Genomic DNA, 115,343 nt, shown 5'->3' with positions numbered 1-115,343 from the left:
ACTGGGTGTCGCTGAGCATCCCGCGGGTCGCTCGCAGGATCTTCAGCATCGGCAACGCACACCGCGCCGAGCGGCAGGCGAGCGAGACCGAGGCACAGCGTCGCCAGGGGGCCCGCCTCCTGCACGACACCGTCCTCGCGACCCTGACGCTCCTCGCCCACTCCGGGGTCGGCGTCTCGGAGCAGGCCATGCGCGAGCAGGCAGCGGAGGACGCCCGACTGCTCCGCCACCTCCGCCTCGGCGCGACCCCGCAGCCCCAGGAGTCGAACGGCTACACGCTGACCCAGACCGAGGAGTCACCCCTCGGGCAGACCCTCGAGTCCGTCAAGCAGCGGTTCGGCCGCATGGGACTCGAGGTGAGCTGGCACGGCACCGGCCAGGTCCTCCTGCCCACGCACGTGCTCGACGCATTCCTGCTCGCGCTCGCCGAGTGCCTGGAGAACGTGCGCCGTCACGCGGGTGTCGCCGAGGCGCACGTCACGATCGTCCACGACACGAGCATGGTCCGCGCCATGGTGACCGACTCCGGCGTCGGGTTCGAGATCGACTCCATCAACGAGGAGCGCCTCGGGTTCAAGGAGAGCGTCGTGAACCGCCTCCGCGAGGTCGGCGGCGACGCCCGCCTGTTCTCGGCGCCCGGCTCGGGCACGACGGTCGTCCTGGAGGCCCCGCGATGACCTTCCCCGAGGACACCATCGGCCGCGAGACCATCGGCAGCCGGGAGGAACCCCCACGCACACGGCGCGAGGCCCGCGAGCGCGCGAAGGGCAACGACCGGCGCCAGGCGCGTGGTCTGCCGTCGACCTCGACCGGGGCGCGCTCGTTGCAGCAGGCGGCGCAGCCCGGGGCGTCGCTCGGCACCGGTCACCTCGGCCTCGGTGCGGCCGTGCTCACCGCCCTGCAGGCCGTGTCGGGCATCGTGCTGTTCCTCGTGCACTGGCCCGACTACAGCGACCCGTACGCCGCCGCGGCCGCGTGGCTGCTCTACATCGTCGCCGCGATCGGGGTGACCGCGACGGTGCTGACGTACGGCGAGCGCCTCACCGGGCTCGCGTTCACGCTCATCTGCCTCGTGCTCGCCTGCGTCGTCGCCCTCGACTTCATCGCGGTCTGGCCGGAGCACGACATCGCCCACACCGCGACCGCGTCGATCGCCGCCGGGTTCGCGCTCCTGCCGATGACCACGCTGCGTCCCGCCCGCGAGGTCGTCGTGGCGATCGTCGCGCTCGGTGTGGCGTTCGTCGTCATGACGTTGGTCTCGACGCCGATCGACCGGACGACCCTGCCCGGGCAGGTCTCGATGCTCGCGCTCGTCCTCGTCCCGCCGTCGGTCGCGCTCTTCATCGTGCATCGGTTCCGACAGCTCGTGCAGCGCGAACTCGACCGTGTGCTCGTCCAGAGCACCGTGACGGCGCCGCAGTTCGCCGTCGGGATGCTCGCGTCCGAGGAACTCGCGCGCCTCGACCTCGCCGCCGAGAAGCTCCTGGACAGCGTCGCGAACGGCACCGATCCCCTGCCGCTCTCCCCCGCCAGTGCGTCCGTGGCCGCGCAGCTCGCCACCGAGCTCCGGCTGCACCTCATCGAGGGGCGCCGGGAGACCTGGCTGTACCACGCGATCACCGAATCCGACCACCTCGGGCGCGCCGTGAGCGTGACCGATCCGGGCTCGCTCGCCGGCCACCTGACCCCCGCGCAGCGCGACGGTCTCCTACAGGCGATCTGGCTCATGGTCGGCGACGGACGCGCCGCGACGACCGGCAGCGCGACCGTGTCGGTGACCCTCGGTCCGATGGGCGCCGCCGGTCATCCCGTGTCGGACGAGACGATGGACGTGCCCGTCGTCATCGAGTCACGCGGCGTCCCACGACGTCGGCTCGGCCCAGCGGCGTGGAGCGCGCTCCAACGCGTGGGGCCGTACACGGACACCGTCCGCGACGGCGTCCTGCACGTCGTCGTGCACTGCGTGGTCAACCGACACCCGTCGATGTGACCGCCGTCACCGGATCCCGGGCACCAGCCGCGACACACTGACCGCCTGTTCCTCCACCGCCGATCGATCCACCTAGGATCCCGGTACCGCCAAGAAAGGACGCCGCTCGTGGCAGCTCCCGAGGACCCCATCCGACTCGCACTCGTCGACGACCACCGCATGCTGCTCGGAGCGCTCACGGAGTGGATCCGTGGAGCCGCCGACGACATCACGCTCGTCGCGGCGGTCACCACGTGGCCCGAACTCCTGACCAATCCGGCGTTCCCCGTCGACGTCGTGCTCCTCGACCTCGACCTCAAGGACTCGATCCCGATCTCCCTCAAGATCTCCACGCTGAAGACCGCGGGTGTCACGACCGTCGTCATGAGCACCTACTCGGAGCCGAACGTCGTGCGCGAGGCCCTCGGCTCCGGCGCGATGGGCTACCTCGTCAAGAGCGAGGGCGCCGAGATGATCGTCGAGGCGATCCGCTCCGCGCACCGCGGCGAGCCGTACATCTCCGCCGAGCTCGACCTGGCGCTCAACGCCGGGGACGTCGGCGGCGTGCCGAAGCTGAGTGCCCAGGAGCGCCGCGTCATGGCGCTGTACGGCGGTGGCGAGCCGGTCAAGAGCGTCGCCTACCAGCTGGGGATCTCGGAGGAGACCGCGAAGAGCTACCTCAAGCGCATCCGCGAGAAGTACCGGGTCGCGGGCTTCGACGTCGGCACGAAGGTCGCCCTGCGGAAGCGTGCGATCACCGACGGCATCATCATCCAGACGGACGCTCCGCACGGGCTCTGAGGATCCGCGACGGCCGAGACCCCGAGGAGTCTCGGCCGTCGCGCACGTCAGACGGTCGGCACCGGCGACGTGATCGGGCCGGTGCGCGGGTGCTGGTCCCGCGCCAGGGCCGTGCGACGGTTCGTCCGCCGCTCCATCGAGAAGCTGATGGTGATGATGCCGAGGCCGAGCAGTGCCAGGACGATGCCGATCCAGCCCGGGGCGGCGTAGCCCCAGCCGGCGGCGATCGCGCTGCCCCCGAGGAGCGCGCCGAGGCTGTTCCCGATGTTAAACGCCGAGTGGTTGAGCGCCGCGGCGATGCCCTTCGACTCCCCCGCGACGTCCATGAGCCGCGACTGGACACTCGGCGAGATCATGGACGAGGTGGCACCGAGGGCGAACATCCCGACGAACAGCCCGACGACGGTCGCGGCGGTGAGCGTCACGAGCAGGAGCGCGGCGATGAGCGCGGCGAACCCGACGTACGTGGCCCGGCGCAGGTCGACGTCGGCGAAGTGACCACCCGCGATGTTGCCGACCGTCATGCCGACGCCGACGGTGACGAGCACGAACGGAACGAACGACACGGGCAGGTGCGTGACGTGCTGCACCAGCGGTGAGATGTACGAGTACACGGCGAAGAAGCCGCCGAAGCCGATGGCACCGCACGCCATCATGATCCACACCTGCGGGACCCGGAACGCGCGGAGCTCCCGCCGGAACGACGCGCCCGGCTCGGCCGGGTGGAACGGTACGAGCGTGGCGACCGCGACGAAGGTGAGCGCGAACAGCGCCGCGACGATCAGGTACGCGGCGCGCCATCCGGCGTGCTGACCGATGAACGTGACGAGCGGGACGCCGACGACGTTCGCGATGGTGAGTCCGCCGAGCACCATCGACACGCCCTTGCCGCGGCTGCCCGGGCCCATGATCTCCGCGGCGACGAGCGAGGCGATGCCGAAGTACGCCCCGTGCGGCAGGCCGGCCACGAACCGCGCCGCGAGGACGAGGCCGAACGACGGGAGCACCGCACTGGCGACCGTGGCGAGCGTGAAGCCCACGAGCAGGCCGAGCAGGAGCTGCTTGCGGGGGAACCGCGCCGCCGCCGCCGCGATCGTCGGAGCGCCGACGACGACGCCCAGCGCGTAGGCGCTGACCAGCCAGCCTGCGTGGGCGATACCGGCCTCGGGGTCGACCACGTACTGGTGGTGCAGCAGGGAGGACGCGAGGTTCGGCAGGAGGCCCATGGCGACGAACTCGGTCGTGCCGATGGCGAACCCACCGAGGGCGAGCGCGAGGAGCGCCGCGGTCTTGCGCGCGGGCGTGAGCGTGGTCATGGCGTGTCTTCCGGCGGGGGTCGGACGGGATCGCACCGCGGAGCTGGTGTCAGGGCCCCGCTGCTCCCGCGCCGCGCCGACGGGGCCGTCACGACCGGCGGAGCCGGGGCGCTCGGCGGCGAGCATGCCCGTTCGCAACGGGCTCCGTCCATGCTAGGTCGGCATCAGTGGCCTCGGAAGCACAGCTCGGCGTGTCCGGTCGAATCGGTTCGACCTGCTTGACGTCCGGCCCACGCCTCGGTTCGAGCCGTGCATGCGCTCAGGCCGCGCGAGCCGCGACCTCGTTGTCGTCGCTGCGGTCACGGGCGGAAGACCTCGGCTCGGGAAGCGCGTCACGCCAGGTCCAGCCGACACCGCACTCGGTGCAGGTGGCCCACGCCTGCTCGCCGTGCTCCGGCCCGTCGCCGGTGTCCACCAGCACGGTCTGCAGGTCGCAGTCGGGGCACCATCCCTCGAAGATCATCCGAGCCTCCTGTCCGTGACCACGTCGTGGCCCGTCGCGCTTCGTCCTGTCGACCGGGTCGGGCAGGTCCCTGGTGTGGGGATCACGTCCGCCCCGATGATCCAAGGACACACCCGACCACCGACATCGCCGGAACCACCGCGGCGTGTCGGCCGATCGCACGCAGCGCTCCCAGGTCTGCGCATGCGCCGCTCGCGGCGAGCACCGGAGCCGGCCGGAGTCGCGGCCCGGTCAGCGCTCAGCCGCGGCCCGGTCGCTCAGCCGCGGCGCCAGCAGTGCTCAGTCGCGGCCCAGAACGCGCTCGAGGCGGGCGAGCTTGCCGTCGATCTCGCCCGTGTGCCCCGGCCGGATGTCGGCCTTGAGCACGAGGGACACGCGCGTGCCGAAGGGGGCGACGGCCTCGGTCGCGGCCTTGACCACGGCCATGACCTCGTCCCACTCGCCCTCGAGCTCGGTGAACATCGACGAGGTGCGGTTCGGGAGCCCGGACGCCCGCACGACGCGGACAGCCGCGGCGACGGCGTCGTGCACCGAGCCGTCCTCGGCGGCGGCGGGACCCCCGGACGGGGCGACGGAGAACGCGACGATCATCTGTCCATCGTGCCACCGACCCGTCGACCGTCCTCCCGGTCGCCGGCGGTGACGGAACGTCGCATGCGGACGAGCGCGACGACCGCCCACACGAGGATCGCCAGCTCGAGCGCGTTCCGCACGGACAGGACCGCGAGGGTCACCGGGTCGAGCGCCAGCAGCCGGTCGTACGGGGCGGGGTACACCAGCTGCGTGGTGAACGCGGTGACGAGGGCGAGCCCCGCCGGCGCCAGGAAGCGCAGGGCGCTCGCCCGACCCGCCAGGAGGCCCCACACCACCGGCACCGCGAACCACCCGATGTACTGCGGGGACCCGACCTTGTTCGTGACGAGCAGCGCGCCGACGAGCGCGGTCGCGAGGACCGGAGCGACCTCGGCTCGTCGTGCGCCGCCGGTCACGGCCCACAGGGCGAGGAGCACCACGGCCACGACGACGAGTGCCATGAACGGTGTCGAGAGGGCGGCGGCGGCGGCCGTCCCGGATCCACGCACCTGGAACGTCAGGATCGTCTGGTCGTAGTACACGACGGTGCCGGGCACCCCGGCGTGCGCGCGCCACAGGAACGCGGTCGCCAGCGGCGCCTCGATCTGGAGGCCCCGCCCGGTCTGCTGCCCGACGAACGACAGCAGGTGGGCGCCCCCGCCGAGCACGAGGTCGACCAGCACCACGACGAGGGTCGTCGCCCCGGCCGCCATGAGCACCGGCCGACGACCGCGCCGCAGGAGCACGAGCGTCCCGACGAGCACGGCCGGCCAGACCTTGATCCAGGCTGCGAGGGTGAACAGGGACGACGCGACGGCCGGACGCGCGGCGAGGACGACCACGCCGGCGAGGGCGAGACACGTCGCCACGGTGTCGATCCGACCGAGGGCGATCGGTCCGAGCGCCACGAGGAACACCGTCCACCACCACGCGACGCGCACCCCGAGGACGCGGTGCCGCCAGAGCAGCACGAACACCCCGAGGTCGAGCACGGTCATGAGCACGAGCCAGCCGGTGCCGATGGTCGCGACACCCCCCGCCGCGGCGAGCACCATCGGCACGAGGGCGACCACCGGGTAGACCCAGTCGCGGTCGATGCCGACCCAGGTGCCGGATGCGGCGCCCTCGGCGACCCAGTTCCGGTAGGTGTACGTGACGTCGCCGAGCGGCAGGTTCGGGAGCACGCGGTCGAGGTACCAGAGCAGTGCGTGCACGCCGAGGAACGCGACCACGAGCGCGATGTCCGCCGAGCGGGCGACGAGGGCGCGACGCGCGTGCGACGCGACGGCGTCAGGCGGGGCGGTCACCACCGGACGAGCGTAGCGGTGGCCGGTGCGGGTGCCCGCGGCGACGGGCGGCGTTCCTGCGGTCCGTGGCGGGGTCTCCAGGGGCCTCCCAGGGGTGACGCAGCGCGCCGTGCCACGGTTCGGCCATGCGCAAGCGGACGATCTGGATCGGCATCGGCGTCGTCGTGGTGGTGTTCGCGGTGATCGCCGCGGTCGTCGGCCCCGTGGTGTACCGGAACCACGTGGATGCCCAGGCCGAGGCGACCCCGAGCGTCGCCGCGAGCCGGGCGCCGTCGACGCTCCACACCGCGGAGATGGACGGCACCTGGCGCGTGGCGAGTGGCTCGACCGCGGGGTACCGCGTGCACGAGGTCCTCAACGGGCAGCCGGTCACGGTCACGGGTCGGACGGGGCAGGTGTCCGGCACCGCCACGGTGGCGGGCAGCGCGATCACGGCCGCGACGATCCGGGTCGACGTGGCGAGCATCCACACGGACTCCAGCCAGCGCGACGCGTACTTCCGGGACTCGGCGATGGACGCCGATGCGTTCCCGACCGCCACGTTCACCACGACGGCGTCGATCCCCGGTGCGGTGCCGTCCTCGTCGAGCAGGACGACGACCAGCCGGGTCACCGGGGAACTCACCCTGCACGGCGTGACGCGGACGGTGACGGCGACAATCCAGTCGGGACTCGACGGCGACGGTGCGGACGTGTCCGGCACGATCCCGATCCGGTTCGCCGACTACGGCGTGACCGCCCCGAGTCTCGGGTTCGTCAAGGTCGAGGACACCGGGTCGGTCGAGTTCGAGGTGCACGCGACCCCGGCCTCCTGACCGTCCCTGCCGCACGTCCGCGCACGTGCCCCCGCGTACGGTCCTCGGCATGGGCACCCCGAGCAGCGGAACGATCGACATCCCGGGCCTCGGCCCCGTGGACTGGCGCGGCGAGGACGAGGTGGACGACCGCGGTGGACCGACGAGGCGGGTCGTGCACGAGGCGAAGCGCGCGGACGGCACCAACCTCACCCCTCCCGAGCTGAGCCAGGTCAAGCGGCAACTCGACGCGCGGTAGCCCCGCGCGGGCAGCCTCCGACCCCGCTGCCGTGTCCCCAGGACTGGCGGTCGCGCCGGAGACCCGATCTGCGGTCGGATGGTCGAGTGACCGACACCGCGCTGGACGGGGCTCCGACCGTCGACGACCGCCGCACCCCGATCCTGGAGGCGGCCATCGCGATGTTCCGCGATGTCGCGTTCCACGAGGCGTCGCCCGAGCTGCTCGCGGAGCGCGCGGGGACGACGGTCGCGGAGCTCGAGGAGACGATCGGGCCCTGGGACACCCTCGTGCTCGCCACCATCGAGCACTGGAACGCACAGCGGATGGCACCGATCCTCCCGCTCGCCGAGCGCTACGGCGCCGTGCGGTTCCTCCGCGGCATCGTCGAGGCGAACGTCGAGGACCCGGCGCTCATGCGTCTGCTCACGGCGATGCTCAACATCGCCGCGACGCCCGGGCACCCGCTCGCGCCGCGCCTCCAGGACCGGTGGCTGACGTTCCAGCTCATGGTGCAGCGGCAGCTGTCCCGCGACATCGAGGCCGGACGGGAGCCGGACACCATGGTGCCGGCGTACGGCTCCGAGCAGCTCATCGCGCTCTACGAGGGCCTGCAGCTGCAGTCGATGGTGCGCCCGGGCATGGACCTGGTCGAGGCGTTCGACCGCGCGATCACGCGCATGCGCGAGGGGTGGTCCCGTGCCTACATCCCGCCCGTGTGGGAGATCGACCTGCCGCTGTAGCGCTCCGCCACGCTCAGACGGTCCGTCCGGTCGCGAGGTCCGCGACGACACGCGAGACGTGTTCCGCGAGTGACGTCATCGTGAACGGGCCACCGTCCGAGGCACGGACGGCGGCGGTGCCGTGCAGCACGGCCGCCGTCGCGGCCAGATGCGCCAGGTCCGCCGGTGTCAGGGGCCCCCGCGCGGCCCGCGTCGCCACGAGCGCGCCGAGCACGCCGCCGAGCACGTCCCCCGCGCCGGCCGCCGCGAGCCACGGGGTGGCGCTGTCCGCGGTGAACGACGGCCCGCCGTCGGGTGTGGCGACGTGCGTGATCCGGCCCTTGAGCAGGACGGTCGAGCCGGTCCGGTCGGCGGCGCGACGCGCGGATCCACGCGGATCTGCCTGCACCGCGGCCCGGTCGACGCCGAGGAGCTTCGCCAGCTCGCCCGCGTGGGGCGTCAGGACGGCGGCCGGTCCGAGGTCGACCGCGCCGAGCGCCCCGGCGTCCACGACGACCGGCACGCCGTCGTCCGACGCGTGCGCGAGCCCCTCACGGGTCTCGGCGTCGAGGGCGTCGGCGTTCGTCCCGGAGCCGACGAGCCACGCCTGGACGCGTCCCACACCGGACACGACCTCGGGGCGTCGCGCGAGCACGAAGTCCGTCGCCCGCTCCGGACCGACGTACCGCACCATGCCGACGCCCGTGTGGACGGCCGCGTCGACACCGATCACGGCAGCGCCCGGGTACGCACTCGACCCCGTCGCGATGCCGAGCACGCCGCGACCGTACTTGTCGGTGTCCGGCTCGGGCGGGGTGATCCAGTCGGCGGCGTCCTCGATGCGGAAGGGGCGGAATGCGTTCACGTCCCCCACGTTACGGTTGACTGGAGGAGTCCGTTCCGCTCGGGGCCACGGAGGACGCCGGGCCGACGGCGGCACGACGCCGTCCCCGTCCCGCGGGCGCTCCTCCACACCCTCGCTGCACCGTCCGGCGCGGCGGGCACCGCCCCGACACGAGGAGACCACCGCGTGACGCACGCCCTGTTCGAACCCATCACCCTCCGCGGACTCGAGGTCCGCAACCGCATCTGGGTCTCCCCGATGTGCCAGTACTCGGTGGAACGACAGGACGGCGTCCCGACACCGTGGCACCTGGTGCACCTCGGGTCGTTCGCGCGTGGCGGCGCGGGGGCCGTGCTGGCCGAGGCCACGGCCGTCGTGCCGGAGGGACGCATCACCCCGCACGACCTCGGGATCTGGAACGACGAGCAGCGCGACGCCTTCCGTCCGATCGTCGACTTCATCCACAGCCAGGGTGCGGCCGCCGGCATCCAGCTCGCGCACGCCGGCCGGAAGGCGTCGACCCACCGCACCTGGGCCGAACAGCACGGCAGCGTCCCGGCCGACGAGGGCGGATGGACGACCGTCGCGCCGAGTGCGATCGCGTTCGACGGCTACGCCGAGCCGGCCGCGCTCGACACCGACGGCATCCACGAGGTCGTCCGGGCCTTCGCCGCCGCCGCTCGCCGTGCCGTCGACGCGGGCTTCGACCTGCTCGAGGTGCACGCCGCGCACGGGTACCTGCTCCACCAGTTCCTCTCGCCGCTCAGCAACACCCGGACCGACGCCTACGGAGGCTCCCTCGAGAACCGGGCACGCGCGCTCGTCGAGGTGGTCGACGCCGTCCGGGCCGAGGTCGGCGCCGACGTGCCGATCGTCGTGCGGTTCTCGGCCACCGACTGGGTGGACGGCGGATGGACGCTCGAGGACACCGAGCAGGTGACACGCTGGGTCGCCGAGCACGGAGCCGACATGGTGGACGTCTCGACGGGTGGCAACGTCCCGCAGGCCACCATCCCCGTCGGTCCCGGCTACCAGGTGCCGTTCGCGGCGGCCGTCCGAGCGGCGACCGGCGTGCCCACGGCAGCGGTCGGGATGATCGACGAGCCGCACCAGGCCGAGCAGGTCCTCGTCACCGGGCAGGCGGACGTCGTCATGATCGGTCGGGCACTCCTGCGCGACCCGAACTTCGCCCTCCGGGCCGCGGCGGCGCTCCGCGTCGAGCTGCCGTACGCGCCCCGGCAGTACCACCGCGCGCCGATCGTCTAGTCCGGAGCGGCCCCGCTCCGGGCCCGCTCCGGACTATCGTGAGCCCGTGAACCGGACCGACCGCCTGTACGCGATCGTCGAGGAACTGCGTGCCGTCGCACCGCGCCCGCGGAGCGCTGCGTGGCTCGCCGACCGGTTCTCCGTCAGCCGACGCACGATCGAACGCGATGTCAGCGCGCTGCAACAGTCGGGTGCCGCGGTGTGGGCCGAGCCCGGTCGGACGGGTGGCTACTGCATCGACCGCGCGCGGACGCTCCCGCCCGTCAACTTCGGTCCGGACGAGGCGGTCGCGGTCGCGGTCGCCCTGCAGGCCCTCGCCGGCAGCCCGTTCCGCGACGCAGGAGCCGTGGCACTGCGCAAGGTCCTCGCGGCCATGCGGTCCGACGACGCGGACGCCGCGCGGGACCTGGCCGACCGCGTGCACTTCCTCGGCGCGGTCCCGCTCGACGCCGCCGCACCGCCCGCGCTCGGGCACGCGGTCTCGGCGCGGCGCGTCCTCCGGCTCCGCTACACGGACCGTGCGGGGCGCGCGACACTCCGGGACGTCGAGCCCGTGGGGTGGATCGGCGCCGCCGGCGGGTGGTACCTCCTCGGGTGGTGCCGCCTCCGCGACGACCTCCGCGCGTTCCGCGTCGACCGGATCGACGGCCTCACGGTGACGGCCGAGACCGCGCCGCGCCGGACCGTGCGCCCCGAGGAGATCGCGGTGCCGGACGGGGACCTCCGGACGCTGACACTCGTCTGACGCGGATCGGACATCGGCACCGGAAACACCGACACAGGGCTGTCGCTCGCGCCCGCGATCCTGGTCGTCGCCGCACTCCGCGGCCGCCACCGCGCCGCACCAGCGGCGCCACCGAACCGGGAGCCCCACCGTGAACCTCGTCTCCGTCCGCCTCATCACCGACGACGTCGACCGCCTCGTCGCCTTCCACGAGCGCGTGACCGGTGTCACCGCCGTCCGCCCCGCACCGGACTTCGCCGAACTCCGGACCGCCGGCGGGACCCTCGCGATCGGCAGCACCCGCACGATGGCCGCCGTGCTCGGCGACCGCTCGGACCCGAGCACGGGCCGGACGCCGATCGTCGAGTTCCTCGTCGCCGACGTCGACGCGCTGGCGGCCGAGCTCGACGACGGCACGGTCGAGGTGGTCGCACCGCCGACGACGATGCCGTGGGGCAACCGGTCGCTGCTCCTCCGGGATCCCGACGGCACGCTCGTGAACTGCTTCACGCCGGTCAGCCCCGTCGCGATCGCGAAGTTCGAGGGCGTCCCGCGCTGAGTTCCCGCGTGCCGGCACGAGCCGACCGCGCGCGCCGCCCTCCGGGAGGCGCGACCCGGCTCAGCGACGTCGGGTCGCGTCCTCGACCTCGCCGACGAGTTCCTCGAGGATGTCCTCGAGGAACAGCACGCCCGTCGTCCGACCGTCGGCGTCGAACGCGCGCGCCAGGTGGACACCCGCCGCCCGCATCGTCGCGAGTGCGTCCTCGAGGTCCATGTCGCGGTACAGCGAGATGAGCTGGCGGATGCGCTTCGGCGGCACCGGGTCGTCGAACTCGTCCTCGCGCAGGTCGATGACGTCCTTGACGTGCACGTAGCCCGTCGGGTCGCCGTCGTCGCCGACGAGCACGTACCGGGAGAACCCACGGGTCGCGACCGCCCGTTCGACGTCGCCCGGCGTGGCGTCGTCCGGGAGCGTGACGAGGTCGGGCATCGGCACCGCGACGTCCCGCACCTTCTTCGCCGTGAACTCGAACGCGGCGGCGAGCGTGCCGGCGGCGTCGACGAGCGTGCCCTCGCGGCGGGACTGCTCCACCATCGTCTGGACCTCGTCGACCGTGAACGCGCTGACGGCCTCGTCCTTCGGCTCGACCCGGAACACGCGGAGGAACCCGTTCGCCAGTGCGTTCAGGACCACGGTGATCCCTCGGACGCCGTGCCCGAGGTACCAGAGCGTCGGCACGAGCACGAGCGCGGCCCGGTCCGGCATCGAGAACGAGATGTTCTTCGGCACCATCTCGCCGAACACGACGTGCAGGAACGACACGATCACGAGCGTGATGACGAACGCGATGGTGCCGGTCACCTCGACGTCCCACCCCGTGAGGTGCAGCGGCCCCTCGAGCAGGTGATGGATCGAGGGTTCCGAGACGTTGAGGATGAGCAGCGAGCACACGGTGATGCCGAGCTGCGTCGTCGCGAGCATGCGGGTGGCGTGCTCCATCGCCCAGAGCGTGCGCTGCGCGGCCCGCGAGCCCTGCTCCGCGCGCGGTTCGATCTGGGACCGTCGCGCCGAGATGACGGCGAACTCCGCGGCCACGAAGAACGCGTTGCCGAGCAGCAGCACGACGAGCCAGAGGATGCCGAGCCAGTCGCTCATCGCGGGACCCCCAGTCGGACCCCGACCTCGTCGGGCACCTCGGGCGCGATGCTCGACGACCCGGGCACCGCCGGTTCACCCTCGTCGACCGCCGTCGGCGTGGGCGTGGGCGTGAACCGGATGCGGTCGATCCGGCGGCCGTCGAGGCGCTCCACACGGAGCATCCCGCCGTCGACGGGGACCGTGTCGCCCACCACCGGGAGGCGTCCGAGTCGGCTCATCACGAAGCCACCGATGGTCTCGTACGGGCCGTCGTCGGGGACACGGACGCCCGCACGGTCCTGCAGCTCGTCCGGGCGCAGCAGGCCCGGGAACGTCAGCCAGCCCCGTGACCGCACCACGTCGACCCGCGTCCGGTCGTGCTCGTCGGAGACCTCACCGACGAGCTCCTCGACGAGGTCCTCGAGCGTGACGACCCCGGCGGTGCCGCCGTACTCGTCGACGACGATCACCATCTGGTACCCGCGACCGCGGACGGCGGTGAGCAGGGAGTCGAGGTGCATCGTCTCGGGGACGCGCTCGGCCTCGGTCCGGAGCGCACCGACCGGCACCTCCGCCCGTTTGTCGCGCGGTACGGCGACGGCTGCCTTGACGTGCACGATGCCGACGACGTCGTCCGCGTCCTCGTCGATCACCGGGAACCGGCTGAACCCGGTGCGGCGGGCGAGGGCGATGACGTCGGCGGCGGACTCGGCCACCCCGATCGTCGACACCCGCGGGCGCGGCGTCATGACGTCGCTCGCGGTGTGCTCCGAGAACGCGATCGTGCGGGTGAGCAGCGTCGCGGTGTCCTGCTCGAGGCTGCCCTCCATCGCGGATCGGCGGAGCAGGCTCGTGAGCTCCTCGGCGCTCCGGGCACCGGACAGTTCCTCTTGCGGCTCGATCCCGATCGTGCGGAGCACGGCGTTCGCGGTGCCGTTGAGCAACGCGACCGCGGGTCGGAACACCGTCGTGAACACGATCTGCACGGGCACGACGAGTCGGGCGGTACCGAGCGGCAGGGCGAGCGCGAAGTTCTTCGGCACGAGCTCTCCGAGCACCATCGACAGCAGGGTCGCGATGACGAGCGCCACGACGGACCCGACGGGCTCGACGACCTCGTCCGGCAGACCGAGCGCCGTGGACGGGCCCTCGATGAGGTGCGCGATGGAGGGTTCGAGGAGGTACCCGCTGAGGAGCGTGGTGAGCGTGATGCCGAGCTGGGCGCTCGACAGGTGGGTCGCCGTCACCTTGAGCGCCTGGATGACGGGTGTCAGCCCCGCTGCGCCGCGCTCACGCCGGGCCTCGAGGTCGGCGCGGTCGAGGTTGACGAGCGCGAACTCGCTCGCGACGAACACGCCCGTCCCGAGGGTGAGGAGGACGCCGCCCACGAGCATGAGGAGGTCGACGACGGTCATACCGAGGGCCTCCTGAGCAGGAGGAGCAGGCGGCGCGGGCGGGCATGTCGGGCCGCGTTCGGATGTCGGCCCGGCGACGTGCGATCAGGAGGGTCGTCCACAGTGTGGTCAACAGTAGCGCCCGGGGGCCCGCCCTGGCCGGGAATCCCCCCAGCGCGGAACCGATGCGGTCGGCGCGGTGCCGCTCAGCGGGACACGGTCCGGTTCACCAGGACACCGGGACCGGCTTGCCCTCCTCGTACCCCGCGGCGGACTGGATGCCGACGAGCGCACGGTCCGCGAACGCGGGGAGGTCACGTGCGCCGGCGTACGTCGCCGAGCTCCGCACCCCGGCCGTGATCATGTCGAGCAGGTCCTCGACGCTCGGACGCTCCGGGTCGAGGTAGATGGTCGAGGACGAGATCCCCTCGGCGAACAGGGCCTTGCGCGCGCGCTCGTACGGGTCGAGCCGCTCGAACCGCTCGCGAACGGCCTTCGCGGACGCCATCCCCCAGCTCTCCTTGTACCGTCGCCCCTGCGCGTCGACCTTGAGGACGCCCGGCGCCTCGACCGTGCCGGCGAACCACGACCCGATCATGACGCTCGCGGCGCCGGCCGCCAGGGCGAGGGCGACGTCGCGTGGGTACCGGACACCGCCGTCCGCCCAGACGTGGGCACCGAGCGCCCGTGCCGCCGCCGCGGTCTCGAGCACCGCCGAGAACTGCGGCCGCCCGACCGCGGTCATCATGCGGGTCGTGCACATGGCCCCAGGGCCGACACCGACCTTGATGATCGAGGCGCCCGCGTCGACGAGGTGCGTCACCGCGTCGGCGGTCACGACGTTGCCCGCGACGAGCGGGACGCCGAGTCCGAGGTCGGCCACGGTGCGCAGCGCACGGAGCATGCCCTCCTGGTGCCCGTGGGCGGTGTCGAGGACGAGCACGTCGACGCCCGCGGCGACGAGCGCGGACGCCTTGCGTGCCACGTCGCCGTTGATGCCGACCGCGGCGGCGACCCGGAGCCTCCCGTCCGCGTCGACCGCGGGCCGGTAGATGCCGGAACGGATCGCACTCGTGGGACTCGTGGTGCCGACGACGCGACCGTGCCGGAGGACGGGCGCGAAGTCGACCTCGGCGGCGGCCAGCAGGTCGAACACGGCCCGCGGCGAGTCGACGTCGTCGGCGTCGATCGCGGTCACCGCGCCGTGCAGGAGGTCCCCGACCGTCGCGTCCTCGCCGGCGGTCGCGAGCCGGACCGCGGGGACGCAGCCGAGGTACTCCCCGCCGGCGTCCTGCACGACGACGCCGTGCCCGGGGACCGGCGCGAGCTGCGTCAGCGCCTCGGCGACGGTCGTGTCGGGCGTCATCGTGACCGGGGTGTCGTGATCGACCGGCTGGGCCTTGACCCAGCGGATGGCGGCGTCCAGGTCCTGCGGGTGCATGTCCTGCGGCAGGACCCCGAGGCCGCCGCGCCGCGCCAACGTGGCCGCGAGCCGCGGACCCGTGACCGAGTTCATGTTGGCGCTGACGACCGGGATGGTCGCGCCGGTGCCGTCGGGCGGCGTGAGGTCGACGTCGAACCGGCTCGACACGCCGGAGCGGCTCGGCACGAGGAACACGTCCGAGTACGTCAGGTCGTGGGTCGGTCGCGTCTCGTAGAACCTCATGCGCTCACCGTAATACGGCCCTCCTCGGGGGCGACCGTGTCGCAGCGGGGTGACGGCCACCGGCGCGGACGGGTCCGTCCAGACACCCTGGGCGCTCCCGCCGAGGCGGCCCGCAGGCGGGTTAGGCTTGACGGGCGCGGGCGATGCTGCCCGCACGGTGCACGGGTCGTGTGTGTGCGACCGGCACCAGCATCAATCGACGGAGAGTGGGCGATCGGCTGTGTCGAGCCATCTGACGGGGACATCGGACGAGACCGCAGGCGAATTCGGCGCGAACGAGTGGCTGGTGGACGAGCTCTACGAGCAGTTCCTGGTCGACAGGGACGCCGTGGACCGGTCCTGGTGGCCGGTCCTCGAGAGCTACCACCGGACGCAGGTGAGCAACGCGGGCGCGTCCGACGACCGCCCGGGAGACCCGTCCCCGGCTGCCGGGTCAGCTCCCGACCCGGCGGGTCCCGTCGAGCCGGCCGCGCCGGTCGCACAGCCCGCGCGCGCCGCGGACGGCGGCGCCCCGCGTACCTCGTCGACGCAGATGCCAGCACGGACGACGTCGAAGCAGCCGACCCCGGCCCCGATCCCGGCCGATCCGAGCGACGAGCGGGACGACCACGAGGAGACCCACGAGGACGTCCGGACGCCGCTGCGGGGCATGGCGAAGACCCTCGCCGCGAACATGGAGGCCTCGCTCCAGGTGCCGACCGCGACGAGCGTGCGGACGATCCCCGCGAAGCTCATGATCGACAACCGCATCGTCATCAACAACCACCTGCGGCGGACGCGCGGCGGCAAGGTGTCCTTCACGCACCTCATCGGCTGGGCGCTCGTCAAGGCGATCCAGGAGTTCCCGAGCCAGAACGTCTACCACGACGAGCAGGACGGCAAGCCCGTCGTCGTGACCCCGGCACACGTCGGCCTCGGCATCGCCATCGACGTCCCGAAGTCCGACGGCACCCGTGCGCTGCTCGTCCCGAGCATCAAGCGCGCCGAGACCCTGACGTTCTCGCAGTTCATCGCGGCGTACGAGGACCTCGTCAAGCGCGCGCGGGCGAACAAGCTCACGGCCGAGGACTTCGCCGGCACGACGATCTCGCTGACGAACCCGGGCGGCATCGGCACGGTGCACTCCGTGCCGCGGCTCATGAAGGGGCAGGGGTCGATCATCGGCGCCGGTGCCCTCGAGTACCCGGCGCAGTTCCAGGGGTCCGCGCCGAAGACCCTGGTCGAGCTCGGGGTCGGCAAGACGATCACGCTGACGAGCACCTACGACCACCGCGTCATCCAGGGCGCCGGGTCCGGGGAGTTCCTCAAGACGGTCCACGAGCTGCTCATCGGCGAGCGCGGCTTCTACGAGGGCATCTTCGCGGCGCTCCGGATCCCGTACAAGCCGATCCGCTGGGCGAACGACATCAACGTCGACCTGTCGTCGCGGGTCAACAAGACCGCCCGCGTGCAGGAGCTCATCAACAGCTTCCGGGTGCGCGGACACCTCATGGCTGACATCGACCCGCTCGAGTACCAGCAGCGGACCCACCCGGACCTCGAGATCGAGAACCACGGGCTGACGTTCTGGGACCTCGACCGCGAGTTCGTCACGGGTGGCCTCGCCGGCACCACGAGCGCGCCGCTCCGGGACATCCTCGGGATCCTCCGCGACTCGTACTGCCGCACGATCGGCGTGGAGTACATGCACATCCAGGACCCGGCCCAGCGCCGGTGGATGCAGGACCACGTCGAGGTGCCGTACGCCAAGCCGGGCAAGGACGAGCAGCTGCGGATCCTCGGCAAGCTCAACGAGGCCGAGGCGTTCGAGACGTTCCTGCAGACGAAGTACGTCGGCCAGAAGCGGTTCAGCCTCGAGGGCAGCGAGTCGATGATCGCGTTCCTCGACACGCTCATCCAGGAGTCCGCGCGCGAGGGTCTCGACGAGGTCGCGATCGGCATGGCGCACCGTGGTCGGCTCAACGTGCTCACGAACATCGCGGGCAAGACCTACGGGCAGATCTTCCGCGAGTTCGAGGGGACACAGCTGCCCGGCGCCGTCGCGGGCCAGGGCTCCGGCGACGTCAAGTACCACGTCGGGACGGAGGGCGTGTTCCGCTCGGCCGAGGGCACCGCGATCCCGGTGACCATCGCCGCGAACCCGTCGCACCTCGAGGCCGTCGACGGCGTGCTCGAGGGCATCGTCCGCGGCAAGCAGGACCGGACCCCGATCGGCACCTTCGGTGTCCTGCCGGTGCTCGTCCACGGCGACGCGGCGATGGCCGGACAGGGCGTGGTCGTCGAGACCCTGCAGCTGTCGCAGTTGCGGGGCTACCGCACGGGTGGCACCGTCCACGTCGTGGTGAACAACCAGGTCGGGTTCACGACGTCGCCGAGCGCGTCGCGGTCGTCGGTGTACTCGACCGACGTCGCCAAGACGATCCAGGCGCCGGTCTTCCACGTGAACGGGGACGACCCGGAGGCCGTGGCACGCGTCGCCGAGATCGCGTTCGCGTACCGGCAGCAGTTCCACCGCGACGTCGTCATCGACCTCGTCTCGTACCGCCGCCGCGGCCACAACGAGGGCGACGACCCGTCGATGACGCAGCCGCTCATGTACAACCTCATCGAGGCGAAGCGCTCGGTCCGCACGCTGTACACCGACGCCCTCGTCGGTCGCGGCGACATCACGCAGGACGAGTACGACCAGGCGCACCGGGACTTCCAGGACCGCCTCGAGCGTGCGTTCGCCGAGACCCACGAGGCACAGACGGGGTCGATCCCGGTCGTCCCCGCGGACGGCGGCGCGGTGCAGGGCCTCGAACGGCCCTCCGCGCAGCGCGACGACTCGGAGCACGAGGTGCACGAGACGGCGGTGAGCGCGGACGTCCTCCGACTCGTCGGCGACGCGCACGACAACCACCCCGCGGGGTTCACGGTCCACCCGAAGCTCCAGCAGCTGCTCACCAAGCGCGTCGACATGTCGCGCAGCGGCGGCATCGACTGGGCGTTCGCGGAGCTCGCCGCGATCGGGTCCCTCCTCGTCGAGGGCAAGCCGGTCCGGCTCACCGGTCAGGACACCCGGCGAGGCACCTTCGTGCAGCGCCAGGCGGTGTTCCACGACCGCGTCAACGGCCAGGAGTGGCTCCCCCTCGCGAACCTCACCGAGGACCAGGGCCGGCTGTACATCTACGACTCGCCGCTCAGTGAGTACGCGGCCATGGCGTTCGAGTACGGCTACTCCGTGGAGCGGCCCGAGGCCCTCGTCATGTGGGAGGCCCAGTTCGGCGACTTCGCCAACGGGGCGCAGACGGTGATCGACGAGTTCATCTCGTCGGCCGAGCAGAAGTGGGGCCAGCGGTCCGGGCTCGTGCTGCTCCTCCCCCACGGCTACGAGGGCCAGGGGCCAGACCACTCCTCGGCTCGGATCGAGCGCTACCTGCAGCTCTGCGCCGAGGACAACATGGTCGTGGCGCGGCCGTCGACCCCGGCGTCGTACTTCCACCTGCTCCGTCGGCAGGCCCACGCGCGTCCGCAGAAGCCGCTCGTGGTGTTCACGCCGAAGGCGATGCTCCGCATGCGGCAGGCGACGAGCGCGGTCGAGGAGTTCACCACCGGCGGGTTCCGCGAGGTGATCGACGACCAGCGGATCGCCGACCGCCAGGCCGTGCGGCGGGTCGTGCTCCACTCGGGCAAGATCCACCACGACCTCGCTGCCGAGGTCGCCAAGCGCGGGGTCGAGGACATCGCACTCGTCCGACTCGAGCAGCTCGCGCCGCTCCCGCTCGACCAGATCCTCGCGACCCTCCGCTCCTACCCGCAGGCGGACCTCGTCTGGGCGCAGGAGGAGCCGGAGAACCAGGGCGCCTGGCCGTTCGTCTGCATGGCGCTGTCGCGCCACCTCGACGGCCGTCCGCTCTCGGTGTCGTCACGTCCCGCCAGCGCGGCTCCGGCGACGGGGTCGTCGAAGCGCTCCGCGAGCGAGGCGGCCGAGGTCATCGACCGCGCGCTCACCATCTGATCGGGCGCCGACCCCGACCGGCCGGGAGGCCCGCCGCACCGCCGCCGACGAGGCGGACGGCGGGCGCGCCTCCCGGTCGGGTCAGTGGGTCGCCTGCGCCTCGCGCAGCGCGGCGATGACCTGGGTCCGCAGGTCCTCCGGGGCGGTCTCCTTGCAGGCGCGCTGCACGGCCGTCATGAGCACCACGCCGACGCGGTGCTCGCTCGAGCAGTCCTCGCAGCCGGCCATGTGCTCGCGGATGTCCGCGAGGTCGTCGCGCTCGAGCTCGTCGTGCAGGAACTCCTCGAGCTCCGCCTTGGCCTTCGAGCAGTCGCAGCCGCTCATCGTCCGTTCCTCCCCGTGCTCCGGCCCGTCGTGGCGGGCGTCTTCGTGGTGCGGGTCCGCGGGCGCATCGTCTCCGTCGACGCTGCGTCGGGCACCACACCGGTCTCTCGTGCGTGGTCGGCCAGGAGCCCGCGGAGCAGGCGCCGGCCGCGGTGGAGCCGGCTCATGACCGTGCCCACCGGGGTCTTCATGATGTCGGCGATCTCCTGGTAGGAGAACCCCTCGACGTCGGCGAAGTAGACCGCCATCCGGAAGTCCTCGGGGATCGCCTGCAGGGCGTCCTTGACCGCGGACGACGGCAGGTGGTCGATCGCGTCGGCCTCGGCCGAGCGCGACGAGATGCTCTGCGTGACGCTCTCCGCCCCGCCGAGCTGCCAGTCCTCGAGCTCGTCGATGGTGCCCTGGTAGGGGTTCCGCTGGTTCTTCCGGTAGCTGTTGATGAACGTGTTCGTCAGGATCCGGTACAGCCAGGCCTTGAGGTTCGTGCCCTGCCGGAACGACCGGAACGCCGCGAACGCCTTGACGAAGGTCTCCTGCACGAGGTCCGACGCGTCGGCCGGGTTCCGTGTCATCCGCATCGCCGCGCCGTACAGCTGGTCCATGAACGGCAACGCCTGCTCCTCGAACAGCCGGCGGAGCTCCTGCGCGTCGGGGGTCGTGACCGCGTCCGCACCGTCCGTCTCGGCGAGCGCGAGGGACTCCTCCTCCACGGCGTCGAGCTGCTCCTCCGTCTCGTCGACCGGGGGTCGTCCGAGCGGACCGTCGGGGTTCGTCGCGTCGTCCTGGCTCGTCATCGCCCGCCATCGTAGTCGGCGGTCGTCGTCGAGGTCCCCGATCAGCGACGTCGACGCGGACGGGAACGTCCGCACCCGTGGACGCTCCGTTGTCAGCGCGGTGGCCATGGTCCTCCTGTCCGGCACGCACCTCGCCAGGCAGGCGGGGCACGCGCATCGCTATCCTGGGGAACCGATGCAGGCTCCCGTTGATTCCCGCTCTGTCCCCGCCGGTGACGACTGGCCGGCGCCCGTGGCGCGCGGTCCCCTCCACGGCGACGTCGCCCTGCCCGGGTCGAAGTCCCTGACGAATCGCGAGCTCGTGCTCGCGGCCCTCGCCGACGGTCCGTCCACGATCCGGCTCCCCCTGCACTCGCGGGACTCGGCGCTCATGGTCGACGCCCTCCGCGCGCTCGGTGTCCGGATCGACCCGGCGGGTGGGGCCGGTCCGTACGGCCCGGACCTCCGCGTGACCCCCGCGCCGCTGCGCGGCGACGTCCGGGTCGACTGCGGCCTCGCCGGCACCGTGATGCGGTTCCTCCCGCCCCTGGCCGCGCTCGCCGAGGGTCCAGTGGTGTTCGACGGTGACGAGTCCGCGCGCCGGCGCCCCATGGACACCACCATCGCGTCGCTCGTCGCGCTCGGTGTGGACGTCACCGACGACGGCGGGGGCAGCCTGCCGTTCGCGTTCACCGGGACGGGCCGTGTGCGCGGTGGCGAGCTGACGATCGACGCGAGCCGTTCGAGCCAGTTCGTGTCGGGCCTCCTGCTGTCGGCGCCCCGCTTCGACGAGGGCCTGTTGCTCCGGCACCGCGGGGAACGGCTGCCGAGCATGCCGCACATCGCGATGACCGTCGCGGCGCTCCGCGACCGTGGGGTCGTCGTCGACGAACCCGACACGGGCGTCTGGCACGTGCACCCGGGTCCGATCGCCGCCCGCGACGTCACGATCGAGCCGGACCTGTCGAACGCGGCACCGTTCGCGGTGGCCGCGCTCGTCGCCGGAGGGACCGTCCGCATCCGGACCTGGCCGACCGCCACCACCCAGGTGGGCGCGGACCTCGAGACCCTCCTGCCGCACTGGGGCGCGACCGTCTCGCGCGACGGCGCGGACCTCGTCGTCGACGGCGGCGTCGGTGTCCGTGGCGGGGCGTCGCTGCCCGGCGTCGACCTCGACCTGTCGCGTGGCGGCGAGCTCGCGCCCGCGCTCGTCGCGCTCGCGGCCCTCGCCGAGGGCCCGTCGACGGTCACCGGCATCGGGCACCTGCGCGGACACGAGACCGATCGGCTCGCCGCACTCGCCGCCGACGTCGTCGGTCTCGGAGGCGCGGTGACGGAACTCGACGACGGCCTCCGGATCGAGCCCCGTCCGCTGCACGGGGGGGCGTGGGGCGCGTACGAGGACCACCGGATGGCGACCGCGGGCGCGATCATCGGTCTGGTCGTCGACGGCGTCGCGGTCGACGACATCGGGTCCACCGCGAAGACCCTGCCGCAGTTCCCGGAGCTGTGGGACACGCTCGTGGCGACGTCGGGCGCATGAGCTGGTTCGACGGCGGGGACGACGACGACCTCGACGAACCGTACGGGCAGTACGACGAGTCCGCGGTGCGGGTGCGGCCGAACCCGAAGGGCAGTCGTCCGCGCACCAAGCAGCGCCCCACCCACGAGGACGCCACGCCCGGCTGGGTGACGAACGTCGACCGCGGACGGTTCGGCGTGCTCGTCGGGGGCGGTCCCCTCGACGCCGAGTCCGGCCAGGCCCGGGTGATCACCGCCACGAAGGCGCGCGAGCTCGGCAAGAAGGCCGTCGTGACCGGTGACCACGTGTCGCTCGTCGGCGACGTGAGCGGCGACGAGGGCTCCCTCGCCCGCATCGTGAAGGTCGCGGACCGCTCGACGTTCCTCCGCCGCAGCGCGGACGACACGGACGACGTCGAACGCGTCATCGTCGCGAACGCGGACCAGATGCTCATCGTCATCGCCGCGGCCGACCCCGAGCCCCGGCCCCGGCTCGTCGACCGGTACCTCGTGGCCGCCTTCGACGCCGGGCTCGACCCGGTGCTCTGCATCACGAAGACCGACCTCGCCGACCCGGAGCCGTTCCTCGCGCACTTCGCGTGCCTCGACCTGCGCGTCGTCACGAGCGCCGCGGGTGACGTGCCGTTCGACGCGTTCGCGGCCGTGCTCCGTGACCAGGTGACGGTGACGGTCGGACACTCGGGCGTCGGCAAGTCCACGCTGGTGAACGCCCTGACCGGGGCCTCCCGGGCGACCGGCGTCGTGAACGCGGTCACCGGACGCGGGCGCCACACGTCGTCGTCCTCGATCGCGCTGCCGGTGCACGGTGGCGGCTGGATCATCGACACCCCCGGCGTGCGGTCGTTCGGCCTCGGGCACGTGCAGCCCGAGAACGTGTTCCGCGCGTTCGCCGCGCACGCGGTGCCGGTCCGCGAGCCCGCCGACGGCATACCGCTCGACCAGGCGCACGACTGGGAGATCGTCGACCGGGTCCAGGACGGCGAGCTCGGCCCCACGGGCATCGAGCGGCTCGACTCGTTCCGCGCGCTGCTCACGGGCATGGGCGAGCTGGACCCGGGCGCGGACTGACCTGCCCCTCTCCCCTCCTTCCGCCGCCATCGCAGTCGTTGCCGCTCCGACCGGTCTGCGAGCGGCACCGGGCGCGATCTCGCGGGGAAGGACGGCCGGGCCAGGTGCACCGTCGGTGCTCGGTAGGCTCGGCGCGTGGACCTCGCCGCCGACCTCGCGTTCGCCCGTTCCCTGGCCGACACGGCGGACGCGATCAGCCTCGCCCGCTTCCGGGCGGCCGACCTGCACGTCGACGTCAAGGCCGACCGCACGCACGTGACCGACGCCGACCAGGCGGTCGAGGCGGCCCTCCGCGAGCGGATCGCGGCCGAGCGTCCCGACGACACGTTCCTCGGCGAGGAGTCGACCGCCGCCGCAGGGACCACCGCGAGGAGTTCCGGACATCGGCAGTGGGTGATCGACCCGATCGACGGCACGGCGAACTACCTGCGCGGCGTGCCCGTGTGGGCGACGCTCATCGCCCTGGCCGTCGACGGCGTCCCCCGGGTCGGCGTCGTGTCCGCCCCCGCGATGGGCAAGCGGTGGTGGGGGGCGACGGGACTCGGGGCCTCCTCGTCGGAGGGTCCCCTGCGCGTGTCGGGAGTGGCGGAGCTGGCGGACGCCTCGGTGAGCTACCAGAGCCTCCAGGACTGGGACGAGGCCGGGCGGCTCGACGGCCTCCTGCGGTTGTCCCGGTCCGTCTGGCGGACCCGTGCCTACGGCGAGGCCTGGGCCTACATGATGGTCGCCGAGGGCACCCTCGACGTCGCGGGCGAGGGCGACCTGAAGCCGTGGGACATGGCGGCGATCGTCCCCGTGGTCGAGGAGGCGGGCGGGCGGTTCACGTCGCTCGACGGCGAGCCCGGCCCGTGGCACGGCACCGCCCTCGCGACGAACGGGCTCCTGCACGACGCGGTCGTGCGCACCATCCGCGGGTAGGCGCGACGACCCGGCGACGTCTCAGGCCTCCTGCGGCACGGGCGTCTCCTCGCCGCGCTTCTTCCGCGACACGAGGTCGACGATCGCGAGCGCGAGCACGAGCACGACGAGTCCCACGGTGAACGCCGTGCCTGCGCGGAACGCGTCGTGGTAGGCCGTGAGGTCCCCGGCCTTCCGGTCCTCGCTCCGCACGATCCCGTAGAAGACGCTCGTGGCGACGGCCGTGCCGATCGCGGTGCCCACGCGCTGGCCGAGCTGCTGCATCGACCCCGCGACACCGGAGTGCTCGACGGGGACCTGCGCGAGCGTCAGGGTCTGGTTCGGCGACACGACGAGGCCACCGCCCGCGCCACCGATGAGGAACGCACCCGCCATCGCCCATGGAGTGATCGACGCGGGGGTCGTGGTCGCGGCGACGAGCAGCGCCACGAACCCGACGACCACCGCGCAGAGCCCCCAGACGACGAGCGCCCTGCCGATGCGGTTGACGAGGCGACCGCCGAACCAGGCGCCGGCGGCGGCCGTGGCGGCGAACGGGATGCTCACCATGCCGGCGAACAGCGGCTCGAGGTGCAGGCCCTCCTGCAGGTACAGGGTCACCATGAGGAACGTCGCCGGCAGCGCCGCGAAGTACACCGCGGCGATGAGCAGGCCGTTCCGGTAGGACGACAGCCGGAACAGGTCGAAGTGCACGACCGGGGACCGTCCCGTGTGCGCGTAGTGCCGCTCCCACCAGACGAACAGGGCCCCGGACACCGCGGTGCCGACGAGTGCGAGCCACCGCAGGGGCGAGTCGCCCGTGCCCGAGGTGAGCACGAACGGCAGCATGAGCGTGACGACCGCGACGCCGAGCAGGACGATCCCGACGAGGTCGAGCTCGCGGTCGCGTGACGGGTCCTGGCGCTTCCGGGGCAGCAGGCGGACCGCGAAGTACAGGGCCGCGAGGCCGTACGGGACGTTGAGCCAGAAAATGTAGCGCCATCCGGTCTGTTCGCCACCGAGGGCGATGAGCGCGCCGCCGATCGTCGGACCGAGCGCGGTGGAGATGCCCACCATCGCGCCGAAGATGCCGAACGCGCGTCCGCGCTCCTCCCCACGGAACAGCTGCTGCACCAGGCCGATCACCTGGGGCATCTGCGTCCCCGCGGCGAAGCCCTGCAGGATCCGCGTGACGACGAGCACCTGGATGGACGGGGCGATCGCGCACAACAGGCTGGCGGTCGTGAACGCGATCAGGCCGACCACGAACATGAGCCGGCGGCTCCGGAGGTCACCGAGGCGCCCGGCCGGGACGAGCGCCAGGCCGAACGCCAGTGCGTAGCCGGCGACGATGAGCTGCAGCTCCGAGTTCGACGCGCCGAGCGACCGCTGGATCGACGGCAGCGCGACGTTCACCGTCGACAGGTCGATGATCGTGATCCCGGCGACCGCGATGCACACCGCGAACGCGTGCCACCGCTGCCGGTCGCGCTCGGTGTCCTGGTCGCCGGCGTCGGATCGGGAGGTCGTCGTCACCCGTCTCGTCTACTCCGCGTCGGCGCCGCGGTCGCCGAGCGGACGTCCCCCATGCCGGCGGGCGTCTGCCACCGCGGCTCCACCAGGAGCGCCGAACGGCGGGGGCCGGGGGGCGCCACCCGCGTTCCCAGGCTCGACATCGGCCGGGTGCGCGAAGATCCCCGGGTGCCGTCCTCCGCGCTCCTGGTCGCTCTGCTCGTCGGGGCGGCGCTGCCCTTCGTGCCCGCCGTCGGACGCGTCGCCCGGATCGCCACGACCATCGTGCACGAGGTCGGCCACTGCGTCGTCGTCGTGCCGTTCGGCGGCCGCATCCGCCGGATCGACCTCCACGCGGACGGCTCGGGAGAGGCATGGGTCGACCTCGGTCGCGTCCCCCGCGCCGCGCGGTGGGCGGTCCGGCTCGGCAACCTCTACGCCGGGTACTCGGCACCGCTCTGGGCCGGGGCCCTGCTCGTGATCGGGTCCGTGCACGCCGACCGCGTGCTCACGACGGCCGTCCTCGGCGTCGCCGCCGTGGTCGCCGTCCTGTTCGTCCGGAACGCCTTCGGCGTCCTGGTCGTCGTCGGGTTCGCGGCCGTCGCCGTCTGGGTCGCGGTGCGTCCCTCGGAGTGGACCGTGCTCGTCGTCGCTGCGATCGGCGCGCTGTTCGTCGTCGACGGCGTGCGGTCGGTCGTGCGGGTGGCCGGCTGGATCGCCACCGGCGCTCCGGTCCGAACGGACTTCCACATCGTCGCGAGCGAGTACCGGCTCTCCGCAGCGGTCTGGTACGTCCTGTTCGTGCTCGTGGAACTCGGCGTCGTCTGGCTGGCGCGTGCCCCGCTCGGCGCGGTCGTCGACACGGTCGCGGTCGGTCTGCGGACGCTCGTCGTGGGGGTGGTGCCGTAACCGGACGACGCCGGTCGTGCCTCCCGGCTCCGGCAGTGGGAGGATCGCCCGATGGGCGCAGGTGCGCCGGCAGAGGCAGAGAGAGGTGGGACGTGCCCGAGAGCGACACGGCGACGGCGGGGTTCGGGTTCAGCACCGAGCAGGTGCACGGCGGGGTCGTGCCCGACTCGGCGCACGGCGCGCGGATCACCCCGATCCACATGTCGTCCGGCTTCCTGTTCGACGACTTCGGGCAGGCGCGCGACCGGTTCGCCGGCGACGACGCCGGGTACACGTACACACGGCTCGGCAACCCGACGAACGCCTCGCTCGAGCGCCGCGTCGCCGTCCTCGAGCGCGGGGTCGAGGCGATCCTCGTCGGCAGCGGACAGGCCGCGGTGACCGTGGCGCTCCTCGGTCTGCTGCAGGCCGGCGACCACGTCGTGTCGGCGTCGAGCATCTACGAGGGCACGCGCGGCCTCCTGCTGCAGAACCTCGGACGACTCGGGATCAGCGTGGACTTCGTCGACGACGCCCGTGACCCGGACGCCTGGCGGGCGCTGATCCGCCCCGAGACGCGGCTCCTGTTCGGCGAGTCGATCCCGAACCCGAAGAACGACGTCCTCGACATCGCGATGGTCGCCGCGGTGGCGCACGAGCACGGCGTACCGCTGGTCGTCGACAACACACTCGCCACGCCGTACCTCGTCCGGCCGCTCGAGCACGGCGCGGACATCGTGGTGCACTCCGCGTCGAAGTTCCTGGCGGGACACGGCTCCGCCATCGGTGGGGTCGTCGTCGACGGCGGTCGCTTCGACTGGGCTGCCACGGGCGGCCGGTTCCCCCATCTGACCGAACCGGACCGCGCGCTCGGCGGCCGGAGCCACGTCGACCGCCACGGCGACCGGGCGTTCGTCGCGTACGCACGCGACGTCGTCGCCGCACGGCTCGGCCCCACCCCCTCGCCCTTCAACGCGTTCCTCATCCAGCAGGGCGTCGAGACGCTCTCGCTGCGCATGGAGCGACACGGCGCGAACGCGCTGACGATCGCCCGGTGGCTCGACGCGCAGCCCGAGGTCGCGAACGTGGACCACGCGGGGCTCGAGTCCAACCCCTACCACGACCTCGCGACGCGCTACCTGCCGCGCGGGGCCGGTTCGGTGTTCGCCTTCTCGCTCGCGGGCGGACGGGACGCCGCCCAGCGGTTCGTCGACGCACTCGGCCTGTTCAGTCGCATGACGCACCTCGGCGACGTCCGGTCACTCATCCTGCATCCGGCGTCGACGACGCATGCCCAGCGGACGCCCGAGGAACGCGCCGCAACCGGCATCGACGAGGGCCTGCTGCGCGTCTCGGTCGGCATCGAGGACGTCGAGGACCTGATCCGCGACCTCGAGCGCGGCTTGGCGGCGGTCCGGTCCGCCGAGGGGCCGGGGGTCGGTCTGCCCGCCGACGGTCCGGGAGGCCCGACACCGGTCGCGGAGACCGCCACCGCGGACGAAGACGTCCGGTCCGGCGAGTTCGGCGCTCCCCACATCGTGCTCGAGGAGATCTGATGCCACGGATGCAGCACTTCGGGTGGTTCTTCGCCCGCGGGTTCGGCCCCCAGGGGTGGGGTCGGCCCGACTGGGACTGGGGGTACGACTGGACCCGTCCGGAGCTGTACCAGCAGTCCGTCCGGACACTCGAACAGGCCGGCCTCGACCTCGTCATCGCCGAGGACGCGATCTCGCTCGGCAACCCGTCGACCCTCGACCTGCGCATCCGGCAGGCGTACGGCGGCCCGAAGCACGATCCGCTCCTGCTCGCGCCGTACCTCTTCGCAGCGACCCAGCACATCGGCGTCGTGCCGACCGTCAACGCGGGCATCACCCCGCCGTACCTCGCCGCACGGCAGGCGTCGACCCTGGCGCACCTGTCGGGCGGCCGGTTCGGGCTCAACGTCGTCACCGACGTCGGGAGCGCGCGGCACGTCGGCGCCGCGCCGCTGGCCCATGATGCCGCGTACGACCGCGCCGAGGAGTGGCTCGGCGTCATCCGGCACCTGTGGCACAGCTGGGGCGAGGACGCCCTCGTGGCCGACACCGACACGTGGCACTTCGCCGACGGCGAGCGTACCGACGGCTCACGCCACCAGGGCACGTACTTCGACGTCACCGGTCCGCTCAACGCGCTCCCGCTCGCGGACGACCCCGTCATCGTCTCGCCGGGTGGCTCGGGGCGTGGGCTCGCGTTCGCGGGCACGCACTCCGACGTACAGCTCGCCCTCGCCCCGCTCGACGCCGCCACCGTGCGTGGGTACCGGTCCCGCATCGCGGAGGCGTCCGCCGCTGCAGGCCGGGCGCCGGGCGCCGTCCGGACGATGTTCGTCGTGAAGCCGGAGATCGTGTCCTCGGCGACCGAGGCCGACCGGCTCGTCGACGCGTCGCGGCACCCGAGCGACGAGGACCTGCTCGTCGTGGCGATGGGCCAGTCGAGCGACCTCGAGACGGACCTCACGACGCTCGACCTCGACGCACCCCTGCCCGCGGGACTGTTCGGCGACCACGTCTCCGCGGGCACGATCCGCGGTCTCGTCGGCGACACCCCGGACGCCCCGCTCCGCGCGCTCCTGACCCGCAAGGCACGGAAGGGCCGGCTCGCGGACCGCACCGGCTTCGTCGGCACGGCGGAGGAGTTCGCCGACTTCGCCGAGGAGCTCGGCGACGACGCCGACAACGACGGCTTCATCCTCTCCGGAGACCTCCACCCCGTCGCGGTCACGCGGATGCTCGCGGACCTCGTCCCGGTCCTCCGTCGCCGCGGTCTGCTCCGTCGCGAGTTCGGTGACGGCGGCCTCCGGGCCAACCTCGCCGACTTCTGACGCTCGACCGCGCCACGATCACGGGTCCGGGAGCGACGAACGGGAGGCGGTGCGCACGTCGTGCGCACCGCCTCCCGTTCGATGTGAGCGGAGACCGCGATCAGTGGGTCGGCACGGCGTCGACGACGCTGGTCTCCTCGGTCTCGCGGACGTCCTCGGCGGTACGGAGGATCTCCTCACGGCTCGAGGCGCTGTTCACGGCCCAGTAGTAGATGACGATCGAGAACACCGCGGTGACCGCGATGTCCCACCAGAGCGGGAACCACGGGTGCTTCAGCGGACCGAAGTCGCTGAGGAACACGATGAGACCCATGCCGATGAGGTACGGGAACAGCCACTGCGCGGCCCGCCAGTCCCAACGCGGCTGGACCGCACGGTTCCCACCGAGCACCCGGTTCAGGATGATGATGACGAAGCCGAGCGCCACCGCGATCCCCAGCTTCCAGTCCGTGGACCAGCCCGTCCACAGGATGATGAGGTTCGCGACGATGAACGACAGGGGTGCGAGGACGCTGGCGGCCGGCAGCCGGTAGGGGCGCTCGGCGTCCGGGATCCGCTTGCGGAACGCGCCGAGGGCGAGCGGGGCACCGCCGTACATGAGGACCGAGGCGCTCGTGATGAGGCCGACGAGCGACTGCCAGGACGGGAACGGCAGGAAGCACACGACGCCGATGACGAAGGCGAAGATGAGGCCGAACCACGGCACCGCGCCCTTCGTGATCCACTCGAACGCCCGCGGGAAGTACCCGTTCTTGCTGAGGCCGTACGAGACACGCGACGACGCCGTGACGTAGATGAGGCCGGTGCCACCGGGCGAGATGACCGCGTCGATGTAGATGATGACCGCGAGCCAGGTGATCCCGGCGCCCATGGCGATGTCCGCGAACGGGCCGGTGAACTTCGTGTAGGCACCGGAGAGCCAGGTGTGGCCGATCTCGGACGGGTTGAGCGCACCGAGGAAGAAGATCTGGAGCAGCAGGTAGATCACGAGGCCGATGACGACCGAGCCGATGACCGCGCGCGGGATGTCACGCTTCGGGTTGCTCGACTCACCCGCGAGCTGGTCGGCCTGCTCGAACCCGAGCAACGAGAAGATGATGCCCGAGGTCGAGACCGCGGCGAGGATGCCCTTCGCACCCTCGGGAGCGAATCCGTCGGCGGCCGTGAAGTTGCTGCCGTGGAACCCGGAGAACCCGAGCACGATGATGACGAGGACGGGGATGCCGACCTTCCACCAGGTCGCCGCGGAGTTCGTGTTCGCGAGGATCTTGACGCTGAACAGGTTGATCACGGTGAGGATCAGCATGAGGAAGATCGCGACGGCGATGCCCGAGCCCGTGAGGACGCCCGTCGACGGCGTGACGAAGGTCTGCGCCCACTTCCAGTGCTGCGCGTAGTTGATCATCGCCTCGACCTCAATCGGGGCGACCGTCGCGGCCTGCAGCCACGAGAACCAACCGAACGACGCGCCGGCGACACCACCGAACGCGATGTGCGGGAAGCGAGCCGTGCCGCCGGCGATCGGGAACATGCCGCCGAGCTCGGCGTGGACGAGTGCGAGCACGAGGATCGCGACACCGCCGATCGCCCACGAGATGATCGCCGAGGGACCAGCTGCCTCGAGGGCATGCTGGGAACCGAAGAGCCACCCGGAACCGATGATCGATCCGGTCGAGGCCCAGATGAGCCCGATGAAGCCGACGTTGCGCTTGAGTCCGGTGTCCGGCGGCGTCGTCGTGGTGGTGGTCGTAGCCAAAGTCGCTCCTGTGTCGGATTGCTGAGGACTATGCGACTCTTCCACCATCCGCACCCGGTGAACGTTCAGGCAACGCGATCGGAACACAGCCGTAACCGGATGGAAACACGGCACCTGTATGATCGCACAGGTTCACTGGCCTTTCTTCGGCCCGCCCTTCTTCGACCGGTCCTTTTTCGCCGACGGGTCCTTCCGCTTCGACTTGTCCTTCTGCTTCGACGTGTCCTTCTGCTTCGACCGGTCCTTCTGCTTCGACTCTTCCTTCTTCTTCGACTCTTCCTTCTTCTTCGACTCTTCCCTCTTCTTCGACTCTTCCCTCTTCTTCGAGGCGTCCCTCTTCAACCGGTCGGGCTGCTGCGCGCGAGCGATGCTCGGCTCGCCCGAAGGCGGCGTGGGGAGCGGCGGGGCCTCGGTCACCGCGACCTGCGGCACGACTCCCACGACGACGGGCGCGTCCGCCATGAGCGCCGCCTCGTCCGGTGTCTCGGCGACGACCACCGCGTCCCCCGGTTCGGGCACGTCGTCGACCACGTGCCCCTCGACCGCCGGGGCAGCGGGGTCGACCACGCGCTCGACGACCACCATCGCACCGTCCTCCGCCAACCGGACGAGCGCGCTCGCGGCCCGGACGCGTGCGGTCAGACGCCCGGCAACCACGTCGGTGCGGGCGTCCTCGAGGAACCGGCGAAGCGCCCGCTCGGCAACACTCCGACCGCGCGGCGCACTGCGATCGAGGCGATCGAGCTCGCCGACGACTCCCGCGGCACCGTCGACCCGCTCCCCTGCGGCGGTCGCGATCGCCGACGCGACGACCACCGCCGCCCGCTCGACGGCCGAGGACCGGTCATCGAGCACGAGCACCATCTCGAAGCCGTTCGCGGTGCTCACGGTCTCGACCCGCACCGGGTCGCTGCCACGACCGCGCAGGACGAGACGCGCCTCCGGCGTGGGCAGCCAGCGGACGACCGCGGCGAGCGTGGCGACGGCCTGCACGGTCCGCTCGTAGTCGGACAGCCCGAGCCGCTCCCGAGCGGCGAGCCGGACCCGGATCGCGATCTCCTGCACGTGCGTCCTCCCGTCGACGGGCCACCCGCACCGCGGGACCCTCGTGTGAGCGAGCGGACCGGCGTCCGCCGACCCGACGCCGACGCTACCGACGGGAGGCGCTCGATCGATCGTGCTACGCAGGCAGCCCACAGGAACCCGGCCTCGCAGGTACCCAGGCCGGGAGTACCTGGGTCTCCGAGCACCGATGAGCCCCGGAGAACCGCCGGGCCCCGGAGAACCGCTGGGTGCTGGAGAACTGCTGGGCGCTGGAGATGGGGGCTGAAACGTCCGAGGCCGCACCGGCGCCGCGGAGCGGAACCGGTGCGGCCTCGGACGACCACGTGTGTGACAGTGACCCCGCGGATCGATCCGCAGTGGTGGAGATGGGGGGAATTGAACCCCCGTCCATCGCTGTGATTCGACGTCTTCTACGGGCGTAGCCAGATGAGGCGTTCTGCTCGACTCCGCCCTTTGCTACTGGCTTCTAGGACGACGAGCCCAGCCCGGATGCAAGTCCCGCGTGACCTCCGGACGGAATCACGCAGCGAGTCCCCTGGATGACGCCGGACACGGGATAGGGAACGATCACCCGGCCGACGGACTTCATGTGGCTCTACTGCTTACGCAGCGAGAGCGAAGTCAGTGCGCTTGGAATTGGCACTTGTTGTTTTCCACGGATCGTTGACGAGATGACCGTGGATCCTCGGCCCGCTTCCCGTCGGCACGCAGGCGATGTCGAAACCGATCATCCCCATGACGGAGGGCCACTGTCACACTGTGGAGTTGTCAGCGCCGCGTGAGCGGCACCACACGCCTCGTGGTGGAGGCGGTTGCCCAGTCTAGCGCGCTCACACCGGACCCTGCCAGGCCAGCACGGTCCTCCCGGGTCCGCCGGGGGCGAACGGCGCCGGAGCGAACGGCTCGGGAGCCCGCCCCGTCACTCCCCGAGGTGCCCGCGCGTCGAGATCGCGCGCTCGGCCTCACGGCGGTCCTGGCGCTCACGCAGCGCCTGCCGCTTGTCGTACTCGCGCTTGCCCTTCGCCACGGCGATCTCGACCTTGGCCCGGCCGTCCGAGAAGTAGATCTGCAGGGGGACGAGTGTGTAGCCGCCCTCCTTCGTCTTGTGGCTGATCTTGACGATCTGCTGCTTGTGGAGGAGCAGCTTGCGCTTGCGGCGGGGCGCGTGGTTGTTCCAGGTGCCCTCGGTGTACTCGGGGATGTGCACGGCGTCGAGCCAGGCCTCACCGCCGTCGATGAAGGCGTACCCGTCGACGAGCGATGCCCGGCCCTGTCGCAACGACTTCACCTCGGTGCCCGAGAGCACGATGCCGGCCTCGTACGTGTCCTCGATGAGGTAGTCGTGCCGCGCGCGCCGGTTCGTCGCGACGACCTTCTCCCCGCGTTCCTTCGGCATGTCGAGTCCTCTCCGCCGGCCACCGGTGTGTGGCGGCCGCCCAGTCTACCCAACCGGTGTCGACCACCCACGCTTCCCGAACGACAGCCGCAGCAGCGCGCGGGAAGGTCAGACCTTGAGGTACCGCCGGATCGCGACGCTCGCGGACAGCGCCGCCAGGATGCCGCCGATGACCACCACCGCCGGCACCACCAGCACCGTCTCGCTCATGCCGATGAACGGTGTGCCCGTGAACCGCGTCGCCAGGTAGCCGCGCACGAAGAACCAGACGACGGCGACGATCGCTCCCCCGGCGAGGACCGCCCCGATGAGCGAGGCGATCACCCCCTCGAGGATGAACGGTGTCTGGATGAACCGGTTCGACGCGCCGACCAGCCGCATGATGCCGAGCTCTCGACGTCGCGAGAACGCCGACAACCGGATGGTCGTCGCGATGAGGAGCACCGCCGCCACGAGCATGAGGGCCGCGATGCCGACCGCCGTGTACGACGACGCGTTGAGCACCGAGAAGATCGGCTGCAGGTACCCCCGCTGGTCGACGACGCTCTGCACCCCCGCGAGCTTCGACAGGCTCTCGATGAGCACGTCGGACTGTGACGGGTCCTTGAGGTTCACCCAGAAGGTCTCGTTGAGGTACTGCGGCTTGACGAACTCGGTCGCCGGGGAGTCCTTGAACTGCGACTTGAAGCGTGTGTACGCCTGGTCCTGCGTCTCGAAGTAGGTCTTCTGGATGAACGGCTTGAGCGTCGACGAGCGGAGCTGCTCCTGGACCTGCTCACGCTGGTCCGCCGTCGCCTTCGCCCCGGTGCAGTTCCCCGTCGTGTCCGTGTCGGTGCACAGGTACACGGCGACCTGCGCCCGGTCGTACCAGTACCCCTTCATCTGGGTGATCTGCATCTGCAGCAGGATCGCGGTGCCGACGAACGTCAGCGAGATGAACGTCACGAGCACGACCGACACGACCATGGACGCGTTGCGGCGGAGGCCGGAGCCGACCTCCGACATGACGAGCCCGAGCCTCATCGGACGATCCCCGGCAGCGTCTGGATGCCCGTGGTGGTCGACACCGGCTGCTGCCGCACGATCGGCACCGCCTGCGTCTGGTAGCCACCGGACTGCTCGTCGCGGAGCACGTTGCCCGCCGACAGCTCGATCACGCGACGCTGCATCTGGTTCACGATGCCGGCGTCGTGCGTCGCCATGAGCACGGTGGTCCCGCCCTGGTTGATGCGCTCGAGCAGGGCCATGATGCCCGCCGAGGTCGTCGGGTCGAGGTTGCCCGTCGGCTCGTCCGCGAGCAGGATCGCAGGCTTGTTCACGACCGCACGGGCGATCGCGACGCGCTGCTGCTCACCACCGGAGAGCTCGTGCGGCAGGCGGTTCGCCTTGCCCGACAGTCCGACCATCTTGAGCACGTCCGGCACCGCCTCGCCGATGAACCCCTTGCTCTTGCCGATCACCTGCAGCGTGAACGCGACGTTGTCGAAGACGTTCTTGTTGGGCAGGAGCCGGAAGTCCTGGAACACCACCCCGAGGTTCCGGCGGAAGTAGGGGACCTTGCGCGATGACAGGGAGCCGAGCCGCTGCCCGAGGACGTGGATCTGACCCTTGGTGGGGCGCTCCTCCTTGAGGACGAGCCGCAGGAAGCTGGACTTGCCGGAGCCGGAGGCCCCGACGAGGAACACGAACTCGCCCTTGAGGATCTCGAGGGTGAGGTCGTTGAGCGCCGGATTCGGGTTGCCCGAATACACCTTGGTGACCTGGTCGAATCTGATCATGACCCGATCAGGGTAGGTGCCGTTCCTCGGAACGCAAGTCAGGCGCGCGGTTCACGGCCGGGAGGGACGGGGCCGGTCCCGGCGCCGTCGTCACGGGCTCCTCAGGCGGCGACGCGCAACGCTGGCGCGGTGCCTGTCAGGCGTCGCCGCGCTTGCGCCACCGGATCCCGGCGTTGAGGAAGCCGTCGAGGTCGCCGTCGAACACGGCGCTCGGGTTGTTGACCTCGTACTCGCTCCGGAGGTCCTTGACCATCTGGTACGGCGCGAGCACGTACGAGCGGATCTGGTCCCCCCAGCTCGCCGTGATGTTCCCGGCGAGCTCCTTCTTCTTCGCGTTCTCCTCTTCCTTCTTGAGGAGCAGGAGGCGCGACTGCAGCACGCGCATCGCCGCGGCGCGGTTCTGGATCTGGGACTTCTCGTTCTGCATCGAGACGACGGTGCCGGTCGGGATGTGCGTCAGGCGGACGGCGGAGTCCGTCGTGTTCACCGACTGTCCACCCGGGCCGGAGGACCGGAACACGTCGACCCGGATGTCGTTCTCGGGGATGTCGATGGCCTCGGTCTCCTCCATGAGCGGGATGACCTCGACCGCGGCGAAGGACGTCTGGCGCTTGCCGGCGGCGCCGAACGGCGACATCCGGACGAGACGGTGCGTGCCGGCCTCGACCGACAGGTTGCCGAACGCGTACGGGGCGTCGACCTCGAACGTCGCGGACTTGATCCCGGCCTCTTCCGCGTAGCTGGTGTCCATCACCTGGACCGGGAACCCGTGCTGCTCGGCGTACCGGAGGTACATGCGCAGGAGCATCTCGGCGAAGTCCGCGGCATCGACACCGCCCGCGCCGGCGCGGATCGTGATGACGGCCGGGCGTGCGTCGTACTCGCCGTCGAGGAGCGTCTGCACCTCGAGCTCGCCCATCGTCCGCGAGAGGGCGGTCAGCTCGTCGCGGGCCTCCTGCGCGCTCTCCTCGTCCTCGGCCTCGTTCGCCATGTCGACGAGGACCTCGAGGTCGTCGAGACGCTGCTCGGTCTCGGTGATCTTCTTGAGCTCGGCCTGCCGGTGGCTCAACGCGCTCGTCACCTGCTGCGCGTGCGCGGTGTCGTCCCACAGATCAGGCGCGCCCGCCTGCTCGCTCAGCTCGGCGATCTCACGCTCGAGGCGGTCCACGTCGACCACCGAGCGGATGTTCCCGAACGTCTCGCGGAGGGCGGAGATCTGCTCGCTGATGTCCAGTTCGACCATGATCGACAAGCCTACCGGCCCAGCCGCCACCGTCCCCGCGGCCGGGGTCGGCAGTGGAGCATGCGCGGCGGCACCGTCCGCGCCACCGTCGTCCCGGCTGGCGGCCTCAGCGGGCGCCGATGACGGGCGCGTGTCCGGCCATGCCCGCGCGGGTGGCTCGTCGGACCGCGTCGGGCAGTGCATCGAGGAACGCGGCCACGTCGTCCGCCGTGCTCGTGTGCCCGAGGGTGATCCGCAGCGCGCCGCGCGCGGTCTCCTCGGACAGGCCCATGGCGAGCAGGACGTGCGAGGGCTCGGGCACCCCGGCCTGGCACGCCGACCCCGTCGAGACCGCCACGCCTGCCGCGTCGAGCAGGAACAGCAGGGAGTCCCCCTCGCACCCCGGGAACGTGAAGTGCGCGTTCCCCGGCAAGCGGTCCACCGGGTCGCCGCGCAGCACCGCGGTCGGCACGCGCTCCGCGACCCCGGCGACGAGCGCCTGCCGGAGCGGCGTGAGGTCCGGGTGGGGCGCCGACGCGGCGACGCCGAACGCCGCGGCCGCCGCCGCGTCCTGCGTCCCGGACCGGACCTGTCGCTGCTGCCCACCACCGTGGAGGAGCGGCTCGACCACGGCGGTCCGCGACAGGACGAGCGCACCGATCCCGACGGGGCCGCCGATCTTGTGCGCCGAGACGCTCATGGCGTCGACACCGCTGCTGTGGAAGTCGACGGGCACCTGGCCGAACGCCGAGACCGCGTCACAGTGGACGGGCACGCCCGCCGCGTGCGCCAGGCGGACGACGTCGGCCACGGGCTGGATCGTGCCGACCTCGTTGTTGGCCCACAGGAACGTGACCAGGGCGACGTCCGCGGGATCGACGAGCGCCGCCTCCAGGGCGACGAGGTCGAGGCGACCCCGCTCGTCGAGCGGGACCACGTCGACGACCGCGCCCTCGTGCCGGGCGAGCCACTCGACGGTGTCGACGGTCGCGTGGTGCTCCCCGGCGGGTACCACGACGCGTGGTCGACGGGCGTCGCGCTGCCGGGCCCAGTACAGGCCCTTGACGCCGAGGTTGACGCTCTCCGTGCCACCGGAGGTGAAGACGACCTCGACGGGATCGGCGCCGAGCGAGCGGGCGACCCGTTCGCGGCCGGTCTCGAGCGTCGTGCGCGCCCCCTGGCCCGCGCTGTGGATGGACGCGGGATTGCCGACCACCGACAGCGCACGCGTGTACTCGGCGAGCGCGGCGGGCAGCATCGGCGTCGTCGCAGCGTGGTCGAGGTAGACCGGCACGGTGCCTCCCGGGTGGTGCGTCCTCGCGCCCCCGGCCGTGGGCGCCTCCACAGGGTACGCCGGTCGCTCGCTAGCCTTGATCGGGTGCAGACCGTCGACATCGTGCCCGAGCCGGGGCTCCGTCCCGACGCTGACGGCGCGTCGTTCGCCGTCCGTTCCGCCACCGCGACCGCAGTGACCCTCGTGGTCGACGCCTCCGCGACCCACGGTCCGATCCGCGTCCCCCTGCAGCGCGACGGCGACGTCTGGACCGGCCGCGCCGACGGCGCCCGTGTGGGCGACACCTACCACCTGCTCGCGGACGGACCACGGGGTGCGCGCGACGACTTCGACCCCCTCCGTCCGCTGCTCGACCCGTACGCGCGCGGGATCGAGCCGGCCGGCGACGGCTGGACCTCAGTCGTGGTGGACGAGGGCTTCGACTGGGGCGGCGTGCCGAAGCCGGGCACCTCCATCGACCGGACCGTCCTGTACGAGGCACACGTCCGCACCCTGACCGCCGGTAACCCGGCCCTGCCCGAACACCTGCGCGGCACCTACGCGGGACTGGCGCACGAGAGCACGATCGCCCACCTCCGGCGGCTCGGGGTGACCGCGGTCGAGCTCCTGCCCGTGCACGCCTTCCGCTCCGAGGAGTGGCTCCGGCGAGCCGGGCGCGAGAACGCCTGGGGGTACAACACGCTCGGGTTCCACGCCCCGCACGCGCCCTACGCCTCGGCGAGCGCCCGGGCGGCCGGGGCGACCGCGGTGCTGCGCGAGTTCAAGGGCATGGTCCGGCTCCTGCACGAAGCCGGCATCGAGGTCGTGCTCGACGTCGTCTACAACCACACGGCGGAAGAGGGCCTCGGCGGCCCGACGTCCGGACTGCGCGGGCTCGACGGGGCGACGGCGTACCGCTGGGCGGAGGAACCAGCGGCGGGCGCGGAGCGGTACTTCGACACCTCCGGATGCGGCAACACCCTGGACACCTCCCAGCCGGCGATCGCCGACCTCGTCGTCGACAGCCTGCGGTACTGGGCACGCGAGGTCCAGGTCGACGGGTTCCGGTTCGACCTCATGGCGGCCCTGGCACGGGACGCCCACCACCGGTTCGACCCGGCACACCCGCTCCTGCAACGCCTGCGCGACGACCCGCTCCTGCAGGACGTCAAGCTCATCGCCGAGCCCTGGGACGTGGGGCCGGACGGTTGGCGGACGGGTGCCTTCGGCCCGCGCATCGCCGAGTGGAACGACGGCTTCCGCGACACGGTCCGGCAGTTCTGGCTCACCGACATCGCCCGGGAGCGCCGCGACGGCAGCCCGATGACGGGCATCGGTGCCCTCGCGGGTGTGCTCGCCGGGTCCCGTCACGTCTTCGGCGCCGACCGTGGCCCCACGGCGGCGGTGAACTTCGTCACGGCGCACGACGGCTTCACGATGCGTGACCTCGTGTCGTACGACCACAAGCACAACGAGGCGAACGGCGAGGACAACCGCGACGGCACGGACGACAACCGCTCGTTCAACCACGGCGTGGAGGGGCCGACCGACGACCGCGGGGTCCGTGCCGCACGGCAACGGTCCCTCCGGAACCTCATGGGCACGCTGCTGCTGTCCGCGGGCGTGCCGATGATCACCGCCGGCGACGAACGAGGTCGGACCCAGCACGGCAACAACAACCCGTACGCGATCACGGACGCGTCGATGTGGGTCGACTGGAGCCCGGACCCGGACGTCGAGTGGATGGTCGAGCAGACCGCCGCCCTCGTGCGTCTCCGGGCGGCGCACCCGGCCCTCCGGCCGTCGCGCTTCGGCACCGGCGGCGCCGACACGCCCTCGGCGACCAGGATGACCTGGTACGCGACCGACGGCACCCCGATGACGGACGACCGATGGGACGAGCCGACGCACCGGGCGCTGCAGTACTTCGCCGAGTCGACGCCCGAGGACGAACCCGACGACCGCGTGCTCGTGATCGTCCACGGCAGTGGACGCACCCGCGACATGACCCTCCCGGCGCACGGCGACGTCGAGGCCTACCGCCTGGTCTGGTCGAGCGAGAAGCACCGCGACCACGAGCGGCACCGGTCCGTCGGCACGGTGTTCACCGCCTACGGGCCGGGCATCCACGTGTTCGAGATCGTCTGAGCGTCGCCCGCGCCAGGACCCGCGGCGGACCCGCCCGCGGTCCTCCGAGTACGGTCGAATCGTGGCCACTGCAGACCGACCCGTCATCGGGCGCATCCCCATCACCGCGATCGAACCCTCGACGCCGAACGGCTTCCCGAGCAAGGCGTTCGACTCCGAGGTCGTCACCTTCGCCGCGACCGTGTTCCGAGAGGGCCACGGCGTCATCGGAGCGGACCTCGTGCTCGAGCGCCCCGACGGCGCCGTCCGGGCGGTGCCGATGGCACTCGTCGGCGAGGGCACCGACCGCTACGCCGCGACCGTGCAGGTCGACTCGGTCGGTCTCTGGACCTGGCACGTCGAGTCCTACGCCGACGACTGGGCGACGTGGATCCACGCGGCACGGCTGAAGATCGCCGCGGGCGTCGACACCGAGGCGACCCTGCTGGACGGCGCGGTGCTGCTCGACCGACTCGCCGACGAGGCCGAGTCGACCGCAGCCGCCGACGCGGCCGCCGTCATGCGCGACACGGACCGCTCCCCCGCCGCACGCCTGGCCGCCGCCGACGACCCGCGCGTGACCGCCGCGCTCGTGGACGCACCGCTCACCTCGCTCCGCACGACCTCCGCGACGCAGGAGCTCGACGTCGAACGCACCCGCGCCGGCGTCGGGGCCTGGTACGAGTTCTTCCCGCGCAGCGAGGGCGCGCGCCGACAGGCCGACGGCACATGGCGGAGCGGGACGTTCCGCACGGCCGCGCGCCGCCTCCCGGGTGTGGCGCGCATGGGGTTCGACGTGATCTACCTCCCCCCGATCCACCCGATCGGCGTCACCGCACGCAAGGGGCCGAACAACACGCTGCACGCCGGCCCGGCGGACCCCGGCAGCCCCTGGGCGATCGGCAGCGCCGACGGCGGACACGACGCGATCCACCCCGACCTCGGCAACGAGGAGGACTTCCGCTCCTTCGTGGAGACAGCGAAGAACACGGGCATGGAGGTCGCGCTCGACTTCGCGCTCCAGTGCTCGCCGGACCACCCGTGGGTCACCGAGCACCCCGACTGGTTCACGCAGCGCGCCGACGGCTCGATCGCGACCGCGGAGAACCCGCCGAAGCGCTACCAGGACATCTACCCGATCCAGTTCGACACCGACCCCGAGGGCATCGTCACCGAGGTCCTCCGTGTCCTCCGACACTGGATCTCGTTCGGCGTCGGCATCTTCCGTGTCGACAACCCGCACACGAAGCCGCTGTGGTTCTGGGAGCGCGTGATCCGCGAGATCCGCACGGAGAACCCGGAGATCGTGTTCCTCGCCGAGGCGTTCACGCGTCCACCGATGATGCGCGCGCTCGCCGAGGCCGGGTTCACGCAGTCCTACACGTACTTCACCTGGCGGAACACCAAGGAGGAGATCGAGTCCTACCTGGACGAGCTCGCGCACGAGACGAGCGCCTACCTCCGGCCGAACCTGTTCGTGAACACCCCGGACATCCTCTCGGAGTACCTGCAGTTCGGCGGGCGCGCGGGCTACAAGGTGCGGGCCGCGCTCGCGGCGACGGGTGCCGCCACCTGGGGCATGTACGCCGGCTACGAGCTGTTCGAGGACGTCGCCCGGCCGGGCAGCGAGGAGAACATCGACAACGAGAAGTACGAGTACAAGCCCCGGGACTTCGGTGCCGCCGAGGCCGCCGGAGCATCGCTCGCGCCGTACGTGACGATGCTCAACCGCTTCCGGTCCGCCCACCCCGCGCTGCGTCAGCTCCGCAACCTGCACGTGCACCACACCGACAACGACGCGATCGTCGCCTACTCGAAGCACCTGCCCGGCACGTACACCCGGTCGGGCCGCTCGGACACCGTCATCGTCGTCGCGAACGTCGACCCGCACTCGGCCCGCGAGGCGACCGTGTTCCTCGACCTCGCCGCGCTCGGGCTCCCGACCGACGGGCTGTTCGACGTGCGCGACGTCGTCACCGGTGCCCGCTGGACCTGGGGCGCCGCCAACTACGTGCGCCTGGACGCCTTCCAGGAACCCGTGCACCTGCTCGTCGTGGAGGGACCACACCGATGACCGAGACCACCGAACCCACGCGCGAGCCCGACGAGGGCCGCCCCGCACGGCGTTCGACCTTCGTCCCGACGGCGTCGGCGCCCCGTGACGAACCGAACACGTCCGCGCCCGGCGAGGACCTGCCCGGCGCGCCCGCGACGGCCGCCGAGGCCCCGGACCGCTCCGTCGCAGAGGCCGACACGCTCGCCGGTCGCGGGGCGAGTGCCCCGGCCGCGACCGACGACACGGACCCCGCGGCCACGGCGACCGACGCACCCGTCCCCGCGGGCGCGACGACGCCGGGTGCGACCAGGACGGACACCGGGGTCGAGCCGACGGGCGCGAGCACGGCCTCCCGGCCGACCGACACCGATGTCGACACCGACGCCGCCGCACCGAGGACCGATGTCGCACCGGCCGCGGAGCCGGTCCCCGGCCCCGTCGAGGAGTGGCTCCTGCAGCAGGTCGCCGAGGGCCGATGGTCGCAGCCCCACGACGTCCTCGGCCCGCACCCGGTCGACGGCGGCACGAGTGTGCGCGTCGTGCGTCACCTCGCGAACGCCGTCACGCTCGTGCTCCCCGACGGCACGGCCGCGCCCCTGCACCACGAGGGGTTCGGGGTCTGGGCCGGTGCCCTGCCCGGCACCGTGACGAGCTACCGCGTCGAGGCCGAGTACGACGACGAGACGTGGACGAGCGACGACGCCTACCGCTTCGCCCCGACCCTCGGTGACGTCGACCTGCACCTGTTCGCCGAGGGCCGCCACGAGCAGCTCTGGCACCTCATGGGTGCGCACCTCCGGTCGATCGACGGCGTCGAGGGCGTCTCGTTCGCGGTGTGGGCGCCTCGTGCCACGGCGGTGCGGGTGATCGGTGACTTCGAGGGCTGGTCCGGTCGGACCACCTCGATGCGCAAGCTCGGCGGTCTGGGCGTGTGGGAGCTGTTCGTCCCCGGCGCGAAGGACGGCCAACGGTACAAGTTCCAGATCCTGACCGACGGCGGCTGGGTGGAGCGAGCCGACCCGTTCGCGCGCCGGACCGAGGTCCCGCCGCTCACCGCGAGCGTCATCACCCGCGCCACCCACGAGTGGAGCGACGGCGATCGCGCGTGGATGGAACGGCGGGCTCGGACGAGCACGCACGACCACCCGATGAGCGTCTACGAGGTCCACCTCGGGTCCTGGCGCCCCGGCCTGTCGTATCGCGAGGTCGCGGACGACCTCATCGGGCACGTGCAGCACCTCGGGTTCACGCACGTCGAGTTCCTGCCGCTCGCGGAGCACCCCTTCGGCGGTTCGTGGGGCTACCAGGTCACCGGCTACTACGCCCCGACCGCTCGGTTCGGCAGCCCCGACGACCTCCGCTACCTCATCGACCGTCTGCACGAAGCCGGCATCGGCGTCATCATGGACTGGGTGCCGGGACACTTCCCGAAGGACGAGTGGGCGCTCGCCAAGTTCGACGGCTACGCGCTGTTCGAGCACCCGGACCCCCGGCGCGGCGAGCAGCTCGACTGGGGCACGTACGTGTTCGACTTCGGTCAGCCGCAGGTCCGGAACTTCCTCGTCGCGAACGCCCTGTACTGGCTCGAGGAGTTCCACATCGACGGTCTCCGCGTCGACGCCGTCGCCTCGATCCTCTACCTCGACTACTCGCGCACGGAGTGGCTGCCGAACAAGTACGGCGGACGCGAGTACCTCGAGGCGATCTCGTTCCTGCAGGAGACGAACGCGACGGCCTACAAGCGCTACCCGGGCATCGTCATGATCGCCGAGGAGTCCACCTCGTGGCCCGGGGTCACCCGTCCCACGAGCGAGGGCGGCCTCGGGTTCGGGCAGAAGTGGAACATGGGCTGGATGCACGACTCGCTCGAGTACATCCACCGCGAGCCCGTGTACCGCTCGTACCACCACGACGAGATCACGTTCTCGTTCGTCTACGCGTTCAGCGAGCAGTTCACGCTGCCGATCAGCCACGACGAGGTCGTGTACGGCAAGGGCTCGCTGTACGGCAAGATGCCCGGCGACCAGTGGCAGCGCCTGGCGAACGTCCGCGCGTACCTGTCGTTCATGTGGGCCCACCCCGGCAAGCAGCTGCTGTTCATGGGGCAGGAGTTCGCGCAGCCGAGCGAGTGGAACGAGGCTGGCGGACTCGACTGGTGGCTCCTCGACGACCCGGGACACCGCGGCGTGCAGGACCTCGTGGCCGAGCTGAACCGCGTGTACGTCGCGAGCCCGGCACTGTGGACCCACGACGACTCCCCGGAGGGGTTCGAGTGGCTCGAGGGTGGCGATGCCGAACACTCGACCATCGGTTTCATCCGGAAGGCCGGAGACGAGCGGATCGCCGTGTTCACGAACTTCTCGGGCGTCCCGGTCGAGCGTCGGTTCGGGCTGCCCGAGGCGGGCGTCTGGCGCGAGGTCCTCAACACCGACGCCACCGCGTTCGGCGGCTCCGGGGTGGGCAACATGGGCGCCGTCACCGCCGAGGACCAGCCCTGGGCCGGTCGTCCGGCGTCGGCTGACCTCGTGGTCCCGCCGCTCGGGTCGGTCTGGCTCCGGCTGGAGCGGTGAGCGATCGCCGCGCCGCACGCGCGCGGTGACGAACGGAACGGCCGGGAGGCGCGCCTCCCGGCCGTTCCGTTCGTCCTGCGTCCGCTGGGCGCGCGCCACGAGCCGGCGGTGCCGGCCGGGCGCGCCGGGCTCAGTAGAGCAGGGTCGCGAGCCGACGGCGTGCCGCCACGACCCGTGGGTCGTCGGCACCGACGAGCTCGAAGTACTCCACGAGCCGCGCGCGGACGGCCTCGCGCTCCGCGCCGTGCACGGTCGGGAACACGTCGAGGAGGCGCCCGAAGGCGTCCTCGACGTGCCCGCCGCTGATGTCGAGGTCGGCGACGCCGAGCTGGGCAGCCGGATCCGTCGGTGCTGCGGCCGCCGCGGCGCGGAGCTCGTCGGCGGTCGCGCCCTGCAGCCGGTCGAGGAGCGACACCTGCGCCAGCCCCGCCACGGCCATGCGGTCGTGCGGGTCCTGCGCGATCGCGGTGCGGTACTCGGCGATCGCCGTCGTGTAGTCACCCTGCTCGATCGCGTCGTACGCGGCCTGGTGGTGCGGCGGCAGCGGCTCCGGTTCGGGCTCGGCGGCGGCGTCGGGGGCGCCGTCGGCCACCTGCACGCGTCCGGCGATCCCGTTCTGCGCGGCGGCCTGGAGCACCTGCTCGATGACGTCACGGACCTCGGCCTCGGGCAGGGCGCCGACGAACAGCCCGAGCGGACGACCACCGATCACGGCGGCGACCGTCGGGATCGACTGTGCCTGGAACGCCTGCGTGAGCTGGGGGTTCGCGTCGACGTCGACCTTGGCGAGGACGATGCGCCCGTCGTACTCCTGCGCGAGGCGCTCGAGCACCGGTGACAGCTGCTTGCACGGCCCGCACCACTCGGCCCAGAGGTCGACGATCACGGGGACCTGCATGGACAGCTCGATGACGTCCTGGAACGTCTGGTCCGTCACGTCGACGACCAGCGAGGGCACCACGAGGGCGTCCGAGACCCCGGCGGCTGCGCCTCCGGGCCCGCCGGGGGCGGCAGCAGCCGCGGACGCCGGAGCCGGCGGCGATGCAGTGCCGCGGTTCACGAGGGACGACAGGTCGACCGCGCCACGGAGACCGGCGGGGGTCGGGGGGATGTTGCTCATTGCACCTCACTCGCTGCGATCAGGCCCTGCGTGAACCCGAGCAGTTCTATCTTGGCCTTGGATCCGACCGGCGGCACCGAGAACAGCACCTGCACGCCGTAGGTCGCGCTGATCCCCTTCGTGCTCGACCCGACCTTCGAGAGCGCCTTCACCGCTCCCTCCGTGTTCAGCGTCGCGCCCGACTGGGTCGGGGTCACCTTCTCGATCTCGTCGAGGCTCGTGGAGACGAGCGCGCCGGCGCCGTTCGTCGCGAGCGCGATGCTCGAGTCGGCCGACGGGACCTCGGACGAGTACGCGATCTTCGCGGTCGAGGACAGGCTCTTCGCCTTCTGGTCCTTGTAGGACTTGCCGATCTTCTGGCGGAGCTCGTCGCCCTCGGACGAGAAGACGTCGGCGTACTCGCTCGCCGTGTCGTTCGCGAGGATGTCCGCGTAGGCGGAGGCCACCTGGCCGGGCGGCACGGTCAGCAGCTTGACGTCCGGCGAGAGCTGCGCGGCACCGGTGGTGACGGGCGCGACCGACGGGAGCTTCGCGTCCGCCTCGAGCGAGACGTCGTACTCGACCTTGTACTGCGCCCGCGGCGACGCCTGCACGAGCGTCAGGGCCTGCGGAGCGACGTCCTTCTGCTGCTGCGATCCCGTCAGCACGACGAACACCGAACGCGGCCAGGTGTCGGTCTGCTGCGGCAGGGCGACCGAGATGCCCGACGACGGGATCGTCGGCGGGGCGTCGACGTCGGTGTCGCTCCCCCGGATCGTGTAGTTCGCCTTGCGCAGGTCGAGCGCGGGCCCGGTGAAGCGCTCCGCGGCCGTGGTGGCGTTCCGCGAGCTGTCCGCCTGCGCCGCGACCGCGGCGACGCGCGCGACGATGCGGCGGATCTGCGGGAGCGTCGCCGCCGTGGGCTCGGCGGCCGCGGCCGGGCCCGCCGTCGCGGTGATGGTCGGCGTCGGCGTCGGCGTACCGGAGGTCCCGTGCGGCCAGTACTCCGACGAACAGCCCGCGAGGGCGAGTGTCGTCAGCGCGACGACCGGCACGACCGCGACCATGCGGCGGCCACGGCGTGGACGCGGCGGGACCTGCGCGCCCGCGGCGACCGCGCGACGGCGCGAGACCCGTGCGCGCGGCGGCCGGGTGCCCCCGCTGCGCCGGCGGGGTCCGCGCAGCCGCCGCTGGTGGATGATGGCCCAGATGTAGAGCGCGATGCCGAGCGCGACGAAGAACCCGCCCGCCGTCATCAGAGGGCCGACGAGTGGTGTGGCGGTGTCCCGCGGCCAGGTGACCGAGAGGTGCGCGGGGGCCGGGTCCGACCCGTTCGACACGATGACGAGCGCGGTGTCCGCCGGCAGGTCGACGGTGAAGTCGAGGGTGTGCCCCTCGTACTCGCCGTACCAGAGGTCACTGCCCTTCGGCGACGGGACGTGTCGCTGCGTGCCCGAGACGCTGTCCCGGAGCGATGTGGTCTCGGCGTCGTAGCGGATGGTGTTGTGCCGGGCCTTCCCGACCCAGGCCATCACGTCGGCGGTGCGCCCGTAGGCCGCGAACGCGGTGCCCGAGGCCCCGGAGACGCGGACGTGCTGGTGGCCGGCGTTCGCGACGAGCGTCCGACCCGGGATCACCGTCACCGGAGCGTCGCCCGTCGTGGTCGTCGACGCCACGGTCGAGGAGGGCGGCGCGAACACCGTCCGCTGCCCGACCCCGAGGCCGACGAGCACGACGCCGATGACGAAGCTGATGATCGCCAGGACGAAACGCACGTGTACTCTCCCTCCGCGCCGGGGTGGGTTGCGGCGCGACGCCCCCACGACGTCGGACGCGGGGTCCCGCTTCGGATGGCGGGCGCCACGCTCCCGGCGGCCGCGCCGGAGCACGCCGCACGGGCGCGCGGAACGACGGTCCAGGATAGCCAACGAGCCTGGGAGGCGCATCTTCCCGGCGGCCGGTGTGGACCGGCGGACGATGCCGGCATGACCGTCCTGCGCTCCCGCCGTGCTCGCCGGACCCACCACTACAATCGACCCCGGGCGGAGCCGCCTCGACGAGTGACATCAGGAGCGACACGTGGCGTACGACGAAGCAGAGTTCGGTTCGGAGCTCCGGGGCTACCGGCGGGACGACGTCGATCGCGCACTCGGTGAGCTGCGCCGTGAGCTCATCAAGTCGAACAACGACCGTGCCGAGGCCGCCAAGGAGATCCGCCTGCTGCAGGCCCGGGTCGACGACCTGCAGTCCGAGCTCGACGAGGCCGGCACGCCGACGTACAGCGGGCTCGGCACCCGGCTCGAGAACACCCTGCGCGTCGCCGAGGAACAGGCGACCCGCCTCATCAGCCAGGCCGACATCGACGCCGAACGGCTCCGTGCGACGAGCAGGACGGAAGCCGCCCGCCTCGTCGCGGACGCCCAGCGCGAGGCGACCGACACCCTCGAGGACGCCCGGGCCCGCGCGACGAGCGACGTGGCCCGAGCACGCGCCGAGGCCGCGGACACGATCGAACGCGCCCGGTCCGAGGCCGGATTGCTGCTCCAGGACGCCCGGAACGAGGCCTCGGCCACGCGCGGCGCCGCGGTCACCGAAGCCGCCGAGACCCGCTCCGTCGCCGTCCGCGAGACCGCTGCGCTCCGTGCGCAGGTCGAGCGCGAGGTCGCCGAACTGCGCGAGGTCGCCCAGCGCGAGGCCGCAGCGGCGCGCGAGGCCGCGGCGGCGCTCGACCGCGAGACCGAACACCGCCGTGGTGTGTTCGAGGCCGAGCACGAGCGACGCACCGCCGAGCTCGACCGCGCGATGCGCGAGGGCCACGAGACACTCGACCACGAACTGCGGAGCGGCCGCGAGTCCTGGGCCAGGGAGCTCCAGGCAGGTCGCGACGCCCTGGCGCTCGAGCTCGAGACCGGACGCGCGCAGCTCGAGGACGAGGTCGCCAGGCGGCTCGAGGCCGTCGACGCGGAACTCGCCAGGCGCCGTGACGACACCGAGGCCGGGCTGGCCGCCGAGCGTGCGGCGTGGGAGCACGAGGCCGTCCGCGCTCGGACGGACCTCGAGCAGGAGCTCAGCGCGGCCCGTGCCCGGTCGGACCAGGAACTGGCCGCGGCGCGCAGCGACCTCGACCACGAGATCGAGTCGGCGCGTGCCGCGATCGCGGTCGACACCGAGCAGACGCGCCTCGAGAACGAGCGCCTGGTGGAGGAGACCGCCGAGCGGATCGCGCGCGAGACCGCCGACCACCAGACCCGGATCGCGCGGGAGCGGGCCGCTGCGGAGGACGCCGCGGAGCGGGCCGCTGCGGCACACGAGCACGAACTCGCCGAGCGCTCGGCACGGGAGCACGCCGCGCTCGACACCGAGATCGCCGAGCGGCGCACCGCCGAGATCGGCGCACTGCTCGCCGAGCGGGACGCACTCCGCGAGCAGATCGACGTCGCCCGGGCCGACCTGGACCGTGAGGTCGACGAGATGCGCGCCGCCCTCGCCCGCGAGCGCGAGGACGCCCGCGCCGCCCTCGAGTCCGAGCTCGCCGGTCGCCGCGACGAAGCCGAGCAGGACTACCTGCAGAAGCACCAGGACACCGTCGCGGAGACCCAGAAGTACCTCGACGAGGCGAACCTGCAGCTCGCCGAGGCCGTCCGACGCGCCCACGACGCCCGAGCGGAGGCCGACCGGCTCGACCGCGAGTCGCAGGACGCCGCTCGCGCGCGCGAGGACCGCGCGGCCGAGCGTGCGGACGAGACCCTCCGCGACGCCCAGGAGCGCGCGCGCGCGCTCGTCGCCGAGGCCGAGGAGCGGACCGCTCGCCTGGTCGCCGACGCGGAGGACCGCCTCGCCGCCATCCGCATGGAGCGCGAGGCGGTGGCCGGGTACCTCGAGAACCTCCGGGGAGCGCTGACGCACGCGGTCGAGGTCCAGCGGGACTGAGCACGAGCCACGGCAGCGCCGCGCCGGCTCCCTCCGACGGCGGGGCGTCCGCCTCAGTCCGCGACCGGCCAGGTGGTCGGCAGCGGCGCGGATCCCGGCACGACCAGGTCGGCGATGGCGTCGAGCACGACCCGGACGGCCCGCTCCCCCACCCAGAGGTGCTTTGCTCCGGCGACGGGGACGACGCGGACGGCCGGCGCGATCGCGAAGCGACGGGCGGCCTCGTCGGGGCGCAAGAAGTCGTCGTGTTCCGGCACGAACGCGACGACGGGGACCTCGAGGTCTCGCCAGCGCGCCAGGACGTCGTCGGTCGTGCGGTGGAGGGGCGGCGACAACAACACCACGCCCGCGACCGCACCGGACCGGACGTGTTCGATGCCGTGCTGCAGGACGACCTCGGTCCCGAAGGACCACCCGACGAGCCACGGCGCCGGGAGCCCGCGGTCACGGACCTCGGCCACGGCCGCACGGAGGTCGAACCCCTCGGTGACGCCGTCCCCGAAGGCACCCTCGGACGTCCCCCGCGGCGACGACACCGAGCGGAAGTTGAAGCGGAGCACCGCGATGGCGGCGAGGGCCGGGAGGCGCGCGGCGGCTTTCCGGAACACGTGGGAGTCCATGAACCCGCCCGCCGTCGGCAGGGGGTGCAGCGTCACGATCGTCCCGGCGGCGGGCCGTCCCTCCGGCTCGGCCAGTTCGCCGACGAGCACGAGGTGGTCGTCGGTGACGAGATCGACCTCCGTGCGCAGCGCGGGCAGCACGACGTCGCTCCGGATCTCGGTGACGCGGTCGTCCGGGGCCGTACTCACGCGATCCTCCAGCAGTGGACGTGCCAGTGCCGACGACTGGCGAGGTCGGCGGCGTCACCGAGGACACCGTCCTGCCGCCACACCACGAGGTGTGCGACACCGGGCTCGATCGTCCCCCCGCACCCCGGACACACGTATGCCTTCTGTGCGGAGGACGCACTGATCGGTTGCACCGTGAACGTCCTGCCGCGCCGCGACTCGGTGCGCGCCCAACCGGTCAGGAGGCGGTCGAGACCGGACTCCTCATCGGGATCCGCGCGCCCGCGTCGCCGGGGCCGGTTGCTCCGCGGCACGGCCGGGCGCCGATCAATACCAGTTGAAGGCGTTGCTGTGCGCCCAGGCCGCGCACGGCGTCCCGTACGAGCCCTGGATGTACCCGAGCCCCCACGCGATCTGCGTCGCCGGGTTGGTCTGCCAGTCGGCCCCGACGCTCGCCATCTTGCTGCCCGGCAGCGCCTGCGGGATGCCGTACGCACCCGAGGGGTTGTACGCGTAGACGTTCCAGCTGGACTCACGGGTCCAGAGCGACACGAGGCAGTTGTACTGGTCCGTGCCCCAGCCCTTGGCGGTGACCTGCGTCAGCGCGATCGCCTTGGCGCTGCCCGGGTCCGGCGTACCCGCGGCAGGTGCGGCGTCGCTCGCGGTCGACGCGGCGCTCGAAGCGGTCGAAGTCGACGCTGCTGCGGCGGTCGTCGTCGTGGTCGTCGTCGGCGCGGTCACCTTCGGCGCCACGACCACGGGCTTCGTCACCTGGTAACCGTCGCGCGTGACGACGACGTTCTGGTACGTGCCGTGCGCCGTGAACTGCTGCGCGGGCGCCGAGGGCAGCGTCGGCGCGAGGACCGCCGCGGACGCGTACGAACCGGACAGTGGATTGACCAGTGAGCCGCCGACGAACCCGAACACCGCGAAGAACGACAGCGCGGGGATGGTCGCGCGACGACGGAGGAACGCGGTCAGGCCGACGGCACGCTCCGGACGCTTCGGCGGAGCCACCGGAGCGCGCCGCACCCGGACGACGCGGGCGGCGACGTCACGCTGCGCGGTCAGGGCCGACTCGGCGGCGGTCGTCGCGTGCAGCGCCGCCTCGCCCCGAGCGATGGGTGCCGAGACGCGGTTGTCGGCGACCGAGACCGGCGTCGGCAGCGCGGGAGTGGCCTCCCGGGCCGCCACGCGACGGGCCGCGGGCCGCTCGGCGCGAGGCCGCCCGAGGGCTGCCCGACGTTCGCCGATGACGGAGCTGGACCTGCCCTGGTCGACGGTGTCCTGCTGGAAGGACTCGTTCTGACGGGGGGTCCGGACGGATCGTGGTTCTGCGGTGTGCCTGCCCATGAGTCCGTCCAGGGTAACGGATGGATCACGGAATGCGAAGCACTGACTCACCGAACGGCGAGCATGACCTCCACCACGGCGTCGAGCACCGCGTCGACCTGGCCCTCGCGGTACCCACCGTGCTTGGGCCGGAACACCACCGATCGCACCTCGGTGAGGCTCAGGGGCTTGCCGTCGTGGAAGTACCCGCGCAGTCGGGCGGCGAAGGTGTCCACGTCCTTCGGGTGGTAGCCGACCGTCAGGAAGCCGACCCGTTGGAACCGCTGGCCGTCCGGGCGGTCGAGGCGCGCCACCACGTCGGACGCCTTGGCGCGGGCCTCGGCGTACCACGCCTTCTGTCCGTGACGGCTCAGCTCCGCCTCGCGCTCCCGAGCCGCGAAGGCGTCCTCGAGCCGCTCGAGCGCCGCGTCGACGTGCTGCGTCGAGTACCCGCCCTTGCGCATGCTGAAGGCGGTCGCGCGGATCTTGTCCGAGGCGACGTGGCCGTCGGCGCCGTCGTCCGTGTAGGCCCGCCGCGCGTCCTCGAGGAACCGGTCGACCTCGTCGACGTCGTAGCCGAGGGTCGAACGGTCCACGGTCGGGAATGTCGAAGCCACGGCGACATCATGCCATCACCGCCCATGCGAGCAGCACCGCGCCGTCGGCTCGGCTCGCGCCTCAGTGCACCACGAGGTACAGGACGTACGCGACCGCCGCCGACGGGAGCACGCTGTCGATGCGGTCGAGCAGGCCACCGTGCCCCGGCAGGAACGTCGAGATGTCCTTGATGCCGAGGTCGCGCTTGATCATCGACTCGGTGAGGTCCCCGATGGTCGCCGAGGCCGTGATCGCGACACCGAGGACGACGCCGAACCACCAGGGCTCGTCGAGGAGCAGCACGGACACGATCACGCCCGCGATCATGCTGGCCAGCAACGACCCGCCGAAGCCCTCCCACGTCTTCTTCGGACTGATCCTCGGCGCCATCGGGTGCTTGCCGAACGACAGACCACTCGCGTAGGCGCCCGTGTCGACGGACACCACGACGATGAGGAACGCCATGGTCCACCACTGGCCGTGTGGCAGCGCGGTGAGGAGCACCGCACATCCGGCGAGCAGTGCGACGTACACCTGGACGAACAGACCCGCCATGAGGTCGAGGACCACACTGCTCGCCGCCAGGCGCGGTCGGGTGGCAGCGAGCTCGACCAGGCGCCACACCGTGATGAGCACGATCCCGGCGATGAGTTCGAGGAGCGCGGCGCGCGGCCCCCCGAAGAAGGCGATCGGGGCGATGGCGACGCCGGCGAGGACACTCGGGATCCGGGGGACGTCACGGCCACCGGCGCGCATGGCCGTCGCGAGCTCGTAGACCGCGACACCGACCAGGAACGCGCCGACGAGGATGAACAGCGCCTTCCAGATGACGAGGCTGCCGACCATCACCAGGCCGAACACGACTCCGATGCCGATCGCCGCGGGCAGGTTGCGTCCGGTGCGCGCGGTCAGCTGTTCGTTCCGGGCCTCGATCTCAGCACGGCGCTGCCGCAGCTGCGTCTCGAAGTCGGTCCGCGCCGACCGTGCGCGCGCGTCGAGGTCGGCGCGGAGCCGCCGCGCGGTGGAAGTGGGCCGGGTCGCGCGATCGTGTTCGCCCGACTCGGGGCGGGGGTCCCCCTGCGACTGCTCCATCAGACCTCGAGGAGTTCCGCTTCCTTCTTCTTGAGCGCGTCGTCGATCTGGTCGACGTAGCGCTTCGTGAGGGCCTCGAGCTCCTTGTCGGCGCGCGAGATCTCGTCGTCCGAGATCTCGCCCTTCAGCGCGTCGAGGTCGTCCTTCGCGCGACGGCGGATGTTCCGGATGACCACCTTGTGGTCCTCGCCCTTGCCCCGGACGATCTTGACGAACTCCTTGCGGCGGTCCTGCGTCAGCTCCGGGATCGTGACCCGGACGATCTCGCCGTCATTCGACGGGCTCGCGCCGAGGTTCGGGAACGTCGCGATCGCGCGCTCGATCTCCTTGAGCGCGGTCTTGTCGTACGGCGTGACGATGAGGGTGCGCGCCTCGGGCGTCTGCAACGACGCGAGCTGCGCGAGCGGCGTCGGCGAACCGTAGTAGTCGACCGGGATCTTCTGGAACAACGCCGCGTTGATGCGGCCGGTGCGGACGGTCGAGAAGTCGTCCTTGGCCACCTCGACGGCGCGCGTCATCTTCTCGGTCGCCTCGGTCAGGACATCACTGATCACGGTCGTTCTCCTTCGGTACGCGTCGAGTCTAGTCGCGCGGGGTCCGTCGACCGTCCGGGAGGCCCCGCGCGCCTCGACCTCGCAGGGCTCAGTTGCTGACGACGGTCCCGATGCGTGCGCCGCGGATGGCGGCGGCGACGTTGCCCTCGCCCTCCATCCCGAACACGTGCATGGGCATACCGTTGTCCATGCAGAGACTGAAGGCGGTGGCGTCCACGACCTTGAGCCCGCGGACGAGGGCGTCCTGGTAGGTGACCCGCTCGAGCTTCTCGGCCGACGGGTCCTTCTTCGGGTCCGCCGAGTACACCCCGTCGACGCCGTTCTTCGCGACGAGGACCTCGTTCGCGCCGATCTCGAGCGCACGCTGCGCGGCCACGGTGTCCGTCGAGAAGTACGGCAGCCCCGCACCGGCGCCGAAGATGACGACACGGCCCTTCTCGAGGTGCCGCTCCGCCCGGCGCGGGATGTAGGGCTCGGCCACCTGCGTCATCGCGATCGCCGACTGGACCCGCGTCGCGGCACCCGCCTGCTCGAGGAAGTCCTGGAGCGCCAGCGCGTTCATGACGGTGCCGAGCATGCCCATGTAGTCGGCGCGGCCGCGGTCCATGCCGCTCTGGCTGAGCTCGGCGCCGCGGAAGAAGTTCCCGCCGCCGACGACCACGGCGATCTCGACGTCGCGTGCTGCTTCGGCGATCTCGCCCGCCAGGCGGCTCACGACCGCGGGGCTCACACCGAGGGATCCGGCGCCGAACGCCTCTCCCGAGAGCTTCAGGAGGACGCGCCTGCGGCCGGTCTTCTCGTCGGTCATCGTTCGGTTCGCCCTTTCGTCGTCGTGCTGGAGGGAATCTATCGGAAGCGGACATGACGACGGGGTCCGGAACGTGTCGTTCCGGACCCCGTCGGTGGTGGGTTACGCGCCGACCTTGACGCGGGCGAAGCCCTCGATGGTCAGACCGGCGTCCTGCGCGACCTTGGCCACGGAGACCTTCGAGTCCTTCGCGTAGCCCTGCTCGAGCAGCACGATCTCCTTGAAGAAGCCGTTCAGGCGGCCCTCGATGATCTTCGGGAGCGCGGCCTCCGGCTTGCCCTCGGCGCGCGTGGTCTCCTCGACGATCCCGCGCTCCTTCTCGACGGCCTCGGTCGGGACGTCCTCGCGCGTCAGGTACTTCGGGTCGGCGAACGCGATGTGCTGCGCGATCGACCGAGCCGTTTCGGCGTCGTCACCCGAGTAGGCGACGACGACGCCGACCTGCGGGGGCAGGTCCTGGCTGGTCTTGTGCAGGTAGATCGCGAAGTTCGTGCCGTCGACACGGGCGACCGTGCGGAGCTCGACCTTCTCGCCCATGAGCGCGGCGTTGTCGTTGATGTAGTCGCTGACCGTCTGGCCGTTGACCGTCGCCGCGTTGCCGGCCTCGACCGTGTCGGCACCGGCCTCGGCGACCGCGCCGAGGACCTCGGACGCGAGCGCGATGAAGCGGTCGTTCTTCGCGACGAAGTCGGTCTCGCTCGCGAGCTCGATGATCGTGGCGGCACCGGTGGTCTCGGTGGCGGCGACGAGGCCCGCGGTGGTCGCACGGCCTTCGCGCTTCGCGACACCCTTGAGGCCCTTGACCCGGAGGATCTCGATGGCCTTCTCGATGTCGCCGTCGGCCTCGACGAGCGCGTTCTTGCTGTCGAGCATGCCCGCGCCGAGGCGGTCACGCAGGGTCTTCACGTCAGCTGCGGTGAAGTTCGCCATGGTGGACGTCCTTTCTGGACTCGCGTGTGGTGATGAACGGGGAGGCGCCGGACGGCGCCTCCCCGGTGTGTCCTGTGCGGCTGGTGTTACTCGGCCGGGGTGGTCTCGGCGGCGGCAGCGGCCTCGGCCGTCGGCTCCGCGTTGACCGTCTCGAGCGGCTCGCCCAGCGGCTTCTCGGCGACCTGCGCGTCGGCGTCGTTCTCCTCGACCGTGGCGCCCTCGCCCTCGGTCTGGCCTGCGGCGGTGTTCGACCCGCCCTGCGCGAGGAGCTCCTGCTCCCACTCGGCCAGCGGCTCGACGGGCTCGTCCGACCTGCCCTGGTGGCGGACGGTCAGGCCCTCGGCGGCGGCGTCGGCGACGATGCGCGTCAGCAGACCGACCGAGCGGATCGCGTCGTCGTTGCCCGGGATCGGGTAGGTGATCTCATCGGGATCGCAGTTGGTGTCGAGGATGCCGATGACCGGGATGCCGAGCTTCTGCGCCTCGTCGATGGCGAGGTGCTCCTTCTTGGTGTCGACGACCCACAGGGCGCTCGGCGTGCGCGTGAGGTTGCGGATGCCACCGAGGGTCTTGTGCAGCTTGTCGAGCTCGCGCTTCTTGATGAGGAGCTCCTTCTTGGTGAAGCCCTTCGTCGTGTCGTCGAAGTCGATCTCCTCGAGCTCCTTCATGCGGGCGAGCCGCTTGGAAACCGTCTGGAAGTTCGTGAGGAGACCACCGAGCCAACGCTGGTTGACGTAGGGCTGGCCGACGCGCGTCGCCTGCTCGGCGATGGAGTTCTGCGCCTGCTTCTTGGTGCCGACGAAGAGGATCGTGCCGCCGTGGGCGACGGTCTCCTTGACGAAGTCGTAGGCGCGGTCGATGTAGGACAGCGACTGCTGCAGGTCGATGATGTGGATGCCCGAGCGCTCGGCGAGGATGAAACGCTTCACCTTCGGGTTCCACCGGCGGGTCTGGTGCCCGAAGTGCACGCCGCTGTCGAGCAGCTGGCGGATGGTGACGACGGCCATGGCCGTTCTCCTTTTCCGGCGCACGGCACGGCCGCGCGCTGATGTTGCGGTTTGTCGACCACGACCGGCGGTCGGGTCCCTGGTGCCCGGCGCACGACCGCCGCGACGCCGGAGAGGACCAGCGGGCGGACCGATGGGCGTGGAGGCCGATGGGCACGCGAAGTCAGCGCTCAGCGCGCTGCTGCACTCAGGATAGCACCAGCCGGTCGCGCCGCAGGACGCCGGGAGGCACGGTGCCGGTGACTCGATCGTCTCCCGTGCCCCGTGCCTCCTGGACGACCGGCAACGCCGATCGCGATGGTCCCGCGCCCGTCAGGACCTGCTGCCGACCTTGCCGCCATCGGCGCTGACACCCATCTCCTCGAGCGAGCGGCCCTTGGTCTCCGGGATCTTGGCGAGCACGAAGAAGAACGACACGAGCGCGAACAACGCGTAGATGCCGTACGTGACCGTCAGGTTGAAGCCCGACAGCGCGGGGAACGTGATCGTGACCACGAAGTTGGCGACCCAGTTGGCCGCCGAACCGATGCCGAGCGCGGTCGCGCGGATGCGGTTCGGGAACATCTCACCCAGGAGCACCCACATGAGCGGGCCCCACGTCGCACCGAACGACACGACGAACAGGTTGGCGAAGACGAGCGCGATGACGCCCCACGGACCCGGCAGGTGCGGATTGCCGCTGGAGTCCAGCGACGCCTGCGAGAACGAGATCGCGACCATGAGCAGCGACACGAACATGCCGGCCGATCCGGCGACGAGCAGGGGCTTCCGACCGAGGCGGTCGACCGTGAAGATCGCCACGAACGTGACGACGACGTTGATCACCGACGAGATGGTCGAGATCGTGAAGGAGTCCGACGCCTTGAACCCGACGGCCTGCCACAGGGTCGTCGAGTAGTAGAAGATCACGTTGATGCCGACGAACTGCTGGAGCACGGCGAGGATGATGCCGACCCAGACGATGCCCTTGAGGCCGAAGCGGTCGCCGCGGATCGTGCCCTTCTGCTGCTGTTCCTCCTGGCGGATGCCGTCCTCGATCTCGTCGAGGGACGTGTCCACGGTGTCGCTCGGCACGATCTTCGTCAGCACCTCCCGCGCATCGTCCTTGCGCCCCTGCGCGGCGAGGTACCGCGGCGACTCGGGCAGCACGAGCGCCAAGACGCCGTACACGACCGACGGGATCACCCCGACGAGGAACATCCACCGCCACGCCTCGAGGCCCCAGAAGTGTCCGCTCGCAGTGCCGCCCCCGCCGATCGCGATGACCTGGTCGGACAGCAGCGCGGCGAAGATGCCCAGCGTGATCGCCAGCTGCTGGAACGACGCCAGTCGACCGCGGATGCCCTTCGGCGCGACCTCGGAGATGTAGGCGGGCGCGATCACCGACGCGGTGCCGATGCCGAGACCGCCGATGAGGCGGAACACCACGAAGAACGTGGTGTCGGGCGAGAACGCCACCGCCACCGAGCTGACGAAGAACAGGATCGCCGCGATGAACATCACGCGGGTGCGGCCCCAACGGTCCGCGACCCGCCCGGCGAAGTAGGCGCCGAAGGCGCAGCCGATCAAGGCGCTCGCGACCGCGAAGCCGCTCCCCCCGGCCGACAGCTTGAACTGGTCGGTGATCGCCGACTCGGCGCCGTTGATCACCGAGCTGTCGAACCCGAAGAGGAACCCGCCGACCGCTGCGGCGATGGCGAACGCAGTCACCTTGCCCTTGAACGCCCGGTCTGTGCCGGACCTCGTCGTCGATGTGCTCACGTGCTCCTCGTTCCCGCCGGCGTACGACCGAGTCGCCGTGCGCTGCCCCGGAGGTCGGCTGGTCGCCGTCCGGGGCGGCGTTGCTCGGGACCGGAGCGCCTGCCACGGTACCCCTGGGGCCGTGTCCGTGGTCGTCATCGCGCGCCGCAGTCGCTCCCCCTCCCCAGGACCCGCCACCAAGCAGCACTCCCCGCACGCTCGCGCAGCGTCCCCTCGAGACGTGCGGTGGGGACCAGGCTCGGCCCATGAACACGACAGGACGGTCGCGAGCGGTGCCCCCTCCCCTGCGGACGACGACGCCGCGCAGATCCTGGACGCGCCTCGGCGCGGCGCTGGTGGTCGTCCCGCGCGTCCTCGTGCTGTGCGTCGTCGCGCTGTGCACCGTCACGCTGGGCGCTGGGCCCGCGCGTGCTGGTTCCTCGTGCGCTGGCCCCCCGTGTGCAGGGGCACCCCGGCGCCCGGCGTCGATCCGCACGTCGGCGAGCATGACGGCGTCGGCCTGGACCTGGCCCGTCCCGGAGCGCGTCGTCCTCCGGCCGTTCGAACCCCCGGCACACGACTACGGCGCGGGGCACCGCGGGATCGACGTCCGCGCATCCGTCGGCACGCTCGCGCTGGCCCCTGCGGCGGGGACCGTGGTGTTCGCCGGGCCCGTGGCAGGACGCGGCGTCGTGACGATCGACCACGGCCGTGGCGTCCGGAGCTCGCTCGACTCGGTCACGCCGGACGTCGTGGTCGGCACCACGGTCGCGGCCGGGACCGCTGTCGGTCGTGTCGCGGTCGGACACTGCCCGGCCGCCGCGCCCTGCGTCCACCTGGGTGTGCGGGTCGACGAGCGGTACGTCGACCCGCTCGCGTACCTCGCACCGGCGGCCTGGCCCGTGCTCCTGCCACTCGGTGATCACGCCCGAGGGTGAGCACTCCGGTACGCCTCGCGCAGGCGCGCACTCGACACGTGGGTGTAGATCTGCGTCGTGCCGAGGCTCGCGTGCCCGAGCATCTCCTGCACGGCCCGGAGGTCGGCCCCGCCATCGAGCAGGTGCGTCGCCGCGCTGTGCCGGAACGTGTGCGGGCCCGCGGGACCGTCCCCCGGTTCAGACGCCAGGATCCGCGCGATGAGCCGGTACACCCCGCGGACGCCGAGCCGGGCACCCCGGTCACCCAGGAACAACGCCGACGGGTCCGGCGCCTGGGCACGGCCGACGAGCACCGGTCGGCCCTGTTCCATCCAGGCACCGAGGGCGTCGTCCGCGGGCACGCCGAAGGGGACGACCCGTTCGCGTCCGCCCTTGCCCAGGACACGGACCGTCAGCCGGTTCCGGTCGACGTCTGTGAGGTCGATGCCCACGAGCTCACCGACCCGCAGCGCCGACGCGTACAGGAGCTCCACGACGGCGCGGTCACGGAGGGCTCCCGGATCGCCGTCCGCGGCGCGGTCACCGAGGGTCGTCAGGATGCCCTCGACACGGTCGGCACGCACCACTCGCGGCAGGTGGGCGCCGCCCTTCGGCGCACGGAGCCGGACGCCGGGGTCGGTGGCGATCCGACCGGTCTCGGCGGCCCACCGGGTGAAGGCGCGCACCGACGAGGCCCGGCGGGCGATCGTCGTCCGAGCGAGTCCACGCTCGGTCGCACGCCACAACCAGTCCCGGAGCACCTCGAGGGTGAGCTCGTCCGGCCGACCGACACCACGCTCCGCCGCGAACGCCACGAGGTCCTCGAGGTCACCGCTGTAGGCGCGGACCGTCTGGGCGCTCAGACCACGACCGTGGACGAGGTGGTCGAGGAACGCGTGCGTGGCGCGGACCAACTCCAGGTCTTCGGCCGCGGGCGTCATGGGCCAACCGTAGTCGCCGCCGGTCGCCCTCACGGAACCAGGCGCCACCCCGTCCGGTGGCGTTCCGCCCGGCCCTCGAGCTCGGCCAGGGCGAGCGCGTCCTCCGTCGCGGCGGTCCCCAGCCCAGACCGTCGAGCGACCTCGTCCACGGACAGTCCCGCGCGGCGGCTGAGCGCATCGAGCACACGGAGCAGCTCGGGGTCGTCCTGCGCCGATCGGATGCGGAGCGGCCCACCGTCGGCGTCCGGACCGCTCACCGCCCGCACCGCATCGGCGGGGGCGGTGAGCAGCGTCGCCCGACCGCTGGACACCAGTCGGTGGCACCCGACCGACGACGGTGAGGTGAGCGGACCCGGCACCGCCAGCACGGGTCGACCGAGCTGAGCGGCGTGATGGGCCGTGTTGAGCGCCCCGGACCGCACGCCCGCCTCGACGACCACGACGGCGTCGGCGAGGGCCGCGATCAACCGGTTGCGCTGGAGGAACCGCCACCGCGTCGGCCGGACCCCGGGTGGCGCCTCGGCCACGACGGCCCCGCGCCGCATGACGCGGTGGAGGAGTTCCACGTTCGCCGCCGGGTAGAGCTGGTCGACACCGCCCGCGAGCACCGCCACGGTGGGTGTACCCGCCGCGAGGGCCACGCGGTGTGCCACCGCGTCGATCCCGTGTGCGCCGCCCGACACGACCAGCACGCCTGCCTCGGCCGCGGCCGAGGCGAGGTCGGCCGCTGTCTCGGCTCCGTAGGGGGTCTCCGCGCGGGACCCCACCACCGCGAGCGATGGCGCGGACGCCCACCACGACGCGGGCGGGGCGGTGCTGCGCACCCAGAGCGCGAGCGGTGCGTGCGGGCCGAGATCCGCCAGCCGCTCGGGCCAGTCACGGTCCCCGGGAACCAGGAGTCGTGCGCCGACCGCCGCAGCCGCGTCGAGCACGCGATCGGGGTCGAGATGTCGCAGCCGCGGCGCCCAGCGGGCGAGCGCGGCGACGAGCGCCTGCACGAGTTCGCGGTGGTCCTCGTCGGCCACCGGAACCCGTGCGCGGCAGGCGTCGGCGATGCGGAGGGCGTCGTCGCCGCGCGTCACCAGGCGGAGCGCGTCCACCGCCCCCAGGGCGGCGACGAGGTGCCCGGCGACCGCGTCCCCCGGCTCCGTGACGACGGTCCAGAGCGCCGCGGCGACGGCCGTGTCCGGATCGCCGTCGTCCGTCCTGCCGACGCCGCGCAGGCGAGCGGCCGCGGTGGCGCTCACAGGGCGCTCCGCAGCGCGATCGCCTGACGCACGTGGTCGGTGTCGGGCCGCTCCTCGCCCGCCAGGTCGGCGAGCGTCCACGCCATGCGCAGGATCCGGTCGTACCCGCGCATCGTCAGCGTCCCCCGTTCGAGTCCGACATCGAGCGACCGTGTCGTCGTGGTCGGCAACGCGATGTCGGCGCTCCGGAGGTGGGTGCCGGGGACGTGGGCGTTGAGCCGCCACGGGGTGCCTCGCCAGCGCCGGGACATCGCGGCCCGGGCGGCGACGACGCGCTCTCGCGCCACGGCGGTGGTCATCGGGTGATCGACGTCGGAGCGGATGCGAGCAGGGGTGACCCGGGGCACCGCGAGCCGCACGTCGATCCGGTCGAGCAACGGGCCGGACAGCCGTCCGAGGTATCGACGCCGCGCGAGCGGCGGGCACTCGCACGGCGGTCCGGGGACGCCGTACCGGCCGCAGGGGCACGGGTTCGCCGCGAGCACGAGTTGGAAGCGTGCCGGGAAGTGCGCGCGTCCCACCGCGCGGTGGATGGTCACCGTGCCGGACTCGAGCGGCTGCCGCAGGGTGTCGAGCACGTTCCGGGGGAACTCGGTCGCCTCGTCGAGGAACAGCACCCCGTGTGTCGCACGGGACACGGCGCCCGGCAGGATGAGACGGCTGCCGCCGCCGATCAGCGCGACCGGGCTCGTCGAGTGGTGCGGGTGCTCGTACGGCGGCCGGACCGTCCACGACTCCGCGCCGTGGCCGGCGAGCGACCGGATGGCCGCCACCTCGAGCGCGGCGACCGGATCGAGGTCGGGCAGGAGGCCGGGCAACCGTTCGGCGAGCATCGTCTTGCCCGCGCCGGGTGGGCCGAGGAACAGCACGTGGTGACCACCGGCGGCCGCCAGGACGAGGGCGCGGACCGCGGTCGGGTTGCCGACGACGTCCGCCAGTTCCTTCGGTTCGGGGTCCGCCGCCGTGACCGCCGCGGCGGTCACGGGTTCGGCCGGCTCGGCGAGCAGGTCGGCTCCTGCCAGGATCGCGGCGTCGCGGAGGGTGACGACCGGCTCGACACGGATGCCGGGGACGTACGACGCCTCGGCGGCGTTGCCCGCCGGCACCACGGCACGCTCGGCACCCGCCTCGCGCGCGGCGGCGAGCATGGGGATGATGCCGGGGACGGGACGGACTCGCCCGTCGAGCCCGAGCTCGCCGATGTGCACCGTCCCGGCCGGGTCGGCGGGCACGACCCCCGCCGCGACGAACACCGCCATGGCGATCGCGAGGTCGAACCCGGAGCCGTGCTTCGGCACGGAGGCCGGGATGAGGTTGACGGTGATGCGCCGCGCGGGCAGCGCGCTGCCCGTGTTCGACGCCGCGGCACGGACCCGCTCCCGGGCTTCACCCAGGGCCGCGTCCGGCAGGCCGATGATGCTGAACGAGGGCAGCTGACTCGACAGGTGCGCCTCGACCTCGACCATGCGGCCGGTGATGCCGAGCAGCGCGACGGCCGTGGTCCGCCCGATGCCGCTCACGCGATGTCCTCGAGGTGCTCGACCGCGACGTGGTCGCCGACCATGAGGACCGCGACTGCGTCGACGCGGACGGCCGAGGCGCGAGCGACGCGGGGATGTGTCGCGCACCACTCCGCGGCGAGCCGGCGGAGCCGGGTGCGTTTGCGGCGGGTGATCGCCTCGAACGGGTGTCCTGCAGTCGTCACCGTGCGCGTCTTCACCTCGACCACGGCCACCGTCTGCCCGTGGCGCACCACGAGATCGAGCTCCCCGCTCGGGCCTCGCCAGTTCCGGTCGAGGACGCGGGCCCCCCGTTCCTCGAACCACCGCGCTGCGATGTCCTCTCCCGCCGCCCCGGTCCGGCGGTTGTGACCGCCATCGTCCTGTGTCACCTGCATCGTTCCTCCCGGACCGAGCCTGCCGAATCCGGGATCCACGCATTTCGCGTGGCGCGGATCGGTGGAAGGAATGCGATTCGGCTGGATTGTGGAGGACGGGAGGAATTGACAGGACGGATGTCCTGCTGAGAACACGAACGGCGGATCCGCGTGCGCGGATCCGCCGTTTCCCGACGGTCGTTCAGCGATCGTCGGAATGCGTCGTCAGTGGGCGGCCGCGTAGGCCTCCTGCACCGCCGCCGAGATACGGCCACGGCTGGAGACGTTGTGACCGTTCTCCTGCGCCCATTCCCGGATCTTCGCGAGATCGGCCGAGTTCCCGCGCTTGGCCGGGGTCTTGGTCGAACCCGATCCGGAACCCGAACGCCGGGCCCCCACCTTCCGCGCTGCGGCGATGTAGTCCGACAGGACTTCGCGGAACGCGTCGACGTGGTCGTTGGACAGGTCTATCTCGTAGGTCGCTCCGTCGAACGCGAACTCGACGGTCCGGCCGTCGCCCGCGCCGATCGGGGTGTCGTCGAGATCGTCCACCAGCTGAACGGTCACCTTCTGGGCCATGTGCACACTCCTTGCCCACCGTGGGGACGGTGGTTCTCCGGTCGTTGACGACGTCGATGACGTGGGGCATGCGGACATGTCCACGAATTGACGCCAGCACACAGCGTAACCATTCCGGATTGCACTCGCTCCCGGAATTGCGGAATGCCGTCGAATTCGTCGGCGCCGGGTCCCTGATTTCACCCCGCCGGGGTGAACACCCCGTGCACGGCGCACCTACTCGTCGAGGGCGAGTTCCTTGGGGAGTTCGAGCTCCCGACTCGTCAGTTCCTCGACGTTGACGTCCTTGAACGTGAGCACTCGAACTGATTTGACGAAGCGATCGGAACGGTAGACGTCCCACACCCAGACGTCGTTCATGCTCAGTTCGAAGTAGAAGTCGTGCTCGGTGTCCCGCCGGACGAGTTCGACCTCGTTCGCCAGGTAGAACCGTCGCTCGGTCTCGACCACGTAGCGGAACTGGGACACCACGTCGCGGTACTCACGGTACAGCGCGAGCTCGACCTCGCGGTCGTAGTCGTCGAATTCGTCGTCATCCATCGCCGCACATCCTACGGCGCGACGAGCTTCAGGAGCGCTCGGGGTCGGCTCCGACGAGCGGGCGGACCCCGTCGTCGACCGACGGGACCGCGTCGTGGGCGGATGGGACCGCGTCGTCGCCGGACGGGACGTCCTCGTCGAGCTCGAACAGCGGCTCGACCTCGACGACGGGATCGCATCGGTGGAGCCACGACCGACGGTGGAGCGCGTGCGGACCGGCGGCACGGATGCCGTCGTAGTGCTCGGTTGAGCCGTAGCCCTTGTTCGACGCCCAGGCGTAGTGCGGGGCCTCCTCGTGCGCGGCGACCATGAGGGCGTCGCGCCGCACCTTCGCGACGACCGACGCGGCGGCGACCGAGGCGCAGTCGCGGTCGGCCTTGACCCGCACGAGCACGTCGACCGGGTCGCGGAGCGCTCGGCTCAGCCAGTCGAACGAGCCGTCGAGGACCACGACCGCACCGTCCAACGCGATCCCGGCCGCGACGAGCTGGTCGATGCCGCGCGCCCCGGCCACTCCGAGCGCCGTGACGATGCCCTGCTCGTCCACGAGGTCCGCCGATGCCATCCCGACCGCGGTGGTCGCCCAGGCCTCGAGCCGCGGCACCAGCGCCTCACGCTTGGCGGGCGAGAGCAGCTTCGAGTCCGCGAGCCCGCTCGGCATCCGGCCGACCGCGATCGTGACCGCCGCGACCCCGACGGCCACGGGGCCGGCGATCGCTCCGCGACCGACCTCGTCGCACCCGATGACGGTCACGCGACCCTGCTCGAGCAAGGAGCGTTCCCATCGCAGGGTCGGCCGCGCAGGCCGCTTCGCGCCGCGCACTGCGCCCGCCGCCGTCACGAGTCCCGCTGCTCCACGCCCGCGAAGACGTCCGGGTAGTCGCCGAGCCACGACCACCGGCTCGTCGGCCACGAGATCACGAACGCGCGCCCCACGACGTCGGACTCCGGCACGAAGCCATGGCTCGGCGTCTGCCGGTTGTACCGGGAGTCCTTCGAGTCGTACCGGTTGTCCCCCATCACCCACAGCGAGTGGGCCGGCACGGTGATCGAGAAGTCCGTGCCGGATGCGCGGGTCTCCCCCGCCGGCAGGGTGATGTACGGCTCCTTGATGGGCACGCCGTTCACCGAGAGCTGTCCGAAGTCGTTGCAGCAGGACACCTTGTCGCCCGGCAGCCCGATCACGCGCTTGATCAGGTGGTCGTCGCTGTCCGCGGTCCCGAGGCCGACCTGCGTGAGCAGCCACTCGGCGGCCTTGCCGAGCGCGGTGTGCGGGGTCAGGTCGGGGAGCTGCTCGCCGTCGAGCCATCCACCCGGGTCCTTGAACACGACGACGTCACCGCGCTTGAGTCCGACCACGTGCGGCACGAGTTCGTTCACGATGACCCGGTCGTTCGGGACGAGGGTCTCCTCCATCGACGCCGAGGGGATGTAGAACGACCTGATCAGGAACGTCTTCACGAGGAACGACACGAGCAGCGCCGCGAGGAAGATGATGACGAGGTCGCGGAGGAAGGTGAGCGCTCCATTGCGGCGGCGCGGCTCGCCCCGGCGACGGGTCTCCCCGTCGGTGATCGGTTCGGTCATTGACGTCCTGCTGGTCCTTGAACGGTGACGGACGAAACAGCGAAGGCCCCCCGTCCAGCGAACACGCTACATGGACGGGAGGCCCTCGCCGACGCTCGGCGCGCTGGCTGATCCTTCGAGGAGGATCAGGCTTCGCGCTTCTCCTTGATCTTCGCCTTCTTGCCGCGGAGCTCGCGGAGGTAGTAGAGCTTGGCGCGACGCACGTCACCGCGGGTCACGAGCTCGATGTGGTCGATCACCGGGGAGTGCACCGGGAAGGTCCGCTCGACGCCGACCTGGAAGCTGACCTTGCGGACCGTGAAGGTCTCGCGGACCCCGTGGCCCTGCCGGCCGATCACGACGCCCTGGAACACCTGGACACGCGAGCGCGTGCCTTCGATGATGTTGACGTGCACCTTGACGGTGTCACCGGCGCGGAAGGCGGGGATGTCGCTCTTGAGCGAGGCGGCGTCCACCTGGTCGAGGAGCTGGCTCATGATGTGTCACTCTCTGCGGCCGCGCACGGGTCGGTCGCTGATCGATGGGAAGATGTGGTGCGTGCCCCACGAGCGGCGGTTCCCCCGTGGCAGAACCAGGCCAGGGCACGGCTGTCCATCTTGCCACAGGCTGTATGGCCAGCGCCACCCGGGCCGTCAGCCTGGACCACGTCCCGCGCGGGGTCGGCGTGCCGAAGCGCGGCCCGTGCGGTGCAGGATGGTGTGCATGATCGAACTGCGCACCCCCGCCGAGCTCGACGGCCTCCGCACCGCCGGACGGTTCGTCGCGGACGTCCTGGACGCGCTCGTCGACGCCACCGACGTCGGCGTCGACCTGCTCGACCTCGACGCGCTGGCCGGTCGGATGATCGCGGAGCACGGCGCGGAGAGCTGCTACGTCGATTACCACCCGTCGTTCGGCGCGATGCCGTTCGGCCGGTACCTCTGCACGTCCGTCAACGACGCCGCGCTGCACGGCCTGCCCCACGCGCAGCGCCTCGTCGACGGCGATCTGGTGAGCCTCGACTTCGCCGCGAGCGTGGACGGCTGGGTCGCGGACTCGGCCGTGACGGTCCAGGTGGGGACCCCGCGCGCCGAGGACCAGCGCCTCGTCGCGACCGTCCGGCGCGCGCTCGACGCGGGGATCGCCGCGGCGCGTCCCGGCAACCGTCTCGGCGACGTCTCGTCGGCCATCGGCTCGGTGGCACGGGATGCGGGCTACCCGGTCAACCTCCAGTTCGGCGGCCACGGTGTCGGCCGCTCGATGCACGGCGACCCCCACGTCCCGAACGACGGCCGCGCGGGCCGGGGGATGGTCCTCCGTCCCGGTCTCGTGATGGCGATCGAGCCGTGGCTCATGGCCGGCACGGACGAGCTCTACCAGGACCAGGACGGCTGGACCCTGCGCAGCAGCGACGGGTCGCGGGCGGCGCACGTCGAGCACACCGTGGCGGTCACGGAGGACGGCCCGGAGGTCCTCACGCTGCGCAGCGCCGAGCGGGCCGCCCTCCTCGCCTGACGTCTAGTCGCCGAGGAGGTCCGGGCGGACCCGCCGTGTCCGCTCGAGCTGCTGCTCGTGGCGCCACGCAGCGACGCGCCCGTGGTGCCCGCTGAGCAGGACCTCGGGGACGTCGAGACCCCGCCAGGACGCCGGCTTCGTGTAGCTCGGGTACTCGAGCAGGCCGTCCTCGTGCGACTCCTCGTTGAGGCTCTCGGGGTTGCCGACGACGCCCGGGACGAGCCGCCCCACGGCCTCGACGATCGCCATCGCCGCGACCTCGCCACCGTTGAGCACGTAGTCCCCGAGCGAGACCTCACGCAGGGACGCGCGGGAGGACGCCCACTCGACGACCCGCGCGTCGATGCCCTCGTACCGGCCGCACGCGAACACGAGGTGTTCCTGCTCGGCGAGGGCACGCGCGGTCTCCTGTCGGAACGGCACCCCGGCGGGGGTCGGCACGACGAGGGTCGAGGACCGGTCGGGCCGCAGGAGCCCTTCGAGCGCGAGGCCCCACGGCTCCGGCTTCATCACCATGCCGGCACCGCCGCCGTACGGGGTGTCGTCGACGGTCCGGTGGCGGTCCGAGGTGTGGTCGCGGAGGTCGTGCACGTGCACGTCGAGCAGCCCCCCCTGCCGCGCGCGACCGAGGAGCGAGACGTCCAGCACGCCGAAGAACTCCGGGAAGATCGTGACGATGTCGATCCGCACGGGTCAGTCCTCGTCGTGGTCGGTGGCGGACCCGTCGGCCTCCGCCTCCGACGCACCGGCGGCGTCCTCCGGGCCGTCGGCGGCGTCCTCGGGCGCTTCGATGACCTCCTCGAACAGCCCGGTCGGGGGCGTCACGGTGAGCGTGCCCCCGGCGATGTCCACCGACGGGACGATCGCGCTCACGAACGGGACGAGGACCTCGCCACGGGACGGCGTGTCGATCGCCAGCAGGTCCTGCGCCGGCAGGTGGTCGACCCGCGCGACCGTCCCGACCTCGACGCCCTCGCGGAGGACCCGGAGCCCGACGAGCTGGTGGTCGTACCATGCGTCGTCCTCGCCCGTCGGCTCGTCCTCGTCCTGCTCAACCCAGAGGATCGCCTTGACGAGCGTCTCGGCGACCGTCCGGTCGGGGACACCGACGAAGAACGCGACGGGGTGCGCGTTGTACCACCGGAGCTCCTGGAGCTCGAGGTCCTTGCCGGACCACGGCGAATCGTCCGGCACCTGGAGCGAGAAGACGGCTCCCGGGGTGAACCGACGGTCCGGGTCGTCGGTGTAGAGCTCGAGCTTGAGACCGCCCTTGAGCCCGTGCGCCTTGCTGAGTCGACCCACCCGGAGCTGGGTCGTGCGACTAGGAATCGGTGTCGACCACGTCGACCCGCACCCGCTGACCGTCGGCGAGCGCCGACACGAGGGTGCGGAGCGCCTTCGCGGTCCGTCCGGCGCGTCCGATCACGCGGCCGAGGTCCTCGGGGTGCACGCGCACCTCGAGGACCTCGCCACGCGGAGAGGTGGAGCTGGCGACGCGCACGTCGTCAGGGTGATCGACGATCCCCTTGACGAGGTGCGTCAGCGCGGATTCGAGCAAGACCTACGCCTCGGCGGCGGTCTCGTCGGTGGCGTCCGCGGCCGGAGCGGCCGGGGCCTGCTTCTCCGACTTCGGCTTGAGGACCGGCTTCTTCTTGTCGTCGGCAACGAAGGCCTGCTTCGGCTCGGCGGTCTTGACGGTGCTCGTCGCCGAGGCGTCGCCCTTGAACTTGCCCCAGTCACCCGTGAGCTTGAGGAGGGCGGCGACCTGCTCGGTCGGCTGCGCGCCGACGCCGAGCCAGTACTGCGCGCGGTCCGAGTCGATGTCGATGACCGAGGGCTCCTCGGTCGGGTGGTACTTGCCGATCTCCTCGATGACACGACCATCGCGCTTGGTGCGCGAGTCGGCGACGACGACACGGTAGTACGGCGCTCGGATCTTCCCGAGGCGCTTGAGGCGGATCTTGACAGCCACGTTTGCTCCTGTTGCGTGTTCAGAGTGGTTGAACTGCCGACCGTGGGCGTGGGGGCACACGCGGCGAAAGCTCGGATGGAAGTCGCGCACCGCCTGATAGAGGGTCGGGCGGGCAGGACTCGACCGTTCATTCTTGCAGATGACCGGGAGGCTCGCCAACCGGCACGCGGTCGGGCGTCAGGGAGCGAGCCGCCGGACCGCTTCGAGCGCCTCCGTGGTCGCGCGGACCGCGTCCACCGAACGGGCGTCCCGCGCACCGCCGACGACCGCGAACGGCACCCCGGTCGCCGCGAGTTCCGACGCCAGGTCGCTCGACGCCTCCTGCCCGGCGCAGAGCACCACCGTGTCCGCGGGCACGGCGACCGGTGTGCCGTCCTCGTCGAGGATCCGGAGCACCCCGGGCTCGATCCCCACGTACTCGCGCACGCCTCCGATGAAGCAGACCCCCGCGTCCCGGAGACGGCCGAGCGCGACCCAGCGCGAGGTGATCCCCACACCCTGTCCGAACTTGCCGGAGCGGCGGAGCACGGTCACGTCGGGCCCCGGCCGGAGCGTGCGGTCAGCGGCGGGTTCGCGCTGCGGCAGGTCACCGACGAGCCCGTCGAAGCCGTCGAGCCCCCAGCGCTCGTCGAACTCCGCGGCCCGACGCGACTCGTCGGGCGACTCCACGAGGAACGCGGCCGTGTCGACACCGATCCCACCGCCGCCGATCACGGCCACGCTGCCCGCGGGAACGCCGTGCCGGAGCGCCTGCTCGTACGTGACGACGTGCGGCAGGTCCGCTCCGGGGATCGTCACCGTGCGGGGCACGACGCCGGAGGCGAGCACGACGCCGTCGCTGTCGGCGAGGTCGGCGGCGGTGGCGGTCCGGCCGAGCAGGACCTCCGCGCCGCGCTCGACGAGTTCCGCGTGCGCGGACCGGACCGGACCGGCGTAGTCCTCTTTCCCGGGGATGCGGGAGGCGAGCCCGAACTGCCCGCCGAGCTCGTCCGCGCGCTCCCAGAGTCGCACCCGGTGCCCGCGACGCGCCGCGTCGACGGCCGCCGCGAGACCCGCCGGTCCCCCGCCGACGACGTCGATCCGCTTCGGCTCGGCCGTCGGACGGACCGGGAACGCGACCTCACGAGCGGCCCGCGGGTTCACGAGGCACGACACCGGCTGACCGACGATCGACCGGTCGAGGCACGCCTGGTTGCAGCCGATGCACGTCGTGACCAGGTCGAACCGGCCGCGGAGGCTCGTGCCGACGATGGACGGATCGGCGAGGAACGGGCGGGCGAGGGCCACCGCATCGACGAGCCCGCGTTCGAGGACCGCCTCGACGTCGCGGAGGTCGGTCATGCGGTTCGACGCCAGCACCCGGACGTCCGGGCGGTCGGAGGAGCGCACGACGCGCGCGATGCGTTCGACGTACGACAGCCAGACACCGTGCGGCACGGCGGCCTGCACGGTCGGTACCCGGGACTCGTGCCAGCCGACCCCGACGCTGATGCCGTCGATCCCGGTCGGCAGCAGGTCGCGGACGAGTGCGTCGACGTCCTCCGGCGACGACGACCCCGGCATGAGGTCGACCCCGGACAGGCGGATCGTCACCGCGAGGTCCGGTACCGCGCTGCGGACGGCGCGCGCGACCTCCACGGCGAACCGCCGCCGACGCTCGGGGTCGCCACCCCATGCGTCGTCCCGCTGGTTCGTGAGCGGCGAGCAGAACTGGTTGACGAGGTAGCCCTCGGACGCCATGATCTCGACGCCGTCGAACCCGATGTCCCGGGCGGCCCGGGCCGCGTCGGCGAAGTCCTCGATCGTCCGGAGGACCTCGTCGTGGGTCAGCGCCTCGGGCACGACACCGCGCGCGGCCGCCCACGGCAGGGGCGACGGCGCGACGGCGCGCTGCGGCGCACCGTTCCGGTCCGTGAGCCCGGCGACCAGGGCGTAGCGACCAGCGTGGAAGAGCTGGGCGAGGATGGCGCCGCCCTCGGCGTGCACGGCGTCGACGGCGGTGCGGAAGCGGTCGTCGGTGTCCCCCACCCCGAACACCGCGAAGTCCGGGCCGCCGCGCGCCTCGTCGTTGACCGCGATGCCGCCGGTGATGAGCAGCGCCGCTCCCCCGGCGGCTCGCTCCCGGTAGAACGCGGCCATGCCGGCGCCCCCGTCGTCGTGCACCTCGAGTCCGGTGTGCATGCTGCCCATCACGACACGATGCGGCAACGTGATCGGACCGAGCGACCACGGGGTCGTGGTGACGGCGAGCGGTGCGGCGGTCGTCAGTGGTGTCGACGGGTCGGACATGGGCGCGAGGGTCCTACTCCGGCAGGACGGCGTCGCGCAGCGGCGACGTCGTGTCCGACCAGAAGGGCGGCGCGATGACGGTGAGCCCACCGTCGACCGACAGCACCTGTCCGGTGATGTAGGACGCCTTGTCCGAGAGCAGGAAGTCGACCGCGTCCGCGATGTCGTCCGGGGTGCCGGGCCGCTGCAGCGGCAGCTTCTCGAGCACGGTGTGCATCGGGGCCTGACCGGGGACGTTCGAGTAGAAGTAGTCGAGCGAGTCGGTGTCGATGAGTCCACCGTTGACCGCGTTGACGGTGATCTGCCGCGGACCGAACTCGACCGCCATGTACTTCATGTAGGACTCGGTCATCGCCTTCGCGGCGCCGAGCGCGGCGTACGTGGGGAACGCCCGCAGCGAGCCGTAGGACGTGACGACGACGATCCGACCGCCGTCGTCCATGAGCTCCGCCGCGCGCTGGGCGCCGAGCACGAACGACCGCGCGTTGGTCGCGTAGCTGCGGTCGAGGTGGTGGAGCTTCAGCTCCTTGACGGCCTTGAACGCGCTGGCTGCCGCGTTCGCCACGAAGTAGTCGAGCCGTCCGTAGGTGTCGCGGACGACGTCGAAGAGCGCGTCGATGGACTCGGGCTGCTCGATGTCGACCTGGGCGGTGATGCCGTCACCACCGGCGGCCTTGACGTCGGCGAGCGACTCCTCGGCCAGGTCGGCGTTGCCCTTGTAGGTCACGACGACGGTGACGCCGCGCGCGCCGAGCTTCTTCGCGAGCAGGCGGCCGATGCCGCGGGATGCGCCGGTGATGACGGCGACGGGTGCACTGGTGGTGTCGGCCACGGGGGTTCCTTGTCTCGCTGGTGCCGGCGCGTGCGCGCCGGTCGGGGGTGGGGCGGACGTCACGCGGGTGGGACGGTCACGCTGGTGCTGACGGTCGGGAGGCACGGGACGGGCCCGCCCCGCGCCTCCCGACCGAGGTCATGTCAGAATCGCGCCTGTCCGGTGACGACCGCGCGGCCGACCACGAGCTTCTGGATCTCGTTCGTGCCCTCCTCGAAGCGCTGCGCACGGGCGTCGCGGTACACGCGCTCGATCGTGTTGCGCTTCCAGTAGCCGGATCCGCCGTGCACCTGCAGGGCCTTGTCGGTGACCCGCGCGAGCATGTCCACGGCGACCATCTTCGACGCGCTCGAGAGCGTTCCCGCGTCGGCGCGGCCCTCCTCGTAGGCGCGGGCGGCCTCGTACACCAGGGCCCGCGCGGCCGCGATGTCCGCGTAGTTCTCGGCGAGGTAGAACTGGATCGCCTGTCGGCTGCTCAGCTTCTTGCCGAAGGTCTCGCGGGTGTTCGCGTACTCGACGGCCAGTTCGTTCGCACGCTCGGCCAGACCCACGGCGCTCATCGCGACCGACACGCGGCTCGGCAGGAGGAACCCGCCGAGCGCGACCTCGAGCCCCTGGCCCTCCTCGCCGAGGCGCGCGGACACCGGCACCGGGACGTCGTGGAACTTGAGGATGGCGTGGTCGGTGCCCCGGATGCCCATGGTGTCCGAGTCGTCGATCACCTCGGCGCCCGGCAGACCCGAGTTCGGCATGAGGAACGCGACCGTGCCCTCCTGGCCCGTCGACCCCTCGAGCCGCGCCGCCAGCAGCCAGTAGTCGCACTTCACGCCGAACGTGATGAGGTGCTTCTCGCCGTTCATGACGTAGGTGTCGCCCTCGCGCCGGACGGTCGTGCGGATGTCCGCACCGGTACCCGCGGTCGCCTCGGTCAGCGTGAACGCCACGAGCGTGTCACCGGCGATCGACGGCTTGACGACCTCTTCGAGCTGCTCCGGAGTCGCGTACGGCGCCATGGCGCGCCACGTGCCGTTGATGACGTGCACGAGCATGCGGATCGAGCCGTGGGAGCGCGAGATGATCTCCATGATCTCGAGGTAGCGCGGGAACGGGATCCCACGACCGCCGAGCTCGACGGGCGCCGCCAGGCCCAGCCATCCACGCTCGCGCAGGTCCACGAGGACCTGCGGGGGGACCTGCCCGGTGCGCTCGATCTCGTTCGCGTAGTCCTCGCCGGGGCCGCGCACCCACGCGTCCACCTCGGCCTTGAGCTGCTGGAACGCGTCCTCGTCGAACGGGGCCACGGTCTCGGTCACCTGCGTCATGAGTTCTCCTTCTGGGCGACGAGCGCCGCGGCCTGCTCGCGCAGGACGTTCTTCTGGACCTTGCCCACCGCGTTCCGCGGCAGTTCGTCGATGTACTCGAGCCGCTCCGGCCAGTAGTACTTCGACACGTTGGCGTGCTCGAGGTACTGCTGCATCGCACCGAAGTCGAGGGTCTCGTCGTCACGCGACGACACCACGAACGCGCAGGCACGTTCCCCGAGTCGCTCGTCGGGCATCGCGACGATCGCGACGTCCGTGACGAGGGGGTGCTGGTACAACAGGTTCTCGATCTCGACCACGGGGATCTTCTCACCGCCGCGGTTGATGACGTCCTTCACCCGGCCGGTGATGCTGAGGAACCCCTTGTCGTCGATCCGCGCGAGATCGCCGGTGCGGTACCACCCGTCCGGGGTGAACACGTCGTCGGTGAGGTCGGGGCGGTCGAGGTACCCGTCGAACATCGTCGGCGAGTGCAGCTCGAAGTTGCCCTCGCTCCCCACCGGGAGCTCGGCGCCCTCGTCGTCGACGATGCGCAGGCGGATGCCCGGCAACGCGCGCCCGTCGTGCCCGTATGCGTCCGCCGGGTCGTCGCTCGGGCTCGAGAGCGCGCCGAGGCAGGTCTCACTCGTGCCGAAGGCGCCGAGGATCGCGCTCCCGAGCACCGTCGCGGCGCGCTGCGCGAGCGCGCGTGGGACCGCGGCGCCCGTGGGCACGAAGATCCGCAACGACGCGGGCTGCTCGGCCCCGGCCTCGACGAGGTCGACGAGGTCGGTCAGGAACGGCGTCGCGCACTGCACGAACGTCGCCCCGGCCGCTCCGAACGCCTGGTCGAGCGCCACGCGGCCGTCCCAGACGGGCTGGATCACCTGCGCGACGCCGAGGCGGAACGCCAGGAGCATGCCGTAGAGGAACCCGGTCTGGTGTGCCAACGGCGACGGGATGTAGATGCGGTCCTCGGCACCGAGACCGGTCTGCGCGACGTGCATCGCGGTGGCCAGGCCCAGCGTCCGGTGTGGGTGCTGGACGCCCTTCGGCTCCCCCGTCGTCCCGGAGGTGAACAGCAGCTGGCAGATGTCGTCCGGACCGGGCGACATCGAGCGGATCTGCGCGGTGTCCGGTTGGACCGACTCGAGCGCGGTGTCGTAGTACCGCCAGTTCCACTCGGAGGCGTCGACGCGGTCCATGGCGTCAGCGGGCATCGGCGGCAGGTTCGTCGGGGTGTCCTGGTGCCCGCGGGCCTCCGACCGCAGGACCACGACGTGCTCGACCGCGAGCCGACGGTTCTGCGCAGCTGCCTCGTCCACCACGTCGAGCAGCTCGATCGCGGGCCGGCGCTTGCGGAACACGTTCGGCAGGAACACGACGCGGGCACGCGACCGCGCGAGCGTCATGGTGGTCTCACGCGGTCCGAACACCGGCATGATCGGGGTCGCGACGGCGCCGATCTGGACCGCGCCGAGCGTGATGGCGACGAACTCCCGCCAGTTCGGCAGCTGCATCGCGACCGACTCGCCCTTGCGCACGCCGAGCTCGAGCAGGAGCGCGGACACCTGGTCCGCCTCGTCCTGGAGCTGCTTCCACGTGGTCGTGACCGCGGCCGGTCCGCCAACCTCGATCACCGCGGCTCCGTCGGGGTCCGACTCGGCGAGTGCCCGGACGCGCTCGCTGAGCACGAGCGGCTCGGCGTCGATCCCCGCCGGGACCGCGGTCTCCTCGGCGGCGACGGCGCCGAGGTCCTCGGCGGCGTCCTCGGGGTCGAAGCCCTCGGCGGAGTCGGCCGCGGCGAGCGCCGCGGTGGCGTCCCCGACCTCCATGTCGAGCCCGACCGAGTTCATCGCCTCGAGGAACGTCGGGTAGGAGATGCGGTACGCCCTCGGGTAGGTGAGCGCGGACACGCCGTCGGCCTTCGACGCCGCGACGGCGAGCGACATGAGCACGCGGTGGTCGTTGAACGACGACATCGGCGATCCGGTGAGCTGCTGCACCCCCGTGACGCGGAGCTCGTCCGCGCCCTGCTCCGCGCGGCCGCCCATCCGGTTCAGCTGCAGCATGGCGGCGACACGATCGGACTCCTTGAGACGGATGTGCGCGACGTTCCACAGGCGGCTCGTGCCCACGGCGAAGGTCGCCATGGTGGACAGGATGGGCAGGAGGTCCGGGATCGGTTGGCAGTCGATGTCGAGTGGCCGGAGCGGCGAGCCGTCGTGCGTGATGCGCACGAACCCGGTCTCCTCGTCGATGCGCATCGGGACGCCCATCGCGGTGGCGAGGTCGAGGAACTCGCTCTCGGGGTGGTCGGTGTCGGCGGTCCGGAACGAGGTCATCCCACGCAGGAGCACGTCCGATTCGCGGATGCCCGCGGCGGCGATCCCGAACGCGGCCGAGCCGATGTCCGGCGGGATGACGTAGTCGTGCGGCGTCGCGCGCTGGTTCGCCGGCACGCGGTACTCGAGCCAGTCGTCCGAGACCTCGACGGTCAGTCCGAACTGGCGCATCATCGCGACCGTCAGCTCGACGTAGGGCTGCTCGTTCAGGCGGCCGCCCGTGATGTGGATGCGGGTCTCCTGCTCGGCGAACGGGGCGACCAGGAGCAGTCCGGAGACCCACTGCGACAGGGTGCCGGCGATCGAGACGTCGCCACCGCGCGGCCGTCGGGGCTGCACGGTGATGGGCGGGCAGTCGTTCGTCGCCTCGAGTTCGACGCCCATCTGCGTGAGCGAGGTCAGGAGCGCCTTGATCGGGCGCCGCTGGAAGTACTTCATGCCCGTGAGCGTCATCGGGCGGTCGGCGAGTGCGGCCAGGCCCGTCATGAAGTAGAGGGTGGTCCCGGACGAGCCCATGTTGAGCAGACCGTCCGCCCCGCGGGAGCCGTGGTCGACGATGTCGGTGGCGACGTAGCGACCGCCGAGCCCCGTCACGAGGTAGTCGTTGCCCCGTCGCACGATGTCGACACCGAGCGCCCGCAGCGTCCCGACCGTCCACTCGACCTGCCGCGTCGTGCTGATGCCCGACACGACGCTGGTGCCCTCCGCCAGTGATGCGAGGACCAGCGCTCGATGCGCGTGGTACTTGGACACGGGGATGTCGAGTTCCCCGACGAGGGGTGCGGATGTCCCGCGGACGACCAGCTGCATGCGTACCTCATTCCGTGGCGGAGCGGATCCACCGTAGTCCTCGCCGAGCGCGGGTCGAAACCGCCGGGGGAACGACGCGCGGGAGCCGTTGTTGTGCGTGTCCGACAATGCACGAGGCAGGATGGGACCCGATCCGACAAACCGGCGCCCGACCCCGGGCGCGTGTCCCGAGCCGGCGACGGAGCCGTGTCCCCGGGCGCACCGACCGCCTCCGAAAGGCCGCGCATGGACATCGCGTTCACGTCGTCACGACCGTCCACGATCGGGATCGAGTGGGAGCTGCCGCTCGTCGATCGCACCACGGGCGACCTCACGCCGCGGGCGCCCGACGTGCTCCTCGCGGTGCGGGAGCGGTTCGGACACGACCGGGTCACGAACGAGCTCCTGACGAACACCGTCGAGGTCGTCTCGGGCGTCCACGACACCGTCCGCGACGCGGTCCGCGACCTGGCCGGCATCGTGAGCGCGGTGCGCACGGCCGCTGACGTGCTCGACACCGACGTGATGTGCTCGGGTACGCACCCCTTCGCGCAGTGGGACCAGCAGGAGGTCACGCCCGACAGTGAGCGGTACACGACCCTCATCGATCGCACGCGCTGGTGGGGTCGCCAGATGCTCATCTGGGGCGTGCACGTCCACGTCGGCATCGACGACCGCGAGAAGGCCCTGCCGATCCTCAACGCGATGCTCGCGTCCGTGCCACACCTCCAGGCGCTGACGGCGTCCAGTCCCTACTGGGCCGGCGTCGACACCGGCTACGCCTCGAACCGCGCGCTCATGTTCCAGCAGCTGCCGACGGCGGGACTCCCCCCGCAGTTCGGTGCGTGGGCGGACTACGAGGAGATGGTGGACGACATGGTGCGCACCGGTGTCGTGGACGACCACACCGAGTTGCGCTGGGACCTCCGACCGTCGCCGAAGTGGGGGACGCTCGAGAACCGCGTCTCGGACGGCATCAGCACGGCGCACGAACTCGCCGCGGTCGCCGCGCTCGTGCAGTGCCTGGTGACGGAGGCGTCCGATCGGCTGGACGCCGGGGAGACCCTCCCCACCATGCAGCCCTGGTTCGTGCGCGAGAACAAGTGGCGTGCGGCCCGGTACGGGATGGAGGCGGAGATCATCGTGGACGCCGCCGGTGACGAGCGCCTCGTGTCCGACGACGTCCGCGACCTCGTCGTACGACTCGAGCCCGTCGCCGAGCGCCTGGGGTGCCTCGAGGAGCTCCACGGGCTCGACCGCGTCCTCGAGGAGGGCGCGTCCTACCAGCGGCAGCTCCGCGTCGCGGCAGAGCACGAGGACGACATGCGGGCCGTCGTTCGGTCCCTGGTCACCGAGCTCGAGGAGAGCATCGACGCGGTGCTGTGACCGGGCGACCGACGGGACGGACGGGAGGCGCACCGCACGTCCGTCCCGCCGCTACCGGTTCAGGAACTTGCCGAGCGCGGCCATCTCCTCTTCGGTGGGCGCCTTCGGGTTCTTCGCACCGCCGAGCCCGAAGCCACCGCCGGTCGGCGCCGTCGGCGCCTGCGGTCCGGACGCGATGGCCGCGTTCTGCGCAGCGCGCTTGGCCGGGTTGCCCGCCTTGGACCCCTTCTTCTTCGGCTGCTGCCGCTTGCCCGCGTAGGACGCACCGGGAACCGGGCCCATGCCGGGCACCTGGGGGACGCCGCCCTTGGCGACCGTCTTCATCATCTTCGCGGCCTGCTCGAACCGGTTCACGAGCTGGTTGACCTCGGTGACGGTCGACCCGGCACCGCGCGCGATCCGCAGGCGACGGGACCCGTTGAGGATCTTCGGCAGCGCACGCTCCTGCGGCGTCATCGACTGGATGATCGCCTCGGTCCGGACGATCTCGCGCTCGTCGAAGGAGTCGAGGGCCTCGCGCATGCCCTTCGCGCCGGGCAGCATGCCGAGCATGCTCTTGATCGACCCCGCCTTGCGGAGTTGCTGCATCTGCTTGAGGAAGTCGTCGAGCGTGAACGAGTCGGTCGCGATCTTCTCGGCGACCTTGCGGGCTTCGTCCTCGTCGAAGGCCTGCTGCGCCTGCTCGATCAGCGACAGGACGTCACCGAGGTCGAGGATGCGGCTGGCCATGCGGTCGGGGTGGAACGGCTCGAAGTCGTCGAGGTTCTCGCCCGTGGACGCGAACATGATCGGTCGGCCCGTGATGCTGGCCACCGACAACGCGGCACCACCGCGGGCGTCACCGTCGAGCTTGGACAACACGACACCGGTGAAGTCGACGCCCTCTTGGAAGGCGCGCGCGGTCGCCACGGCGTCCTGACCGATCATCGCGTCGATGACGAACAGGACCTCGTCCGGGTCGACGGCCTTGCGGATGTTCGCCGCCTGCTTCATGAGCTCGGCGTCGACGCCGAGTCGCCCGGCGGTGTCGACGATGACGGTGTCGAACTGCCGGTCCACCGCGACCTTCATCGCGTTCTTGGCGACCTTGACCGGGTCCCCGACGCCGTTGCCCGGTTCGGGCGCGTAGACCTCGACGCCGGCCTGCTCGCCGACCACCTGGAGCTGCGTGACCGCGTTCGGCCGCTGCAGGTCGGCGGCGACGAGCATCGGGGTGTGGCCGTCCTTCTTGAGCCACTTGCCGAGCTTGCCGGCGAGCGTCGTCTTGCCCGCGCCCTGGAGGCCCGCGAGCATGATGACCGTCGGCGGGCGCTTCGCGAACTCGAGGCGGCGCTGCTGGCCGCCGAGGATCCCGACGAGTTCCTCGTTGACGATCTGGACGACCTGCTGGGCCGGGTTCAGCGCCTTGTTGACCTCGTCCGACAAGGCGCGTTCGCGGACCGACGCCGTGAACGACTTGACGACCTCGAGCGCCACGTCGGCGTCGAGCAGGGCACGCCGGATCTCACGGACGGTGCCGTCGACGTCGGACGGGGTGAGTCGACCCTTGGACCGCAGGTTGCGGAAGGTCTCGGTGAGCCGATCGGAGAGTGTGCCGAATTGCGCCATGGTCCCGTGATTCTACGCGCCGGACCCGTGCCGTGCCTCCCGGCCCGCCCACCGCGGGCGCGCGCGCCGGTCGTCAGGCGCGACGACCGGTGACGAGGCGCACCAACCACCCGATCACCGCGATCACGAGCACGACGATCCCGATCCAGAGCAGGATGCGCAGGGCTGCGCCGAGCAGACCGACGACCAGCAGGACGATGCCGACGATGATCGCGATGGTGAGGAGCCAGCGCATGAGAGCCTCCGGGTCGAGCCGACGGCCGGGCGACCGCCCGACCACCGTCGACGCTAGCCCCGCGGGCGCGAGCTGTCCGGGAGTAGAAGGGTTCGAGATCGCCGCGCAGGTGGTCGTGGACGAGGCGGTGCGCATGGAGTCGGTGGACGAGCAGCGACGTGGACCGGTGCTCGGCGCGCCCCTCCCGAGGGTCGAGGGCGCCGACAAGGTCCGCGGACGGGCTCGGTACGCCGCCGAGACCGGCGGCGAGGACGTCGCCTGCTACGCGTGGGTCGTGCAGGCCGCGATCGCACGCGGCCGGGTCGTGGCGATCGACCGGGAGGCGGTGCTCGCCATGCCGGGGGTCGTCACCGTGATCGCGGCCGACGACGCACCACGGCTCACCGCCGTCCCGACGACCGAGCTCTTCGTGCTGCAGAGTGACCGCGTCCACTACCGGGGCGAACCGGTCGCGCTCGTCGTCGCGGAGACCTTCGAGACCGCGCGGGCGGCCGCGGCCGCGCTCCGGGTGACCTACGACGCCGAGCCGGCGGACACGGTGTTCCCCGACGAACCGTCCTTCGGTCCGGACGACGCCCCCGGGGTGTTCGTCGCCCCGGAGTCGATCAACGGCGACCTCGAGCCGGACACCGACCAGGGCGACCTCGACCGCGCGCTCGCCGACGCGGACGTCGTCCTCGACGCGACCTACACCACGCCACCCCAGGTCAACAACCCGCTCGAGCCGCACGCCGCGACCGCGTGGTGGGTCGGCCCGTCGCGCGAGCAGGACGAGGACGGTCGACCACGCGCCGCTGCCGGTGCCCGGCTCGAGCTCATCGAGGCGACGCAGGGGCCGTCCCTGGCCGCGGGTGTGGTCGCCGACCTGTTCGGCATCGACGACAGCGCGGTCCGGCTCCGCACCGAGCACGTCGGCGGCGGGTTCGGCTCGAAGGGCTCGCCGAAGCCCGATGTGCCCCTGGCCACCATGGCCGCACTCGTCACCGGCCGTCGTGTGAAGCTCGTGTTCACGCGGCAGATGGTGTTCTCGATCGGTGGCTACCGCACGCCGACCGCGAGCCGCATCCGCCTCGGAGCGCGTCCGGACGGCACGCTCACCGCGATCGGTCACGACGTCCGCACCCAGACCTCCACGATCGGCACGTTCGTCGAACAGGTGGCGGACTGCACCCGCCACGTGTACGCCGCACCGAACCGCCGCACCTCGCACCGGTACGTCGCACTCGACGTGCCGACACCCCGCTTCATGCGCGCTCCCGGAGAGGCACCCGGGAGCTTCGCGCTCGAATCGGGGATGGACGAGCTCGCCGCCGCACTCGGCATCGATCCCGTCGAGCTCCGCCTCCGGAACGAGCCGGACGTCGACCCGATCGACGGGGCGGCGTTCAGCACCAGGAACCTCGTCGGGTGCCTCCGCCGGGGGGCGGAGCTGTTCGGGTGGGAGGCCCGTGGGCGCGAGCCGCGCATGCGTCGCGACGGACGGTGGCTGGTGGGCGCGGGTGTCGCCGCCGCCTACTACCCCGCTCGCGTCGTCCCGAGCGGAGCGACCGTCACCGCCGAGGCGGACGGGACGTTCACCGTCGGCGTCGCCGCCTCGGACATCGGGACCGGGTCCCGCACCGTGCTCCTGCAGGTCGCGGCCGATGCCCTCGAGGTCGGGGTGGACCGCATCCGCATGCACATCGCCGACTCGACGCTCCCGCAGGCCGCGCTCGGTGCGGGGTCGTTCGGGACGACCTCGTGGGGATGGGCGGTCGACAAGACCTGCCGCTCGTTGCGAGAGCGACTCGAGCGCGGAGCGGTCGTGCCGTCCTCCGGTCTCTCGGTGACGGAGCGGACCGACGACGACGTGCAGCACCTCGCGGAGCGGTCGCGGCACGCGTACGGCGCGCAGTTCGTCGAGGTCAGCGTGGACACGGACTCCGGCGAGGTACGGGTCGACCGCATGGTGGGCGTGTTCGCCGCGGGCCGCATCTACAACGCCCGCACGGCCCGAGCGCAGCTCGTCGGTGGGATGACGTGGGGCATCGGCATGGCGCTGCACGAGGACGCCGAGATCGACCCCGTGGCGGGCGACATCGGCAACCACGACCTCGCCACGTACCACGTCGCGACGAACGCGGACGTGGAGTCGATCCACGCCGAGTGGCTCGACGAACCCGGCGAGGACCTCACGCCGCTCGGCGGCAAGGGGATCGGGGAGATCGGGATCGTCGGTGCTGCCGCGGCGCTGGCGAACGCCGTCTGGGACGCGACCGGCGTGCGGGTCCGTCGCCTGCCGATCCGACCGGACGCCCTGGTCGATCGGATGCCGGCCCGAGCCTGATCCGGCGCCCGTTCGGACACCCGGGCACGGTCACCGTCCAGGCGTCGAACGGTCAGCCGACGAGGTTCTGCACGAAGACGTGGGGCGTGAACCCCGTGAGGTCGTTGATGCCCTCGCCCTGGCCGATGAGCTTGATGGGGATCCCCGTCTTCTCCTGCACGCTGAGCACGAACCCGGCCTTCGCCGAGCCGTCGAGCTTCGTGATGACGAGACCGGTGACGCCCGCGCCCTCGATGAACGCCTGCGCCTGCGCGAGGCCGTTCTGCCCGGTGGTGGCGTCGAGGACGAGCAGCACCTCGGCGATCTCCGTCTGCTTCTCGACGACGCGCTTGATCTTCGAGAGCTCGTCCATGAGGCCCGCCTTGGTGTGCAGGCGGCCGGCGGTGTCGATGACGACGATCTCGATCCCCTCGCGCATCGCCCGGTCGACGGTCTGGTAGGCCACCGAAGCGGGGTCCTGTCCGGGCTGCTGCGGTCGCACGACCTCGACCCCGGCGCGCTGGGCCCACGTCGCGACCTGCTCCACCGCCGCGGCACGGAACGTGTCCGCGGCGCCCACGAGCACGCTGCGGTCATAGGTACGGAGGAACTTGGCGAACTTGCCGATCGTCGTCGTCTTGCCGACGCCGTTCACACCGACGACGAGCACGACGGCCGGGCGGTTCGACAGCTTCAGCGTGGTGTCGAGCTTCGACAGGCGCTCCTCGAGCACCTCGCGCAGCATCCGGTTCAGGTCCGCCGGATCGGTCGTCTGGTACCGGTCGACCTGCGCACGGAGGTCATCGACGACCTCTTCGGTGATGTCCGGCCCGAAGTCGGCACCGATGAGCGCGGCCTCGAGGTCCTCCCAGGTCGTCTCGTCGATCGTGCGCCGTTGGAACAACCCGCGGAGCCGACTCGAGAGGGACCAGGAACTCGCCATGCTCCCAGCTTAGAGCGGGCCGAACGCGCGCGATCACCGGTAGCCTGGCACCACGAAGGGGAGTATTCCTCCCGCGGTGGTGCCGTCAGTACGGTCCGGGACGATCCGGGCCCGGTGCCATCGGCCGCTCGTCCGGGCGGCGGAAGAGACCTTCAGTCGTCGTCGTCCCCGATTCCGGGAACGGCCCTACTGGAGGATCCACGTGGACGTCCACATCGCCGTCTGGCTCGGCACCATCGCGCTGGTGCTCGCGCTCCTCGTCTTCGACTTCTTCTCGCACGTGCGCAAGGCGCACGAGCCCACCATCCGCGAGTCGACGACCTGGTCGCTCGTGTACATCGGGATCGCGGTCCTCTTCGGCCTCGGCGTCTGGGCGTTCGGCGGCCACCAGGCGGGCGGCGAGTTCTTCGCCGGGTGGATCACCGAGGAGTCGTTGAGCATCGACAACCTCTTCGTGTTCCTCATCATCATGACCGCGTTCAAGGTCCCGCGCGCCTACCAGCAGAAGGTCCTCCTCGTCGGCATCGCGATCGCGCTCATCGCACGCGGGGTGTTCATCGCCCTCGGCGTCGTCATCATCGACAACTTCTCGTGGGTCTTCTACCTGTTCGGCGCGCTGCTGTTCTGGCTCGCCTGGAGCCAGGCGCGCGGCGGGCACGAGGACGAGAGCGCCGGCGAGTCGCGGCTGATCCGCGTGCTGCGCCGCATCCTGCCGACCTCGGAGGACTACGACGGCGACCGCGTCACCACGAAGGTCGACGGCCGTCGCCTCCTCACGCCGATGGCGCTCGTCATGGTGGCGCTCGGCCTCACGGACGTGCTCTTCGCCCTCGACTCGATCCCCGCGATCTTCGGGCTGACGCAGGACGCCTACATCGTCTTCGTCGCCAACGCGTTCTCGTTGCTCGGTCTGCGACAGCTGTACTTCCTCATCTCCGGGCTCCTCGAGCGCCTCATCTACCTCGGGCAGGGACTCGCCGTCATCCTCGGGTTCATCGGCGTGAAGCTCGTGTTCCACGCCATGCACGTCAACGAGCTCCCGTTCGTCAACGGCGGTCACCACATCGAGTGGGCTCCGGAGATCCCGATCTGGTTCTCGCTGTCGTTCATCGTGCTCGTCGTCGCGGTGGCGACGATCGTCAGCCTCGTCGTGTCCGCGCGGCGGGTCCGCCGCGGCGAACCGCTCGACGGCCATCACGACCAGCGCGTCGAGGCCTGATCCGCTGATCGGGGCGCTCAGCTCGCGGCGCGCTCGCGCTCCGCGTCCTGCACGCGCTGCCCGACGACCGCGCTGACGCCGTCCTGCCGCATCGAGACGCCGTACAGCGCGTCGGCGATCTCCATCGTCCGCTTCTGGTGCGTGATCACGATGAGCTGCGACGAGGTCCGGAGGCGTCCGAACACGGTGAGGAGTCGCCCGAGGTTGGCGTCGTCGAGCGCGGCCTCGACCTCGTCCATGATGTAGAACGGGCTGGGCCGGGCCGTGAAGATCGCGACGAGCAGCGCGATCGCCGCGAGGGAGCGCTCGCCGCCGGACAGCAGGGTGAGCCGGTCGATCTTCTTGCCCGCGGGGCGCACGGCGACGTCGATGCCGGTGGCGAGCATGTCGTCCGGATCGGTGAGCTCGATCGTGCCCGTCCCGCCGGGAAACAGGATCGGGAACACCTCGTCGAAGGCCCGCTTGGTGTCCTCGAACGCCGAGCGGAAGATCTCCTGCATCTTGCCGTCGAGCTCCTCGATGATCGTGAGGAGGTCCCCCCGCGTGCTCGTCAGGTCGTCGAGCTGCTCGGTGAGGAACCGGTGCCGCTGCTCGAGCGCCTGGAACTCCTCGAGCGCGAGCGGGTTCACCTTGCCGAGCTGTCCGAGGTCCCGTTCGGCGTCGCGGAGCCGGCGTTCCTGCTCCGCGCGCACGTACGGCACGGTCGGGACCTCGGCCTCGGCCTCGGAGCGGGGCGCGGCGTCCGGGTCCGGGAGCGCGGGGCCGCCGGGCAGTGTGGAGACCTCGGCATCGAGCGTCGCGGGGTCAGCGTCGGCGTCGACATCCGCGTCACGGTCGACTCCCGCCGCGCGCATCGCCTCGCGGTGCTGGCGCGCACGCACGCGGGGGTCGACGAGCACGTCCACGGGGACCGGGACGTCGGGGCCGTACTCGGCGACGAGCACCTGCTCGACCAGGCCGAGTTCGCTGCCCGCGCGTTCGAGCAGCGATGACACGTGCAGCTTCTTCTCGTAGATCTCCATCTCGAGCCCGTGGAGGCCGTCGGTGACCGACTGCAGCCGGTCGCGGAGGGACTGCTCGTCGGCCCGCAGGGTCTGGAGCTCCGTGTTCCGCCGCGCACGGTCGGCCTCGGCGGCGGTCAGCCGGACGCGGGCCTCAGCCACGGAGCGATCGACGGCGTCCAGGACCGCGGGGAGGTCGGCGATGACCCCCTCGGCGGCCTCGATCTGCCGGCGACGGATCACCGCGAGGCGCGCTTGTTCCTCGGCGGCGGCGCGCTCCGTGGCCAGCTGCCGCTCCAATGCCGCGCCCCGCGCCCGTTCGGCGCGCGCCCGCTCACGGATGGTCTCGACCTGGATGCGCTGGTCGATCTCGTCGCTCCGCGCGGCCTCGAGGTCGTCGAGGAGGTCGTCACGCGCGGACGCGTCGAGGATCGGCCGTGGTGCGGCGAGGAAGGCGGCGTGCTCCTGGTCTGCGGCGGCGAGCGCCTGCTCCGCCTGTTCGACGGCGCCCGCGGTCTCGGCGAGCGCGGCGCGGAGCCGGTCGGCCTCGCCTCGCGCGTTCTCCGCGCGGGTGCGCGCGGTCGCCGATGCCCGGTCGAACGCCGCCTTCGCGGCCACGTGGGCGCGGAGGGTGCGGTCGGCCTCGTCCGCCGCGGCGCGTGCCGCATCCACGGCGTCACGCGCAGCTCGGAGGTCGGTGCCCGCCGCGTCGGCGGCCGCGACGACCTCGACGTGCCGGCTCGCCGCCGTGTCCCGCTCGGCCACGAGTTCGAGCCGCGACGTCGCGCGTTCCCCGCCGCCCGTGACGAGGACCGCGCGGACGACGTCACCCGCGGCGGTGACGACCGTCGCCTGCGGAACGGCGGCGAACAGGGCCTCCAGATCGGCCGTGGCCGGGTCCGCGCCCGGCTCGACGACGACGGTGTCCGCGAGCAGCGCCACGATCGCGGGAGGCCCGTCGACCACCTCGAGTGCCGGACGGACGCCGGACGGGAGGGCCGGGGGCAGGTGCGATCCCGTGCCCGGGGCGTCGGCGACGACGACGTCGATGCGACCGATGTCGTTCGTCCGTGCGGCGGTCACGGCGTCGAGCGCGGCGGACCGGGTGGCGGCGAGCACCGCGTCGGCGAGTCCGCCGAGGGCGGCCGCGACCGCGGCCTCGTACCCGGCGGCGACCCGGATGTGGTCGGCGAGTCGGCCGAGCACCCCGGCGCGCCCGGCGTCGATGAGCGCCTGTGAGCCGTCGCGGACGTCGAGCGACAGCCCGAGCGCGGTCACGCGTGCGGCGAGGGCGTCACGCTCGCGCTCGAGCCGGTGCAGCCGCTCCCGCGCCTCGTCCCGTCGCGACTGGGCGCCCTCGAGCGCCGCCCGGGCGTCCGTGAACAGCTGCGCCAGGTCGTCCTCGTCCGCGTCCAGTCCCGGGTCGCGGGCGATCCCGGCGAGCTCCTGTTCGGCGCGTCCGGCACGCTCCTCGGCCTCGGCGAGCGCTCGCTCCCGACGGGCACGGTCGGCCGTGGCGGAGGCGAGCCGCTGCCGCGCCACGTCGACGCGGTTGCCGAGGCGCTGGGCGTCCAGGTCGTGCTGCGACACGAGTGCGCTCTGCGCCGCGATCTCCTCGTCGAGGGCGTCGAGCGACGCACGCGCCCGGGCCACGCGCTCGGCCGCCGACGCCAGCGCGCCCTGGAGGTCCTCGGCGTTCGCCTCGAGACGCTCGGCCTCGTCCCGCGCGTCCGCGACCATCGACGGGGTGACGGTGGGGCCCTGGGCGGGCACGTCCGCCTGTTGGGCGAGCAGCAGGAGGCGCTGGTTCGCGAGGGTCGACAGCCCCCGCAGTCGCTCCTGCACGCTCTCGAGGCCGTGGAGCACCGTCCGCGCCCGGTCGACGTCGTCACCCACCATCGTCTGCTCGACGTGCTGCTGTCGGATGCGCGCCTGGTCGAGCCGCTCCTGGAGCACGATGCGCTCGCTCTTCCGGCCGGCCTCGACCGCGAGGTGCTCGGCGAGCTCCCGCCGCAGCCGGACGACGTCGTCCGCGAGGATCCTGGCCCGCGCGTCCCGGGCGACCGCCGCCACGGACTGCGCCTTGCGCGCGACCTCGGCCTGCCGTCCCAGCGGCTTCAGCTGACGCCGGATCTCGCCGGCGAGGTCGGACAACCGGGTGAGGTTCGCCTGCATCGCGTCGAGCTTGCGGAGCGTCTTCTCCTTGCGCCGACGGTGCTTGAGGATGCCGGCGGCCTCCTCGATGAAGCCGCGTCGGTCCTCCGGCGTCGCGTGGAGCACCTTGTCGAGCTGTCCCTGCCCGACGATGACGTGCATCTCGCGGCCGAGCCCCGTGTCCGACAGGAGTTCTTGGACGTCGAGCAGGCGACAGTTCTCGCCGTTGATGGCGTACTCGCTCCCGCCGTTCCGGAACAGGGTCCGCGAGATCGTGACCTCCGCGTACTCGATCGGGAGCACGCCGTCGCTGTTGTCGATCGTCAGGGTGACCTGCGCGCGGCCGAGCGGTCCCCGCGTCGAGGTGCCGGCGAAGATGACGTCCTCCATCTTGCCGCCGCGGAGCGTCTTGGCGCCCTGCTCCCCCATCACCCACGCGAGGGCGTCCACGACGTTCGACTTGCCCGAGCCGTTGGGACCTACGATGCAGGTCACGCCCGGCTCGAGTGCGAAGGTCGTCGGTTGCGCGAAGGACTTGAACCCCCTGAGGGTCAGGCTCTTCAGGTACACGGACGGCCTTCCATGCTCGCGCGGTCGGTGGGCACAGGCTAGCCCAGGCGCGACCGCGGCCGTCGCTGGCACACGGGGCAGCGGTGGCTCGAGCGGTTCATGAACGCCTCGCGCACGATCGTCGCCCCGCAGCGGGGGCACGGCTGACCTTGTCGCCCGTACACGGCGAGCCGCTGGGAGAAGTACCCGGACTGCCCGTTCACGTTGACGTACTGGGCGTCGAAGCTCGTGCCGCCGTCCTCGAGCGCCCGGCGGAGCACCGCGCGCACCTCGTCGAGCAGGCCGGTCAGCGCGCGCCGGCTCAGTGCGTCGGCGGGGCGGTCGTGGTGCAGCCGGGCCGCCCACAGGCTCTCGTCCGCGTAGATGTTGCCGATCCCGCTGACCACACCCTGGTCGAGCAGCACCCGTTTGATGCCGCTGTGCCGCCGGTGCGCGAGCGCGACGAACCGCGCGTCGTCGAACGCGGGGTCGAGGGGGTCCCGTGCGATGTGCGACACCTGCGTCGGGATTCGCCGTCGCCACGCCCCGTCGGGATCCGCGTGGTCGGCGGCACCGGCGTGCCCCGCGGGTGCGCTGTCGACGGTCGGGACGGTCGCGTCGACCGCCATCGAACCGAAGGTCCGCTGGTCGACGAACTCGAGCTCGACCGGCGGCTCGACGAGGCCGTCGGCGGTCCGGCCCGCGGGCTGCACCGCGAGGACCACCCTGCGGTGCCGAGCGGCCGGGCGGTCCCGACCGAGCAGGATCTGACCGCTCATGCCGAGGTGCGCGACGAGGGCCTCCGGACCCGCGCCGACGTCGTCGAGCGGCATCCACAGGAACTTGCCGCGCCGCACGGCGGCCTGCACGGTGCGCCCGGTCAGGCGGGCGACGAAGTCCTCGGCCGGGCCCCGGTGTCGCGTCAGAGCGCGCTCGTCGACGACCTGGACGTGGAGCACGCGGGCGCCCGTGACGGCCGGTTCGAGGCCCGCGCGGACGACCTCGACCTCGGGGAGTTCGGGCACTAGCGGGCGTCACCCGTGCCGGCGTCGGGGCCGTCCGCCGCGAGGAGGTCGACCGATTCCTCGCCGCGGCCGGACAATCGCGTCCACGCGCCGAGCGCCGCGGCCATCTCGGCGTTCTTCTTGCTCGATCCGGTACCGCTCGCGATGTCCTCGCCCATGAGCACCACGGTGGCGTGGAAGGTCTTGTCGTGGTCGGGGCCCTCTTCGGTGACCCGGTACGCGGGGTTGCCGAGGGACCGTGCCGACGCCAGTTCCTGCAGGCTCGTCTTCGGGTCCATCGCCGCGCCGAAGCGGTCGGGGTCGACGAGCAGGGGCTCCACGAGGCGCAGCACGAGCGCGGTGGCGACGTCCGGCCCCGCGGACAGGTAGGTCGCGCCGATGACGGCCTCGACCGTGTCGGCCAGGATCGACGACTTGTCCCGGCCGCCCGTGAGCTCCTCGCCGCGACCGAGCTTGAGGAAGGCGCCGAGGCCGATGATGCGGGCGATCTCGGCGAGGGCGACGGTCGACACGAGACTCGCGCGTCGCTTGGCGAGCTCACCCTCGTCCAGATCCGGGTAGTCGCGGTAGAGCTTGACCGTCACGGCCTGCCCGAGGATCGAGTCACCGAGGAACTCGAGTCGCTCGTTGTGCGCGATGCCCCCGTGCTCGTAGGCGAACGAGCGATGCGTCAACGCCAGGTCGACGAGATCCGGGTCGACGTCGACGTCGAGGACGGCCAGCAGACGTGCAGCGTCCGACTCCGCGGGGGTCGACCCACGGGAACCGGACGCTGCACGCACTGATCCGCCTCGATCAGACGTCGGCGACCTTGCGGCCCTTGTACTCCATGTAGAGCGCGGTGCCGGCGCTGTCCTCGACGACCTTGGCGCGGTGCGGGAGGCTGTAGGTGACCTTGCCGTTCTCGACGGTCTTCACGAGCGCGACGGGCGCCGCCTTCCACTGCGAGCGGCGGGCGTGCGTGTTGGCGCGGGACTTCTTGCGCTTGGGAACGGCCATGGCTTATCTCTCTTCCTTGTCGGCGTCAGGACGAGCGCCGTCGGGGTCGGTGGTGTCGATTCGGAGTGCTGCGAGCGCGGACCAGCGCGGGTCGATGACCTCTGGGGTCACACGCTCGCCGACGTCCGCCAGGCGCTCACCCGTCACCGGGTCCAGTCCTGGGCAGTCCGGTCGGCAGACCGGTCGGAACGGCAGTGCGAGCACCACCGCGTCTCGGATCACCGGTTCACAATCCACGTGATCATCGTGAACCTGGAGATCAGAATCCTCCGAGGCATCATACGCGAACAACTCGGTGAAATCGACCTCGACCGGCTCGGTGATGTCGATCAGACAGCGGCTGCACTCGCCGACGGCCTCGGCGTCGGCGTGGCCGGACACCAGGATCCCCTCGTGCAGCCCCTCGAGTCGGACCTCGACGTGGAGCGCCCCACCGACCGGTACGGCGACCTGTCCGGCACCGAACGGTTCCGCGAGCTCGACGTCGATGACGTGCTCGCGCATCTCGCCCGGGCGGTGCATGATGTCACGCACCGGCAGGGTGTACGGGGTGTTCACGAAGCCAGGCACGAGGATCGATCCTACCGCGCATCCCGCCCGAGAGCGAGCGCCAGCATGCGGCGCGCACCCGGTGCGGTGCGGGCAGGACGGCGGCGACCGCCACCGACGGTCACCGCTCCGGGTCAGTGGGCCAGGGCCTCCACCACGACCCGCGGCACGTAGGGCGAGACGTCCCCACCGAGCGACGCGACCTGCCGGACGAGCGAACTCGACACGTGCGAGCGACCGGGCTCGGGGACGACGAACACGGTCTCGACGCCCGCGAGGTCGCGGTTCACGGCCGCCATCGGTGTCTCGTACGCGACGTCCGCGCTCGACCGCACCCCCTTGACGATCACGCGCGCACCGACCTGCCGGCAGTAGTCCACGAGCAGACCGGAGGACCACGACTCCACCCGGACGCCGTCGTGCAACCCGGCCTCGTCGAGCGCGGCGTCGATGAGCCGGACCCGTTCCGCGGCGTCGAAGAGGCTGCTCGTCTTGTCCGGGTTGTGCACGACGAGGACGTGGACCTCGTCGAAGATCGTGGCGGCACGCTGGATCACGTCGAGGTGCCCGACGGTGACGGGGTCGAACGAGCCGGGGACGACGGCGATCTGGGGCATGGACCGACCCTACCGACGCCGCCGTGTCAGTTCTTGCCGAGGAACGCCGCGTCGGTCTCGTCGAGGCGCCGGTCGAGCGCGGCCCGGAGCACGGCGTGGTGCTCGAGCGTCGGGTCCGCCGTCAACAACCGCTCCGCCTCACCCCGGGCGTCGACGATGACGTCGGCGTCCCGCACGACCCGCAGGAGCGTGAGCGACGACCGGCCGCCCGACTGTCGCTCACCGAGCACGTCGCCCTCACGTCGGAGTTCGAGGTCGACGCGTGCGAGCTCGAACCCGTCGTCCGAGCCGGCCACCGCGTCCACGCGCTCGCGCGCCGGTGTGCCGTCCTCGGCGCTCGTCACGAGCAGACAGACGCCCGGGTGACCGCCACGCCCGATGCGCCCACGGAGCTGGTGCAGCTGGGACACCCCGAACCGGTCGGCGTCGAGGACCGCCATCATCGAGGCGTTCGGGACGTCGACGCCGACCTCGATCACGGTCGTCGCGACGAGCACGTCGACGTCCCCGGCGGCGAACGCGGTCATGGTGGCGTCCTTGTCCTCGGCGGGCATCCGACCGTGGAGGACCGCGATCCGCCGGTCCCGCAGCTCCGGCATCGCGCGGATCCGCTCCGCCGTCCCGACGACGGTGGCAGGGGGACGACGAGTGGGACCCGTCGCGCCCGCGTCGGCCTGGACCGCGTCGTCACCGGCTTCCTCGCCCTCCTCGACCGAGCCGTCCTCGATGGCCGGGCACACGACGAACGCCTGCCGCCCGGACGCCAGTTCCTCGGCCATCCGGGTCCAGATCCGGTGCTCCCAACCCGGGTGGTCCGCGAGGGCGACGGTGTGGGTCTCGACGCCGGCCCGACCCGAGGGCAGCCCCTGGATCGTCGACACGTCGAGGTCGCCGAAGACGGTCATGGCGACGGTGCGCGGGATCGGGGTCGCGGTGAGGACGAGCACGTGCGGCGGGGTCCTGCCCTTGGTGCGCAGGGCCTCGCGCTGTTCGACGCCGAACCGGTGCTGCTCGTCGACGACGACCAGGCCGAGCTCGGCGAAGTCGACCCGATCGCCGAGGAGCGCGTGCGTGCCGACGACGAGCCGTGACCCGCCGCTCGCCGCCGCGAGGAGCGCCCGCTGCCGCTCGCGGGAGGACTGGGAACCGGTGACGATCACCGGCCGGAGCTCGGCGGCGAGGTCCGGTCCGAGGAACCGCACGATCGAGCGGAGGTGCTGCGCCGCCAGGACCTCCGTCGGTGCGATGAGCGCCGACTGGCCGCCGGACTCCGCCACCGTGAGCATCGCGCGGATCGCCACGAGGGTCTTGCCGGATCCGACCTCGCCCTGCACGAGCCGGTGCATGGGGTGGTGCTCGGCCAGGTCGGCGGCGATCTCCGCGCCGACGGCCGTCTGGTCGTCCGTCAGCGTGAAGGGGAGGTGCCGGTCGAAGCGCTCGAGCACGCCACCCGGCGCCGCGACCCGCGGCGTCGACGCGGTCGCCCGCGCGGCCAGGCGCCGTCGGACGAGCGCGGTCTGCAGCACGAAGGCCTCGCGGTACCGGAGCGCGTCCTGCGCGGCCTTCCAGTCGGCGGTCCGCTCGGGCCGGTGCAGGAGCTCGAGCGCGCGCCGGTGCCCGAGCAGGCCCAGTCGGGCGCGCACCGACGACGGCACCGGGTCCTCGAGCTCGGGCAACGTGTCGAGCACGACCCCGACGGCCTTGGCGATCTGCCACGACGACAGCGTCGAGGTCGCCGGGTAGATCGGGATCGGCTGTCGCGACCAGCGCATCGCCTGCTCGCCGTCGGCGTCGGCCGTGGCCCGCGGGTCGTCGGCGTCGAACAGCTCGTAGTCGGGGTGCGCGAGCTGCCGTGCGCCCCGGTAGTCGGACACCTTGCCCGCGAAGATGCCGCGTGCGCCCGCGACGAGGTCCTTCGCGCGCCAGCCCTGGTTGAAGAACGTGAGTGTGAGGATGCCGTTGCCGTCGCCGATGCGTGCCTCGAGGATGGACCCGCGCCGCTGCCGCATCGTCCGTTCACGGACGTCCACGACCTCGGCCACGATGGTCACGGACTCCCCCACCGCGAGCTCGTCGAGGGCCGTCAGCGCGCCGCGCTCGGCGTACCGCCGCGGGGCGTGCGCGAGCAGGTCGCCCACCGTGCGGATGCCGAACGCCTTCTCGAAGGCCGTCGCGGTGCGGCCGCCGAGCACCCCACTCAACCGTGCGTCGAGCGGGTCCGGAGTGACTGCCGGGGACGACGCGGACGCGGGACTGGCGGTGACCACGTCGCAACGGTAGTCGCTCCCGCCGACATGCACCGGGCCTCCCGGCCGTGCACGACGTCCGCTGGTGCCGATACGGTGTCGTGCGTGACCCGGATCATCGCGGGGGCCGCTGGCTCCACGACGCTGCGCGTGCCGCGGGCCGGCACGCGACCCACGAGCGACCGTGTGCGCGAGGCCCTGTTCTCCTCGCTCGACGCGCGGGGACTCGTCGCCGGCGCGGCGGTGCTCGACCTCTACGCCGGCACGGGCGCTCTGGGCCTCGAGGCGGCGTCACGCGGCGCGGTCGAGGTCGTGCTCGTCGACCGCGCAGCACCCGCGGCAGCCGCCTGCCGCGAGAACGCCCGGTCGGTCCAGCGGAGGACCGGCGGCGCCACCCACATCGACGTCCACGCACAGTCCGCGCTCGGGTACCTCCGATCCACCGGTCGCCGCTTCGACCTGGTGTTCATCGACCCGCCGTACGAGGTGGACGAGGACGAGATCCACGCCGTGCTCGCGGCCCTCGTCCCCCGGCTCGGGCCGGAGGCGCTCGTGGTCGTGGAACGCAGCACCAGGTCGCCGCAGCCGACCTGGCCCGACGGCCTCCAGGCCTGGAGCAAGCGCACGTACGGCGACACCGTCGCGTGGGAGGCCGCGCCCGACATCACGGACTGACCCCGGCGCCCACCGCGCTCGTCCCTGGTGTCAGCCGACGGCGCCGTCCCAGCCCACGTACGGGTCCCACCCCTGCGTCGACACCGGGACGCCACCGCGCGTCACGCCCGGCGCACCGGCCGCCGACACGGCCGTCCCGATCCGCCGGAACCCGGCCGGGAGGCCCGACCCGCGTGGGAACGTCGCGAACAGTCCGTGGTCCTCACCGCCGTGCAGGGCCGGCCCCTCCGGGACCACCGACGGGTCGAGGTCGATCGTGACACCGCTGGCCCGGGCCACGCGACCGGCATCGATCGCCAGCCCGTCGGACAGGTCGAGCATCGCGGTCGCCCCGGCCTGGGCGGCGAGGACCCCCGCGGCGACCGGCGGACGGGGGCGACGCTGCCGCTCGACGCCCGGGTCCGTCCCCCCGGGCGAGGCCGCCAGGAACGCCGCGGTCCGTTCGGCGTCCGGTTCGCCGCGGTCGTCGACCCCCTCCGCGAACAGCCGCGCGAGTCCCCGGGCCGCGACGCCGAGTTCACCCGCGACCGCGACCTGGTCACCCGCTCGTGCGCCCGACCGGAGCACCGGCGCCCGGCCCTCCAGGTCCCCGAACGCCGTGACCGTCACCGTCGCGGTCGCCGACGTCGACAGGTCGCCGCCGACCACGCCGCAACCCGGGGCGAGGGTGGCACACGCCGCCGCGAACCCGTCGGCGATGGCCTCGAGCACGCCCACCGGGGTCTGCGGCGGCACGGCCAACGCCACGAGCAACGCGGTCGGGCGCGCCCCCATCGCAGCGACGTCGGACAGGTTCGTCGCGGCCGCCTTCCAACCGACGTCCGTCGGCGAGGACCACGCCCACCGGAAGTCCGGGCCGTGCACCATCATGTCCGTCGTCACGACGAAGCGTCCGTCCGGCGCGGTGACGACCGCGCAGTCGTCGCCCGGGCCGAGCAGGGCGGATGCGGCGGACGGGAGCCGACGGGTGATCCGACCGAGCACGCCGAGCTCGCCGACGCTGCCCACCGTGTCGTCGCTGTCGTGCACTCTCCGACCGTACCGTTCGCTCGGGTAGCCTGATGGCGATGCACTCCTCGCGCCGACTCCCCCGGGCACTCGGGGCGATCGCCCTGGCGGTCGGCCTCGTCGCGGCCCTCGAGGGCTGTGCTGACGCCGTCGCGCTGACGCCGGCGCCGGCGGCGAACTCCGCGGCCTGCGCCGCGGTCCAGGTGCGCCTGCCCACCACCGTCGAGTCGAAGCTCGCGATCCGAGCCACGAACGCGCAGTCCACGGCCGTCTGGGGCACCCCGGCAGCCGTGGTCCTGCACTGCGGCGTGCCCGTGCCGACCGTGTCCGACCTGCCGTGCTTCACCCTCGGATCGGTCGACTGGATCCGGGACGCCCGGAAGGACTCCATCGTCTACACGACGTTCGGACGCTCGCCCGCCGTGCAGGTCGCACTCGATCCGACGGCGGCGACGAGCGACGTGCTGCAGGACATCGGGGACGCCGTGTCGACCCTGCCGAAGGACGGCCACGCGTGCCTCGACCCCTCGGACGTGGCAACGCCCTCCGCGCCCGCCACGCCGTCGGCGAGCGCCACCCCGGCGGGCTGACCCGCCACGACCGCTCAGCGGACGGCGACCGCCCCGAGCTCGACGAGTTCGCGGACGAGGTCCGGGTAGGGCAGCCCGGACGCGGCCCAGCACCGGGGGTACATCGAGAACGGGGTGAACCCGGGCATGGTGTTCACCTCGTTGACGACGAACCCGTCGTCCGTGAGGAAGCAGTCAACCCGTGCGAGGCCCGAACCGGCGATCGCCTCGAAGGCGCGGGCGGCGATGGAACGGACCTCGTCGGTCTCGTCCTCGGACAGCGGGGCGGGACACCGGAGCTGCTCGTCGCCACCGAGGTACTTCGCCTCGAAGTCGTAGAACCCCGCTTCGTCGACGACGATCTCGCCCGGGAGGCTCGTGCGCGGGGTGCCATCGCGACCCTCGAGCACCGCGACCTCGATCTCGCGCCCGACGATGCGTGGCTCGACGATGACCTTGCTGTCGTGCTCGAACGCGGTCGCGAACGCCGCCGGGAGCTGTCCCGGCTCGTCGACCCGCGAGACCCCCATGCTCGACCCGGCACGCGCGGGCTTCACGAACAGCGGCCACCCGTGCGCGGCCGCTCGCTCGAGGACGTCGGCCTCGTCGGCGTCCCATTCACGGCGGAGGACCGTCGTCCAGGGCGCCACCCGGAGACCGGCGTGCTCGAGCACGACCTTCGACAGGTGCTTGTCCATGCCGACCGCGCTCGCGAGGACGCCGTCGCCCACGTAGGGCAGCCCCACCAACTCGAGGAGGCCCTGGACCGTGCCGTCCTCGCCGAAGGGGCCGTGGAGGATCGGGAACACGACGTCGACGTCGCCGAGCGAGGTGATGGATCCGTCGGCCTGCACCACCGCGAGGGCGCGGGAGTCGACCGAGTCCGGCCAGCGCACGCGGGTGCCGTTGTCCGGGACCGAGGGGAGGTCGGAGCCGCGTAGGGCCCAAGCGCCCGGGTCGTCCGACTGCAACGTGAACGCGCCCGCACGGGTGATGCCGACCGGCACGACGTCGAACAGCGAGCGGTCCATCGCGGCCATGATCCCGCCCGCGGTCACGCAGCTGATCGCGTGCTCGCTCGAGCGGCCGCCGAACAGGACCACGACACGGGTCCGAGCCCCGGCTCCGGCCGGCCGGGCGTCGATGGCGGTCGTCTGCGTCATGGGATCACTCGCCCTGGGGTTCGTCGGTCTCGGTCAGGTGCGGCGCGATGTTCCGCGGGTCGAGCCTACCGGCGAGCACCTCGCCCACCTGGCTGACGATGGGCATGTCGACGCCGTGGTCGGCGGCGAGCGCCAGGATCGGAGCGACCGACGCCAGACCCTCGGCGGTCTGGTTCATCTGCCGGACGACCTCGTCGTATCGGTAGCCCTGGCCGAGCAGTCGGCCCGCGGTGTTGTTCCGCGACAGCGGTGACTGGCACGTCGCGATGAGGTCGCCGAGCCCGGCGAGACCGGCGAGCGTCTCGGGGCGCGCACCGTTGGCGACCGCGAACCCGGTCATCTCCGCGAGGCCACGGGTGATGATCGACGCCTTCGTGTTCTCGCCGTAGCCGACACCGTCGACGATGCCGATGGCCACCGCGATGAGGTTCTTGAGCACGCCGCCGAACTCGGTGCCGATGACGTCGGTGTTGATGAACGACCGGAAGTACGGGTTCGTGGCGGTCGCCGCGACGGCGGTCGCGGTGTCGGTGCTCGTCGACGACACGACGGCCGCCGTCGGCTGTCGTCGTGCGATCTCGAGTGCGAGGTTCGGGCCGGACGCCACCGCGATCCGATCCGGATCGATGTCGAGGCCCTGCTGGAGGACCTCGCTCATCCGGAGGCCCGTGCCCTTCTCGACGCCCTTCATGAGGCTCACGACGGGCGCCTCGACGGGCAGCAGTGTCCGGACCGCCTCGAGGTTCGCGCGCAGGCTCTGACTGGGCACCGACACGTAGACCTGCTCGGCACCGTCGAGCACGCGGTCGAGGTGGTCCGAGGCGGTCAGCGTGCGCGGGAGGTTGATGCCGGGCAGGTAGTCGGAGTTCCGCTTCGTCTCGGTGATCTCGCGCGCGACCTCGGGTCGACGCGCCCAGAGCACGACGTCGGCCCCGCCCTCCGCGAGCACCTTGGCGAACGTTGTGCCCCAGCTCCCCGCGCCCAGCACGGCGACCCGTCGCGACTCGGCGCGACGGAGGACGACGTTGATGGCGGCGGTGTCGACCGCGCCGCGGCCTGGATGGTCGGGCGCGTCAGGCAAAGCGGCCGGTCTCCTTCTGGTTGTTCGCTGCCGGGTCCCACCGCTCGGCGGGTGCACGCTCGCCGCGCAGCTCCTCGACGAGCGCGGTGATCGCCTGCATGAGCTCGGCGGTGGCCTGCTGCAACAGGTGCTGGTCGAGCGGACGTCCCCGGTACGCGGAGAGGTCGAGCGGCTCGCCGATCGCGACGTCCACGCGCGACGGCGGGAAGAGCCGGAGCGTGCGCCCGTACCGCGGCATGATGCGCTGTGTGCCCCAGTGGGCCATGGGGATGAGCGGGACGTCGTTCTCGAGCGCGAGTCGGACCGCGCCGGTCTTCCCGCGCATGGGCCAGAGGTCCGGGTCGCGCGTGAGCGTGCCCTCGGGGTAGACGATGAGACCGCCGCCGCCCGCCACGAGGGCACGACCACCGGTGAGCGGGTCGCTGCCGCGGGTCCGTCCGGAGCGCTCGACGGGGACGTTGCCCATGCCGCGCATGAAGTACCCGAGCACCGGGACCCGGAACAGCGAGGCCTTCGCGAGGTACTGCGGGAGTCGACGGTGTAGCCACACGACCGTGCCGACGACGAGCGGGTCGATGTTCGTGTAGTGGTTCGGCGCGACGATGAACGGACCCTCGGCCGGCAGCCGCGTGCTCCCGTGCCACCGGAACCGCGCAGCGACCCGGATCATCGGGATGACGATCGACGCGACGACCCGGAACGCACCGTTCAGGTCGCCCCGGTGGAACCGCCGTCCCGGGGTGGGCAGGCCAGCGGTGACGACCTCGCGCCCGCCGCCCTGCTGCCCGCTCGTCGACCCCGTGCCGTTGTCCGGCACCGCGCCCTCACCCGGCAAAGTCGAAGTCCGCGCCGAGCTTGCGGAGCTTCGGGATGAAGTGCTCGTACCCACGGCTGATGATGCCGACGTTCGTGATGTGCGACTCACCGCTGGCGGTGAGCGCGGCGATGAGGTGGCTGAACCCGCCCCGGAGGTCGGGCACGCGCACGTTCGCGCCGTGCAGCGGCGTGGGTCCGGTGATCACCGCGGCCTGCTCGAAGGGACGACGAGCGACTCGACGGTCGTGGCCGGGCAGTCCCTCTTTGTGCACGACGATGTCCGCACCCATCTCGTTGAGCGCGTCCGTGAACCCGAACCGGTTCTCGTACACGGTCTCGTGCACCACGCTGCGGCCCTCGGCCTGCGTCAGTGCCACGACGAGCGGCTGCTGCCAGTCGGTCATGAAGCCGGGGTGGACGTCGGTCTCGATGACGACGGGCTTGAGCACCTCGACCTCGCGGTAGAAGCGGATGCCGTCCTCCTGGATGTCGAACCCGCCGCCCACCTTGCGGAAGACGTTGAGGAAGGTCATGAGGTCCTGCTGCTTGGCACCCTCGACGAAGATGTCACCGTTCGTGGCGAGTGCGGCGGCGGCCCAGCTGGCGGCCTCGTTGCGGTCGTTGATCGCCCGGTGCGTGTACCCGCGCAGCTTCTCGACGCCCTCGATGAAGATCGTCCGGTTCGGCTCGACGGAGACGACGGCGCCCATCTTCTGCAGGATCGCGATGAGGTCCATGATCTCGGGCTCGATCGCGGCGTTCCGCAGCTCGGTGACACCCTCGGCCAGCACGGCGCTGAGGAGCACCTGCTCGGTCGCGCCGACGCTCGGGTACGGCAGTTCGATGTTCGCGCCCTTGAGACCGTTCGGTGCCTCGAGGTGGATGCCGGCGACCTGCTTGTCCACGACGGCGCCCATCGCGCGGAGCGCGTCGAGGTGGAAGTCGATCGGGCGGTCGCCGATGCGGCAACCGCCGAGGTCGGGGATGAACGCCTCGCCGAGCTTGTGGAGCAACGGACCGCAGAACAGGATCGGGATGCGGCTCGACCCGGCGTGGGCGTCGATCTCGGCGAAGTGCGCGCTCTCGACGTTCGAGGGGTCGAGGATGAGCTCGCCACGGGCAGGATCGCTGATCCGGACGCCGTGCACCTCGAGCAGGCCCCGGACGACCTTGACGTCGCTGATGTCCGGCACGTCGCGGAGGATCGAGGGTGTGTCGCCCAGCAGCGCGGCCACCATCGCCTTGGTCGCGAGGTTCTTCGCGCCGCGGACCTCGATGCGTCCCACGAGCGGCTTGCCGCCGCGGATGACGATCTCGTCCGACTTGAGACCGACGCGAGCGCCTGCAGCCGCTGCGTCCTGTACGAGAGAGTTCACTTACTTCACCGGCAATGTCTCGGGCCGCCACGAGGCGCGGCGGGATTCGAACTCCGTGATCGACGGTTCGTCGCGGAGGGTGAGCCCGATGTCGTCGAGCCCTTCCATCAACCGCCATCGAGTGTATGCGTCGATCTCGAACGGGACGTCCACATCACCCACCGACACGCGCTGCGCGACGAGGTCGACCGTCGCCTCGACTCCGGGCGCGGCATCGATCGCCGCCCAGATCCGCTCGACGTCGGACTCGGTGACCACGGCGGTCAGCAGCCCCTGTTTGCCGGCGTTGCCGCGGAAGATGTCCGCGAACCGCGGCGAGACGACCACCCGGAACCCGAAGTCCCGGAGCGCCCACACCGCGTGCTCCCGGCTCGACCCCGTGCCGAAGTCCGGACCGGCGACGAGCACGGACGCACCCTGGTACTCGGGACGGTTGATGACGAACCCGGGATCCTGCCGCCAGGCGGCGAACAGGGCGTCCTCGAAGCCCGTCTTCGTCACCCGCTTGAGGTAGACGGCCGGGATGATCTGGTCGGTGTCGACGTTCGCCCGACGCAGCGGTGCCGCCACGCCGGTCACGACCGAGAGCTTGTCCATCAGTGTTCCTCCTCGGGCTGCGCGACGCCTGCCTCGGCGTCGGCGACGGTCGTGCGGCCAGCGGCGACACCGACCGGCGTGACCTCGTCCACGGCACGCCGCGCGTCGTCCTCCTCGAGGTCCCACGGGCTCGACAGCGTGCCCCGGACGGCGGTGGCCGCGGCGACGAGCGGTGACACGAGGTGTGTCCGGCCGCCCTTGCCCTGGCGCCCCTCGAAGTTGCGGTTCGACGTGGACGCACATCGCTCGCCGGGGGCGAGCTGGTCTGGGTTCATGCCGAGACACATCGAGCAGCCGGCGAACCGCCACTCCGCGCCGAAGTCGAGGAACACCTGGTCGAGCCCCTCGGCCTCGGCCTCGAGGCGGACCCGCGCGGACCCGGGCACCACCATGACCCGGACGCCCTCGGCCTTGGTCCGACCGCGGACGATCGAGGCGAACGCGCGGAGGTCCTCGATGCGCGAGTTCGTGCAGGAGCCCATGAACACCGCGTCGACGGGGATCGCCTTCATCGGGGTGCCGGGGGTGAGGTCCATGTACTCGAGCGCCCGTTCGGCGCCCGCACGGGCGTTGGCGTCGGCGAAGTCGGCCGGCGAGGGCACGGTCGCCGACAGCGAGACGCCCTGACCGGGGTTCGTCCCCCACGTCACGAACGGCTCGAGCTCGTCGGCGTCGATGAACACCTCGGCGTCGAACACGGCGTCGTCGTCCGTCGCCAGCGTGTCCCAGTAGGCGACGGCGTCGTCCCAGTCCTGCCCGCTCGGGGCGTGCGCCCGTCCGCGGAGGTAGTCGTAGGTCGTCTGGTCGGGTGCGACCATCCCGGCGCGTGCACCGGCTTCGATCGACATGTTGCAGATCGTCATCCGGCCTTCCATCGAGAGCGCCCGGATCGCGCTGCCGCGGTACTCGAGGACGTAGCCCTGACCACCGCCGGTGCCGATCTGCGCGATCACGGCGAGGATGACGTCCTTCGCCGTGACACCGGGGCGCAGCGTCCCCTCGACCGTGATCGCCATGGTCTTGAAGGGCTTGAGCGGCAGCGTCTGCGTGGCGAGGACGTGCTCGACCTCGCTCGTGCCGATCCCGAACGCCATGGCCCCGAACGCGCCGTGGGTCGAGGTGTGCGAGTCGCCGCACACGACGGTGATGCCGGGCATGGTGAGGCCGAGCTGCGGTCCGACGACGTGCACGATCCCCTGCTCGGCGTCCCCGAGCGGGTGCAGCCGGACACCGAACTCCGCGCAGTTGCGCCGCAGGGTCTCGATCTGCGTCCGGCTCGTCGGGTCGGCGATCGGACGGTCGATCGCGAGCGTCGGCGTGTTGTGGTCCTCGGTGGCGATGGTGAGGTCGGGGCGGCGGACGGGCCTCCCGGCCTGGCGGAGGCCGTCGAACGCCTGCGGACTCGTGACCTCGTGCACGAGGTGGAGGTCGATGTAGAGGAGGTCGGGAGTGCCGTCCTCGCCCTTGACCACGACGTGGTCGTCCCACACCTTCTCGGCGAGCGTCCTGCCCATGACCTCGTGCCTCCCATGCGTGTGGTCGCCTGTCCTGTCGGACGGCGACCGGGTCGTCCGCGCACCCCGAGCGAGGTGCGCCTCCCGCGTGTCGCGGGCCCGGCGGGCGCCGGGTCCAGCGAGTCTACGCTCGCGTCCGGGCCCTCCGAGGCCCGTGGATGCCCGCAACCACGGGCCTCGAGCGTCCATTCCCGGTCCGATCCGCATGCTGGCGCGGATTGGTATACCAGCAGCACGACACCTGTCGTTCTTCTCCGTCTCGCGCGTCGTCCGGGCGTCCTCCCCCAGCACGCCCGGTGGGATGATGGACAGGACATGACGACGACCGAACGACCCCCCCACTCCGCCCGCACGATCAACATCGAGGGAGCGGCACGGGCCGCCGTGGCCGGCGGGGTCCCGCTCGCCGTGCTCATCGGTTCCGGTCTGTCGGGCTACGCCGCCTTCGCGCTCTTCGCCGGGTTCGCCGCGATCCCGGGCGCGCGGGAGCCCTACGGACGACGCGTCGTCACCGTCACCACCGCGGGCCTGCTGCAGGCCGCGTGCATGCTCGCCGGCGTCACGATGAGCATGACCGGGGCGCCGCTCTGGGCCGAGGCGGTCGGACTCGCGGTCGTCCTCGTGGTGGCCGTCGGCACGCTCTCGGTCCTCCAGGCCATCCCCGCGCAGCCCATCTTCCCCGTGTTCGCGTTCGTCGTCTGCTCGCTCGTACCGGTGACCCCGGCCCAGCTGCCGGGCGTGGTCGGGATCGTCCTCGGCGCCGTGGCGTTCGCCTGGGTGGTGTCGATGGGCGGGTTCCTCGCCCGGGCCGTGTGGGGCGAGTCGATGCGCCACCTGTTCCGACCCTTCGTCGAGCCACGACGCCGGTCCTTCGCCGTGCTGCGGAGTCCCGCCCTGTGGGAGACCGTCGGCCTCAACCTGGTCGGCGCGCTCGTCGCCGGCGCGGTCGGCGAGGCGACGGGGCTGGGACACCCGTACTGGGCGGTGGTGGCGGTCGTGTCGACGCTCCCCGCGCTCCGGCAGCGGCACACGATCCAGCGCGCTGTGCAGCGCGTGGTCGGCACCATCGGCGGCACCGTGGTCGCCGTCGGCGTCCTGCTCCTGCACCCGACGGACTGGTGGATCGTCCTCATCGCGGTGCTCGGCCAGTTCTGGGCCGAGATCTTCGTCGCGCGGAACTACGCGGTCTGCCTGCTGTTCCTCACGCCGCTCGCCCTCGCCGTCTCGTGGCTCAGCCTCCCCGAGGCACCCGAGCGTCTCACGGTCGAGCGGATCGTGCAGACCGCGCTCGGGGCGGCCGTGAGCGTCCTCCTGCTCCTGGCCGGGCGCGCCGTCGAGCGTCGCCGTGGCCGGCCCCTCGGTGCGACGAGCGCGATCCGCACCGTCTGACGGCCGGGAGCCGTCCGACGGCTGGGAGGGCCGGGGAACGACAGCGCGGCACTCCCGGCACCGGGGCCGACGGTTCGACGGCCGGGAGGGACGGGCCGCCCCGGCCCTCCCGGCCGTCGGGCCTATCCCGGCTGGACGTTCCAGTGGTCGATCACCGGGCGGCCGTGTTCGTAGCCGAGCACGCTGACCGAGGCGGTCGAGAGCGCGAGGACTGCGCCGTCCTGCGGCGCGAGTCGGATCCAGGCCGCACCGATCGCGCGGAGCACGTGCCCGTGCGCGACGAAGATCGCGTCCTGCCCCTCGGCGAGCACCGGTCGCGCCCGGTCGAGCACCCGTTCGGCCCGGACCCGGACCTCGGCGGCGTTCTCACCAGGGGTGTCGCCGGCGGGGACGCCGTCGGTCCAGAGGTCCCAGGGCCCGTGCCGCTGCACCTTGATCTGCGGCGTGGTCAGTCCCTCGTACGCGCCGTAGTCCCACTCGAACAGGTCCTCGTCCGGCTCGGCGTCGACGCCGACGAGCCGCGCGGTCTCGCGCGCTCGCTCGAGCGGGCTCGACAGCGCGAGGGCGAAGTCGCGATCGGCGAGGAACCGCCCCGCGCGCTTCGCCTGTTCGATGCCGTTCTCCGTCAGGGGGATGTCCGTCCTACCGGTGTGCTGGCCGCTCTTCGACCACGCGGTCTCTCCGTGGCGGACGAGGACGAGTTCACCGGGGCGTTCCGAGGTCATGTGTTCCTTCCGAGGAGGAGGCCGAGCGCTGCGGCGCCGACCGAGACGACGAGCATGCCGATCCCGTTCAGCAGCGCGAGCCACGGATGACCGGCACGCACGAGCTGGACCGTCTCGACACTCGCCGTCGAGAACGTCGTGTACCCGCCCATCATGCCCGTCCCGAGCGTCGCGACGACCAGGCTCGGGAGCAGCCCGGCCGTTCCGAGTCCGGTGACGTACCCGAGGACGAGCGATCCGCTCACGTTGATGACGATCGTCCCGAGGGGAAGGGAGCGCGGCCAGTGCGCTCTGACGGCGCCGTCGAGGACGAAGCGGAGCACGGCGCCGACGCCACCGCCGGCCGCGACGAGCACGAGTTCGACCGTGCTCACCGACGCGCTCCCCCGGCGTCGGTGCGCGTCACCGCCGCGACCACCAGACCCACGACGACCGCGACGAGCCCCGCGACGACCGAGAGGAGGCCGTACCCCACCGCGGTGCCCGCGTGGCCGGTCCGGAGCAGCGTGGCCGCGTCGACCGCGAGCGTGCTGTAGGTCGTGAAGCCCCCGAGCACGCCCGTCCCGAACAGGAGCCGTAGGGATCGGCGGCGCCCCTCGTCGGAACCGCGGCGCGTCAACGCCTCGAGCAGGAGCCCGAGGCAGAACGCGCCGAGGACGTTGATGCCGAGGACCGGCCACGAGGCGGGACCGGACGGCAGGGCCGAGGTGATCAGCGCTCGCGCAGCCGTCCCGACCGCTCCGCCGAGCGCCACGAGGCCGATGGACGGCCAGCGGAGATGCAGCGGACGGATTGGCGCACCGCTCGCGGTGTCGTCGACCTCGACGTCAGGGTCGGACAGCAGGCCGTCACCGCTCGACGCGGGGGCGGCGCTCGGTCCGCCGGACGCGTTGGTCATGGTGCTCCCATCTGCTGGACGCGTCGAGGACGCGCGATCGGAGACAGGGACCGTCGTCGCTCGACCGGCCGGTCGGCGAGGTTCGGGTCCGGCAGGCCCCACTGGCGGGTGGGAGACCCCTGGAGCGTACCAAGCCGGAACGACGGAATCCCCCGCCCGCGGGCGAGGGATTCCATGCGGCTGCCGTGCTGGTTCTGCAGTCACTGTGCGCGTGACCCCAGCGGGATTCGAACCCGCGTTACCGCCGTGAGAGGGCGGCGTACTAGGCCACTATACGATGGGGCCGTTCCGGCAACCAGAAGAGTATGACACAGGTCCGGGTCACGACGCAAAACGAGCGGCCGTCGGTGTGTCGGCCCGGCGCCGGGGCATACCGTGGGGCGATGCCCGACCCCGACCCCGACCCCGACGACCGCGCCGAGTCCAGCGAGGGCGAAGGGCGCATCGGGGGCGCCGCCACCATCGGGGGCACCGACCGTCGCGCGCTCGCCCGGTCCGCCGGGGCCCCTCCGACGGGCGCCCTCGCCCGCGTCGGGCTCTCCGGGTGGCAGTACGACGGCTGGCGGGGCGACTTCTACCCGCAGCGCCTCGCCAAGCGCCGCTGGCTCGAGTACGTCGGCGATCGGTTCCCGACCGTGGAGCTCAACGGCTCGTTCTACTCGCTGCAGCGCCCCGAGCGGTACCAGGCGTGGCGGCACGCCGTCCCCGACGGCTTCGTCTTCGCCGTGAAGGGCGGGCGCTACCTCACGCACATGCTGCACCTGCGGAACGTGCACACGGCGCTCGCGAACTTCATGGCGTCGGGCGTCCTCGAGCTCGAGGACCGGCTCGGGCCCATCCTCTGGCAGCTCCCCGCGGCCTTCGCCCCCACCCCCGACGTCCTCGACGCCTTCCTCGACCAGCTGCCCACGACCTTCGACGCCGCACGGGCGCTCGCCGACGACCACGACGCGAAGGTGCGCGCGTCGGACAGCGTGCCCGGTTCCGACGGCGACGGTGACGGGCGATCCGGGGACGGCACGCCGGGCGGACGGGTCATCCGTCACGCGCTCGAGGTCCGCACCCCCGCCGCCGTGACGCCGGACCACCTCGCCGTGCTCCGCCAGCACCGGGTGGCGTTGGTGGACAGCGACGCCGGTACGGCCTGGCCCCGCTTCGACGCGCCGACGACCGACTTCGCGTACCTGCGCCTGCACGGCAGTCCAGAGGTCTACCACAGCGGCTACGACGAGCACGCGACCGGGCAGTGGGCGCACCGGGTCGAGGAACACCTCCTCGCCGGGCGGGACACGTTCGTCTACTTCGACAACGACGCCGAGCGCCACGCACCCTGGGACGCGTTGGCGCTCGACGCGGCGCTCGCTGCGCGGGGTGCGGTCAGCCGGGAGGCACCGCACCGGCCCGGCGGCACCCTCGGGTCCTGACCGGGCGCGGTCGCGATCCGTCAGCCGCTCCCGCCGACGTCATGGGAGGCCTCCCGTCCGTCGTGCCCGCCGGTCCGGCGGACGAGCGCCGCGCGCCGATGCAGCAGAGCCGCGACGAGCGCGACGACGACGAGCAACGCGAGCGCCCATCCGAGCGCGGACCGCCCGGTGAGCTCGCACGTGATCGTCACGACGAGGAGGACCGCGCCGAAGAACCCACTGAACCCGATCAACGTGTCGGTCGTGTCCGTGGGGCGCGGCGGCCGCATGCGCGCCACGATCAGCCCTTGACGCCACCGGCCGTCAGGCCGGCGACGATCCGACGCTGGAAGACGAGCACGAGGATCACGAGCGGGATCGTGACGATCGTGCCCGCGGCCATGACCGCCGTGTACGGCTCCTGGTGGGGCTGGCTGCCGGCGAAGCTCGCGATCGCCACCGTCACCGGCTGTGTCCGGTCGCTCGAGAGCTGACTCGAGATGAGGTACTCGTTCCACGACGAGATGAACGCCAGGATCGCCGTCGTGAAGACCGCGGGAGCGGCGAGCGGCAGGATGACCCGTCGGAACGCCTGGATCCGCGTGCAGCCGTCGATCCGCGCAGCCTCCTCGAGGTCCCACGGCATCTCCCGGAAGAACGAGGTGAGCGTGTAGACCGTCAGCGGCAGCACGAACGAGATGCTCGGCAGGATCAGGGCCTGGTAGGTGCCCATCCAACCGAGGTCCGTGAACAGCTGGAACAGGGGCGAGATGAGCGCCACGCCGGGGAACATGGACGCGGCCAGGATCGCGCCGGCGATCACCGACTTGCCGCGGAACTCGAGTCGGGCCAACGCGTAGCCGGCACTCGTCCCGACGAGCAACGCGATCACCGTCACGGTCCCACCGATGACGAGGCTGTTGCCGAGGGCACGTCCCAGGTGGTTGCCGAGTCCGGTGGAGAACGCCGTCCGGTAGTTCTCCAGCGTCACGTGGGTGGGCCAGGGCGTCGCGTCGAACGTGAAGCCGACGTCGCGGAACGACGTGACGACCATCCAGTAGAAGGGCAGGAGGCACCAGATGACGATCACGGCGGCGCTGATGCCCGTCCGGATCGCAGGACCTCGGTGCCGCTCGACCCGGATGGTCGAGGTGGTCGTGTCGCGATCGCGGACGGCGGCGCGGGCCCGAGGCGCTGCGATGGTCATCGGAGTTCACCCTTCTGCTGCGCGGCCTGCGTCTGCACGACGTTCGCACCGAGGAACCGGACGAACAGGAACGCCACGGCGAAGATCACGAGGAACGTGATCGTCGACAGGGCCGACGCGGAGTTGAACCCCTGTCGGATCTGCTCGACGACGAGGATCGAGAGCGTCGTGGTGGCGTTCCCCGATCCCCCGCCGCCGCCCGTGAGGATCGCCGGGAGGTCGTACAGGCGCAGCGCGTCGAGCACCCGGAACAGCACGGCCACCATGAGGGCCGGGCGGACGAGGGGCAGCGTGATGTGGAGGAACCGCTGGACCGTCGTGGCACCGTCCACCTTGCCGGCCTCGTAGACCTCCTCGGGGATGAGCTGCAGGCCCGCGAGGATGAGCAGCGCCATGAACGGGGTCGTCTTCCACGTGTCGGCGATGACGATCGCGAACCGCGACGACCACTCCCCACTCGTCCAGAGCACGTGGGTCCCGAGTACCTGGTTGAGAACGCCGTTGACGTCGAAGATGAAGTACCAGAGCTTGGCCGTCACGGCGGTCGGGATCGCCCACGGAACGAGCACCGCGGCCCGGACCAGCGCCCGCCCGGTGAACGGTCGGTTCATGATGATCGCCATCCACACCCCGATCACGGTCTCGAAGACGACCGTCACCGCGGTGAAGAAGAACGTGTTGCCGAACGACGTCCAGAACGTCGCGCCGAGGCTGCCGGGCGGACACGCGACCGCGCTCCCACCGGTGCCGCACCGCTGTCCGAGCCAGTGCACGTAGTTGGCGACACCGGCGAAGCCGCCGCTGACGAACATCCCGGTCGCCTTGTCCAGGCCGGCGTCGTTCTGGAACGACTGCACGATCGCGCTCACCACCGGGTACCCGATGACGATCGCGAGCAGGAGCAGGGTCGGGCCGATGAGCCAGACGGCCCACCGGCCGTGCGCGGCGTTGAGACCGCTCCGTCCCCGACGTCGTGGTTCCATGCCCGACGGGGCCGGGATCGCGGCCGGGATCTCTGTTGCTGCTGACACGGTGGCCTCCTCGCCTGGTGTCGCTTCGTACCGGTCTCCGGACGGAACGGACGGGAGGGGCGGCGCGGCTCCGTCACCGCGCCTCCCGTCCGTCGGTCGGGAGGACCTGGAGGGTCAGTTCGAGTTCGACGCCGACTTGACCGCGGCCTGCATGTCCTTGAGTGCCTGCTGCACCGACTTCGAGCCCTTGAGCGCGGCGTACGCGTTGTCCTGGATCGCCTTCGTGACCGCGGGGTAGTACGGCGTCACCGGACGGGGTTCGGCGCTCTTGATCGAGGTGAGCAGCGTGGGCAGGTACGGCAGCTTCGACGTCAGGGCCGGATCCGTGTAGAGGCTCCCGACGACGGGCGCGAGGGACCCCTGCGTCGCGAAGAACTTCTGGGTCTCGTTCGACTCGAGGAACTCGAGGAAGTCATGCGCGGTCGCCTTGTGCTTCGAGTACACGCTGATCGCGGCGTTGTGACCACCGAGCGTCGACGATCCGATGCCGTCGGCGCCCGGGATCGGCGCGATCCCGAACGTGTCCTTGACCGTCGACGAACCATCGGTCTTCGCGAGGTTGTACACGTACGGCCAGTTCCGCAGGAACAGCAGCTTGCCGGACTCGAACGCCTGGCGTCCCTGTTCCTCCTGGTACGTGATCGCCTCCGCGGGGATGTCGCCGTCCTTGAACGCGGTGACGAGGTTCTGCAGGCCTGCCCGGGCCTTCGCGGTGTCGAGCGTCGGTGTCGAACCGTCCTTCGCGAGCACCGATCCACCGGCACCGTTGATCGCCTCGGAGGTGTTCACCGTGAGGCCCTCGTACTTGGCGAACTGACCCGCGTAGCACCCGATCCCGGCCCGCTCGGCGATCGAGCAGTCCTGCATCATGGCCGACCACGTCGTCGGCGGCGTCGTCACGAGGTCCTTGCGGTAGTACAGGAGCGCGCCGTCCGACGTCTGCGGTGCGGCGTACAGCGTGTTGTTGTACGTCGCCGTCTTCACGGTCGGTGCGAGCAGCTTCGAGGTGTCGATCCGCATCTTCCCCGTGAGCGGCGTCAGCCAGCCCTTCGCCGCGAACTCGGCCGTCCACACGACGTCGACGTCGACGACGTCGTACCCCGAGTCCTTCGCCTGGAAGTGCTGCACCAGGTCGTCGTGCTGCTGGTCGGCCTGGTCGGACTGCTCCTTGAACGTCACCTTCTCGTCCGGGTGCGCGGCATTCCACTTGGCGATGAGCGGGCGGACGACGTTCGAGTTGTCCTTGCCCTGCACGTACGTGATCGGCCCGCGGCTGGTCTGGCCCGAGGTCGCGTCGCCGCCACCCGAACCCGAGCCGGAACCGCCGCTCGAACACCCTGCCAACGTCAGTCCGATCACCGCGACGCCGGCCGCACAGACGATGCGCAGCTTCCCTCGTGTCCTGTCCACTGTCGTCTCCTCGTTGAGATCGCAGGCGACACGCCTGAGCAGGCCTCATTGCCCGCTGGTTCGGGACGGTACCCCCGGAAGGGGGAGGCGCGCACCCGCTCGGGGCGTCGCGACACCACATCGTTATCAACCCGCTGGACGCCGGCCCGACTCCGAGGACGAGGCTGGTGCGGGGTTGACTGAAGCGCTTCAGTCAACCACGCTCGGTCCACGGCGAAGAACACCGCCACCCACCCCACTCGACGAGGAGTGCCATGCGCAGGACCACCACCACCACCACCACCACCGGGACCCGCGGGACCGTCACCCCCAGGAGCACCAGGCGATGGTGCATCGGGGCCGCGGCCGCCATCACGCTTGCGGCCGTGCCGCTCGCACCGTCCGCTGCGAACGCGGCGACGGCAGGCCGTCCGGACCACGGACATCAGCAGCACCACGCCGTCAAGCACGGCCCGACCAGCGTCGCGTACGTCGAGGTCAACAACGACCAGCTCGCGAACGTCGGCCGCTACACGCTCGCCGACGGGGCGAACGCGTTCGACATCGGGATCATCTTCGCCGCGAACATCGACGACGACGGCACGAAGGCGCAGCTGTCGCTCAACGCCAACGTCCAGGCGACGCTCGACCAGGCCGCCACGCAGATCCGGCCCCTCCAGGCGAAGGGGATCAAGGTCGAGCTGTCCATCCTCGGCAACCACCAGGGCGCCGGCATCGCGAACTTCTCCACACCCGCCGCCGCCGCGGACTTCGCACGGCAGGTCCGCGACGTCGTCACGAAGTACCGCCTCGACGGCATCGACCTCGACGACGAGTACTCGGACTACGGCGTGAACGGCACGCCACAGCCCAACGCGCAGTCGATCGGCTGGCTCATCTCGGCGCTCCGGGCAGACCTGCCGCACAAGCTGCTCTCGTTCTACGACATCGGCCCGGCATCGACCAGCCTCGACGCTTCGAGCCCGCGCATCGGCTCGAAGCTCGACTACGCCTGGAACCCCTACTACGGCACCTACAGCGCCCCGGCGACACCCGGCCTCCCGAAGTCGCGGCTCTCCCCCGCCGCCGTCGACATCCAGAGCACCCCGATCGCGACCGCGCAGGCGCTCGCACGACGGACCGAGGCGGAGCACTACGGCGTGTTCATGACGTACGACCTGCCCGACGGTGACGACAGCGCGTACGTGTCAGCACTCACGCACAGCCTCTACGGACAGGGTGCGACGTACCGCTGACCGGAACGGCCGCGCGGGACGCCCGGCGCGGGAGGGACGGTGGCGGCGCCGTCCCTCGCGCTCGCCCCAGGAGATCGTGCCGTCGACGGGCCGGCACGCCCGCCGGGCGCTCGCGACTGTTCCCCGGAAAAGCAGCAGGCCCCCGATCGCTCGGGGGCCTGCTCGCTGCTGGGGTACCTGGACTCGAACCAAGAACAACTGAACCAGAATCAGCCGTGTTGCCAATTACACCATACCCCAATGGTCACGAGGCAGCCTCGGACCATGGTTCCGTGGTGTCCGGAACCGAGTGTCTACTGTACAGCATCCCGAGCAGGCCGAAGACCACGGACGAGGTCACGATGGACGGCAGCGGCCGTCACGGCGCCGGCACCAGCCGCGACGATGAGCTGCTCGGGGCCGGGCGGGGTGACGTCGCCCACGGCGTACAGTCCCGGGACACCCGTCCGGCCGTGCCGGTCGACCACGACGAACCCGTCCTCGTCGTGGTCCAGCCGCGTGTCGAGGAAGTCGAGATCGACGTGCCACCGGGGTCGCACGAAGCCGGCGACACGCGGGACCACGACGCCGTCGACGAGCCGGACGCCCGTCAGTCCATCACGTCCGCCCTCGAGGTCGGCGATCGCCCGGTCCTCCACAGCCACCCCGGCGGCATGGAGGCGAGCGCGGTCGTCCTCCGACAGACGGCCCACGCCGTTCGTGAACACGACGAGGTCATCCGTCCACGCCGCCAGCACGAGCGCGCGCTCCGCCAGGTCGTCGGTCTCCCCGATCAACGCCAGCGGCTGCCCGGCCTTCTCGTACGCGTCGCACTCCACGCAGCTGTGCACGCTCGTCCCGTAGAACGCACGGAGGCTCGGGAGGCTCGGGAAGCTCTCGCGGAGTCCAGTCGCCACGACGACGGCCGCACCGCGCGCCGCGACGGGCGTTCCCCGCCAGGCGCCCGAGACCACCCAGCCGCCAGCGTCCGCGTGGACGTCATCCACCACCGCCTGCGTGACCGTCGCCTCGGGGTAGGCCTCGACCTCCTCGCGGCCGAGCTTCCGGAGCTCGAGGGGCGAGACGCCGTCACGGGTGAGGAACCCGTGCGCCCGCAGCGTCGCCGCGTTCCGCGGGCGGTTGGCGTCCAGGAGCAGCACCCGCCTGCGCGCGCGCACGAGGTTGAGCGCGGCGCTGAGCCCGGCAGGGCCGGCCCCGATCACGACGACGTCGTAGTCGTCAGCGGGGGGCACGTCGGGGCCGTGCGGCGCCGCAGGGGCGCTGCCCCGAGGCACCGCTCCCGCCCCGGATGGGTCCGTCACCGGTCGCGGAGCCGGCGGAGCCGGGTGAGCGTCGACGGCTTTCCCAGGATCTCCATCGACTCGAACAGCGGCGGACTCACCCGTCGCCCGGAGACCGCGACCCGCAGCGGACCGAAGGCGACCCGGGGCTTCAGGCCGAGCCCGTCGATGAGCGCAGCGCGGAGCGCCGACTCGATGGGCTCCGCTCGGAAGTCCTCGATCGCTTCGAGGGCGTCGATGGAGGCGTCGAGCACGGTCCGCGCGTCCTCCTTGAGGGTGGCGAGCGCGTCGTCCTCCATCGCGAGGTCGTCGTCCGCAACGAAAAGGAAACAGAGCATCCCCCGCGCATCACTCAGGACGTTCATGCGTTCCTGCACGAGCGGCGCCGCGCGCTGCAGCACGGACCGCTCGTCCACCGTCACCGGGTCGCTCAGCACGCCGTCGAGGTACGGCACCAGACGATCCGTGAAGTCGTCGACGGCGAGGAGTCGGATGTGATCGCCGTTGATCGACTCGGCCTTCTTGGGGTCGAACCGCGCCGGGTTCGGGTTGACGTCCACGACGTCGAACGCCGCCACCATCTCGTCGAGGGAGAACACGTCCTGGTCCGCCCGCAGCGACCAGCCGAGCAGCGCGAGGTAGTTCACCAGCCCCTCGGGGATGAACCCGTTCGCCCGGTGGTGGAACAGGTTCGACTCCGGGTCGCGCTTGGACAGCTTCTTGTTGCCCTCGCCCATCACGTAGGGCAGGTGCCCGAACCGCGGCACGAACGAGGTCACGCCGATCTGCACCAGGGCCTCGTACAGCGCGATCTGCCGTGGCGTCGACGAGAGCAGATCCTCGCCGCGGAGCACGTGCGTGATCCCCATGAGCGCGTCGTCGACCGGGTTCACGAACGTGTACAAGGGCTTGCCGTTCGGCCGGACGACGACGAAGTCCGAGAACGATCCGGCGGGGAACGTGATGTCGCCCCGGACGAGATCAGTGAACCCGAGATCGCGGTCCGGGACCCGGAGACGGAGCGCCGGCTGCCGACCCTCGGCCCGGTACCCCGCACGCTCGGCTTCGCTGAGGTCGCGCTCGAAGTTGTCGTACCCCTGCTTCGGATCACGGCCGTTCGCGAGGTTCCGGGCCTCCATCTCCTCCGGGGTCACGAACGACTCGTAGACGAGCCCCTCGGCCTTGAGGCGCTCGATGACGTCCACGTAGATGTCCGACCGCTCGGACTGCCGGTAGGGGCCGTGCGGACCGCCGACGTCGATGCCCTCGTCCCAGTCCAACCGCAGCCAGCGGAGCGCGTCGAGGATCTGCTCGTAGCTCTCTTCGCTGTCGCGGGCCGCGTCGGTGTCCTCGATCCGGAACACGAAGGTCCCGCCGGTGTGCCGTGCGTAGGCCCAGTTGAACAGGGCCGTCCGGATCAGTCCGACGTGGGGCGTCCCGGTCGGTGACGGGCAGAAACGAACTCGGACGTCGGAGCCGGAGGCGGTGGTGAATGGCGCTGTCATGACGCCCCGATCCTACCGTGACGCCCGTCGACACCGACCGGAGACGACGAAAAGCCCCTGATCAGCACGCTCCTCGAGCGAGTGATCAGGGGCTTCCCTGAGGTTGAGTCCGGCGGTGTCCTACTCTCCCACAAGGTCCCCCTTGCAGTACCATCGGCGCTGAGAGGCTTAGCTTCCGGGTTCGGAATGTGACCGGGCGTTTCCCTCTCGCTA

Annotated in this window: 103 protein-coding genes, 2 tRNA genes, 1 rRNA gene and 1 other RNA gene (1 of these 107 running past the window's edge); 30 read left to right on the top strand and 77 right to left on the bottom strand. The window is 71.8% G+C overall.

Going from position 1 to position 115,343, the window contains the following annotated elements:
* The 3 genes from DEI92_RS12800 to DEI92_RS12790 form a co-directional block, all read left to right on the top strand.
* Positions 1-677, top strand: the 3' portion of a protein-coding gene (locus DEI92_RS12800; RefSeq protein WP_111009235.1) for a sensor histidine kinase. It extends 484 nt beyond the left edge of the window; the window shows 677 of its 1,161 coding nt (coding positions 485-1,161); its start codon lies off the left edge, out of view; it ends in the stop codon at positions 675-677.
* Positions 674-1,990 carry a hypothetical protein gene (locus DEI92_RS12795; protein ID WP_111009236.1) on the top strand — a complete coding sequence of 439 codons (1,317 nt, stop codon included), beginning with the start codon at positions 674-676 and terminating at the stop codon, positions 1,988-1,990. The genes DEI92_RS12800 and DEI92_RS12795 overlap by 4 nt, the downstream gene beginning before the upstream one ends.
* A gap of 108 nt (positions 1,991-2,098) precedes the next feature.
* Positions 2,099-2,770: a response regulator transcription factor gene (locus tag DEI92_RS12790; RefSeq protein ID WP_111009237.1), complete on the top strand. Its 672-nt coding sequence runs from the start codon at positions 2,099-2,101 to the stop codon at positions 2,768-2,770.
* Positions 2,771-2,817: 47 nt separating this feature from the next.
* On the opposite strand, the gene DEI92_RS12785 is transcribed toward DEI92_RS12790, so the two are convergent.
* From DEI92_RS12785 to DEI92_RS12770, 4 genes are all read right to left on the bottom strand, one after another.
* Positions 2,818-4,086 (bottom strand): MFS transporter, encoded by a 1,269-nt coding sequence (locus tag DEI92_RS12785; protein WP_111009238.1) that lies wholly within the window; start codon positions 4,084-4,086, stop codon positions 2,818-2,820.
* Positions 4,087-4,345: 259 nt separating this feature from the next.
* The gene (locus tag DEI92_RS12780) at positions 4,346-4,549 is read right to left on the bottom strand and encodes a hypothetical protein (protein WP_111013750.1); all 204 of its coding nucleotides are present in this window, start codon (positions 4,547-4,549) and stop codon (positions 4,346-4,348) included.
* 279 nt (positions 4,550-4,828) lie between these two features.
* Positions 4,829-5,140: a thiamine-binding protein gene (locus DEI92_RS12775; protein ID WP_111013749.1), complete on the bottom strand. Its 312-nt coding sequence runs from the start codon at positions 5,138-5,140 to the stop codon at positions 4,829-4,831.
* Positions 5,137-6,429, bottom strand: a complete 1,293-nt coding sequence (locus DEI92_RS12770; protein ID WP_146249154.1) for a glycosyltransferase 87 family protein — start codon at positions 6,427-6,429, stop codon at positions 5,137-5,139. Before DEI92_RS12770 ends, DEI92_RS12775 begins: the two co-directional genes overlap by 4 nt.
* A gap of 125 nt (positions 6,430-6,554) precedes the next feature.
* Here DEI92_RS12770 and DEI92_RS12765 point away from each other — a divergent pair, with 125 nt between their 5' ends.
* The 3 genes from DEI92_RS12765 to DEI92_RS12755 all read left to right on the top strand — a co-directional run bounded on the left by DEI92_RS12765 (position 6,555) and on the right by DEI92_RS12755 (position 8,204).
* Positions 6,555-7,244 carry a YceI family protein gene (locus DEI92_RS12765; RefSeq protein WP_111013747.1) on the top strand — a complete coding sequence of 230 codons (690 nt, stop codon included), beginning with the start codon at positions 6,555-6,557 and terminating at the stop codon, positions 7,242-7,244.
* Between the two features lie 49 nt (positions 7,245-7,293).
* On the top strand, positions 7,294-7,482 hold the full coding sequence (locus DEI92_RS12760; RefSeq protein ID WP_111009243.1) for a hypothetical protein: 189 nt from the start codon (positions 7,294-7,296) through the stop codon (positions 7,480-7,482).
* Positions 7,483-7,568: 86 nt separating this feature from the next.
* Complete coding sequence (locus DEI92_RS12755) at positions 7,569-8,204, top strand: TetR/AcrR family transcriptional regulator (protein ID WP_111009244.1); 636 nt, start codon at positions 7,569-7,571, stop codon at positions 8,202-8,204.
* A 13-nt stretch (positions 8,205-8,217) separates the two neighbouring features.
* Here DEI92_RS12755 and DEI92_RS12750 read toward each other — a convergent pair whose 3' ends face one another.
* Positions 8,218-9,048 (bottom strand): ADP/ATP-dependent (S)-NAD(P)H-hydrate dehydratase, encoded by an 831-nt coding sequence (locus DEI92_RS12750; protein ID WP_111013746.1) that lies wholly within the window; start codon positions 9,046-9,048, stop codon positions 8,218-8,220.
* Positions 9,049-9,213: 165 nt separating this feature from the next.
* On the opposite strand from DEI92_RS12750, the gene DEI92_RS12745 reads away from it, so the two are divergent.
* The 3 genes from DEI92_RS12745 (at position 9,214) to DEI92_RS12735 (ending at position 11,576) form a co-directional block, all read left to right on the top strand.
* Positions 9,214-10,293, top strand: a complete 1,080-nt coding sequence (locus tag DEI92_RS12745; RefSeq protein ID WP_111013745.1) for an NADH:flavin oxidoreductase/NADH oxidase — start codon at positions 9,214-9,216, stop codon at positions 10,291-10,293.
* A 46-nt stretch (positions 10,294-10,339) separates the two neighbouring features.
* Positions 10,340-11,038, top strand: a complete 699-nt coding sequence (locus tag DEI92_RS12740) for a YafY family protein (protein ID WP_111013744.1) — start codon at positions 10,340-10,342, stop codon at positions 11,036-11,038.
* 130 nt (positions 11,039-11,168) lie between these two features.
* Positions 11,169-11,576: a VOC family protein gene (locus DEI92_RS12735; protein ID WP_111013743.1), complete on the top strand. Its 408-nt coding sequence runs from the start codon at positions 11,169-11,171 to the stop codon at positions 11,574-11,576.
* 60 nt (positions 11,577-11,636) lie between these two features.
* Here the strand turns inward: DEI92_RS12735 and DEI92_RS12730 are convergent, their stop codons facing one another.
* The 3 genes from DEI92_RS12730 to DEI92_RS12720 form a co-directional block, all read right to left on the bottom strand.
* Positions 11,637-12,674 carry a hemolysin family protein gene (locus DEI92_RS12730; RefSeq protein ID WP_111009249.1) on the bottom strand — a complete coding sequence of 346 codons (1,038 nt, stop codon included), beginning with the start codon at positions 12,672-12,674 and terminating at the stop codon, positions 11,637-11,639.
* A complete protein-coding gene (locus tag DEI92_RS12725) occupies positions 12,671-14,071 on the bottom strand; it encodes a hemolysin family protein (RefSeq protein ID WP_111013742.1) in 1,401 nt (466 codons plus the stop codon). The genes DEI92_RS12730 and DEI92_RS12725 overlap by 4 nt, the downstream gene beginning before the upstream one ends.
* 205 nt (positions 14,072-14,276) lie before the next feature.
* Positions 14,277-15,716 (bottom strand): GuaB1 family IMP dehydrogenase-related protein, encoded by a 1,440-nt coding sequence (locus tag DEI92_RS12720; RefSeq protein ID WP_111009251.1) that lies wholly within the window; start codon positions 15,714-15,716, stop codon positions 14,277-14,279.
* A 220-nt stretch (positions 15,717-15,936) separates the two neighbouring features.
* Between DEI92_RS12720 and DEI92_RS12715 the strand changes: the two genes are divergently transcribed.
* Positions 15,937-19,716 (top strand): multifunctional oxoglutarate decarboxylase/oxoglutarate dehydrogenase thiamine pyrophosphate-binding subunit/dihydrolipoyllysine-residue succinyltransferase subunit, encoded by a 3,780-nt coding sequence (locus DEI92_RS12715; protein ID WP_111013741.1) that lies wholly within the window; start codon positions 15,937-15,939, stop codon positions 19,714-19,716.
* Between the two features lie 81 nt (positions 19,717-19,797).
* On the opposite strand, the gene DEI92_RS12710 is transcribed toward DEI92_RS12715, so the two are convergent.
* Both DEI92_RS12710 and DEI92_RS12705 read right to left on the bottom strand, forming a co-directional pair.
* Positions 19,798-20,040, bottom strand: coding sequence for a zf-HC2 domain-containing protein (locus tag DEI92_RS12710; RefSeq protein WP_111009253.1), 243 nt, complete (start codon positions 20,038-20,040; stop codon positions 19,798-19,800).
* On the bottom strand, positions 20,037-20,942 hold the full coding sequence (locus DEI92_RS12705; RefSeq protein ID WP_284158401.1) for a sigma-70 family RNA polymerase sigma factor: 906 nt from the start codon (positions 20,940-20,942) through the stop codon (positions 20,037-20,039). The genes DEI92_RS12710 and DEI92_RS12705 overlap by 4 nt, the downstream gene beginning before the upstream one ends.
* Before the next feature lie 67 nt (positions 20,943-21,009).
* Here DEI92_RS12705 and aroA (DEI92_RS12700) point away from each other — a divergent pair, with 67 nt between their 5' ends.
* From aroA (DEI92_RS12700) to DEI92_RS12690, 3 genes are all read left to right on the top strand, one after another.
* Positions 21,010-22,356, top strand: a complete 1,347-nt coding sequence (aroA, locus tag DEI92_RS12700) for a 3-phosphoshikimate 1-carboxyvinyltransferase (protein ID WP_111013780.1) — start codon at positions 21,010-21,012, stop codon at positions 22,354-22,356.
* Complete coding sequence (rsgA, locus tag DEI92_RS12695; protein ID WP_111009254.1) at positions 22,353-23,423, top strand: ribosome small subunit-dependent GTPase A; 1,071 nt, start codon at positions 22,353-22,355, stop codon at positions 23,421-23,423. Before aroA (DEI92_RS12700) ends, rsgA begins: the two co-directional genes overlap by 4 nt.
* A gap of 135 nt (positions 23,424-23,558) precedes the next feature.
* A complete protein-coding gene (locus DEI92_RS12690) occupies positions 23,559-24,341 on the top strand; it encodes an inositol monophosphatase family protein (protein WP_111013740.1) in 783 nt (260 codons plus the stop codon).
* A gap of 21 nt (positions 24,342-24,362) precedes the next feature.
* Here DEI92_RS12690 and DEI92_RS12685 read toward each other — a convergent pair whose 3' ends face one another.
* Complete coding sequence (locus tag DEI92_RS12685) at positions 24,363-25,856, bottom strand: MFS transporter (protein ID WP_111009256.1); 1,494 nt, start codon at positions 25,854-25,856, stop codon at positions 24,363-24,365.
* Positions 25,857-26,021: 165 nt separating this feature from the next.
* Between DEI92_RS12685 and DEI92_RS12680 the strand changes: the two genes are divergently transcribed.
* The 3 genes from DEI92_RS12680 to DEI92_RS12670 all read left to right on the top strand — a co-directional run bounded on the left by DEI92_RS12680 (position 26,022) and on the right by DEI92_RS12670 (position 29,583).
* Entirely contained in the window at positions 26,022-26,741 is a 720-nt protein-coding gene (locus DEI92_RS12680; protein WP_181434896.1) for a M50 family metallopeptidase, read from the top strand.
* Between the two features lie 92 nt (positions 26,742-26,833).
* Positions 26,834-28,276 carry an O-acetylhomoserine aminocarboxypropyltransferase/cysteine synthase family protein gene (locus DEI92_RS12675; protein ID WP_258370195.1) on the top strand — a complete coding sequence of 481 codons (1,443 nt, stop codon included), beginning with the start codon at positions 26,834-26,836 and terminating at the stop codon, positions 28,274-28,276.
* Entirely contained in the window at positions 28,276-29,583 is a 1,308-nt protein-coding gene (locus DEI92_RS12670; protein ID WP_111013738.1) for an LLM class flavin-dependent oxidoreductase, read from the top strand. Before DEI92_RS12675 ends, DEI92_RS12670 begins: the two co-directional genes overlap by 1 nt.
* 100 nt (positions 29,584-29,683) lie before the next feature.
* Here the strand turns inward: DEI92_RS12670 and DEI92_RS12665 are convergent, their stop codons facing one another.
* The 8 genes from DEI92_RS12665 to DEI92_RS12630 form a co-directional block, all read right to left on the bottom strand.
* Complete coding sequence (locus DEI92_RS12665; RefSeq protein ID WP_220035624.1) at positions 29,684-31,339, bottom strand: APC family permease; 1,656 nt, start codon at positions 31,337-31,339, stop codon at positions 29,684-29,686.
* A 132-nt stretch (positions 31,340-31,471) separates the two neighbouring features.
* The gene (locus DEI92_RS12660) at positions 31,472-32,404 is read right to left on the bottom strand and encodes a hypothetical protein (protein ID WP_111013737.1); all 933 of its coding nucleotides are present in this window, start codon (positions 32,402-32,404) and stop codon (positions 31,472-31,474) included.
* Between the two features lie 357 nt (positions 32,405-32,761).
* Positions 32,762-33,139, bottom strand: a transfer-messenger RNA (tmRNA) gene (gene ssrA, locus DEI92_RS12655).
* A 184-nt stretch (positions 33,140-33,323) separates the two neighbouring features.
* Complete coding sequence (gene smpB / locus DEI92_RS12650) at positions 33,324-33,800, bottom strand: SsrA-binding protein SmpB (RefSeq protein WP_111013736.1); 477 nt, start codon at positions 33,798-33,800, stop codon at positions 33,324-33,326.
* A gap of 108 nt (positions 33,801-33,908) precedes the next feature.
* Positions 33,909-34,823: a permease-like cell division protein FtsX gene (ftsX, locus tag DEI92_RS12645; protein WP_111013735.1), complete on the bottom strand. Its 915-nt coding sequence runs from the start codon at positions 34,821-34,823 to the stop codon at positions 33,909-33,911.
* The gene (gene ftsE, locus DEI92_RS12640) at positions 34,820-35,578 is read right to left on the bottom strand and encodes a cell division ATP-binding protein FtsE (RefSeq protein ID WP_111009262.1); all 759 of its coding nucleotides are present in this window, start codon (positions 35,576-35,578) and stop codon (positions 34,820-34,822) included. Before ftsE ends, ftsX begins: the two co-directional genes overlap by 4 nt.
* A gap of 136 nt (positions 35,579-35,714) precedes the next feature.
* Entirely contained in the window at positions 35,715-36,821 is a 1,107-nt protein-coding gene (gene prfB, locus DEI92_RS12635; RefSeq protein WP_111009263.1) for a peptide chain release factor 2, read from the bottom strand.
* A 106-nt stretch (positions 36,822-36,927) separates the two neighbouring features.
* A complete protein-coding gene (locus DEI92_RS12630; RefSeq protein WP_111013734.1) occupies positions 36,928-38,094 on the bottom strand; it encodes a cysteine desulfurase family protein in 1,167 nt (388 codons plus the stop codon).
* Between the two features lie 84 nt (positions 38,095-38,178).
* On the opposite strand from DEI92_RS12630, the gene DEI92_RS12625 reads away from it, so the two are divergent.
* The 3 genes from DEI92_RS12625 (at position 38,179) to glgB (ending at position 44,826) form a co-directional block, all read left to right on the top strand.
* Complete coding sequence (locus DEI92_RS12625) at positions 38,179-40,221, top strand: glycogen-debranching protein (RefSeq protein ID WP_111013733.1); 2,043 nt, start codon at positions 38,179-38,181, stop codon at positions 40,219-40,221.
* A 61-nt stretch (positions 40,222-40,282) separates the two neighbouring features.
* Entirely contained in the window at positions 40,283-42,274 is a 1,992-nt protein-coding gene (locus DEI92_RS12620; protein WP_111013732.1) for a maltotransferase domain-containing protein, read from the top strand.
* Positions 42,271-44,826 (top strand): 1,4-alpha-glucan branching protein GlgB, encoded by a 2,556-nt coding sequence (glgB, locus tag DEI92_RS12615; protein WP_111013731.1) that lies wholly within the window; start codon positions 42,271-42,273, stop codon positions 44,824-44,826. Before DEI92_RS12620 ends, glgB begins: the two co-directional genes overlap by 4 nt.
* A 130-nt stretch (positions 44,827-44,956) precedes the next feature.
* Here the strand turns inward: glgB and DEI92_RS12610 are convergent, their stop codons facing one another.
* Complete coding sequence (locus DEI92_RS12610) at positions 44,957-45,946, bottom strand: tetratricopeptide repeat protein (protein WP_111013730.1); 990 nt, start codon at positions 45,944-45,946, stop codon at positions 44,957-44,959.
* Complete coding sequence (locus tag DEI92_RS12605; RefSeq protein WP_111013729.1) at positions 45,943-47,700, bottom strand: hypothetical protein; 1,758 nt, start codon at positions 47,698-47,700, stop codon at positions 45,943-45,945. The genes DEI92_RS12610 and DEI92_RS12605 overlap by 4 nt, the downstream gene beginning before the upstream one ends.
* Positions 47,701-48,004: 304 nt before the next feature.
* Here DEI92_RS12605 and DEI92_RS12600 point away from each other — a divergent pair, with 304 nt between their 5' ends.
* Positions 48,005-49,855, top strand: a complete 1,851-nt coding sequence (locus DEI92_RS12600; RefSeq protein ID WP_111013728.1) for a DivIVA domain-containing protein — start codon at positions 48,005-48,007, stop codon at positions 49,853-49,855.
* A gap of 53 nt (positions 49,856-49,908) precedes the next feature.
* Here DEI92_RS12600 and DEI92_RS12595 read toward each other — a convergent pair whose 3' ends face one another.
* The 10 genes from DEI92_RS12595 to DEI92_RS12550 form a co-directional block, all read right to left on the bottom strand.
* A complete protein-coding gene (locus DEI92_RS12595) occupies positions 49,909-50,664 on the bottom strand; it encodes an alpha/beta hydrolase (RefSeq protein WP_111009271.1) in 756 nt (251 codons plus the stop codon).
* The gene (locus DEI92_RS12590) at positions 50,661-50,957 is read right to left on the bottom strand and encodes a hypothetical protein (RefSeq protein ID WP_181434894.1); all 297 of its coding nucleotides are present in this window, start codon (positions 50,955-50,957) and stop codon (positions 50,661-50,663) included. The genes DEI92_RS12595 and DEI92_RS12590 overlap by 4 nt, the downstream gene beginning before the upstream one ends.
* A gap of 13 nt (positions 50,958-50,970) precedes the next feature.
* A complete protein-coding gene (locus tag DEI92_RS16905) occupies positions 50,971-51,996 on the bottom strand; it encodes a lytic transglycosylase domain-containing protein (RefSeq protein WP_258370194.1) in 1,026 nt (341 codons plus the stop codon).
* Positions 51,997-52,043: 47 nt separating this feature from the next.
* Positions 52,044-52,592 carry a DivIVA domain-containing protein gene (locus DEI92_RS12580; protein ID WP_111009272.1) on the bottom strand — a complete coding sequence of 183 codons (549 nt, stop codon included), beginning with the start codon at positions 52,590-52,592 and terminating at the stop codon, positions 52,044-52,046.
* A gap of 61 nt (positions 52,593-52,653) precedes the next feature.
* Positions 52,654-53,664, bottom strand: coding sequence for a phosphatidate cytidylyltransferase (locus DEI92_RS12575; protein WP_111013727.1), 1,011 nt, complete (start codon positions 53,662-53,664; stop codon positions 52,654-52,656).
* Complete coding sequence (gene frr, locus DEI92_RS12570; protein WP_111009274.1) at positions 53,664-54,218, bottom strand: ribosome recycling factor; 555 nt, start codon at positions 54,216-54,218, stop codon at positions 53,664-53,666. The genes DEI92_RS12575 and frr overlap by 1 nt, the downstream gene beginning before the upstream one ends.
* Before the next feature lie 88 nt (positions 54,219-54,306).
* Complete coding sequence (gene pyrH / locus DEI92_RS12565) at positions 54,307-55,026, bottom strand: UMP kinase (protein ID WP_111009275.1); 720 nt, start codon at positions 55,024-55,026, stop codon at positions 54,307-54,309.
* Positions 55,027-55,128: 102 nt separating this feature from the next.
* Entirely contained in the window at positions 55,129-55,956 is an 828-nt protein-coding gene (tsf, locus tag DEI92_RS12560) for a translation elongation factor Ts (protein WP_111009276.1), read from the bottom strand.
* Positions 55,957-56,042: 86 nt separating this feature from the next.
* Positions 56,043-56,963: a 30S ribosomal protein S2 gene (gene rpsB, locus DEI92_RS12555; RefSeq protein WP_111013726.1), complete on the bottom strand. Its 921-nt coding sequence runs from the start codon at positions 56,961-56,963 to the stop codon at positions 56,043-56,045.
* 312 nt (positions 56,964-57,275) lie between these two features.
* On the bottom strand, positions 57,276-58,724 hold the full coding sequence (locus DEI92_RS12550) for a sugar porter family MFS transporter (protein WP_258370193.1): 1,449 nt from the start codon (positions 58,722-58,724) through the stop codon (positions 57,276-57,278).
* Positions 58,725-59,209: 485 nt separating this feature from the next.
* Here DEI92_RS12550 and DEI92_RS12545 point away from each other — a divergent pair, with 485 nt between their 5' ends.
* A complete protein-coding gene (locus DEI92_RS12545; RefSeq protein WP_111013724.1) occupies positions 59,210-59,641 on the top strand; it encodes a murein hydrolase activator EnvC in 432 nt (143 codons plus the stop codon).
* Here the strand turns inward: DEI92_RS12545 and DEI92_RS12540 are convergent.
* From DEI92_RS12540 to rplS, 9 genes are all read right to left on the bottom strand, one after another.
* Positions 59,626-60,561, bottom strand: a complete 936-nt coding sequence (locus DEI92_RS12540; protein WP_146242915.1) for a tyrosine recombinase XerC — start codon at positions 60,559-60,561, stop codon at positions 59,626-59,628. The genes DEI92_RS12545 and DEI92_RS12540 overlap by 16 nt on opposite strands.
* A gap of 29 nt (positions 60,562-60,590) precedes the next feature.
* Positions 60,591-61,808: a DNA-processing protein DprA gene (gene dprA, locus DEI92_RS12535; protein WP_111013723.1), complete on the bottom strand. Its 1,218-nt coding sequence runs from the start codon at positions 61,806-61,808 to the stop codon at positions 60,591-60,593.
* Positions 61,805-63,328, bottom strand: a complete 1,524-nt coding sequence (locus tag DEI92_RS12530) for a YifB family Mg chelatase-like AAA ATPase (protein WP_111013722.1) — start codon at positions 63,326-63,328, stop codon at positions 61,805-61,807. The genes dprA and DEI92_RS12530 overlap by 4 nt, the downstream gene beginning before the upstream one ends.
* The gene (locus DEI92_RS12525; RefSeq protein ID WP_258370192.1) at positions 63,325-63,699 is read right to left on the bottom strand and encodes a YraN family protein; all 375 of its coding nucleotides are present in this window, start codon (positions 63,697-63,699) and stop codon (positions 63,325-63,327) included. Before DEI92_RS12525 ends, DEI92_RS12530 begins: the two co-directional genes overlap by 4 nt.
* A gap of 210 nt (positions 63,700-63,909) precedes the next feature.
* Positions 63,910-64,263 (bottom strand): Lsr2 family protein, encoded by a 354-nt coding sequence (locus DEI92_RS12520; protein ID WP_111009282.1) that lies wholly within the window; start codon positions 64,261-64,263, stop codon positions 63,910-63,912.
* 216 nt (positions 64,264-64,479) lie between these two features.
* Positions 64,480-64,803: a DUF2469 family protein gene (locus DEI92_RS12515; RefSeq protein WP_111009283.1), complete on the bottom strand. Its 324-nt coding sequence runs from the start codon at positions 64,801-64,803 to the stop codon at positions 64,480-64,482.
* Positions 64,804-64,831: 28 nt separating this feature from the next.
* On the bottom strand, positions 64,832-65,557 hold the full coding sequence (locus tag DEI92_RS12510; RefSeq protein WP_258368492.1) for a ribonuclease HII: 726 nt from the start codon (positions 65,555-65,557) through the stop codon (positions 64,832-64,834).
* An 83-nt stretch (positions 65,558-65,640) separates the two neighbouring features.
* Positions 65,641-66,390: a signal peptidase I gene (lepB, locus tag DEI92_RS12505; RefSeq protein WP_111009284.1), complete on the bottom strand. Its 750-nt coding sequence runs from the start codon at positions 66,388-66,390 to the stop codon at positions 65,641-65,643.
* Between the two features lie 125 nt (positions 66,391-66,515).
* A complete protein-coding gene (gene rplS, locus DEI92_RS12500; RefSeq protein ID WP_111009285.1) occupies positions 66,516-66,866 on the bottom strand; it encodes a 50S ribosomal protein L19 in 351 nt (116 codons plus the stop codon).
* A 226-nt stretch (positions 66,867-67,092) separates the two neighbouring features.
* On the opposite strand from rplS, the gene map reads away from it, so the two are divergent.
* Positions 67,093-67,884 carry a type I methionyl aminopeptidase gene (gene map, locus DEI92_RS12495; RefSeq protein WP_111013720.1) on the top strand — a complete coding sequence of 264 codons (792 nt, stop codon included), beginning with the start codon at positions 67,093-67,095 and terminating at the stop codon, positions 67,882-67,884.
* 3 nt (positions 67,885-67,887) lie between these two features.
* Here the strand turns inward: map and trmD are convergent, their stop codons facing one another.
* The 8 genes from trmD to aroA (DEI92_RS12455) form a co-directional block, all read right to left on the bottom strand.
* Complete coding sequence (trmD, locus tag DEI92_RS12490; RefSeq protein ID WP_111013719.1) at positions 67,888-68,574, bottom strand: tRNA (guanosine(37)-N1)-methyltransferase TrmD; 687 nt, start codon at positions 68,572-68,574, stop codon at positions 67,888-67,890.
* Positions 68,575-68,577: 3 nt separating this feature from the next.
* A complete protein-coding gene (rimM, locus tag DEI92_RS12485; RefSeq protein ID WP_111009288.1) occupies positions 68,578-69,186 on the bottom strand; it encodes a ribosome maturation factor RimM in 609 nt (202 codons plus the stop codon).
* Between the two features lie 19 nt (positions 69,187-69,205).
* Positions 69,206-69,442 (bottom strand): RNA-binding protein, encoded by a 237-nt coding sequence (locus tag DEI92_RS12480; protein WP_111009289.1) that lies wholly within the window; start codon positions 69,440-69,442, stop codon positions 69,206-69,208.
* 3 nt (positions 69,443-69,445) lie between these two features.
* Positions 69,446-69,856, bottom strand: a complete 411-nt coding sequence (gene rpsP, locus DEI92_RS12475) for a 30S ribosomal protein S16 (RefSeq protein ID WP_111009290.1) — start codon at positions 69,854-69,856, stop codon at positions 69,446-69,448.
* 177 nt (positions 69,857-70,033) lie between these two features.
* A complete protein-coding gene (locus DEI92_RS12470) occupies positions 70,034-72,145 on the bottom strand; it encodes an FAD-dependent oxidoreductase (protein ID WP_111009291.1) in 2,112 nt (703 codons plus the stop codon).
* Between the two features lie 13 nt (positions 72,146-72,158).
* Positions 72,159-72,977: an SDR family oxidoreductase gene (locus DEI92_RS12465; RefSeq protein WP_111013718.1), complete on the bottom strand. Its 819-nt coding sequence runs from the start codon at positions 72,975-72,977 to the stop codon at positions 72,159-72,161.
* A gap of 143 nt (positions 72,978-73,120) precedes the next feature.
* Positions 73,121-74,299 (bottom strand): acyl-CoA dehydrogenase family protein, encoded by a 1,179-nt coding sequence (locus DEI92_RS12460; RefSeq protein WP_111013717.1) that lies wholly within the window; start codon positions 74,297-74,299, stop codon positions 73,121-73,123.
* Complete coding sequence (gene aroA / locus DEI92_RS12455) at positions 74,296-77,433, bottom strand: 3-phosphoshikimate 1-carboxyvinyltransferase (RefSeq protein ID WP_111013716.1); 3,138 nt, start codon at positions 77,431-77,433, stop codon at positions 74,296-74,298. Before aroA (DEI92_RS12455) ends, DEI92_RS12460 begins: the two co-directional genes overlap by 4 nt.
* Before the next feature lie 225 nt (positions 77,434-77,658).
* Here aroA (DEI92_RS12455) and DEI92_RS12450 point away from each other — a divergent pair, with 225 nt between their 5' ends.
* The gene (locus DEI92_RS12450) at positions 77,659-78,798 is read left to right on the top strand and encodes a glutamate--cysteine ligase (RefSeq protein WP_111013715.1); all 1,140 of its coding nucleotides are present in this window, start codon (positions 77,659-77,661) and stop codon (positions 78,796-78,798) included.
* Positions 78,799-78,849: 51 nt separating this feature from the next.
* Here DEI92_RS12450 and ffh read toward each other — a convergent pair whose 3' ends face one another.
* Together ffh and DEI92_RS16570 are read right to left on the bottom strand one after the other, a co-directional pair.
* On the bottom strand, positions 78,850-80,406 hold the full coding sequence (gene ffh / locus DEI92_RS12445) for a signal recognition particle protein (RefSeq protein ID WP_111009296.1): 1,557 nt from the start codon (positions 80,404-80,406) through the stop codon (positions 78,850-78,852).
* Between the two features lie 73 nt (positions 80,407-80,479).
* Positions 80,480-80,641 (bottom strand): hypothetical protein, encoded by a 162-nt coding sequence (locus tag DEI92_RS16570; protein ID WP_181434892.1) that lies wholly within the window; start codon positions 80,639-80,641, stop codon positions 80,480-80,482.
* Here DEI92_RS16570 and DEI92_RS12435 point away from each other — a divergent pair.
* Positions 80,640-82,967, top strand: coding sequence for a xanthine dehydrogenase family protein molybdopterin-binding subunit (locus tag DEI92_RS12435; RefSeq protein WP_258370191.1), 2,328 nt, complete (start codon positions 80,640-80,642; stop codon positions 82,965-82,967). The genes DEI92_RS16570 and DEI92_RS12435 overlap by 2 nt on opposite strands.
* 52 nt (positions 82,968-83,019) lie before the next feature.
* Here the strand turns inward: DEI92_RS12435 and ftsY are convergent, their stop codons facing one another.
* The gene (gene ftsY / locus DEI92_RS12430) at positions 83,020-83,889 is read right to left on the bottom strand and encodes a signal recognition particle-docking protein FtsY (protein ID WP_111009298.1); all 870 of its coding nucleotides are present in this window, start codon (positions 83,887-83,889) and stop codon (positions 83,020-83,022) included.
* 202 nt (positions 83,890-84,091) lie between these two features.
* Between ftsY and DEI92_RS12425 the strand changes: the two genes are divergently transcribed.
* Positions 84,092-85,108, top strand: coding sequence for a TerC family protein (locus DEI92_RS12425; RefSeq protein WP_111009299.1), 1,017 nt, complete (start codon positions 84,092-84,094; stop codon positions 85,106-85,108).
* A 17-nt stretch (positions 85,109-85,125) separates the two neighbouring features.
* On the opposite strand, the gene DEI92_RS12420 is transcribed toward DEI92_RS12425, so the two are convergent.
* The 7 genes from DEI92_RS12420 to DEI92_RS12390 all read right to left on the bottom strand — a co-directional run bounded on the left by DEI92_RS12420 (position 85,126) and on the right by DEI92_RS12390 (position 94,269).
* On the bottom strand, positions 85,126-88,833 hold the full coding sequence (locus DEI92_RS12420; protein WP_111013714.1) for a chromosome segregation SMC family protein: 3,708 nt from the start codon (positions 88,831-88,833) through the stop codon (positions 85,126-85,128).
* Positions 88,834-88,871: 38 nt separating this feature from the next.
* Positions 88,872-89,837, bottom strand: a complete 966-nt coding sequence (mutM, locus tag DEI92_RS12415; RefSeq protein WP_111013713.1) for a bifunctional DNA-formamidopyrimidine glycosylase/DNA-(apurinic or apyrimidinic site) lyase — start codon at positions 89,835-89,837, stop codon at positions 88,872-88,874.
* Positions 89,837-90,562 (bottom strand): ribonuclease III, encoded by a 726-nt coding sequence (gene rnc, locus DEI92_RS12410; protein ID WP_258368504.1) that lies wholly within the window; start codon positions 90,560-90,562, stop codon positions 89,837-89,839. The genes mutM and rnc overlap by 1 nt, the downstream gene beginning before the upstream one ends.
* Before the next feature lie 70 nt (positions 90,563-90,632).
* The gene (gene rpmF, locus DEI92_RS12405; RefSeq protein WP_111009303.1) at positions 90,633-90,836 is read right to left on the bottom strand and encodes a 50S ribosomal protein L32; all 204 of its coding nucleotides are present in this window, start codon (positions 90,834-90,836) and stop codon (positions 90,633-90,635) included.
* A gap of 3 nt (positions 90,837-90,839) precedes the next feature.
* Positions 90,840-91,394 (bottom strand): DUF177 domain-containing protein, encoded by a 555-nt coding sequence (locus DEI92_RS12400; RefSeq protein WP_111009304.1) that lies wholly within the window; start codon positions 91,392-91,394, stop codon positions 90,840-90,842.
* Between the two features lie 125 nt (positions 91,395-91,519).
* Positions 91,520-92,002 carry a pantetheine-phosphate adenylyltransferase gene (coaD, locus tag DEI92_RS12395; protein WP_111013712.1) on the bottom strand — a complete coding sequence of 161 codons (483 nt, stop codon included), beginning with the start codon at positions 92,000-92,002 and terminating at the stop codon, positions 91,520-91,522.
* Between the two features lie 26 nt (positions 92,003-92,028).
* A complete protein-coding gene (locus DEI92_RS12390; protein ID WP_111013711.1) occupies positions 92,029-94,269 on the bottom strand; it encodes an ATP-dependent DNA helicase RecG in 2,241 nt (746 codons plus the stop codon).
* 84 nt (positions 94,270-94,353) lie between these two features.
* On the opposite strand from DEI92_RS12390, the gene rsmD reads away from it, so the two are divergent.
* Entirely contained in the window at positions 94,354-94,923 is a 570-nt protein-coding gene (gene rsmD / locus DEI92_RS12385) for a 16S rRNA (guanine(966)-N(2))-methyltransferase RsmD (RefSeq protein WP_111013710.1), read from the top strand.
* Positions 94,924-94,953: 30 nt separating this feature from the next.
* Here rsmD and thiL read toward each other — a convergent pair whose 3' ends face one another.
* Positions 94,954-95,952, bottom strand: coding sequence for a thiamine-phosphate kinase (gene thiL / locus DEI92_RS12380; RefSeq protein ID WP_111013709.1), 999 nt, complete (start codon positions 95,950-95,952; stop codon positions 94,954-94,956).
* A 38-nt stretch (positions 95,953-95,990) separates the two neighbouring features.
* Between thiL and DEI92_RS12375 the strand changes: the two genes are divergently transcribed.
* The gene (locus DEI92_RS12375) at positions 95,991-96,521 is read left to right on the top strand and encodes a DUF3515 family protein (protein WP_181434890.1); all 531 of its coding nucleotides are present in this window, start codon (positions 95,991-95,993) and stop codon (positions 96,519-96,521) included.
* Positions 96,522-96,535: 14 nt separating this feature from the next.
* On the opposite strand, the gene DEI92_RS12365 is transcribed toward DEI92_RS12375, so the two are convergent.
* Genes DEI92_RS12365 through leuC form a run of 6 tightly spaced genes read right to left on the bottom strand, consistent with a single transcriptional unit; the run spans position 96,536 to position 103,047 of the window.
* Positions 96,536-97,663: a D-alanine--D-alanine ligase family protein gene (locus tag DEI92_RS12365; protein ID WP_111013707.1), complete on the bottom strand. Its 1,128-nt coding sequence runs from the start codon at positions 97,661-97,663 to the stop codon at positions 96,536-96,538.
* A gap of 4 nt (positions 97,664-97,667) precedes the next feature.
* Entirely contained in the window at positions 97,668-98,693 is a 1,026-nt protein-coding gene (locus DEI92_RS12360; RefSeq protein WP_111009379.1) for an NAD(P)H-dependent glycerol-3-phosphate dehydrogenase, read from the bottom strand.
* Between the two features lie 43 nt (positions 98,694-98,736).
* Positions 98,737-99,561 carry a 1-acyl-sn-glycerol-3-phosphate acyltransferase gene (locus DEI92_RS12355; RefSeq protein ID WP_258368495.1) on the bottom strand — a complete coding sequence of 275 codons (825 nt, stop codon included), beginning with the start codon at positions 99,559-99,561 and terminating at the stop codon, positions 98,737-98,739.
* 7 nt (positions 99,562-99,568) lie between these two features.
* Positions 99,569-100,936, bottom strand: coding sequence for a UDP-N-acetylglucosamine 1-carboxyvinyltransferase (gene murA, locus DEI92_RS12350; protein ID WP_111009310.1), 1,368 nt, complete (start codon positions 100,934-100,936; stop codon positions 99,569-99,571).
* Entirely contained in the window at positions 100,937-101,533 is a 597-nt protein-coding gene (leuD, locus tag DEI92_RS12345; RefSeq protein WP_111013706.1) for a 3-isopropylmalate dehydratase small subunit, read from the bottom strand.
* Positions 101,533-103,047, bottom strand: coding sequence for a 3-isopropylmalate dehydratase large subunit (gene leuC / locus DEI92_RS12340; RefSeq protein WP_111013705.1), 1,515 nt, complete (start codon positions 103,045-103,047; stop codon positions 101,533-101,535). Before leuC ends, leuD begins: the two co-directional genes overlap by 1 nt.
* Before the next feature lie 315 nt (positions 103,048-103,362).
* On the opposite strand from leuC, the gene DEI92_RS12335 reads away from it, so the two are divergent.
* Positions 103,363-104,436, top strand: a complete 1,074-nt coding sequence (locus DEI92_RS12335) for an FUSC family protein (protein WP_111013704.1) — start codon at positions 103,363-103,365, stop codon at positions 104,434-104,436.
* A gap of 122 nt (positions 104,437-104,558) precedes the next feature.
* On the opposite strand, the gene DEI92_RS12330 is transcribed toward DEI92_RS12335, so the two are convergent.
* The 4 genes from DEI92_RS12330 to DEI92_RS12315 form a co-directional block, all read right to left on the bottom strand.
* Positions 104,559-105,161: a histidine phosphatase family protein gene (locus tag DEI92_RS12330; protein ID WP_111009314.1), complete on the bottom strand. Its 603-nt coding sequence runs from the start codon at positions 105,159-105,161 to the stop codon at positions 104,559-104,561.
* On the bottom strand, positions 105,158-105,535 hold the full coding sequence (locus DEI92_RS12325) for a CrcB family protein (RefSeq protein ID WP_111009315.1): 378 nt from the start codon (positions 105,533-105,535) through the stop codon (positions 105,158-105,160). Before DEI92_RS12325 ends, DEI92_RS12330 begins: the two co-directional genes overlap by 4 nt.
* Positions 105,532-106,059 carry a CrcB family protein gene (locus tag DEI92_RS12320; protein WP_111013703.1) on the bottom strand — a complete coding sequence of 176 codons (528 nt, stop codon included), beginning with the start codon at positions 106,057-106,059 and terminating at the stop codon, positions 105,532-105,534. The genes DEI92_RS12325 and DEI92_RS12320 overlap by 4 nt, the downstream gene beginning before the upstream one ends.
* A gap of 212 nt (positions 106,060-106,271) precedes the next feature.
* Positions 106,272-106,344: transfer RNA gene (locus tag DEI92_RS12315), tRNA-Glu, on the bottom strand.
* Positions 106,345-106,442: 98 nt separating this feature from the next.
* Here DEI92_RS12315 and DEI92_RS12310 point away from each other — a divergent pair.
* Positions 106,443-107,483 carry a DUF72 domain-containing protein gene (locus DEI92_RS12310; RefSeq protein ID WP_111013702.1) on the top strand — a complete coding sequence of 347 codons (1,041 nt, stop codon included), beginning with the start codon at positions 106,443-106,445 and terminating at the stop codon, positions 107,481-107,483.
* A 20-nt stretch (positions 107,484-107,503) separates the two neighbouring features.
* Here the strand turns inward: DEI92_RS12310 and DEI92_RS12305 are convergent, their stop codons facing one another.
* The 4 genes from DEI92_RS12305 to DEI92_RS12290 all read right to left on the bottom strand — a co-directional run bounded on the left by DEI92_RS12305 (position 107,504) and on the right by DEI92_RS12290 (position 111,110).
* Positions 107,504-107,752 (bottom strand): hypothetical protein, encoded by a 249-nt coding sequence (locus DEI92_RS12305; RefSeq protein ID WP_111009318.1) that lies wholly within the window; start codon positions 107,750-107,752, stop codon positions 107,504-107,506.
* An 11-nt stretch (positions 107,753-107,763) separates the two neighbouring features.
* A complete protein-coding gene (locus DEI92_RS12300) occupies positions 107,764-108,669 on the bottom strand; it encodes a carbohydrate ABC transporter permease (protein ID WP_111009319.1) in 906 nt (301 codons plus the stop codon).
* Entirely contained in the window at positions 108,666-109,652 is a 987-nt protein-coding gene (locus DEI92_RS12295) for a carbohydrate ABC transporter permease (protein WP_111013701.1), read from the bottom strand. The genes DEI92_RS12300 and DEI92_RS12295 overlap by 4 nt, the downstream gene beginning before the upstream one ends.
* A 162-nt stretch (positions 109,653-109,814) precedes the next feature.
* Entirely contained in the window at positions 109,815-111,110 is a 1,296-nt protein-coding gene (locus tag DEI92_RS12290; RefSeq protein WP_258370190.1) for an ABC transporter substrate-binding protein, read from the bottom strand.
* 254 nt (positions 111,111-111,364) lie between these two features.
* On the opposite strand from DEI92_RS12290, the gene DEI92_RS12285 reads away from it, so the two are divergent.
* Positions 111,365-112,345: an endo-beta-N-acetylglucosaminidase H gene (locus DEI92_RS12285; RefSeq protein ID WP_111013700.1), complete on the top strand. Its 981-nt coding sequence runs from the start codon at positions 111,365-111,367 to the stop codon at positions 112,343-112,345.
* Between the two features lie 168 nt (positions 112,346-112,513).
* Here DEI92_RS12285 and DEI92_RS12280 read toward each other — a convergent pair.
* The 4 genes from DEI92_RS12280 to rrf all read right to left on the bottom strand — a co-directional run.
* A tRNA-Gln gene (locus DEI92_RS12280) sits at positions 112,514-112,585 on the bottom strand.
* A 53-nt stretch (positions 112,586-112,638) separates the two neighbouring features.
* Entirely contained in the window at positions 112,639-113,577 is a 939-nt protein-coding gene (locus DEI92_RS12275) for an NAD(P)/FAD-dependent oxidoreductase (RefSeq protein ID WP_111013699.1), read from the bottom strand.
* 65 nt (positions 113,578-113,642) lie between these two features.
* Positions 113,643-115,130, bottom strand: a complete 1,488-nt coding sequence (gene gltX / locus DEI92_RS12270) for a glutamate--tRNA ligase (RefSeq protein ID WP_111013698.1) — start codon at positions 115,128-115,130, stop codon at positions 113,643-113,645.
* Between the two features lie 107 nt (positions 115,131-115,237).
* Positions 115,238-115,343: ribosomal RNA gene (gene rrf / locus DEI92_RS12265) — 5S ribosomal RNA — on the bottom strand; the annotation flags it as partial.

It is taken from the genome of Curtobacterium sp. MCBD17_034 (genome assembly GCF_003234515.1).
Classification (GTDB): Bacteria; Actinomycetota; Actinomycetes; order Actinomycetales; family Microbacteriaceae; genus Curtobacterium.
Note: the sequence above shows the minus strand (reverse complement) of the source record. Positions and strands in the feature narration are given on the sequence as shown.

What these genes read in the sequence shown, in the direction of transcription:
- DEI92_RS12795 (WP_111009236.1), top strand. Translation starts at nt 674, where the DNA reads ATGACCTTCCCCGAGGACACCATCGGCCGCGAGACCATCGGCAGCCGG.
- DEI92_RS12785 (WP_111009238.1), bottom strand. Translation starts at nt 4,086, where the DNA reads ATGACCACGCTCACGCCCGCGCGCAAGACCGCGGCGCTCCTCGCGCTC.
- DEI92_RS12780 (WP_111013750.1), bottom strand. Translation starts at nt 4,549, where the DNA reads ATGATCTTCGAGGGATGGTGCCCCGACTGCGACCTGCAGACCGTGCTG.
- DEI92_RS12775 (WP_111013749.1), bottom strand. Translation starts at nt 5,140, where the DNA reads ATGATCGTCGCGTTCTCCGTCGCCCCGTCCGGGGGTCCCGCCGCCGCC.
- DEI92_RS12765 (WP_111013747.1), top strand. Translation starts at nt 6,555, where the DNA reads ATGCGCAAGCGGACGATCTGGATCGGCATCGGCGTCGTCGTGGTGGTG.
- DEI92_RS12760 (WP_111009243.1), top strand. Translation starts at nt 7,294, where the DNA reads ATGGGCACCCCGAGCAGCGGAACGATCGACATCCCGGGCCTCGGCCCC.
- DEI92_RS12730 (WP_111009249.1), bottom strand. Translation starts at nt 12,674, where the DNA reads ATGAGCGACTGGCTCGGCATCCTCTGGCTCGTCGTGCTGCTGCTCGGC.
- DEI92_RS12725 (WP_111013742.1), bottom strand. Translation starts at nt 14,071, where the DNA reads ATGACCGTCGTCGACCTCCTCATGCTCGTGGGCGGCGTCCTCCTCACC.
- DEI92_RS12720 (WP_111009251.1), bottom strand. Translation starts at nt 15,716, where the DNA reads ATGAGGTTCTACGAGACGCGACCGACCCACGACCTGACGTACTCGGAC.
- DEI92_RS12710 (WP_111009253.1), bottom strand. Translation starts at nt 20,040, where the DNA reads ATGAGCGGCTGCGACTGCTCGAAGGCCAAGGCGGAGCTCGAGGAGTTC.
- DEI92_RS12705 (WP_284158401.1), bottom strand. Translation starts at nt 20,942, where the DNA reads ATGGCCACCGCGCTGACAACGGAGCGTCCACGGGTGCGGACGTTCCCG.
- aroA (WP_111013780.1), top strand. Translation starts at nt 21,010, where the DNA reads ATGCAGGCTCCCGTTGATTCCCGCTCTGTCCCCGCCGGTGACGACTGG.
- rsgA (WP_111009254.1), top strand. Translation starts at nt 22,353, where the DNA reads ATGAGCTGGTTCGACGGCGGGGACGACGACGACCTCGACGAACCGTAC.
- DEI92_RS12670 (WP_111013738.1), top strand. Translation starts at nt 28,276, where the DNA reads ATGCCACGGATGCAGCACTTCGGGTGGTTCTTCGCCCGCGGGTTCGGC.
- smpB (WP_111013736.1), bottom strand. Translation starts at nt 33,800, where the DNA reads ATGCCGAAGGAACGCGGGGAGAAGGTCGTCGCGACGAACCGGCGCGCG.
- ftsX (WP_111013735.1), bottom strand. Translation starts at nt 34,823, where the DNA reads ATGAGGCTCGGGCTCGTCATGTCGGAGGTCGGCTCCGGCCTCCGCCGC.
- ftsE (WP_111009262.1), bottom strand. Translation starts at nt 35,578, where the DNA reads ATGATCAGATTCGACCAGGTCACCAAGGTGTATTCGGGCAACCCGAAT.
- prfB (WP_111009263.1), bottom strand. Translation starts at nt 36,821, where the DNA reads ATGGTCGAACTGGACATCAGCGAGCAGATCTCCGCCCTCCGCGAGACG.
- glgB (WP_111013731.1), top strand. Translation starts at nt 42,271, where the DNA reads ATGACCGAGACCACCGAACCCACGCGCGAGCCCGACGAGGGCCGCCCC.
- DEI92_RS12610 (WP_111013730.1), bottom strand. Translation starts at nt 45,946, where the DNA reads ATGAGCAACATCCCCCCGACCCCCGCCGGTCTCCGTGGCGCGGTCGAC.
- DEI92_RS16905 (WP_258370194.1), bottom strand. Translation starts at nt 51,996, where the DNA reads ATGGGCAGGCACACCGCAGAACCACGATCCGTCCGGACCCCCCGTCAG.
- DEI92_RS12575 (WP_111013727.1), bottom strand. Translation starts at nt 53,664, where the DNA reads ATGGAGCAGTCGCAGGGGGACCCCCGCCCCGAGTCGGGCGAACACGAT.
- pyrH (WP_111009275.1), bottom strand. Translation starts at nt 55,026, where the DNA reads ATGACCGACGAGAAGACCGGCCGCAGGCGCGTCCTCCTGAAGCTCTCG.
- tsf (WP_111009276.1), bottom strand. Translation starts at nt 55,956, where the DNA reads ATGGCGAACTTCACCGCAGCTGACGTGAAGACCCTGCGTGACCGCCTC.
- rpsB (WP_111013726.1), bottom strand. Translation starts at nt 56,963, where the DNA reads ATGGCCGTCGTCACCATCCGCCAGCTGCTCGACAGCGGCGTGCACTTC.
- DEI92_RS12545 (WP_111013724.1), top strand. Translation starts at nt 59,210, where the DNA reads ATGACGGCGTCGGCCTGGACCTGGCCCGTCCCGGAGCGCGTCGTCCTC.
- DEI92_RS12540 (WP_146242915.1), bottom strand. Translation starts at nt 60,561, where the DNA reads ATGACGCCCGCGGCCGAAGACCTGGAGTTGGTCCGCGCCACGCACGCG.
- DEI92_RS12520 (WP_111009282.1), bottom strand. Translation starts at nt 64,263, where the DNA reads ATGGCCCAGAAGGTGACCGTTCAGCTGGTGGACGATCTCGACGACACC.
- DEI92_RS12515 (WP_111009283.1), bottom strand. Translation starts at nt 64,803, where the DNA reads ATGGATGACGACGAATTCGACGACTACGACCGCGAGGTCGAGCTCGCG.
- lepB (WP_111009284.1), bottom strand. Translation starts at nt 66,390, where the DNA reads ATGACCGAACCGATCACCGACGGGGAGACCCGTCGCCGGGGCGAGCCG.
- rplS (WP_111009285.1), bottom strand. Translation starts at nt 66,866, where the DNA reads ATGAGCCAGCTCCTCGACCAGGTGGACGCCGCCTCGCTCAAGAGCGAC.
- map (WP_111013720.1), top strand. Translation starts at nt 67,093, where the DNA reads ATGATCGAACTGCGCACCCCCGCCGAGCTCGACGGCCTCCGCACCGCC.
- DEI92_RS12470 (WP_111009291.1), bottom strand. Translation starts at nt 72,145, where the DNA reads ATGTCCGACCCGTCGACACCACTGACGACCGCCGCACCGCTCGCCGTC.
- DEI92_RS12460 (WP_111013717.1), bottom strand. Translation starts at nt 74,299, where the DNA reads ATGACGCAGGTGACCGAGACCGTGGCCCCGTTCGACGAGGACGCGTTC.
- aroA (WP_111013716.1), bottom strand. Translation starts at nt 77,433, where the DNA reads ATGCAGCTGGTCGTCCGCGGGACATCCGCACCCCTCGTCGGGGAACTC.
- DEI92_RS12450 (WP_111013715.1), top strand. Translation starts at nt 77,659, where the DNA reads ATGGACATCGCGTTCACGTCGTCACGACCGTCCACGATCGGGATCGAG.
- ffh (WP_111009296.1), bottom strand. Translation starts at nt 80,406, where the DNA reads ATGGCGCAATTCGGCACACTCTCCGATCGGCTCACCGAGACCTTCCGC.
- DEI92_RS12435 (WP_258370191.1), top strand. Translation starts at nt 80,640, where the DNA reads ATGAGAGCCTCCGGGTCGAGCCGACGGCCGGGCGACCGCCCGACCACC.
- DEI92_RS16570 (WP_181434892.1), bottom strand. Translation starts at nt 80,641, where the DNA reads ATGCGCTGGCTCCTCACCATCGCGATCATCGTCGGCATCGTCCTGCTG.
- ftsY (WP_111009298.1), bottom strand. Translation starts at nt 83,889, where the DNA reads ATGGCGAGTTCCTGGTCCCTCTCGAGTCGGCTCCGCGGGTTGTTCCAA.
- rpmF (WP_111009303.1), bottom strand. Translation starts at nt 90,836, where the DNA reads ATGGCCGTTCCCAAGCGCAAGAAGTCCCGCGCCAACACGCACGCCCGC.
- coaD (WP_111013712.1), bottom strand. Translation starts at nt 92,002, where the DNA reads ATGCCCCAGATCGCCGTCGTCCCCGGCTCGTTCGACCCCGTCACCGTC.
- DEI92_RS12375 (WP_181434890.1), top strand. Translation starts at nt 95,991, where the DNA reads ATGCACTCCTCGCGCCGACTCCCCCGGGCACTCGGGGCGATCGCCCTG.
- DEI92_RS12365 (WP_111013707.1), bottom strand. Translation starts at nt 97,663, where the DNA reads ATGACGCAGACGACCGCCATCGACGCCCGGCCGGCCGGAGCCGGGGCT.
- leuD (WP_111013706.1), bottom strand. Translation starts at nt 101,533, where the DNA reads ATGGACAAGCTCTCGGTCGTGACCGGCGTGGCGGCACCGCTGCGTCGG.
- leuC (WP_111013705.1), bottom strand. Translation starts at nt 103,047, where the DNA reads ATGGGCAGGACGCTCGCCGAGAAGGTGTGGGACGACCACGTCGTGGTC.
- DEI92_RS12335 (WP_111013704.1), top strand. Translation starts at nt 103,363, where the DNA reads ATGACGACGACCGAACGACCCCCCCACTCCGCCCGCACGATCAACATC.
- DEI92_RS12330 (WP_111009314.1), bottom strand. Translation starts at nt 105,161, where the DNA reads ATGACCTCGGAACGCCCCGGTGAACTCGTCCTCGTCCGCCACGGAGAG.
- DEI92_RS12320 (WP_111013703.1), bottom strand. Translation starts at nt 106,059, where the DNA reads ATGACCAACGCGTCCGGCGGACCGAGCGCCGCCCCCGCGTCGAGCGGT.
- DEI92_RS12310 (WP_111013702.1), top strand. Translation starts at nt 106,443, where the DNA reads ATGCCCGACCCCGACCCCGACCCCGACGACCGCGCCGAGTCCAGCGAG.
- DEI92_RS12305 (WP_111009318.1), bottom strand. Translation starts at nt 107,752, where the DNA reads ATGCGGCCGCCGCGCCCCACGGACACGACCGACACGTTGATCGGGTTC.
- DEI92_RS12300 (WP_111009319.1), bottom strand. Translation starts at nt 108,669, where the DNA reads ATGACCATCGCAGCGCCTCGGGCCCGCGCCGCCGTCCGCGATCGCGAC.
- DEI92_RS12295 (WP_111013701.1), bottom strand. Translation starts at nt 109,652, where the DNA reads ATGGAACCACGACGTCGGGGACGGAGCGGTCTCAACGCCGCGCACGGC.
- DEI92_RS12285 (WP_111013700.1), top strand. Translation starts at nt 111,365, where the DNA reads ATGCGCAGGACCACCACCACCACCACCACCACCGGGACCCGCGGGACC.
- gltX (WP_111013698.1), bottom strand. Translation starts at nt 115,130, where the DNA reads ATGACAGCGCCATTCACCACCGCCTCCGGCTCCGACGTCCGAGTTCGT.